The sequence below is a fragment of the Prevotella sp. FD3004 genome, from assembly GCF_000746155.1.
Lineage (GTDB): Bacteria > Bacteroidota > Bacteroidia > Bacteroidales > Bacteroidaceae > Prevotella.
The window spans coordinates 1-115343 of record NZ_JQKR01000013.1; the positions used below are offsets into that span (position 1 = coordinate 1).

The 115343-nt window shown below is 47.5% G+C and carries 106 protein-coding genes (1 of these 106 running past the window's edge); 29 read left to right on the top strand and 77 right to left on the bottom strand.

The window, feature by feature from the left end; translation table 11 throughout:
* Positions 1-443 precede the first annotated feature (443 nt).
* Positions 444-2756 (bottom strand): transglycosylase domain-containing protein, encoded by a 2313-nt coding sequence (locus tag T325_RS04655; RefSeq protein ID WP_036910902.1) that lies wholly within the window; start codon positions 2754-2756, stop codon positions 444-446.
* Positions 2757-2874: 118 nt separating this feature from the next.
* Between T325_RS04655 and pyrB the strand changes: the two genes are divergently transcribed.
* From pyrB to glyA, 3 genes are read left to right on the top strand one after another with little or no spacing between them, the layout of a single operon-like run.
* Positions 2875-3822: an aspartate carbamoyltransferase gene (gene pyrB / locus T325_RS04660; RefSeq protein ID WP_036910903.1), complete on the top strand. Its 948-nt coding sequence runs from the start codon at positions 2875-2877 to the stop codon at positions 3820-3822.
* Positions 3819-4265, top strand: coding sequence for an aspartate carbamoyltransferase regulatory subunit (locus T325_RS04665; RefSeq protein ID WP_036910904.1), 447 nt, complete (start codon positions 3819-3821; stop codon positions 4263-4265). The genes pyrB and T325_RS04665 overlap by 4 nt, the downstream gene beginning before the upstream one ends.
* A 17-nt stretch (positions 4266-4282) precedes the next feature.
* Positions 4283-5563, top strand: coding sequence for a serine hydroxymethyltransferase (glyA, locus tag T325_RS04670; RefSeq protein WP_036910906.1), 1281 nt, complete (start codon positions 4283-4285; stop codon positions 5561-5563).
* Positions 5564-5624: 61 nt separating this feature from the next.
* On the opposite strand, the gene T325_RS04675 is transcribed toward glyA, so the two are convergent.
* The 4 genes from T325_RS04675 to T325_RS04690 all read right to left on the bottom strand — a co-directional run bounded on the left by T325_RS04675 (position 5625) and on the right by T325_RS04690 (position 11503).
* The gene (locus T325_RS04675) at positions 5625-7160 is read right to left on the bottom strand and encodes a BACON domain-containing protein (RefSeq protein ID WP_197051316.1); all 1536 of its coding nucleotides are present in this window, start codon (positions 7158-7160) and stop codon (positions 5625-5627) included.
* Between the two features lie 86 nt (positions 7161-7246).
* Entirely contained in the window at positions 7247-8431 is a 1185-nt protein-coding gene (locus T325_RS04680; RefSeq protein ID WP_036910910.1) for a DUF4861 family protein, read from the bottom strand.
* The gene (locus tag T325_RS04685; RefSeq protein WP_036910912.1) at positions 8428-10644 is read right to left on the bottom strand and encodes a S9 family peptidase; all 2217 of its coding nucleotides are present in this window, start codon (positions 10642-10644) and stop codon (positions 8428-8430) included. The genes T325_RS04680 and T325_RS04685 overlap by 4 nt, the downstream gene beginning before the upstream one ends.
* Positions 10645-10705: 61 nt before the next feature.
* Positions 10706-11503 (bottom strand): gliding motility protein GldB-related protein, encoded by a 798-nt coding sequence (locus T325_RS04690; protein ID WP_036910914.1) that lies wholly within the window; start codon positions 11501-11503, stop codon positions 10706-10708.
* Between the two features lie 191 nt (positions 11504-11694).
* Between T325_RS04690 and T325_RS04695 the strand changes: the two genes are divergently transcribed.
* The gene (locus T325_RS04695) at positions 11695-12912 is read left to right on the top strand and encodes a DUF4861 domain-containing protein (RefSeq protein WP_036910916.1); all 1218 of its coding nucleotides are present in this window, start codon (positions 11695-11697) and stop codon (positions 12910-12912) included.
* Here T325_RS04695 and T325_RS04700 read toward each other — a convergent pair.
* Positions 12896-13915 (bottom strand): glycosyltransferase family 2 protein, encoded by a 1020-nt coding sequence (locus T325_RS04700; RefSeq protein WP_036910918.1) that lies wholly within the window; start codon positions 13913-13915, stop codon positions 12896-12898. The two genes, T325_RS04695 and T325_RS04700, sit on opposite strands and share 17 nt — an antisense overlap.
* A 20-nt stretch (positions 13916-13935) precedes the next feature.
* Positions 13936-15264, bottom strand: a complete 1329-nt coding sequence (gene mtaB / locus T325_RS04705; RefSeq protein WP_036910919.1) for a tRNA (N(6)-L-threonylcarbamoyladenosine(37)-C(2))-methylthiotransferase MtaB — start codon at positions 15262-15264, stop codon at positions 13936-13938.
* A 267-nt stretch (positions 15265-15531) separates the two neighbouring features.
* On the opposite strand from mtaB, the gene T325_RS12820 reads away from it, so the two are divergent.
* On the top strand, positions 15532-15699 hold the full coding sequence (locus T325_RS12820; protein WP_177172077.1) for a PG1828 family lipoprotein: 168 nt from the start codon (positions 15532-15534) through the stop codon (positions 15697-15699).
* Positions 15700-15939: 240 nt separating this feature from the next.
* Here the strand turns inward: T325_RS12820 and rplI are convergent, their stop codons facing one another.
* The 7 genes from rplI to T325_RS04735 all read right to left on the bottom strand — a co-directional run bounded on the left by rplI (position 15940) and on the right by T325_RS04735 (position 22101).
* Positions 15940-16533, bottom strand: a complete 594-nt coding sequence (gene rplI / locus T325_RS04710; protein ID WP_036910921.1) for a 50S ribosomal protein L9 — start codon at positions 16531-16533, stop codon at positions 15940-15942.
* A gap of 22 nt (positions 16534-16555) precedes the next feature.
* Positions 16556-16822 (bottom strand): 30S ribosomal protein S18, encoded by a 267-nt coding sequence (rpsR, locus tag T325_RS04715; protein WP_013064765.1) that lies wholly within the window; start codon positions 16820-16822, stop codon positions 16556-16558.
* A 3-nt stretch (positions 16823-16825) separates the two neighbouring features.
* Positions 16826-17170, bottom strand: a complete 345-nt coding sequence (rpsF, locus tag T325_RS04720; protein WP_036910923.1) for a 30S ribosomal protein S6 — start codon at positions 17168-17170, stop codon at positions 16826-16828.
* 115 nt (positions 17171-17285) lie between these two features.
* The gene (locus tag T325_RS12685; protein ID WP_156097639.1) at positions 17286-17438 is read right to left on the bottom strand and encodes a hypothetical protein; all 153 of its coding nucleotides are present in this window, start codon (positions 17436-17438) and stop codon (positions 17286-17288) included.
* Between the two features lie 10 nt (positions 17439-17448).
* Positions 17449-18147, bottom strand: coding sequence for a response regulator transcription factor RprY (locus T325_RS04725; RefSeq protein ID WP_036910925.1), 699 nt, complete (start codon positions 18145-18147; stop codon positions 17449-17451).
* A gap of 28 nt (positions 18148-18175) precedes the next feature.
* Positions 18176-19738, bottom strand: coding sequence for a sensor histidine kinase (locus T325_RS04730; protein ID WP_036910927.1), 1563 nt, complete (start codon positions 19736-19738; stop codon positions 18176-18178).
* A 203-nt stretch (positions 19739-19941) separates the two neighbouring features.
* The gene (locus T325_RS04735; protein ID WP_036910929.1) at positions 19942-22101 is read right to left on the bottom strand and encodes an elongation factor G; all 2160 of its coding nucleotides are present in this window, start codon (positions 22099-22101) and stop codon (positions 19942-19944) included.
* Between the two features lie 132 nt (positions 22102-22233).
* On the opposite strand from T325_RS04735, the gene hemW reads away from it, so the two are divergent.
* The gene (gene hemW, locus T325_RS04740) at positions 22234-23361 is read left to right on the top strand and encodes a radical SAM family heme chaperone HemW (RefSeq protein ID WP_036910931.1); all 1128 of its coding nucleotides are present in this window, start codon (positions 22234-22236) and stop codon (positions 23359-23361) included.
* 202 nt (positions 23362-23563) lie between these two features.
* On the opposite strand, the gene T325_RS04745 is transcribed toward hemW, so the two are convergent.
* From T325_RS04745 to T325_RS04795, 11 genes are all read right to left on the bottom strand, one after another.
* A complete protein-coding gene (locus T325_RS04745) occupies positions 23564-24520 on the bottom strand; it encodes a hypothetical protein (RefSeq protein WP_051949708.1) in 957 nt (318 codons plus the stop codon).
* Between the two features lie 46 nt (positions 24521-24566).
* Positions 24567-26387, bottom strand: a complete 1821-nt coding sequence (locus tag T325_RS04750; protein WP_036910933.1) for a peptidase U32 family protein — start codon at positions 26385-26387, stop codon at positions 24567-24569.
* A 9-nt stretch (positions 26388-26396) separates the two neighbouring features.
* Positions 26397-27314 carry a homoserine O-acetyltransferase MetA gene (metA, locus tag T325_RS04755; protein WP_036910935.1) on the bottom strand — a complete coding sequence of 306 codons (918 nt, stop codon included), beginning with the start codon at positions 27312-27314 and terminating at the stop codon, positions 26397-26399.
* A gap of 14 nt (positions 27315-27328) precedes the next feature.
* Positions 27329-28009 (bottom strand): PP2C family protein-serine/threonine phosphatase, encoded by a 681-nt coding sequence (locus T325_RS04760; RefSeq protein ID WP_177172076.1) that lies wholly within the window; start codon positions 28007-28009, stop codon positions 27329-27331.
* Positions 28010-28078: 69 nt separating this feature from the next.
* The gene (locus T325_RS04765) at positions 28079-28639 is read right to left on the bottom strand and encodes an FHA domain-containing protein (RefSeq protein ID WP_036910939.1); all 561 of its coding nucleotides are present in this window, start codon (positions 28637-28639) and stop codon (positions 28079-28081) included.
* Between the two features lie 10 nt (positions 28640-28649).
* Entirely contained in the window at positions 28650-31955 is a 3306-nt protein-coding gene (locus T325_RS04770; protein ID WP_036910940.1) for an AAA family ATPase, read from the bottom strand.
* The gene (locus T325_RS04775) at positions 31955-34966 is read right to left on the bottom strand and encodes a serine/threonine protein kinase (protein ID WP_081911048.1); all 3012 of its coding nucleotides are present in this window, start codon (positions 34964-34966) and stop codon (positions 31955-31957) included. Before T325_RS04775 ends, T325_RS04770 begins: the two co-directional genes overlap by 1 nt.
* Positions 34966-35904, bottom strand: coding sequence for a zinc ribbon domain-containing protein (locus T325_RS04780; RefSeq protein WP_036910944.1), 939 nt, complete (start codon positions 35902-35904; stop codon positions 34966-34968). The genes T325_RS04775 and T325_RS04780 overlap by 1 nt, the downstream gene beginning before the upstream one ends.
* A gap of 122 nt (positions 35905-36026) precedes the next feature.
* Positions 36027-38060 (bottom strand): M13 family metallopeptidase, encoded by a 2034-nt coding sequence (locus T325_RS04785; RefSeq protein ID WP_036910946.1) that lies wholly within the window; start codon positions 38058-38060, stop codon positions 36027-36029.
* Between the two features lie 14 nt (positions 38061-38074).
* Positions 38075-40072 carry an ABC-F family ATP-binding cassette domain-containing protein gene (locus T325_RS04790; protein ID WP_036910948.1) on the bottom strand — a complete coding sequence of 666 codons (1998 nt, stop codon included), beginning with the start codon at positions 40070-40072 and terminating at the stop codon, positions 38075-38077.
* Positions 40069-40689 (bottom strand): LolA-like putative outer membrane lipoprotein chaperone, encoded by a 621-nt coding sequence (locus T325_RS04795; RefSeq protein ID WP_036910950.1) that lies wholly within the window; start codon positions 40687-40689, stop codon positions 40069-40071. The genes T325_RS04790 and T325_RS04795 overlap by 4 nt, the downstream gene beginning before the upstream one ends.
* 87 nt (positions 40690-40776) lie before the next feature.
* Here T325_RS04795 and T325_RS04800 point away from each other — a divergent pair, with 87 nt between their 5' ends.
* Complete coding sequence (locus T325_RS04800) at positions 40777-42948, top strand: Tex family protein (RefSeq protein WP_036910952.1); 2172 nt, start codon at positions 40777-40779, stop codon at positions 42946-42948.
* Here the strand turns inward: T325_RS04800 and T325_RS04805 are convergent.
* The 7 genes from T325_RS04805 to panB all read right to left on the bottom strand — a co-directional run bounded on the left by T325_RS04805 (position 42945) and on the right by panB (position 48364).
* Positions 42945-43715 carry a Rossmann-like and DUF2520 domain-containing protein gene (locus T325_RS04805; RefSeq protein ID WP_036910954.1) on the bottom strand — a complete coding sequence of 257 codons (771 nt, stop codon included), beginning with the start codon at positions 43713-43715 and terminating at the stop codon, positions 42945-42947. The genes T325_RS04800 and T325_RS04805 overlap by 4 nt on opposite strands.
* Before the next feature lie 99 nt (positions 43716-43814).
* A complete protein-coding gene (gene bamE / locus T325_RS12550) occupies positions 43815-44144 on the bottom strand; it encodes an outer membrane protein assembly factor BamE domain-containing protein (RefSeq protein WP_036910956.1) in 330 nt (109 codons plus the stop codon).
* Positions 44145-44276: 132 nt separating this feature from the next.
* Complete coding sequence (locus T325_RS04815) at positions 44277-45035, bottom strand: type III pantothenate kinase (protein ID WP_036910957.1); 759 nt, start codon at positions 45033-45035, stop codon at positions 44277-44279.
* A 5-nt stretch (positions 45036-45040) separates the two neighbouring features.
* A complete protein-coding gene (gene coaBC / locus T325_RS04820; protein WP_036910958.1) occupies positions 45041-46231 on the bottom strand; it encodes a bifunctional phosphopantothenoylcysteine decarboxylase/phosphopantothenate--cysteine ligase CoaBC in 1191 nt (396 codons plus the stop codon).
* A gap of 23 nt (positions 46232-46254) precedes the next feature.
* A complete protein-coding gene (panD, locus tag T325_RS04825) occupies positions 46255-46644 on the bottom strand; it encodes an aspartate 1-decarboxylase (RefSeq protein ID WP_036910959.1) in 390 nt (129 codons plus the stop codon).
* Between the two features lie 10 nt (positions 46645-46654).
* Complete coding sequence (gene panC, locus T325_RS04830; protein WP_036910960.1) at positions 46655-47500, bottom strand: pantoate--beta-alanine ligase; 846 nt, start codon at positions 47498-47500, stop codon at positions 46655-46657.
* Between the two features lie 9 nt (positions 47501-47509).
* Positions 47510-48364: a 3-methyl-2-oxobutanoate hydroxymethyltransferase gene (gene panB, locus T325_RS04835; protein WP_036910961.1), complete on the bottom strand. Its 855-nt coding sequence runs from the start codon at positions 48362-48364 to the stop codon at positions 47510-47512.
* 208 nt (positions 48365-48572) lie between these two features.
* Here panB and T325_RS04840 point away from each other — a divergent pair, with 208 nt between their 5' ends.
* Entirely contained in the window at positions 48573-49265 is a 693-nt protein-coding gene (locus T325_RS04840; protein ID WP_036910963.1) for an SIMPL domain-containing protein, read from the top strand.
* A 237-nt stretch (positions 49266-49502) separates the two neighbouring features.
* On the opposite strand, the gene T325_RS04845 is transcribed toward T325_RS04840, so the two are convergent.
* On the bottom strand, positions 49503-50678 hold the full coding sequence (locus T325_RS04845) for an MFS transporter (RefSeq protein ID WP_036910965.1): 1176 nt from the start codon (positions 50676-50678) through the stop codon (positions 49503-49505).
* Positions 50679-50711: 33 nt separating this feature from the next.
* A complete protein-coding gene (locus tag T325_RS04850) occupies positions 50712-51362 on the bottom strand; it encodes an HAD family hydrolase (RefSeq protein WP_036910967.1) in 651 nt (216 codons plus the stop codon).
* 99 nt (positions 51363-51461) lie between these two features.
* Here T325_RS04850 and T325_RS04855 point away from each other — a divergent pair, with 99 nt between their 5' ends.
* The 3 genes from T325_RS04855 to T325_RS04865 are packed head-to-tail and all read left to right on the top strand — an operon-like array spanning position 51462 to position 53544.
* The gene (locus tag T325_RS04855; RefSeq protein ID WP_081911050.1) at positions 51462-52262 is read left to right on the top strand and encodes an RsiV family protein; all 801 of its coding nucleotides are present in this window, start codon (positions 51462-51464) and stop codon (positions 52260-52262) included.
* 6 nt (positions 52263-52268) lie between these two features.
* The gene (rsmG, locus tag T325_RS04860; protein ID WP_036910971.1) at positions 52269-52895 is read left to right on the top strand and encodes a 16S rRNA (guanine(527)-N(7))-methyltransferase RsmG; all 627 of its coding nucleotides are present in this window, start codon (positions 52269-52271) and stop codon (positions 52893-52895) included.
* A gap of 4 nt (positions 52896-52899) precedes the next feature.
* Positions 52900-53544 (top strand): MBL fold metallo-hydrolase, encoded by a 645-nt coding sequence (locus T325_RS04865; protein WP_036910973.1) that lies wholly within the window; start codon positions 52900-52902, stop codon positions 53542-53544.
* On the opposite strand, the gene T325_RS04870 is transcribed toward T325_RS04865, so the two are convergent.
* The 7 genes from T325_RS04870 to T325_RS04900 all read right to left on the bottom strand — a co-directional run bounded on the left by T325_RS04870 (position 53532) and on the right by T325_RS04900 (position 61805).
* On the bottom strand, positions 53532-54203 hold the full coding sequence (locus T325_RS04870) for a tetratricopeptide repeat protein (RefSeq protein WP_036910975.1): 672 nt from the start codon (positions 54201-54203) through the stop codon (positions 53532-53534). The two genes, T325_RS04865 and T325_RS04870, sit on opposite strands and share 13 nt — an antisense overlap.
* The gene (gene leuB / locus T325_RS04875) at positions 54196-55257 is read right to left on the bottom strand and encodes a 3-isopropylmalate dehydrogenase (RefSeq protein WP_036910977.1); all 1062 of its coding nucleotides are present in this window, start codon (positions 55255-55257) and stop codon (positions 54196-54198) included. Before leuB ends, T325_RS04870 begins: the two co-directional genes overlap by 8 nt.
* A complete protein-coding gene (locus T325_RS04880) occupies positions 55254-56828 on the bottom strand; it encodes an alpha-isopropylmalate synthase regulatory domain-containing protein (protein ID WP_036910980.1) in 1575 nt (524 codons plus the stop codon). The genes leuB and T325_RS04880 overlap by 4 nt, the downstream gene beginning before the upstream one ends.
* Positions 56807-57403: a 3-isopropylmalate dehydratase small subunit gene (gene leuD / locus T325_RS04885; protein ID WP_036911218.1), complete on the bottom strand. Its 597-nt coding sequence runs from the start codon at positions 57401-57403 to the stop codon at positions 56807-56809. The genes T325_RS04880 and leuD overlap by 22 nt, the downstream gene beginning before the upstream one ends.
* An 8-nt stretch (positions 57404-57411) precedes the next feature.
* On the bottom strand, positions 57412-58788 hold the full coding sequence (leuC, locus tag T325_RS04890) for a 3-isopropylmalate dehydratase large subunit (protein WP_036910982.1): 1377 nt from the start codon (positions 58786-58788) through the stop codon (positions 57412-57414).
* The gene (locus T325_RS04895) at positions 58789-60294 is read right to left on the bottom strand and encodes a 2-isopropylmalate synthase (RefSeq protein WP_036910984.1); all 1506 of its coding nucleotides are present in this window, start codon (positions 60292-60294) and stop codon (positions 58789-58791) included.
* Positions 60295-60620: 326 nt separating this feature from the next.
* Complete coding sequence (locus T325_RS04900; RefSeq protein WP_036911220.1) at positions 60621-61805, bottom strand: iron-containing alcohol dehydrogenase; 1185 nt, start codon at positions 61803-61805, stop codon at positions 60621-60623.
* 85 nt (positions 61806-61890) lie between these two features.
* Between T325_RS04900 and T325_RS04905 the strand changes: the two genes are divergently transcribed.
* Positions 61891-63204 (top strand): GH25 family lysozyme, encoded by a 1314-nt coding sequence (locus T325_RS04905; protein ID WP_036910986.1) that lies wholly within the window; start codon positions 61891-61893, stop codon positions 63202-63204.
* A gap of 40 nt (positions 63205-63244) precedes the next feature.
* On the opposite strand, the gene T325_RS04910 is transcribed toward T325_RS04905, so the two are convergent.
* The 8 genes from T325_RS04910 to T325_RS04945 all read right to left on the bottom strand — a co-directional run bounded on the left by T325_RS04910 (position 63245) and on the right by T325_RS04945 (position 73858).
* A complete protein-coding gene (locus T325_RS04910; RefSeq protein WP_036910987.1) occupies positions 63245-64006 on the bottom strand; it encodes a hypothetical protein in 762 nt (253 codons plus the stop codon).
* 38 nt (positions 64007-64044) lie between these two features.
* Entirely contained in the window at positions 64045-64821 is a 777-nt protein-coding gene (locus tag T325_RS04915) for an NERD domain-containing protein (protein ID WP_231622189.1), read from the bottom strand.
* 35 nt (positions 64822-64856) lie between these two features.
* Positions 64857-65192: a hypothetical protein gene (locus tag T325_RS04920; RefSeq protein ID WP_036910991.1), complete on the bottom strand. Its 336-nt coding sequence runs from the start codon at positions 65190-65192 to the stop codon at positions 64857-64859.
* A gap of 436 nt (positions 65193-65628) precedes the next feature.
* A complete protein-coding gene (locus tag T325_RS04925; RefSeq protein ID WP_036910993.1) occupies positions 65629-66897 on the bottom strand; it encodes a histidine-type phosphatase in 1269 nt (422 codons plus the stop codon).
* Between the two features lie 96 nt (positions 66898-66993).
* On the bottom strand, positions 66994-68760 hold the full coding sequence (locus tag T325_RS04930) for a RagB/SusD family nutrient uptake outer membrane protein (protein ID WP_081911051.1): 1767 nt from the start codon (positions 68758-68760) through the stop codon (positions 66994-66996).
* 41 nt (positions 68761-68801) lie between these two features.
* Positions 68802-72215, bottom strand: a complete 3414-nt coding sequence (locus T325_RS04935; RefSeq protein WP_091768469.1) for a TonB-dependent receptor — start codon at positions 72213-72215, stop codon at positions 68802-68804.
* 55 nt (positions 72216-72270) lie between these two features.
* Positions 72271-73173 (bottom strand): FecR family protein, encoded by a 903-nt coding sequence (locus tag T325_RS04940; RefSeq protein WP_051949712.1) that lies wholly within the window; start codon positions 73171-73173, stop codon positions 72271-72273.
* Between the two features lie 79 nt (positions 73174-73252).
* Positions 73253-73858, bottom strand: a complete 606-nt coding sequence (locus T325_RS04945) for an RNA polymerase sigma-70 factor (protein WP_036910995.1) — start codon at positions 73856-73858, stop codon at positions 73253-73255.
* Between the two features lie 114 nt (positions 73859-73972).
* On the opposite strand from T325_RS04945, the gene T325_RS04950 reads away from it, so the two are divergent.
* Positions 73973-74290: a DUF4491 family protein gene (locus T325_RS04950; protein WP_036910997.1), complete on the top strand. Its 318-nt coding sequence runs from the start codon at positions 73973-73975 to the stop codon at positions 74288-74290.
* Positions 74262-74732, top strand: a complete 471-nt coding sequence (rlmH, locus tag T325_RS04955; RefSeq protein WP_036911000.1) for a 23S rRNA (pseudouridine(1915)-N(3))-methyltransferase RlmH — start codon at positions 74262-74264, stop codon at positions 74730-74732. Before T325_RS04950 ends, rlmH begins: the two co-directional genes overlap by 29 nt.
* Positions 74733-74735: 3 nt before the next feature.
* On the opposite strand, the gene T325_RS04960 is transcribed toward rlmH, so the two are convergent.
* Genes T325_RS04960 through T325_RS04980 form a run of 5 tightly spaced genes read right to left on the bottom strand, consistent with a single transcriptional unit; the run spans position 74736 to position 77648 of the window.
* Positions 74736-75008 carry a PqqD family protein gene (locus tag T325_RS04960; RefSeq protein WP_036911002.1) on the bottom strand — a complete coding sequence of 91 codons (273 nt, stop codon included), beginning with the start codon at positions 75006-75008 and terminating at the stop codon, positions 74736-74738.
* A gap of 11 nt (positions 75009-75019) precedes the next feature.
* Entirely contained in the window at positions 75020-75460 is a 441-nt protein-coding gene (locus T325_RS04965; protein WP_051949713.1) for a S24/S26 family peptidase, read from the bottom strand.
* Positions 75450-76307 carry a hypothetical protein gene (locus T325_RS04970; protein ID WP_036911007.1) on the bottom strand — a complete coding sequence of 286 codons (858 nt, stop codon included), beginning with the start codon at positions 76305-76307 and terminating at the stop codon, positions 75450-75452. Before T325_RS04970 ends, T325_RS04965 begins: the two co-directional genes overlap by 11 nt.
* Entirely contained in the window at positions 76304-77440 is a 1137-nt protein-coding gene (locus tag T325_RS04975; RefSeq protein WP_036911009.1) for a nucleotidyltransferase domain-containing protein, read from the bottom strand. Before T325_RS04975 ends, T325_RS04970 begins: the two co-directional genes overlap by 4 nt.
* A gap of 4 nt (positions 77441-77444) precedes the next feature.
* Positions 77445-77648, bottom strand: coding sequence for a hypothetical protein (locus T325_RS04980; RefSeq protein WP_036911011.1), 204 nt, complete (start codon positions 77646-77648; stop codon positions 77445-77447).
* Positions 77649-78011: 363 nt separating this feature from the next.
* Between T325_RS04980 and T325_RS04985 the strand changes: the two genes are divergently transcribed.
* The 4 genes from T325_RS04985 to T325_RS05000 are packed head-to-tail and all read left to right on the top strand — an operon-like array spanning position 78012 to position 81681.
* Positions 78012-78566 carry a hypothetical protein gene (locus tag T325_RS04985; protein WP_156097642.1) on the top strand — a complete coding sequence of 185 codons (555 nt, stop codon included), beginning with the start codon at positions 78012-78014 and terminating at the stop codon, positions 78564-78566.
* 9 nt (positions 78567-78575) lie between these two features.
* Positions 78576-79115 carry an RNA polymerase sigma factor gene (locus T325_RS04990; RefSeq protein ID WP_036911015.1) on the top strand — a complete coding sequence of 180 codons (540 nt, stop codon included), beginning with the start codon at positions 78576-78578 and terminating at the stop codon, positions 79113-79115.
* Positions 79112-80338: an outer membrane beta-barrel protein gene (locus tag T325_RS04995; protein WP_036911017.1), complete on the top strand. Its 1227-nt coding sequence runs from the start codon at positions 79112-79114 to the stop codon at positions 80336-80338. Before T325_RS04990 ends, T325_RS04995 begins: the two co-directional genes overlap by 4 nt.
* 56 nt (positions 80339-80394) lie before the next feature.
* Positions 80395-81681: a serpin family protein gene (locus T325_RS05000; protein ID WP_036911020.1), complete on the top strand. Its 1287-nt coding sequence runs from the start codon at positions 80395-80397 to the stop codon at positions 81679-81681.
* Between the two features lie 58 nt (positions 81682-81739).
* Here the strand turns inward: T325_RS05000 and rplT are convergent, their stop codons facing one another.
* The 9 genes from rplT to T325_RS05045 all read right to left on the bottom strand — a co-directional run bounded on the left by rplT (position 81740) and on the right by T325_RS05045 (position 90170).
* Complete coding sequence (gene rplT / locus T325_RS05005; protein WP_036911023.1) at positions 81740-82084, bottom strand: 50S ribosomal protein L20; 345 nt, start codon at positions 82082-82084, stop codon at positions 81740-81742.
* 34 nt (positions 82085-82118) lie between these two features.
* A complete protein-coding gene (gene rpmI, locus T325_RS05010) occupies positions 82119-82316 on the bottom strand; it encodes a 50S ribosomal protein L35 (protein WP_036911026.1) in 198 nt (65 codons plus the stop codon).
* A 71-nt stretch (positions 82317-82387) separates the two neighbouring features.
* Positions 82388-83086, bottom strand: a complete 699-nt coding sequence (gene infC, locus T325_RS05015; protein ID WP_036911028.1) for a translation initiation factor IF-3 — start codon at positions 83084-83086, stop codon at positions 82388-82390.
* Between the two features lie 78 nt (positions 83087-83164).
* Positions 83165-85108, bottom strand: a complete 1944-nt coding sequence (thrS, locus tag T325_RS05020; RefSeq protein ID WP_036911029.1) for a threonine--tRNA ligase — start codon at positions 85106-85108, stop codon at positions 83165-83167.
* A 131-nt stretch (positions 85109-85239) separates the two neighbouring features.
* Entirely contained in the window at positions 85240-86670 is a 1431-nt protein-coding gene (locus tag T325_RS05025) for a transglutaminase domain-containing protein (RefSeq protein WP_036911030.1), read from the bottom strand.
* Positions 86671-86709: 39 nt separating this feature from the next.
* Entirely contained in the window at positions 86710-88659 is a 1950-nt protein-coding gene (locus T325_RS05030; protein WP_036911032.1) for a tetratricopeptide repeat protein, read from the bottom strand.
* A 5-nt stretch (positions 88660-88664) separates the two neighbouring features.
* Entirely contained in the window at positions 88665-89225 is a 561-nt protein-coding gene (def, locus tag T325_RS05035; protein ID WP_036911034.1) for a peptide deformylase, read from the bottom strand.
* A gap of 27 nt (positions 89226-89252) precedes the next feature.
* Complete coding sequence (gene ruvX / locus T325_RS05040; RefSeq protein WP_036911036.1) at positions 89253-89666, bottom strand: Holliday junction resolvase RuvX; 414 nt, start codon at positions 89664-89666, stop codon at positions 89253-89255.
* A 9-nt stretch (positions 89667-89675) separates the two neighbouring features.
* The gene (locus tag T325_RS05045) at positions 89676-90170 is read right to left on the bottom strand and encodes an SPOR domain-containing protein (protein WP_036911038.1); all 495 of its coding nucleotides are present in this window, start codon (positions 90168-90170) and stop codon (positions 89676-89678) included.
* A 217-nt stretch (positions 90171-90387) separates the two neighbouring features.
* Between T325_RS05045 and T325_RS05050 the strand changes: the two genes are divergently transcribed.
* Positions 90388-90600: a YtxH domain-containing protein gene (locus T325_RS05050; RefSeq protein WP_036911040.1), complete on the top strand. Its 213-nt coding sequence runs from the start codon at positions 90388-90390 to the stop codon at positions 90598-90600.
* A 3-nt stretch (positions 90601-90603) separates the two neighbouring features.
* Positions 90604-90954, top strand: a complete 351-nt coding sequence (locus T325_RS05055; protein ID WP_036911042.1) for a hypothetical protein — start codon at positions 90604-90606, stop codon at positions 90952-90954.
* Between the two features lie 520 nt (positions 90955-91474).
* Here T325_RS05055 and T325_RS05065 read toward each other — a convergent pair.
* From T325_RS05065 to T325_RS05075, 3 genes are read right to left on the bottom strand one after another with little or no spacing between them, the layout of a single operon-like run.
* Positions 91475-92236: an MBL fold metallo-hydrolase gene (locus T325_RS05065; RefSeq protein ID WP_036911046.1), complete on the bottom strand. Its 762-nt coding sequence runs from the start codon at positions 92234-92236 to the stop codon at positions 91475-91477.
* A complete protein-coding gene (gene murB, locus T325_RS05070; RefSeq protein WP_036911048.1) occupies positions 92233-93234 on the bottom strand; it encodes a UDP-N-acetylmuramate dehydrogenase in 1002 nt (333 codons plus the stop codon). Before murB ends, T325_RS05065 begins: the two co-directional genes overlap by 4 nt.
* Complete coding sequence (locus T325_RS05075) at positions 93234-94073, bottom strand: DUF4348 domain-containing protein (protein WP_036911050.1); 840 nt, start codon at positions 94071-94073, stop codon at positions 93234-93236. Before T325_RS05075 ends, murB begins: the two co-directional genes overlap by 1 nt.
* A 133-nt stretch (positions 94074-94206) precedes the next feature.
* Here T325_RS05075 and pheS point away from each other — a divergent pair, with 133 nt between their 5' ends.
* Complete coding sequence (gene pheS / locus T325_RS05080; RefSeq protein WP_036911052.1) at positions 94207-95265, top strand: phenylalanine--tRNA ligase subunit alpha; 1059 nt, start codon at positions 94207-94209, stop codon at positions 95263-95265.
* A 37-nt stretch (positions 95266-95302) separates the two neighbouring features.
* Here pheS and T325_RS05085 read toward each other — a convergent pair whose 3' ends face one another.
* The 7 genes from T325_RS05085 to T325_RS05115 form a co-directional block, all read right to left on the bottom strand.
* Entirely contained in the window at positions 95303-96298 is a 996-nt protein-coding gene (locus tag T325_RS05085) for an NAD-dependent epimerase/dehydratase family protein (protein WP_051949714.1), read from the bottom strand.
* Positions 96299-96336: 38 nt separating this feature from the next.
* Complete coding sequence (locus tag T325_RS05090) at positions 96337-96573, bottom strand: 2-C-methyl-D-erythritol 4-phosphate cytidylyltransferase (protein ID WP_197051317.1); 237 nt, start codon at positions 96571-96573, stop codon at positions 96337-96339.
* On the bottom strand, positions 96534-96986 hold the full coding sequence (locus T325_RS05095) for a glycosyltransferase family 2 protein (RefSeq protein ID WP_081911054.1): 453 nt from the start codon (positions 96984-96986) through the stop codon (positions 96534-96536). Before T325_RS05095 ends, T325_RS05090 begins: the two co-directional genes overlap by 40 nt.
* Before the next feature lie 24 nt (positions 96987-97010).
* The gene (locus T325_RS05100; protein ID WP_036911055.1) at positions 97011-98279 is read right to left on the bottom strand and encodes an ABC transporter ATP-binding protein; all 1269 of its coding nucleotides are present in this window, start codon (positions 98277-98279) and stop codon (positions 97011-97013) included.
* Positions 98276-99136, bottom strand: coding sequence for an ABC transporter permease (locus tag T325_RS05105; protein WP_036911057.1), 861 nt, complete (start codon positions 99134-99136; stop codon positions 98276-98278). Before T325_RS05105 ends, T325_RS05100 begins: the two co-directional genes overlap by 4 nt.
* A gap of 103 nt (positions 99137-99239) precedes the next feature.
* Positions 99240-100133, bottom strand: a complete 894-nt coding sequence (locus T325_RS05110) for a DMT family transporter (RefSeq protein WP_036911059.1) — start codon at positions 100131-100133, stop codon at positions 99240-99242.
* On the bottom strand, positions 100130-100594 hold the full coding sequence (locus T325_RS05115; protein WP_036911061.1) for a hypothetical protein: 465 nt from the start codon (positions 100592-100594) through the stop codon (positions 100130-100132). The genes T325_RS05110 and T325_RS05115 overlap by 4 nt, the downstream gene beginning before the upstream one ends.
* Before the next feature lie 107 nt (positions 100595-100701).
* Between T325_RS05115 and ligA the strand changes: the two genes are divergently transcribed.
* Positions 100702-102726: an NAD-dependent DNA ligase LigA gene (gene ligA, locus T325_RS05120; RefSeq protein WP_036911063.1), complete on the top strand. Its 2025-nt coding sequence runs from the start codon at positions 100702-100704 to the stop codon at positions 102724-102726.
* On the opposite strand, the gene T325_RS05125 is transcribed toward ligA, so the two are convergent.
* Both T325_RS05125 and T325_RS05130 read right to left on the bottom strand, forming a co-directional pair.
* Entirely contained in the window at positions 102727-103728 is a 1002-nt protein-coding gene (locus T325_RS05125; protein WP_036911065.1) for a hypothetical protein, read from the bottom strand.
* Between the two features lie 45 nt (positions 103729-103773).
* Positions 103774-105492 (bottom strand): LTA synthase family protein, encoded by a 1719-nt coding sequence (locus T325_RS05130; protein ID WP_036911067.1) that lies wholly within the window; start codon positions 105490-105492, stop codon positions 103774-103776.
* A 149-nt stretch (positions 105493-105641) separates the two neighbouring features.
* Here T325_RS05130 and T325_RS05135 point away from each other — a divergent pair, with 149 nt between their 5' ends.
* The 4 genes from T325_RS05135 (at position 105642) to T325_RS05150 (ending at position 109229) form a co-directional block, all read left to right on the top strand.
* Positions 105642-106490, top strand: a complete 849-nt coding sequence (locus tag T325_RS05135) for a patatin-like phospholipase family protein (protein WP_036911232.1) — start codon at positions 105642-105644, stop codon at positions 106488-106490.
* Positions 106491-106507: 17 nt separating this feature from the next.
* Entirely contained in the window at positions 106508-107719 is a 1212-nt protein-coding gene (locus tag T325_RS05140) for a serine hydrolase domain-containing protein (RefSeq protein ID WP_197051318.1), read from the top strand.
* Between the two features lie 92 nt (positions 107720-107811).
* Positions 107812-108492 (top strand): tRNA (guanosine(37)-N1)-methyltransferase TrmD, encoded by a 681-nt coding sequence (gene trmD / locus T325_RS05145; protein ID WP_036911069.1) that lies wholly within the window; start codon positions 107812-107814, stop codon positions 108490-108492.
* Between the two features lie 305 nt (positions 108493-108797).
* On the top strand, positions 108798-109229 hold the full coding sequence (locus tag T325_RS05150; protein ID WP_051949718.1) for a DUF6078 family protein: 432 nt from the start codon (positions 108798-108800) through the stop codon (positions 109227-109229).
* A gap of 192 nt (positions 109230-109421) precedes the next feature.
* Here T325_RS05150 and trpS read toward each other — a convergent pair whose 3' ends face one another.
* Complete coding sequence (trpS, locus tag T325_RS05155) at positions 109422-110513, bottom strand: tryptophan--tRNA ligase (protein ID WP_036911071.1); 1092 nt, start codon at positions 110511-110513, stop codon at positions 109422-109424.
* 117 nt (positions 110514-110630) lie between these two features.
* A complete protein-coding gene (locus tag T325_RS05160; protein ID WP_036911073.1) occupies positions 110631-111482 on the bottom strand; it encodes a patatin-like phospholipase family protein in 852 nt (283 codons plus the stop codon).
* 96 nt (positions 111483-111578) lie between these two features.
* Here T325_RS05160 and T325_RS05165 point away from each other — a divergent pair, with 96 nt between their 5' ends.
* From T325_RS05165 to recJ, 3 genes are all read left to right on the top strand, one after another.
* Entirely contained in the window at positions 111579-112976 is a 1398-nt protein-coding gene (locus T325_RS05165) for an aminopeptidase P family protein (RefSeq protein ID WP_036911075.1), read from the top strand.
* 34 nt (positions 112977-113010) lie between these two features.
* Positions 113011-114219, top strand: a complete 1209-nt coding sequence (locus T325_RS05170) for a C1 family peptidase (RefSeq protein WP_036911077.1) — start codon at positions 113011-113013, stop codon at positions 114217-114219.
* Positions 114220-114371: 152 nt separating this feature from the next.
* Positions 114372-115343, top strand: partial view of a single-stranded-DNA-specific exonuclease RecJ gene (gene recJ / locus T325_RS05175; RefSeq protein ID WP_036911079.1) — the 5' portion only. It continues 750 nt past the right edge of the window; the window shows 972 of its 1722 coding nt (coding positions 1-972); the start codon lies at positions 114372-114374; the stop codon falls past the right edge of the window.

Genomic DNA, 115343 nt, shown 5'->3' on the forward strand with positions numbered 1-115343 from the left:
TGCATGTGTTAAGCCTGTAGCTAGCGTTCATCCTGAGCCAGGATCAAACTCTTCATTGTATAAAATATCTTTGATATTTTCTACGAGTCTTCGTCGTCGCTCGGAAATTGAAAGCAAACTTTCATTTCTCTCGCTCCTAGAAGCCTTGTAAATATAATCATTATCTGTCTCAGAACGACTATCCAAATTCAAGAATTGAAACGGTTTGTTTCTTTCTACCCAAGAGCATCTCTGCTCTCGCTTCTTGTACTACTTCTGTCTATGTAAATCTTTCAAAGAACTCTTTCTTTTTGTGCCTCAGCCCTGTTTTTGAGCGAAAGCGAGTGCAAAGGTACAACAAATATCAATACCATCCAAATTTTTAAAAGAAAAAATTCCCAAAAACATTAAAGTTTTCGGGAATCATTACAAACAAAATCTACACCTTATATATTATATATAGGCTATTCGTAGATTTCATCAATATCATTACTTCCTACGACCTCGTCGACAAACGAACAAGGATCATAGCCTGCTGGCAAATCGAAGATGGCATTCTCATTATATCCGAGCTGAGCATCTTTATATACCTGCTGCATGTAGAGCGCATAAATAGGCAGAGCTCCAGAAGCCCCCTGACCCATGGCCATAGAGTCGAAATGAATATCACGATCGTCGCCTCCAACCCAGCATGCATTAACAAGCGTTGGGGTGATACCAACAAACCATGCATCACTATTATTATTTGTCGTACCTGTCTTACCGGCAATATCGCCTTTGAGATTATATTTGAAACGGAGACGAGAGGCCGTACCACCATCTACGACATTCTTCAGCATATAGATCATTTTATTAGCACTTTCTTCGCTGATAACTTCATTCATGCGCGGTTGGAACTGGGCTATCACATTACCTTCACTATCCTCAATCTTGGTCACAAACATACAGGCCGCACGGATGCCATGATTGACAAATGCCGTATAAGCACTGGCCATTTCACCTACACTGATATCACAAGGCCCCAAACAGAGCGCCATTGATGGGTGTATCTCAGGATTGCGAATTCCATATTCATGAAGCAAATCAACAAAGGCCTGTGGATTCAGTTTACTCATCAGGTAGGCTGATATCCAGTTGTTTGACTGCTGAAGTCCCCACTTCAAGGTAACCATCTCACCGTAACGGGCCCGACTGCTGTTTCGCGGTGTCCATGCCTGACCGGCTACGACATAGGTTTGCTGCACATTGGGAGCCAAGTCGCATGGTGAAAAACCATTCTCCATAGCCAGAGAATAAAGATAAGGCTTTATCGTTGAGCCCACTTGGCGACGACCATCCATCACCATATCATAGGAGAAATGCTCATAGTCCAATCCTCCTACATATGCCTTGACATGACCATTCTGCGGACAAACACTGATAAAGCCAGTACGAAGGAATGACTTATAATACTTAATTGAATCAATCGGCGTCATCACTGTATCCACATCACCATGATAGGTAAAGATGGTCATGCTTGTCGGCGTACGGAAAGCCTTCTTGATTTCCTCATCAGAAGCACCATCTTCATGCATCACCCTATATCGCTCGCTCTGACGAATAGAACGATTCAATATCTGAGTTATCTGACTAGCCGTCAGGTTATTAGAATAAGGAGCATTCGATTTCTTTGCATTTTCCTTGTTGAAGGCAGGCTGCAAGAACTTAACAACATGCTGATATGCTGCTTCCTCGGCATAGCGCTGCATACGGGAATCGATGGTAGTGTAAACCTTTAAACCATCGGTATAGATATTGTAATTATCGCCGTTGCGTTTCTTGTTCTTATTACACCAGCCATATAATGGATCAGTCTCCCAATTGATTGAGTCGTTGTAATACTTAACCATATTCCACGACGGATATAAAGAACGTTCGGGCTTCTTGGCCGTCATATAACGACGAAGATATTCGCGGAAATACACTGCAAGTCCTTCTCTATGATCAGCCACATGGAACTTCAATGTCAGGGGCTCCGCAGAATATTTTTCATACTCTTCCCGAGACAGATAACCGCCTTTCAGCATCTGCGCAAGAACGACATTACGACGGTCGCGGCTACGTTCCGGATACCTGACTGGGTTGAAATATGACGGATTTTTACACAATCCGACAAGCGTTGCCGACTCCGTCACCGTTAAATCCTTCGGTTCCTTACTGAAATAGACATTTGCAGCGGTTTTGATTCCCACAGCATTATGAAGGAAATCGAAATAATTCAGATACATCGTAATAATCTCATCCTTGGTGTAGTTACGCTCAAGTTTTACAGCTATTACCCACTCTATCGGCTTTTGCAGCAAGCGTTCAAGTGTAGAGTTCGCATGCGCAGAATATAACTGCTTAGCCAGTTGCTGCGTAATAGTCGAGCCACCGCCCGCACTCTTCTGGCCGAGAATGCCTCGTTTAATAACTGCACGTCCTAATGCATAGAAGTCGATTCCAGAGTGATCATAGAATCGGGCATCCTCCGTTGCAACCAGCGCATGGACAAGCGATGGAGAGATCTTGGTATAGTCGACCATCACACGATTCTCTCGATTAAAGTTCCATGTTCCCAACAGCCTTCCATCAGCAGAATATATCTGTGTTGCAAAGCGATTTATTGGGTTCTGCAAGTCTTCAATTGGCGGCATATATCCTATCCATCCTTTGTCAATGGCATAGAAAGCCGCTGCGGTTCCTAACACGGAAATGGTTAATAATGTCCACAGAAAATAGACAAATAGCTTTCTCATATCTATAAAATCGTCACTTTTTTAAGTATCTTGCTGCAAAATTACGATTTTCTTCTAAATTATCGCACGTAAATCAAAAATAATGTGTAATTTTGTGCCAACAAAATAAAAACAAGGGATGGAAAAGCATAATTTTGTAACCATAGCCGACCTCACTCGAGAGAAAATACTCTACATGATTGAGATGGCAGAGGAGTTTGAGAAGCACCCGAACAGGGAACTATTAAAAGGAAAAGTAGTAGCTACGCTTTTCTTTGAGCCATCAACTCGCACACGTCTTAGTTTTGAAACTGCCGCCAACAGGCTTGGTGCCCGCGTTATTGGATTTGCTGATCCCAAAATAACCAGCGGAACTAAAGGAGAAACACTGAAAGACACAATACTAATGGTTTCTAATTATGCTGATGTCATTGTGATGCGCCATTATATAGAAGGAGCAGCTGTATACGCTTCAGAAGTGGCTCCCGTTCCCATCATCAACGCTGGTGACGGAGCACACCAGCATCCATCACAGTGTATGCTTGACCTCTATTCCATCTATAAGACCCAAGGAACTCTGGAGAATCTTAATATATATATGGTGGGCGATTTGAAATATGGACGCACCGTTCATTCACTGCTTATGGCCATGAGGCATTTTAATCCGACCTTTCACTTTGTGGCGCCTAAGGAACTGGCTATGCCCAATGAATATAAGTTATACTGCAAAGAGCACGGCATCAAATATCAGGAGCACACGGCTTTCAATGAGAAGGTGATTGCCGACGCAGATATTCTCTATATGACTCGCGTACAGAAAGAACGTTTCTCAGATTTGATGGAATATGAGCGTGTAAAGAACGTATATGTGCTTACTAACGATATGTTGAAGAACGCAAAGCCTAATATGAAGATTCTGCATCCCCTGCCCCGTGTGAATGAAATTTCCTACGATGTGGATGAGAATCCTCATGCATATTATATTCAGCAAGCAGGCAACGGGCTCTTTGCCCGTGAGGCAATTTTCTGTGATGTCTTAGGTATATCACTCGACGAAGTACGTAACGATAAAACCATCATCCTATGAACAAGAAAGAAAGACTGGTAGCAGCCATTGAGCATGGCACCGTTATCGACCACATACCAGCTGACAAGACTTATCAGGTAGCCAGTCTGCTGGGGCTTTTCGACCTGAAAACTCCTGTCACCCTCGGATTTAACTATCCATCACAAAAGGTTGGCAGCAAAGGTATTATCAAAGTATCAGACAAGTTCTTCACCGATGATGAGATTTCACGTCTCTCAGTGGTGGCACCTAATGTTATTCTAAGCATTATTCGCGATTACGAGGTTGTAGAAAAGAAAGCTGTGGTAACCCCAGATGAGATTAAGGGGATTGTGAAGTGCAACAATCCTAAATGTATAACAAACAACGAACCCATGACCACTCACTTTCATGTGACTGATGGTATCCTGACATGCCATTACTGCGAGAAAGAGCAAGACATTAATAAGGTAGAGTTAGTATAATCCCAATAAACAAAACAATGAACAGAGACAACACTATTTTTGAGTTGATTGAGAAAGAGCATCAGCGCCAGTTGAAGGGCATCGAGCTGATTGCGAGTGAGAATTTCGTAAGCGACCAGGTCATGGAGGCCATGGGTTCTTACCTGACTAACAAGTACGCAGAGGGTTATCCTGGTCACCGTTACTATGGCGGCTGTCAGGTTGTGGACGAGGTTGAGCAACTTGCTATCGACCGCGTTTGTAAGCTTTTCGGTGCTGAGTATGCCAATGTACAGCCCCACTCTGGAGCTCAGGCTAATGCTGCAGTGCTGTTGGCCGTACTGAAGCCAGGTGATACTTTCATGGGTCTGAACCTCGACCATGGTGGTCACCTTTCACACGGTTCTCACGTTAACACATCAGGTCTGATCTACAACCCTATCGGCTATAATCTCAACAAGGAAACTGGCCGTGTAGACTATGACGAGATGGAGGCCCTTGCCCTCGAGCACAAGCCCAAGTTGATTATCGGCGGTGGTAGCGCTTACAGCCGTGAGTGGGATTACAAGCGTATGCGTGAGATTGCCGACAAGGTTGGCGCTCTGCTGATGATTGATATGGCTCACCCCGCAGGTCTGATCGCTGCAGGTCTGCTCGACAACCCTGTAAAGTATGCTCATATCGTTACCTCTACAACACACAAGACTCTGCGTGGTCCTCGTGGTGGTATCATCCTGATGGGTAAGGACTTCGAAAATCCTTGGGGACTGAAAACGCCAAAGGGTGTAGTGAAGATGATGAGCCAATTACTCAACTCTGCCGTTTTCCCTGGTCAGCAGGGTGGTCCTCTGGAGCATGTGATTGCTGCTAAGGCCGTTGCATTCGGTGAGGCTCTGCAGCCCGAGTTCAAGGAGTGGGCTAAACAGGTTCAGAAGAACGCTAAGGTTCTGGCAGATGAACTGATTAAGCGTGGCTTCGGTATCGTGAGCGGTGGTACAGACAACCACTCTATGCTGGTTGACCTCCGTTCTAAGTATCCCGAACTGACAGGTAAGGTAGCAGAGAATGCGCTCGTAGCTGCTGACATCACCGTCAACAAGAACATGGTTCCATTCGATAGCCGGAGTGCTTTCCAGACCTCAGGTATTCGTCTCGGTACCCCCGCAATCACTACTCGTGGTGCCAAGGAGGATCTGATGATTCAGATTGCTGCATGGATTGAGGAAGTTCTGAATGATCCTGAGAATGAGCAGGTAATTGCTTCTGTTCGTGCTCGCGTCAATGAGAAGATGAAGGAATATCCTCTCTTTGCTTATTAATTGAGACAACTTAAATAAAAAATAAAAGCCCCGCCGATTGGCGGGGCTTTTATTTTAACTTTTATCTTCTTCTGGACCTTGCAGCATTTCTTCTGGTTGCTGCTGGCTTTTCTTTCTTGGTAATAGTCACCTTATTATCCATTGAATATCTTAATGTATATTCTCCCATGGCATAAGTATACTTCCAATCGATATAGTAGTTCTTCTGCTTCTTCAACTGTACATCAGTAGAAGAAACGCTACTATTGGGACCAAGATACTTACCATCCCACTCAACTGTCATCTGAGCTACGCTGTCGTTATAGAAGGTGTACCCCTTCAGGACAATACCAGGTCCATCTGCATCCATTGAGATGGTACAACCGACGATATAAGTAGTATCCTTACCAGTAATAGCTTTACCAGTGTCCCACTTACAGGTCAGGAATTTCGTCAGATCCTTCGGTTTCTCAACAATGATCTTTACATAGTCGGTATGTTTGCCGTCCTTAGAAGTAACAGTAACATTCGCCTCACCTTCCGCAATAGCCTTAATTCTGCCTTGTGCATCGACTGTAACGACATCATTGTCGGACGACTTCCATGTAAGAACCAACTTATCCTTATTGAACAAATGTTCGTCGAGATCCAGACTGTCGCCAACGGTCACCGAGATTTCCTCTTCATTAATAAAGAGGTGTCTATACTGTGTAACCGTCAGATATTGCCTCAATTCATTATTACCAAACTTCTCGGCGCTTTCAAAGAGAACGTTACATTTTCTTTCTTCCTTCTTCTCATCAAACTTAAGAACCTTCAGTTTCTGAACGAACTGGTCTTCACCAAGATCCTCATAACCCGCCTTCTGAACCCAATCGTCCTCAGGATAAACATCAACGGTAATATTGGCATTCACTTGAATTTCAAATGTGCCACCATTCTCATCTATGGATATCGAATTGACATCTAATGAAAAAACAGGGTCAAATTTCTGCCTAATCTTAACGGGTACCGAAATATCATTATAGACAACGGAGATAATGGCATCACGCACATTACCACTATTATTCTTGGCAACATTCAGAGTCAGCGTACGATCCTCAAGTCCTCTTGTCTTTGAAACAACACTGATCCATGACGAGGCAACCGACGGGATTTCTACAGTATATCTTTCACCAATGTTAGTTTTAAGAGGAACCTCAATAGTTCCACCCTTCATTTCTGCTTCAAATGTATTCACTCCTTTTAGTTCAACCCAATCCATCTGAGCCTGACTTACAGTGAAGGTTCTTGTAGTCTTACCATCCTTAATATCCGACAATGTGATGGTGGCAGTACGATCATCGTATGTTTCATTGGCGTATACGCGAATGATAATCTTAGAATTCTTCACATCAATACTGGGATAACACCAATCTTGATCAGACTTTATATCATAGAATGTCAAATCTTCATTTCTTAATAGGATTTCCTCTGATCCGCTTTCGGATGTTGAGAATGATACATTTTTAAGCAACAGCTCTGGTAAACGACTTTCATAGTCTTCACTACAAGAAATAAAGCCAGTACCAACGACTGCAAACATTAGAAGTATCCCGAAAAGTTTTAATGTTTTCATATTCATAATTTTAATAGTGTTATATATTATCGCCTGCAAAGATACAAACTTTTTGGAGAATCTGCATCTTTATTCTAATAATTTAATCATTTTTTCAATGTAACCTGTAGCGGATGCTCTATAGAACGGAGGAACCAGCCGATTCTGGCGTTCCATTCTTCTGCCGTCCTTACATCGTATTTCGACCATGCAGAACCGAAATAATAGGTAAAATGCCCTCCTTGATAATTAGGGATAATGCCTAAGGCATGACCATCCTTTCTTTTTATCTCTACTTCTCCATGGGGGAATATGGCGGCTACATAAAGCGGGGCATGGTGTACATCTGGTTGATCAGTCGGATCGGTATAGGCCACATAGTTGCGCCCTAAAACGACAGATTCCTGATCTTCTTTCTGGACGACGACCCCAGAACACAAAGAAACAGGTTTAGAAAGGCCGTCATACCACACTTCCATTCTGTTAAAGTTCGACCCTTTATCAAGTCTGATGACGCGTGTCTCACGGATGGTATCACCACAAACCACACGTGGACTCTGATGCAGACACACTTCAAAGCGCAACGGCCCACGGGTGATGACCTCATAACTTTCAAAACAATATGGCATGACGATACTGTCACCCATCAGCAGGGCAGGCGCCCCACATCCCAAGGTAGCACCTACCTTATATGGGTCGAAGCCCTTTCCATGATCGTGGTGATAGGAATTAATACGATAAAGCGAGTCGCCGCGATGACGGTCTATCCGGCGTAAGGAGTCGACCTTGGGCATCATCACCACATCTTCTATATAATAACGGTCATTGAGCACAAGCTCGGGGGTGTTTTTTGTCCACACGTCGATGCCATAGCTCCGTTCACCCGTTCGTTCCAATGCCGGACCATACACACGATAGGCACCACGGTCGTTCTCCCAAGCAAAGTCGTCCTTTCGCTCTGGATGGAGCGCTCCGTCGCAAAAAATTGGGAAATCGTGCGTCGCTCCTTTCCTGATGGTATAGGTATTCTTACCACCTTTTCTGACATAGGCACCAATGAGCAATTTACCATTAGGTGTCAGCTGACTGGGCACATCAAGTCCAGCACGATCGAGCACACGAAGGCTATCACTGCTAGTTCCCAACCACAAACAAACAGAATCAAGCGGCAACTCGATGATCTCTTCACGATACTCATCAGTAGGGTTAGTCACCTCAACGCATATCTGAGCATCGGCATTTGCCGTCAAACAGGCCAGCAAGCAACAAAACAAGAACCTACAACATCTCATTTCAATTCTGCATTAAAATGGTTGATGGCCTGACGGAACAGGTGATTACGAGTATTGCCACCGAAAATGCTGTGATTGCGGTTGGTATAGACCAACTGGCGGAAATCCTTATCGGCCTGAACAAGTGCCTCTACATATTCTGCCGTATTCTGATAATGTACATTGTCGTCGGCTAGACCGTGACAGAGGAGCAGTGCACCATGCAATTGCGAAGCCCGGGCAATAGGATTCACTTCGTCGTAGCCTTTCTGGTTCTCCTTAGGAGTACGCATATATCGTTCTGTATAGATAGAGTCATAATAGCGCCAACAGGTTGGTGGTGCTATAGCCACACCGGCACGGAACACAGGACGCCCCTCAGACATTGACATCAATGTATTCCATCCACCATAGGACCAGCCCCAGATGCCGATACGATCTTTATCGACATAAGCCTGCTGCCCCAACCACAAAGCAGTCTCAACCTGATCGCGAGACTCCAGTTCGCCTAATCTCAGATAGGTACACTTCTCAAAATCAGCACCACGTCCACCAGTACCACGATTATCAACACAGACACAGATATACCCCTGCTGACACAAATACTGCTCTAGAATCGCGCCATTGCCATTCATACCGATTCCCCATTGGTTAAGCACCTGCTGATTACCGGGACCACCATACTGATACATGATGACCGGATACTTCTTTGAGACGTCGAAATCGGCAGGCTTTACCATCCAGCCATTAAGTTGAACACCCTCAGAAGTGGTAAACGTAAAGAGTTCTTTCTTTCCTAAATCATAAGCAGAAAGCGTCTCTACCAGTTCGTGATTGTCAATCATCGTCTGTAGAGTTTTACCATTGTTCTGACAGAGTGTATACTGAACAGGATGGTCAAGGTCGCTCCATATATTGATGAAGAACTTGAAATTCTTGCTAAAGATTGCATTGTTTACGCCAGATCGCTTTGATAGCACTTCTATTTTACCATTGGCATGAGCGACCATTACCTGCTGATCGGTAGGACCTTTCGGATTAGCGGCAAAATAGGTATCACCAGTCTGTTCGTCATAGCCATAAACACTCTTCACCACATACTTATCGGTTACAATCTGTCGCAATAACTGACCATTCAGGTTGTAAAGATACAAATGATTATAGCCATCACGCTCACTGGGCAACAGAATATGTTTGTCTGTCAACAATACGTCTTCCAGTGTTTCCTCCTTAATATATTTATCGACCTTATCTTCAATAGCCAACTGGCAAACGGTAGATAATGGATTAGCCATATATATACGAAGCACATCCTGATGACGATTCATTGTGAAGACGGCAACCTTCGACGGGTCACTCGTCGCCTTGATACGTGGGATATAGCCATCGACGTCCATCGGAACAGCTATTGTCCTCGTCTGGTGCGACTGAATGTCATAGCTATGCACACTGACTTTCGAGTTCACTTGTCCAGGAACAGGATATTTATATGTATAGTCTCCTGGATATTCAGCAAACTCAGAGCGCTCTGGCTTCATCCCCTTAAAAAGCTGCATGGAATATTGCTTCACTGCACTCTCGTCATAGCGTATCCAAACAATCTGTCGCGAATCGGCTGAGAATACCATTGACGAATTAGTAGAGAACTCCTCCTCATATACCCAATCAGGAATACCATTAATTATTTCATTGCGCTTGCCGTCTTTCGTCACTTGACTTTCTGCATTGTCATATAGTAACTTTACCAACCAGATATTATTATCCCTTATAAAAGCTATTAGATTTCCATCGGGCGAGAACATTGGTGTTTGCTGAGGGCCACCGTCTGAAAGCGGCTCCAACTTGTTGTTCCTTACATTATATATATAATAGGTAGCGGTATATGAGCGACGATAGATAGGCTTGGTCTGTGTTTGTATCAACATACGACTGCCATCAGGACTCAGAATATAACCCTCCACCTGTTCAATAGAAGCACCACGGGCTGTTGTCGCATCGAATAAAACACCAGTCTCCTTTCCAGTACGGAATGAATAGGTTACTATCCGTTTCCCATCATCACTAATCTGAGCATAGGTTTCCCCATCGGCCATCTGTCGAACTTCAGTCATCGTCTTCGAACGGAACTTGCCTGCCGTAATATCTTTCAAGTTAAAATTCTCCCCAGCAACAGATGGGACACCTATTGCCAAAAGACTCACTAACATAAAGTTTCCTAATACTGATTTTATCATTATCCTTTGTATTTAATTATTTCCGTTTCACGGTGCAAAGATAATGATTATTTTTCAAGAATCACTGAAAATCCTGATAATTGTTGTTTCTCAATAGCATATCCAAGCTAACGTTCTTGTTTTGCGACATATAGCGTTGAATCTTCTGTACATATCTGTTCTGAAATGCCCGCTTACCCATAGCTTTATTCACCACCCACTGAATCTTACCCATGTGGAGGTCACACTCCAGTTGGCTCATCTCTCTGTCTGTTGGCATCGGATATAAACTTAAGAGATAGAATCCCACACAATCAGGTACAATGTAGTGGCGGTTCATCATCGATAATTGTTCTTTCGAATACCCATATTCAGCTTTCAAATATAGAGGATTGTCTGAACCGAGATACTTATCAAGACAGATGCCTATCGTATTATTACCAACTATAATACTCTGGTCCAATGCGCCTATTTGGGCATACACTTCTGGAGCCTCCATTCCATGGATGTTCTCTTTCAGATATTTGAATGCCGAAGTCAAATCCCTATTAATATCATCCATACTAGCATATTGCTGTTCTGCCTCTGCTATCAGAAACTGTAGGACTGAGTCCTGATAGAATCGTAGGAATTTCGTGTTGATCTGCTGGTCATTCACCTTTCCTATATGGAGAACATCTTCTATCAGCGTGCGGGTTTGCATAGGATATACAGTATTCATCTGCTGTAATGCTGAAAAATCGCCTGTAGTCAAATACAGACTCTGCACACGGTCATAGCGGTCAACAGCAATCTCATAATCATCTTCTGACATGAACTGCCATTCACAACTGATACATCCCAGCATGACTATCAATAGAAAATAATATATCTTATGCACTAAACTAAATGTTATATATATGTTAAATAACGACGCAAAATTACTAAAAATTATTTTAAAATCCAAATTTTAACCTAAAAAAGATAAAAAATAGTATAATAAACTGCACACTTTTGTTTATTTGTGTAAAAAAAGAGCGTGGTTTGAATGATTTTAAGTACCTTTGTCCATCACTAAAACAAACATAACAAATGAAGAAAAGAACACTCTCGGCAACATTCCTTGCCCTTATAACAACCGTAGCTTCTGCTCAACAGGTACTAACCATTCATATCAGTAACCCGTCAAGAAACGACCGGATTGACGAACCTATTGTTATTCCTCTGAGCAAATATGGCGACATCAAGTCGGCTGTTGTTTCTGCCGGAAGTCAGGAAATACCCTGTCAACTCGACGATCTGAATCAGGACGATATTTTCGATGAGCTATGCTTTCTCGCCAACCTTAAAGGTAAAGAGCAGAAAAAATACTCTATAAAACTCTATGCCGAAGGTGAGCCACGTCAATATCCAGCCCGTGTCTACGCAGAGATGCTGCTCCGCAACGACAAAGTAAAGGAAAAAAACAAGCACAACAACTTCATTGAGTCCATTACGGCCCGAGGCGACTGTGCCAACTCTTACAACATACAACACCACCATGGTGTAGACTTTGAAAGTGAGCTCAACGGCATACGTATTTACTTCGACAGTCGCCAAACACTTGATCTCTATGGTAAATACCAGAAGCGGTTGGAACTAAAAGACACACAATTCTATACATCTAAAGGACAAAAGACAGAAGGATATGGCGACGACGTGCTTTGGGTAGGTAACACCTTTGGGCTGGGGGCCTTCCGTGGCTGGGACGGTCAGCAGCCAACTATGATCGATCCAGTCAGCAGTCGCACTCAGCGCATCATCTCTTATGGTCCACTGCGTACCATTGTCGAAGTTATTGACAAGAAATGGAAGCCTTACACTGATAAGCCAACCATCACAATGACTCTTCGCTACACCCAATATGCCGGTCATCGCGACACTGATGTCGATGTATTCTTCGACAAAGATGTTAAAGACTATCTCTTTTCAACGGGTATTATCAATGTGAAGGAATCTGCGGAATTCTCTGACCAAAAAGGACTCCGAGCTTGTTGGGGTACCGACTGGCCTTCAAGCGACCATGAAAACTTCAAGCCCGAGACCGTCGGACTAGGCATCTATATTCCTCAAGCATTCATCAAAAGCGAAGAGCCTGCCAATATAGATAATTATGCTTTTGTAGTTAATACGCCCAACAAACATCTCAACTACAAAATTATCTACTGTTCCGACAACGAAACCTTCGGCTACCACTCAGCGCAAGAATGGTTTGCCTTTCTCAAAGCTTGGAAAAAAGAGATATTGCAACCTGTTAAGGTAGACTACTAAACACCTTACGTCCTTTTACATAATACTGCCAGAGTAAAGAGAATGGTCTTTGCTCTGGTATTTCTTTTGCCACACGGCTATTCTGAATCGTCATACGATCAGACTCAAAGTTTTTCCGCCAGTGTTTGTATGCCCGTCGTGCCCGATACACCGCTTTAAAATCTCCCAAATTCCGCTTCAATATCAGCATCTCCCAAGCTGCCAGATAATCAAGCCACCAGCGCCATCGCATCACAGGTTTCAGTTCCTCATCTGGCAGACACTTGTAGAGCATCGTTAGATTATTGCGGAAATTCAGAAATGTCTTCATCGGGTTAGCCTTCGGTAAAGTGCCACCTCCTACATGGTAAACATAGCTCTCCGGCAAACAGACTATTCTGCGACCACGAATACGCAATCGCCAACAGAGATCAATCTCTTCATTATGAGCAAAAAAGCGGCCGTCAAGTCCACCAACTTCCCAATAATCCTTAGAACGAATCATCAGAGCAGCCCCCGTTGCCCAAAAAATGTCTGAGGCATAATTGTATTGTCCGTTATCCTCCTCTACCGTTTCAAAAATTCTACCACGGCAGAAAGGATAACCAAAGCGGTCGAGGTATCCCCCACTCGCTCCCGCATACTCAAAACTATCCCTGTCTGAAATAGAAAGTAACTTCGGCTGACATGCCGCAATATCCTGATGACTATCCAAATATTCCGTCATTGGCGTCAGCCAATGATGTGTCACCTCAATATCCGAATTCAGCAAAAGATAGTACTCAGCCTCTATCTGCTGAAGAGCCTTGTTATAGCCTTCTGCAAATCCCCAGTTCTTCTCCAACTGGATAAGTCGTGCTTCAGGAAAATGTGTTCTGAGCATATCCATCGAATGATCGGTCGAAGCATTGTCGGCCACATAGACAGCAGCCTCACCTTTTGAATATTGCAACACCGACGGCAGATACTTTCTGAGCATTGCCTCGCCATTCCAATTTAGAATCACAATTGCCACCTTCTCCATTTCACGCGTACCTTAATTATTTATATAATAGAGACTTTGAGTGACTGTTTGTCGGCAGTCAACTCACCCAACCTAACCTTAATCAGTTGATTGTCTAATGCCGGATCGGCCTCTTTAGGCGATAATTCAACTCGGATATAATTCCTTGTAAATCCATGCATTGCCCTACCTCTCGTTGCTTTCTCAAACAACACCTCTGCCTCCTGACCAATATATTTCTGATAGAAAGCAACGGTCTTTTCATCAGACATTTCCAGCAATCGTTTCGAGCGCAACTTCTTATCCCTCTCACTCACTACATAAGGAATGCTCAAGGCCGATGTCCCTGGGCGCTCTGAGTATGGAAACACGTGCAACTGCGTAACATCAAGTGCTTGCAAGAATTCATACGTTTCCTCAAAACACTCAGGCGTCTCGCCTCTACACCCCACCATTACGTCAACACCGATAAATGCGTCTGGCATGTGTGTTTTAATTAAGTGTATTTTGTCTGCAAACAGCTGTCGGTCATAATGACGATGCATCAGTTTCAATACAGTATCACTACCACTCTGCAGAGGTATATGAAAATGAGGCATAAAAGCCCTACTCTGAGCACAATACTCAATCAGCTCATCCGACAACAAATCTGGCTCGAGCGAACTGATACGATATCGCCGAATCTGCTCTACGTCATCGAGTGCCTTCACCAAATCGATGAAACTTTCACCCGTAGTCTTGCCGAAATCGCCAATATTTACTCCAGTCAATACAATTTCCTTACCGCCTTCAACTGCAGCCTGCTCTGCTTGACTCACCAACGAGGCAATTGTCGGATTTCTTGAGAATCCTCTGGCATAAGGTATGGTACAATATGTACAGAAATAGTCGCAGCCATCTTGAACCTTCAGGAAATATCGTGTACGGTTACCCCTCGAGCAACTCGGCGCAAAGGTCTTGATATTCTTTGTCTTCTGGGTAAACACATTCCGCTCACCTCCAGAACTCCAAGCATCGGATAAGAACTGAATCAGACTAGATTTCTCGTTAGACCCCAGCACAAGACTGACTCCATCAATCTTAGCAACCTCTTCAGCCTCCAACTGCGCATAACAACCTGTCACCACAACAAAAGCTCCAGGATTCTCCCTTACCATACGATGAATTTGCTGGCGGCATTTCTTGTCAGCAACCTCAGTCACGGAACAAGTATTGATCAGACAGATGTCTGCCCGTTCTCCCTTTCTGACTGTCCGTACCCCCAACTCTTGAAGCATCTTCCCAAAAGTAGATGTCTCTGAGAAATTCAATTTGCAGCCAAGTGTATAATAGGCAGCCGTCTTACCTTGAAAGGCCGATGTATCTATCATATATAAAATAGGTGTTTCTGTTTACGGCCACAAAGGTACATCTTTTTTCCCGATTATCATCAATTTTTAGTATTTTTCCGATAGGCAGGCATATAATGCAATTTTTAACATTTCATATCTTATTGATTTTCAGTGCATTGCTAAAAAGTTACAAAAAAGGTCGAAAAAAAAACGAAAAAAATGATACGTTGTATTAAAAATATGATTACCTTTGCATCGTTTTAATAAACAAATGATTGTTTTACAGATTTAAAAAGCTTAGAAAAAATGAAAAAATTGGTATTCATGTTCGTAGCAGTTGCTGCTATCTCTTTCGCTTCATGTGGTAACAAGGCTCAGGCTCCTGTACAGGACACTGACTCAATCGCTGAGGTAGTTGACACCGTAGCTGACAGCCTCGTTGCTGACACTGTTGCTGCTGATTCAGTTCAGTAATCTACGGACTATTGAGAGAAACAGGAGGCCGCAGGACGAGAGTCCTGTGGCCTCTTCTTTTTTTATTAACCTCATCTTATGCATGTAACTCTCTTTTTTCGAATCCAGCTTTACATTTATTCAAATAAAAACAGATGTCCCGAGAGCTTGTGACCCTCGGGACGCTGCGTCATAATAAATAATGATGCCTTACAGCAATTATTAATTATTAATTAATTGATGATTTTAATACTCTTTGAGTTATGCTTCTGCAGGAGCCTCCTCTTCAGCAATTTCAGCTTCCGGAGCCTCAACTTCTGCCTCTTCAGCAGCAACCTCAGCAGCAGCCTTCTTTGCATCGGCAGCAGCCTTGATAGCAGCCTCAGCCTCGGCAGCAGCCTGAAGCTCAGCAGCGTTCTCAGCAACAACCTTAACAGGAAGTTCAACAGTTACCTCCTTATGGAAGTGAACGAGAGCCACGTAGTCACCAATCTTCTTGGCATCCTTCATGGTGATAATCTTACGATCAACTTCCTTACCAAGCTTAGCGAGCTCATCGGCTACCTGAGCAGCACCTACAGAACCATAGAGCTGACCTGTAGCACTCACCTTTGCAGCAATCTCAAGAGCTACACCAGCAAGCTGAGCAGCCTTCTCCTCTGCAGCAGCTTTCTGGGCAGCCAACTTGTGAGCCTGCTGCTTCAGATTCTCTGCGAGAATCTTCTTGGCTGAAGGAGATGCAATCACGCCCTTTCCTTGAGGAATGAGGTAGTTACGGCCATAGCCAGACTTAACATTTACGATATCGTTCTTAAATCCCAGACCGATAATATCTTCTTTCAGTATAATTTCCATAATCTTGCGTCCTCCTCTTTAATTACTTCATCAAATCGGTTACGTAAGGCAGCAGTGCGATCTGGCGGGCACGCTTAACGGCCTGAGCCACACGACGCTGATACTTCAGAGATGTTCCAGTGATGCGGCGGGGAAGAATCTTACCCTGCTCGTTGAGGAACTTCTTGAGGAACTCGGGATCCTTGTAGTCGATGTACTTGATACCGCTCTTCTTGAAACGGCAATACTTCTTCTTCTTTGTATCGATAGAAGGAGCAGTCAAATAACGGATTTCACTCTGTTCTGCCATAGTTTAAGCCTCCTCTTTTTTACCAAGCTTTGCACGACGCTTCTCGGCGTACTCAACTGCATACTTGTCAAGTTTAACAGTCTGGAAACGGATTACCTTCTCGTCACGACGGAAAGCAGTCTCCAATGTCTTAATCACTTCTGGCTCTGCTTTGAATTCTACCAGGCAGTAGAAACCTGTAGACTTCTTCTGAATAGCATAAGCCATCTTCTTCAATCCCCAGGCCTCTTCACTGATGATCTCTGCACCCTTATCGGTCAGGACCTTCTTGAATTTTGCGGCCGTTTCCTTCATCTGTTCATCAGACAAAACGGGAGTTAAAATGAAAACGGTTTCGTATTGATTCATACTACTTAATAAAATAAAAATTAATAATGTTATGCTTAAAGCGGGTGCAAAGGTACAATAATTAATTGAGATTCAGCAATTGACAAATGACAATTAGCCCAATACTTAACTAATTTTAATACTTTTCGTTCTTTTTCTGCATTCGGATGTGAAGATATGCACCGATTACAACCATCAAGTAACCACTGAGTAGTACCAGATTGCTAGATGTCCACCCAGCCAGATAGCTGACTATCAAAAGGATGGCGCCGGCCAATACCAGCGCCATTCCTATAGGCTTACTCCTCTTCGGGAGTGATGAGTTTGTATCCCTTACCATGGATATTAATGATTTCAATCTGACCATCTTCTTTCAAGTGCTTACGCAGCTTGGTGATGTAGACATCCATTGAACGGGCATTGAAATAGTTGTCGTCGATCCAGATGGTCTTCAGGGCAAAGTCACGCTGCAGAATCTCGTTAGCATGCGAGCAGAGCAGTGCAAGCAATTCATTCTCTTTAGTAGTGAGTTTGGTCTGCTTCTCACCGATCATCAGCAACTGTTTCTGTGTATCAAAGGTGAACTTACCGATGTGATAAACAGTAGATTCCTTACTCTTCTTGCCCTTTGTACGGCGCAGAATGGCCTCAATACGAAATACAAGCTCTTCCATAGAGAAAGGCTTAGTGATATAGTCGTCGGCACCGAGTTTGAAGCCTTCGAGAATGTCTTCCTTCAGAGTCTTAGCTGTCAGGAAGATAATGGGCACGTCGGCATTGGCCGCACGAATCTCCTGAGCCAATGTAAAGCCGTCTTTCTTAGGCATCATCACGTCGAGCACACAGATGTCAAACTTGGTCTTAAGGAAAGCTTTGAAGCCTGCCTCACCATCAGCGCAGAGTTCTGCTACATAACCTTTGGCCTGCAAATACTCACGGAGCAGCATTCCGAGGTTCTCATCGTCCTCGCAAAGCAAGATTTTCAATTTGTCTTCCATAAACGTTTCTTTTATTTAAATGTTAATACTATGAATTGTCTTCCTGTAAGATGGGCAATGAAATGGTGAAGGTTGTACCCTTTCCCAGGTCACTCTCACACTTGATTTCGCCCTCATGAAGATTGATGATCTTCTTAACATAGGCCAGTCCTAGGCCGAACCCTTTCACATCATGAACATTACCCGTATGAACACGATAGAACTTGTCGAATATCTTCTTCACGTTCTCTTTCTTGATACCTAGTCCGGTATCACGGATTGAGAAGCAAAGCAGATCTTTCTCATTCCACGTGCGGATATAGATATCGAGCGGCTGTTCGGGCTTACGATACTTCACCGCATTGTCCAACAGATTAGTAATGGCATTCTGGAAATGCACCTCGTCAACATAGATAGCCGAGTCGACAGCCTCGATTTCCGTATAGATATGTCCACCGGTATGCTCGACACGCAATGTGAACGAAGCAGCAATCGACTCCAACAACTCATTAAGATCAAGTTCTTTTTTCTTAAACGAAGCAGTCTTTCTGTCGAACATCGACATCTGAAGTACTTTCTCAACCAAAAAGCGCAAACGTTTTGACTCATCATTGATAACACCGCCCAGATGTGTCAGCATTGCCGGACTCTTGCTGACGCTCTCATCGTTGAGCATCTGCGCAGCCAGTGAAATACTGGATATCGGGGTTTTCAACTCGTGGGTCATATTATTGATAAAGTCATTTTTAATCTCAGAATAACGCTTCTGGCGGAAGATGACCACAATGGTGAAGATAAACGTAATCAGCAGCACCACAGTGAAAATCATGGCTGGAATCATAAAGCGTATGCTGGAGAAAATATAAGAGCTCATGTCAGGAAAGTGAATCTTCACGACACCCATCTTCGACGAGGGGTCATTACGGAAGAGTGTCTGCTTATAAGCATGCTCCTCGCCTTCCTCTGTATAGTCTGGACAGCGGTATACCTCACGCCCGTCGGCCGTTTCAACACGGAAATGATAGGGAATGTTGATACCGTTATTCATCAACTCAGCCCGAATATCCTGATCGAGCATCTTGAAGTTGATACGTTCTTTCAGAGGTCTGTCAGAGGCTGTATAAAGGATGTTATACACTACCTCGTCGAGCAGAGCCTTCTGATAGACATAACGGTTGCGGACAATCTCCTGAAGTGACTTAGACGCCTCAGATATCGAATTCTTGTCGGTGCGTAGGATCATGGCCTTAGGCACATTAGCCGGCTTGATGGCAAACGTCTTCAGTTCGAAAGAAGAATACACAGTACCATCGTCGGCTGCTACAGCAAACTGATGAGAGTGTTTGATAGTACCATCGAGTCCGTCGACCATCACAGAGTCCTGCTTATAGGCTTTCCTCTCGGTATCCTTCACATCTTTCTCCAAATAACGCAGTGTCTCGTTCATCTCGAGGTTACGCGACGCCTGATAGAGACTACGGGTCACAGACTCGTCGAACTGTTCCTTCTTCATCTTCGCCATCTCTTCTATATATGAGAGCTGGAGAAAGAGAAGACCCACAAACGAGAGTCCCATGACTATAGCTATAATCCAAATCGTACTTTTCTTCATATCGTGGGCAAAGATACGCTAATTCTTAAATACGGAAGATTAATATGTTAATTATTTGAGGTAAATTTCACAATATTAACAAAAAGCAATAATTATAATTACATATACACAACTAACAACTCATTGTTGTATCATAAAAAGAACCCCCGCTACAGGACATAGCAGGGATTCCCAAGGATTATAGTCGAAAAACTTTAGTATTTTTAATCTTCCTCCTTCATTTCGGCCTCATGTTCCTTAATCAGAGTCTGCTGAATATCATTCGGAACAAGCTCGTAACTAGCAAACTTGGTGGTGAACGAAGCACGACCGCCAGTCAGAGAACTCAGAGCGATAGAGTAGCTTGAGAGTTCCTTGAGAGGAATCTTGGCCGAGAGTTTCTGATAACCAGCCTCAGAGTCCATACCCATGATGATAGCACGACGGCCCTGAAGGTCAGACATCACATCACCCATGTAGTCGCCGGGAACAAGCACTTCAAGGTCGTAGATAGGCTCAAGAACCTTAGGACCTGCCTCCTTGAAAGCCGCAGAGAAGGCGTTACGAGCAGCCAGCATGAATGAGAGTTCGTTAGAGTCAACGGGGTGCATCTTACCATCGTAGACAATCACACGGACGTCGCGGGCATAAGAGCCTGTCAGCGGGCCCTGTTCCATACGTTCCATAATACCCTTCAGGATGGCAGGCATAAAGCGGAGGTCAATGGCGCCACCAACAACAGAGTTGATGAATACGAGTTTACCACCCCACTCCAGATCAATCTCTTCCTTGCCCTTGATATTCATCTTGAACTCCTGACCGTTAATCTTGAACGATGTAGGATCGGGCATGCCTTCTGTATAAGGCTCCACAATCAGGTGAACCTCACCAAACTGGCCTGCGCCACCCGACTGTTTCTTGTGGCGATAGTCGGCACGTGCCATCTTTGTAATGGTCTCACGATATGGAATCTTCGGCTCGATATATTCAATCTGAATCTTCTCGTTATTCTCCATACGCCACTTCAAGGTGCGCAGGTGGAACTCACCCTGTCCATGAACGATGATCTGGCGGAGTTCCTTCGACTGTTCAACAACCCATGTGGGATCCTCCTGACGCATCTTCTGAAGGGCTGTCATCATCTTCTCTGTCTCAGCCTCGTTAACGGCCTTGATGGCACGAGAGAACTTTGAATTAGGATATTTAATGAAATCGAACTTGTTTTCTACATCCTTTGCGTTCAGAGTATTACCAGTCTTCACATCTTTCAGCTTCACGGTACAACCAATATCACCAGCAACCAACTGGTCTACCTGGATACGGTTGGCACCCGCACAGGCATAGATGGTACCGATACGCTCCTTTGAGCCGCGATCGGCATTGGTCAGATCGTCACCGCTCTTCACAACACCACTCATCACCTTGAAATATTGGACCTCACCGATATGTGGTTCAACACCAGTCTTGAAGAAATAGAGCGAAGCAGGTGCCGAGGCGTCAGCAGGCACATCCTTGCCGGCGGCATTCTTGATGACAGGCATCTCACTAACGAAAGGAACGACATTACCCAGGAACTCCATCAAACGGCGAACACCCATATCACGACCTGCACAAACACAGAACACGGGGAAGATGCTGCGCGTTACAAGCCCCTTACGGATACCTTCACGCATCTCGTCTTCAGTCAGATCCTCGCTCTCAAAGAATTTCTCCATCAGTGTATCGTCGCCAGCGGCGGCAGCCTCTACAAGAGCAGCCTTCATTTCTTTTGCCTTCTCAAGCTGATCGGCTGGAACATCCTCAATAATGGGAGCACCACCCTCAGGCTTCCAAGAGTACTTCTTCATCAACAGCACGTCGATGACGCTATTAAAGCCTGCACCTGTAGCAATAGGATACTGAACGGGAACGCAGTTTGGACCATATACCTCCTTCAACTGATTCAGAATCTGATCGAAATCACAATTATCACGATCAAGCTGGTTAACCAGGAAGATGACGGGCTTCTTCAGTTTTTCTGTATTGCGGAATGCATTCATCGTACCAACCTCAGGGCCATACTGACCATTGACGAGGATGACGGCCTGATCGGTCACGTTCATGGCGGTGATAGAACCTCCTACGAAGTCATCAGAACCCGGACAGTCGATGATGTTGAGTTTCTTGTTGTTCCACTCTACATGAAAAACAGTAGAGAACACCGAGTAGCCATATTCCTGTTCTACGGGGAAATAATCGCTCATGGTGTTCTTACTCTCTACAGCTCCGCGGCGCTTGATGATGCCAGCTTCGTAGACCATTGACTCGGCAAGAGTAGTCTTGCCGCTACCCGCACTGCCAATGAGTGCAATGTTTTTGATTTCGTTTGTCTGATAAACTTTCATATCATTTTAGTTTTAGGTGAATATTTTAATGTTCTAAGCGGCGACTAAGGTAACCATTTTCTTAGAAATAGCCAAAAGAATCTTATAAATATTAAACTAAATTAGTATTTTATTTGTAACTTTGTCCCCCGTATGGCAGGTTTATACATTCACATTCCCTTCTGTAGAAGCCGCTGCATCTATTGCGGCTTCTATTCTACGACAGGTCTGGCGCTCCGTCAGCGCTATGTCGACGCCGTATGCCGCGAGATGAAACTCAGAAGTGAGTGGAGAGCAGCAAAAGGTGAGAGATTACAGATAGAAACAGTATATCTCGGTGGAGGAACGCCAAGTCAATTAACGACAGACCAGTTACGCCAGCTCTTTATATATATAAATAAGGTATATCCTCTCACCTCTCAGGAGATTACCATCGAAGTCAATCCCGACGACATGACAGCCGAATATGCCACTACGTTACAACAACTTGGCATTAATCGCGTCAGCATGGGTGCGCAGACCTTCGATGAAGACCGGCTGCACTTTCTAAACCGCCGACACACGGCTGCTCAAGTATCCGAGGCCGTAAGTTTGCTCCGTCAGGCCGGCATCCGCAACATCAGCATCGACCTGATGTATGGTTTCCCCGGCGAGACTCTCAGTGACTGGGATGCCGACATCACCAGAGCCCTCGCCCTCGATGTGGAGCATATCTCCTGCTACTGCCTCATGTATGAAGAAGGCACCCCACTCTATCGATTACTCCAGCAAGGCAAGGTGGCAGAAACCGACGAAGAACAAGAACGGCTGATGTACTATCATCTCATAGAGCGACTGGAAGCGGCGGGCTACGAACACTACGAGATTTCAAACTTCGCCCGTCCTGGCTTCCGAAGCCGCCATAATTCATCATACTGGGACCTGACACCCTACATTGGGCTCGGCGCGGCCGCCCATTCCTTCGACGGGAACAGCCGCCGCCGTTGGAACGTCAGCGACATCAGTCTGTATATCGAGGGCATCGAGGGCGGACAGCCCTGCTTCGAGCAGGAGCTGCTCGATGATGACACCCGCTATAACGACACGATGACCGTTGCCCTGCGAACCCGTAACGGTCTTGACCTCAACACCCTATCGGAGCACAATCGCAACTATTGCCTCAGTGAAGCACGCCATTACATCAGCGACGGGCTACTGAACCTTCAGAACAATCATCTGTCACTTACGAAACCTGGTCTTTTCGTTAGCGATATGATTATCAGCGACCTCATGCTTATCTGACGGAACTTATCCTATCTGCTGTCATCATTATCGCTTTCTGATGTCAGAGACTATCTGCGATTTTGCAATTTAGATTAAATTGGCGAGCAATTTAGACTAAATTGCTTTGCAAAATAGACTAAATTGCAATGGTCCAGATAGTCTCTGTCAATATCAAAGCCTTTCTATGTCACTCTTTCAAGTTATCTCTGACAAGAAAGAGCTATCTGTTAAAGAAACGAGGAAAGAATTTGAAGCAAAAATAGTAATAGGCAACGAGCAGAGGGTAGCCTATATAATATAATGTAGTGACACTGAACACTACATAGTCAACGGCACAGACAGCAGCTAGGCCCCCCAAGTAGAGTATGGCCTCACCCATCGGCAGATGCCTGGTTACATCGTCGACCGTGGCAATGGCTACTATGATAATAGCCCATACAGAAGAGACGAACAGTCCCAGATGTAACGGCAGGGCAAAGGGATTGAGCGACGGATGATAGTAGAAATGACGCCACGACTCAGGGCCGAATACCTGAATACTACTATAGATGACAGCAGAAGTAGCCACGAGCAGACACAACGCCGTAGGATAGAATGAGGGAATATCATTGAAATGAACGATTTTGGCGCCAAGCCTCATCAGTCGACGCACGCCATAGGCCGCCAGCACAATGACACAGAAGGCCAGGAATATAAGTAAGTGAGTGTCGGAAAAAAGGTCGATGAACTGACTGATGGGGTCGTCGGGCGACACCTTCGCCAACAGTTCCTTCTCGTGTATCCATCCAAAGGTCAACTGGTCACGGGCCACCTTCACCCATACGGAGTCTATACTATCCGATGGTACCGTCATGATGTCGGCCACTACAATCCGTTCGCTCTTACGCAGGGTGATAGAATCCTTTTGGTGCTCCTGCCCTATGGCCTCAATCTCAATGGATACCACCTCAGGCACAGCCATTGCTTCAGGCTGCTGCGCCACAACCACCAAAGAGTCACCCGTCACAACGAAGTTATAGTTCTGCGTATAGTGATGGGTCGTATAGAAAGAGATGGAGTCGAGCTGCTGCTTGGTGAGATCCCAGGCATCTGGCGTTATCGGGCCTTGATTGTAACACGCTACACTAAATGACAAATGATATATGATAAATGATAAACCTATCATCCATCTTCTCATCCTATGACACAACCCGTGCCCGCATCTTCTTTCATTCATCATTATTTTATTTTTCATTTAGGACGCAGGATGCATAAACATTCATCTGACAGTTGGCACAATCAAACTCAAGACGGAAACGGCGGCCATCGCCTAAGACAAGAGACAAGGGCTCACGCCAGTCGGGACGCTTTCCACCACGACGTACACAATAGCCAAGACTATAACGGATGCAATGACGACACTGCATCAGAGGACCGTCGCCACCCTTCAGCTCAAATGCCGTTAGTTCTTTGGCACCATAAAAACTGCGGGCCTCGTCGTTCGATATGTTATAGAGATAGGGATAATCATAGCGGGGAGGACGGGGAACAGCTGAAGATGCTCGCGATTCTGAAGAACCAATGGTGTTTGAGAACTCACCAAGCGCATCGACTATCTGACGACGAAGATCAGAGAGCTGACTATTGGGAATAAAATAACCGAAGTCTGCAGGAATATCTATATCCACACATTCATAAATCGTATCACCGAGTTTAGACAACTGGCGGATGATATTCTCATGAGGCGATTTCTGAGCCAGCTGATGCTCAGAAGGGAAAACCACACGACATGAATATCCATCAACAGATGCCGTCAACTCATAGCCCGTATCAACCGCACGCAAAGAGAACCTTACAGGAATCTTACGGACCGAACTGGATTTTGAAAGGATACGCTCAAACTCCTGATCGTTATTACGATAGAGAGCCATGCCAGGACGCAGGCCTTGCGGCATTCGGAAGGGATAGATGCGGTTGCCCGCCACACGATTGGCACGAAGCCCCTCAAACTGGCGGTCCAGATTAAGGAAACAGAGACCGTCGCCATTGGCGAAGCTAGCCGTTCCCGCCACATTAAATGAGTCGCGCCTGATTTCCTTCACCCTCCCGACAAACTCTCCAACCGCTTTCGGCGTATCAAAGGAAGCAATATCCGGCTGGCGACCATGAGCGAAATAGGTGGTATAGCCGCGATTGAAGGTCTTCTTCAGATCAGGCTTGAAAGAATAGCTGCAATGCCCCAAAGAAGCACGGCAGTACTTATCGGGATGCTGACGTATGATTTCATTAAGCCGCTCACTATAGGCAGCCGTCACATTCTTCACATAAGCAACATCCTTGAGTCTCCCTTCTATCTTGAAAGAGGTAGCTCCAGCCTCGGCCAACGCAAGCAGGTTGTCGCTCTGGTTCATATCCTTCAAGGAGAGCAGATAGCGCTCACGCTCTATCTCCCTGCCATCAGCGTCCTCCAAAGAAAAGCGCATACGACAGAACTGAGCACACTCGCCTCTGTTGGCACTTCGGTGGAAACAATGCTGCGAAGCATAACAGATGCCGGAATAGCTGACGCAAAGGGCACCATGGACAAAGACCTCTAATGGCATGTCGGGCACCGCGCGATGAACTTCGGCAATCTCATCAATAGACAGTTCACGGGCTAGGACAGCACGCGAGAAACCGATATCTTTAAGCCATTTTACCTTCTCAGCTGTTCGATTGTCTGTTTGCGTAGAGGCATGAAGCGTCAGCGTCGGAGGGCATAGCTTCATGACTGCCATGTCCTGGACGAGCACAGCATCGACACCAACCTGATCCAGATCGGCCAGCAATTGGCGCACTTCATCGAGCTCGTCATCATAAAGAATGGTATTAACCGTGACATACACCTTAGCACCAAAAGGATGAGCGTAGGCACACAGCTGACGGATGTCGTCGAGGCTATTGCCTACAGCGGCTCGAGCCCCAAAATGGGGAGGTCCGATATAAACAGCATCGGCACCGTGGTCTATTGCCGCGATGCCACATGCTAAATTCTTAGCCGGAGCCAACAGTTCTAAAGGTGTCAATGCTTACTGTTATTTAATATCATTAATATTATACGGCGTCTCTTGATAAACGTAATAGTTAATCCAATTGGAATAGAGCAGATTAGCGTGAGCACGCCACGTAACCAATGGCGGATTCTCGGGATTATCGTCCTTATAGTAGTTTTTGGGCAGATCCACATCGTCACGGATACCACGGTCGCGCTTGTACTCATTGTCCAATGTGTTTGGCGCATACTCCAGATGGCCGGTGATAAAGAACTCTCGTCCGTTACGCGCCATCACCATACTGACACCACTCTCGGGCGATTCGGCGAGAAGTGTCAGGTCGGGATTGGCAAGGATATCCTCACGATGAATCTCCGTATGACGGCTATGAGGCATCATAAACACATCGTCGAAGCCACGGAAAATAGGAAGAGGCCGGTCAATAGGCGTCTGAGGGAATATGCCGAACATCTTTTTCTTCAACGGATACTTGGGTATACCATAATAATAATAGAGCCCGGCCTGGGCAGCCCAACAGATATATAAGGTACTGGTGACATGAGTACGAGCCCACGAGAATATGTCGGTTATCTCGTCCCAATAGGTAACATCCTCAAAGTCCATAGTCTCCACCGGTGCTCCGGTTATAATCATTCCGTCGAACTTCTCATTTCGCATCGACTCAAAGTCGCGGTAAAACATCATCATGTGTTCTATCGGCGTATTCTTTGGTGTATGACTCTTCAACTTCATAAAACTGATTTCCAGCTGAAGGGGAGTATTGGAGAGCAGACGAACCAAATCGGTCTCCGTCGTAATCTTCAGTGGCATCAGGTTCAGGATAACAATCCTCAAAGGACGGATGTCCTGTGTGGTTGCCCTGGAATTATCCATCACGAAGATATTCTCATTCTTCAGAATATCAATCGCAGGAAGTCTGTCTGGTAATCTTAATGGCATTTCTTAATCTTTTTTTAAAACTTTACGATACAACAGGAGACATTATCAAGTCCGCCAGCAGCAATTGCAGCATCACACAACCCATTGGCATCAGCTTCTGCAGACATCAACGCTGAGATTTCCTGATCGCTCAGCATGTCGGTAAGACCATCACTGCACAGCATATAGCAATCGCCCTGTATGACGTCGGAAGTCATCCTGACTATATCTATATATGAGGTTGTACACCCTCCACCTATGCAGTTGGTAATCACACTTGAGTGCTTTTCCGTCCCCATGAGATTACTTAACGAGTGGTCGGTAGTCAGTTGAGTCAGTTCATGATCACGGAAACGATATAAACGACTATCACCACAATTCAGCGAATAGTATTCGCCTTCATAAAATGCAAAACCCACCAAAGTTGTACCCATACCTTTGAACTGCTCATCGGCACGTCCCTTTGAGGCCACAAGGTTGTTAATACCATCAAGCCATTCTACTAAGGTCTCATTAAACTCACTCGGGCCGAAGCCTGCTGGAAGGTCATGGTAATAAAACTGAAGATTATGAAGGACGTCGCTGCTGGCTATATCACCCCTGTTATGGCCTCCCATGCCATCGGCAACTGCTACTATATAACGATCCTGATTAGTCAGTTCTACTTGAGTATGGAAAGCGTCATTTCTGACAAAGCGGCTTCCCACAAGTATCATATCTTCATTCTGATGTCTTACACAGCCTATTCTGCTTGCTGCTGTTATCTCTATATTTATCATTCTAATTTATCTGATTATGACCTGCAGATTGATGTTCGCAATGGTGAGCACATCACCATTGTGTAACGACATATCTACATCCGGTTGTATGGTACGCTGATTCAGCTTAGTACCATTAGAGGAATGTTTGTCTGTGATGCACCACCCCGACTCTGCCTTATACTTGAGTTGAGCATGAACGCCCGACACATAGGCTTGCTGTTCAAAGAACTGTGTGTATGGGCCCTTACGTCGGCCGATGATGGCACCATTCATGGCAACTATACGTATATTCAAACTATCATTGGCAAGTGTCAGCACAGGTATACCACCTCGGGGAGCAGCCTCACGCGAGATACTCACTCCTGTGGACATATTCGTCGAGAATCTCGAAGGACCAGCCGACGTCATATCCTGCTTCTGGCTTTGACGGACATCGGCAGATACCATCAAGCCTCCGCAGTGCGTACAGCGTCTGCCGAGCCCAACACGACCACACTGATTACAGAACAGCAATGCCTGTCCGCACTGGTCGCAATAGTGGGAGTCGTCTTCTATCTCTTCTCTACAAGCTGGACAAATGATCATCTTTTATTATTTATAAATCTTCTGGTAATACTATCTGGTATGTTTCTTTTGTAACTTCCTCTGGCGGCATGTGAGACACACGTTCCGAGAGTTTCTGAATGGTTACGTCGAGCAAGTTACGCATCTCACGGGCATTACCCCATGAATCATTCTTGGCGAGTACCATCTTATAGATAGTATCAAGCGCCTTGTACTCTGCTTCTGGTGAGAGTGTATATTGCTCTTTCTGGGCCATATGCTTAAAGATGGCCAGCAATTCGTCTTCATTATAGTCCTCGATGTGCAACTTATGGGTAAAGCGACTGGCCAGACCTGCGTTCATGGCCAGGAACTCATCCATCTTATCCTTATAACCGGCTGCTATGACCACGAACTTACCTCGGTCGTCTTCCATACGTTTCATCAGCGTATCGATGGCCTCTTTGCCATATTGGTCGCCCCCGTCACTCAGTGTATATGCCTCATCGATAAAGAGGATTCCGCCCATTGCCTTATCACACATGTTGTTGACAATCTTTGGCGTCTCGCCCATATACTTACCAACTAAGGTTGCTCGACTGGCTTCAACCACACGGGATGTAGGAAGAATGTCCATCGACTGGAGAATTTCTCCCATCTTACGAGCTATGGATGTCTTACCCGTGCCAGGGTTACCAGTCAGAATAAAGTTCATTGACATCTGTTGGACTTTTCCTGCGCCCATCGCTGCACGCTGCTTCATAAACATGCTCTGTACTGCAAGACGACGAATAGAGTTCTTAACAGAACGCATGCCGATAAACTCATCGAGTTCGTTGAGCACTTCATCCAGTGGACGTACAGCTTCAGTCTGGGCCATTGGCAGGTCGTCCTTTGTCAGACTATACATATCCGTCTCTTGGAAGCCCGGATCATTCATTAACTTGACAAGACGCTGACTCTGACGCTCTACAGCCTCGTTGAATATACGACGTGCCTCACGGGCATTGCCGAAGTTCTTATCACGACGCAGATATAGTTGTTCGAACTGACGGTGAATAGCTGCACGGGTATCATCGTCAATCATGAAGTTCTTGCCATCTGCCAAATGCAGGAATATCTCAGTCAACTCGTCGGGTGTATAGTCATCGAAATGGATGGTCTGTGTGAAACGACTCTTAAGACCTGGATTCGTGTCTATGAAGTCGTGCATCTGATCTGTATAGCCTGCTACGATACAGATGAACTTCCCGCGGTCATCCTCCAGACGCTTCAACAACGTGTCGATAGCCTCAGACCCGAAGGTATCACCATCATTCGACTTCAATGTATAAGCTTCATCGATGAACAGAACACCGCCAAGAGCCTGATCTACCAACTGATTAGTCTTGATAGCAGTTTGTCCCGAATAGCCAGCAACAAGTTTCGCACGATCGGCCTCAACCAGCTGACCACGGGCAACGACACCTAAGGTCTTGAAGATATCTGCCATAATACGTGCTACGGTAGTCTTACCTGTGCCAGGATTACCAGTAAAGACGTAATGTTTGCCTTGGAATGTCTGTGTCTCCCCACGTTTTATCTGTAAATTGAGGAATGCCGTCAGATTGGAAATCTCCTTCTTCACTGATGTCAGTCCTACCAAACCGTCAAGTTTCTTCAGGCAGTCTTCAACATTCACAGACTGCGGAGCCTCATAAGGAACATCCTCCTTGTTAATGGTCATCAGTTCCTCATTAGTCATCGACGAGATGTCTACATTCTGAAGACGCTGGGCCTGCTTCTTACATATCTGATCGAACAGAGTACGCATCGTACGACCATTGGCAAAGTCCTTGTCACGGGAGTTGTACATTTCCGTAATCATCTTACGTGTCAGTTCCTCTGCCTCTGGTGAGAATATATACTTCTTCGCCTTAGCAAATACTTGCATGATCTCGAACAGTTGCTCAGGCGAGTAATCTTTGATATCGAGGAAATAATTGAAACGACTACGGAAACCAGGATTTACACGGAAAAGATTCTCCATCTCTGTACGATAGCCCGCGGCAATAACTATAAACTGACCGCGATCGTCCTCCATACGTTTCATCAGTTTCTCTAATGCCTGAGCACCCTGATTATCACGGTCGCCAGAAGCACTAAGAGGGGCCAACGTATAAGCCTCATCAACAAAAAGGATGCCTCCCTTGGCTTTATCGCAAAGACGGTCTACAACCTTGGGGGTCTCTCCTTGATAAGGACTTACCATCTTGGCACGGTCAACCTCGACAACATGTCCGCTGTCAAGATAGCCAATAGCAGCCAGAATCTCACCCAACTTACGGGCTATGGTCGTCTTGCCCGTTCCAGGATTACCTGTAAGGATGATATGCATCGACATTTTTTCCTGTTCTCCCAGTCCGCGCTCTGCACGCTGCATAGCATTCTGCACAGAGTAAGCCATCTCCTTAACAGCACTTTTCACCTCATCCATTCCAATGAACGAGTCGAGATCCTTCAGTATATCCTCAACGGTACGCTCCTCTGGCACATAGCCCTTGATATCGTCTTTCTCCACTTGTTTGGCATCAGCACCACGACTGATAAACTGTGTGAAGATGTCTTCTGATGTTTTTGTTGCCAGATGACCGTTTCCGAATGTCTCATCCTTAATCTTCACTTGATACTTGAAGAAACGCATCAACTGGTTCTCGGCCTCAGCAGAGAATTCTGTAATACCATACTTCAAACGCAGATTGAGCTTACAGATATCAGTCAATTCCTGATAACCAGGCGTTGGCATGCGGAACGTATATTTAAAGCGGTTGGCAACAGCCGGATTGCTCTCAAGAAAATCTTCCAGTCCCTTTGTCAGACCGGAAATAATTACGATGGGATTATCATCCCACTTGTCCATCTCAACAAACAGTTTGTCGAGCGGATTCACTTGATTGGAGTACTTATCAGGCAACAGTTTCTGCACGTTGTCAAAGAACAGAATGCCATTCTTGGCCTTCTTAATATTCTCGTCCCACTTATCAACAAAGCGCTGATAGTCAACGGCATCTACCATCGTCAGCTTAGGTTTCTCGATAATCTTATGCTGATAAAAATAGTCACGAAGAATATCTGCCAAGGCCGTTTTTCCCGTACCCGTCTCACCTATTACAATAGCATTTACTGAAATACGCACATTGGCTATATCCTTGCGAGAGCGCAAATAGGTATAAGTATCGACAATGGTCTTAAGCTGCTGCTTCACGTCATCGAGCCCTACCAGCTTATCAAGCAAGTCTTGGCTTACAAGTGGCTGGCCGCACCACTTGCAGAACTTAGCTACACTTCTATTTTCTTTATGACAATTCTGACAAACCATTATTCTACGTCTCTTTCTAATTGCTTGATAATCTTAGAGGCACTAATCGTTATGTCGCCAGGATTTTTGACGTTCATAAGACTCGGGCTGAATACTATGAAGTCTATAACGAATATCAGCGCCAGCAGACTCCACAGGATATAATGGAGCACACTTTCACCACTGATAGATCTAACCTGATCGGTCACATCGTTCAATAAACCGAACTTAGAACCCTTGAACCTATACGACTTGGTCTTAAAGGTATAATACAAAGGCTCCAACAGCGTAGACTTAATATCATCATCCAATACCTCTGTAATCAACTTATTATCCGCATTCTGATCGCCACGGAAGTCTGTCAGATGACAGACGAGAATATACACAAGCGTAATGACAACAATAGCCAGATTGAAATAGCCAGGATGCGACTGGCTCATATATTTCAATATAATAATAGGTATGAACGAGGACAAAGCGCCTAACATACCCCAAAGACACGAGAAGACGAAATCATAGCCTCTGAAGTAGGCTCGCGTTCCAACTATAACGGCCGTCATTCCTCCCAAAGGAAGACCAATGCAAAGGAATGAATGGGCCAGGAGGTAATCGGTATGCTTAACGCCGAATATCAGAATAAGAAGTAGCCACAGACCACAGAGTGCATAGAATGTTGTACGCCATATACTCTCTCTGGCTTTGGCACGTACCCAATTATCGCGCACATCTTTTATTCTGTTCGACGTTTCCTCTCTTGCATTAACGAAACGCTTATAATAAGGCTGTGAGGCATCTATTTTCCCAAGAGTCATCAACCACTCCTCTAATGTATGCTCATAGGCATATTCTTCTGAGAATTCACCAAATGGATCTTCATGATAGAATACAGCCATCCATTGGGCAAAAGAGCCATTACGGATTTCATTACGGAACTGTGACGTATTGTTAAGCAAATCAATACTCCTACCATCAACCAACTCCGTTCCGTCGGGCAGCAGATAAGTCGGTGTTACACCAAGAACACGGCAGAAACGGTATAACGCAGTCTTAACATCATAAGCGCCCAAACGTTCACGGTTCTCTTCGCTCTTGAAATCGAAACAGCGATTGTGCTCATTATACATCTCGGTCCATCCATGGAGCTGGGCATAATATGAGAATCGGCCACCGATCTCCGTCATATCCTTCATCTCGTCTTGGAACTCCTTGTCGCTAAGGTATTGGGCATTCTTCAGGCGTTCACGCAACAGCTCGCCCACTTGCATCGGGGTAAATGCACCCTTAAGATCATACGCAGACTCACGATCAAGATTATAAAGCACCTTATAGGCTAAGGCTGAAGAATATGGCTGGTCCTGAGTCATAATGCGCAGACTCTCGCAGGCCATATGATCCTCATGACTGTACATCCATGAGAGCAGGCGACCGTCAGTCAGGCTATGCCAATCGTCTTCCGTCAGAGTCTCGCGTCCGAAGGTCTTAACAATCTCCCTGATAGTAGATGACGGATATTTAGCCATCAACGGTATCTCCGGGTCTATCTCAAAGACCGTTCGCATAATAGCCACATGGATGCTCTTCGGATCCTGACTGGTGAAATAAGAACGGATACGATCTACATCACATTTGGTATGCGACTCCAGATAAAGGAAGAGAGGATCTTTCGGATTAGAAAGCAGCACGCCATATTCTTTCTGATAGCTCAAAAGTGAGATGGCCACGCTGTGTACATCGTCACAGAGATTACCCTTCACATCCTTATAAGGATAAGTAGGTTCCATCATATATATCGCCGACATCAGACCTGCACGCTGATCAACCGGATAACGGTTTACGACGATATCCCTGACAATCGTGCTGAGTTTCTCGTTGCCACATGACTCTAACCACGAGCCAATCTTTCCATTATACAGATAGCCAATAGCCAACTTCTCATTCTCAAGAAGCATCGGCACCAGTTCATGTATATTATCTGCAACCAAGTTCTTATCTGGATCTACGACAAAACTCTTATATTTCAGGAATGGCGATGAGAGATCGACTTTAGGACTTCCACCTTCAAACCACTCTTCTACTTGTTCGTAGCCCCAACGGTTAATCGGATTGACTACCGTCAGTCCTTGGACAATCATTCTGACACGTTCAGGCAACTCATTGATATGCGGCAAGCGGCCTTCGCTTTTCTGACGCATCATCACACGCTCGTTTGAGCTCATCGGGTTCCCACCCAACCAGAGCGCCATCAAGCACATACCTAAAGAATAGAAATCTGCTGCAGGAGATATCTCCACAACACCATCTATCACATCAGTGTACATCTCGGGAGCTGCATAGATTGGTGTACGAGCCTGTGTCGTCTTATATGCCTTTCCGTCTTTCTCTAACATGCTGGAGATACCAAAGTCGCCCAGAACCAGTTCTGTATGCTCTTTATCCCGGAAGAAGAAGTTGCTGGGCTTGATGTCTTTATGCAGAATGTTGCATTCATGACAATAAGCCAGTGCTGCAGCACCTTGCAACGCTATGCGGCGGAACTTGTCGACATCGCCTCCCAACTTGTATTCTGACAAAGTACCGCCACGCAAGTATTCCATCAACTCATAATAGCGATGTTTGCCGTCAACATAGGTTTTACCATAGTCGAATACCCGGACGATCATTTCGAAGTCGAAGTTCAGTACGGCCCGAAGAATATTCTTGTTGACATTGAAATTGGGATAGTAAATCTTCAGCACATATTCCTCACCGTCTTTTTCAACGAGGAATACCTGAGCCTCACCGGAGTTATCGCTCAAGCACTGCAGATTTCTGTATTTAACACCTTTCAGCAAGAAGCTATTGTCATTGATATCTTCCTGTTGTATATACATGTTATCTGCCCTAACCGTTCCGTCTAAGCCTAACGAGGGTGCCGCAGTATTTGTCACACGGATAGTCCCGTCAAGACTTGCAGGGCGGACAGTACCACCAATATCTGTTGATCGTACTGTACTGTCAAGGTTCTCTGGACGTATAGTTCTCTCCGTACTCATCAGATATCGTCTTTTATTTCTTTTCTCGAATTCTTACCCAAGATAATCCACTTACCGCCCATTTGCGGTTTAGCACATCCGCAAGGACTGGAATGAAGGGCATGTTTGAAGTTACACTCCCAAGCCAATCGCATGCCCTGAGGCTTACAGGCCATCGCATAATTGCGCACTTGGGCCGGCTTTGGCTGAGGTGGCTGTGCCATCTGCTCAAGAATCTCAGCAAGTTTGTTAAGGCGTTCTTGCTTTTGGGCTTCATATTCGCCTTGTCCCATACGTTTATGCCGCGGTTCTGGAATAACAAGATTTGTAATTCCTCTGTCTTCAGCCAGAAGTTTCAAGACACGTTCACGCAGTTTGCTGTTCTTCTGGTCACGAAGTACATCACGCTCGGAGCTGTAGGGAGGCGTCATCTCCATCTGCTGGATTTCATTAGCCAGACGTTGCATTTCCTTATACTCCGGCATTTCTCTGACTTTCTCCATCATCTGGCGAGCCTCTTCTGTCAATGGCGTGCCACACTGTCTACAGAAAGAGAAATCATTCAGCGTACGGCAAACAGGACAAACAATGCCACCGCGAGGGCTACCACATTCAGGACAGAAAGCCTCCTGACCTGTAAGAGGGGCGCCACAGAAGGAGCAGACATCTGTTCGGATATAGTGTCGGCAGGTTTCACAGAAATCAGCGTCAGGATCAACGGGGGCACCGCAATTCGGGCAAGTGGACTTACCGATTGGATTTCCGCAAGATGCACAAAAAAGAGCTTCAGGTTCATTGATAGTACCACAATGCGGGCACTGAACGCCATTGGCAGTATTCATCTGCACGGCTTGTTGGGTCAAAGGTTCTTCCGTATATTCTCTGGCCAACTCCTCTCGCTGGAGCTGCTGAGAGCTACGGTTTGTTAGTTCTGGGTTTTGTGTAATATCATCAAACATAATTAAACATGTGATTTATCTGCAAAAGCTAGGTGCAAAAGTAAACAAAAAAACTTAATAAACAAAAAAAACCGCCGTAAATTTACATTTACGACGGCATTTTTATCGTTTTAAACGTTAAATTACCACAATTCCAAGCGCTCCGACTTAGGGATAAACATTTTATCACCTTCTTTTACATCGAAGGCTTCATACCATGCATCGATATGGGGAAGAGCACCGTTTACACGCCAGCGTCCCAATGAGTGAGGATCACTCTTCGTACGGTTACGGATTTCCTCGTCGGTAATATTACCAGCCCACACGCCAGCATAGGCGTGGAAAAAACGCTGATCGGCTGTCAGGCCTTCTTTCTCTTCCAGAGGTTCACGCTTTGTAGCATTTTTATAGGCTGCCCAAGCAACCTGCAGACCGCCATGATCGGCCAGATTCTCACCCAGCGTCAGACGTCCGTTGCCAAACAAGCCTGGCAGCACTTCAATCTTAGAGAAGAAATCAGCATACTTATCAGTACGTTCTGTAAAATTCTTTCCATCACTATCCGTCCACCAGTCGTGCATGTTTCCATCCTTATCGAAACGACGGCCCTGATCATCGAATCCGTGAGTCATCTCATGACCAATCACTACACCGATAGCACCATAGTTAAACGCATCGTCTGCATTCATATCGAAGAAAGGATACTGAAGAATTCCTGCAGGGAAACAGATCTCGTTGGTGGTAGGATTATAGTAGGCATTTACCGTCTGAGGCGTCATATGCCAGTCATCACGGTCTACTGGTTTTCCTACACGATGATTGATACTCCACTCATTCCAGAACTTGGCACACGCCTGCATGTTTTCGTAATAAGATTTTGCAGGATCAATCTCTAGTTTCGAGAGGTCTGTCCATTTGTCTGGATAACCAACTTTTACATAAAATGAATTCAACTTCAGCAGGGCATTCACCTTGGTGGAATCGTCCATCCAGTCCTGAGCAGCGATGCGCTCTCCAAGGGCTATCTGAAGATTCTTCACTAATGTCACCATGCGCTTCTTAGCTGCCTCAGGGAAGTATTTCTCTGAGTAAATCTTACCCAGCGCTTCACCCATCACACGTTCTACCTGAGAAGTACTGCGTTTCCAAAGCGGGTGGTTTTCCTTACGACCTGAACGAATCTTACCGTTGAAGTCGAAACTCTCAGCTACAGTAGCATCGCTCAAATAATTGGCAGCTTCAGAGATGAGTCCCCACTCCATCACGTCACGATATTCAGCGGGTTTGATAGAACCAACAAGTTTGTTGGCACCCTCAAGGAAAGCAGGCTGTCCCACAACCATCTCTTGCAGATACTTAGCGTCTATCCCCTGAGCGCTCATCACCCTCACCAGAGGAAGGTTAGGATACTTGGTTTCAAACTCTTTCAGCGTCATCTTGTTGTAGTTAGCCTCAGGATCGCGCAGTTCTGTGCGGCTCTTGCTTACCTTGGCCAACTCTGTCTCAACCTTCATGACATTCTGCATCTTCTTGGTTGCTGCACTCTTACTAAAGCCAAAAAGCTGGAACATCTTGACAATGTGCTTCTTAAAAGCTTCACGGATATCCGCTGTAGGCTTATCGTTTTCAAGATAGTACTCTTTCTGACCCAAGGAGAGCCCACCCTGATAAACGTTCAGAATATTCTGTGTGGCATTCTTATCATCGGCACCGAAACCACAGAAGAAGAACTCCTGTTCTCCGTAGGGAGCCAGTTCCAACTGAATGTCGAGCAGCTGCTTGGTGGTCTTGGCTGCCTCGAGCTTCTTGATCAGCGGCATCAGAGGAGCCACGCCCTCATTGTTACGACGCGTAGAGTCCATTGCCAGCTTATAAAGATCGCTGAGCTTCTGCTCTATAGTTCCCTTTTCGTAGCTGTTGCTCAGAAGCTCTGCGAGAATAGCGTTAATACGCTTGTCGTTATCCTCCTGCAGGCGGTCGAAGCTGCCATAACGAGAATAAGCAGCGGGAAGCGGATTACTCTTCATCCATCCACCACATGCATACTGATAGAAATCATCACCAGGACGCGCGCTGGTATCGAAATCGGCTTTGTTCAACCCCGATCCGAGCGGTGCCTGTGCCATTGTCATCAAAGACATTGATGCCATTGCCATCATTGTTACAATTTTTTTCATAAATCTATTGTTAGTTAATATTGGGTTATCTCTTCTAAGGTTTCGCTGAGTTTCTCCCAGCATTCTACCTCTTCATCGAGACATTTCTTTGTCGAAGTATATTCTGTGACGAGGGTCATATCAGAAGCATTCTCAGGAACCATCAGCAAGTCGTCGAGCTCTTTCAGCCTCTGTTCCAGTTTCTCAATTTTCTTTTCCGACTCCTTAACGGCCTTCTCGGCACGGTTCTTCTGTTTCTGACGCTCCTTATGCTCTGCATAACTGAGGGCTTTGGATATTGTTTCCTGAGAGTTCCCATGGGGGGAACTGGGAGTTCCCACGGTGGAAACTGTTGGTTTCCCCGTAGGAAAACTGCCGTTTCCTTGCTGAGCACTATTCGAATCCTTGCCCAACTCGTTCAGTTCGCTGATTTTCTTGGTACGGAGGAAGTCGTAGATTCCACCCAGGTGTTCCCTCACCTTACCGTCACCAAACTCATAGACCTTCGTTACCAGACCATCTAGGAACTCACGGTCGTGACTCACGATAATAGCTGTACCATCGAAAGCCTTGATGGCCTCTTTCAACACATCCTTAGAAGGCATATCGAGATGGTTGGTAGGCTCGTCGAGAATCAGCAGGTTTACTGGTTCCAAAAGCAGACGAATCATCGCCAAACGGCTACGTTCGCCACCGCTAAGCACTTTTACTTTCTTATCCGATTCCTCGCCACCAAACATGAAGGCGCCAAGGATATCATTGATGCGCAGACGGATCTCGCCCTTCGCCACATGATCTATCGTTTGGAATACCGTCAGGCTCTCGTCAAGCAACTGAGCCTGATTCTGGGCAAAGTAACCTATCTGGATATTATGCCCAATCTTCAGTTCGCCCGTATAGGGAATCTCGCCCATGATACACTTCACGAGCGTAGACTTTCCTTCGCCGTTCTTACCCACGAAAGCAACTTTCTCGCCCCGCTTGATGGTGAGCGACACATGATCGAAAACGGTATGTGCCCCATAGTCTTTCCTCACTTCGTCGCAGATAACGGGATAGTCGCCACTACGCAAGCAAGGTGGAAACTTCAGATGCATAGCCGAATTGTCGACTTCGTCAATCTCGATAGGTACGATTTTCTCCAGCTGTTTGATTTTCTGCTGTACCTGTACAGCTTTCGTGGCCTGATAGCGGAAACGCTCAATGAAGGCTTTCATCTCAGCTACTTCCTTCTGCTGGTTTTCGTAGGCTCTGATCTGCTGTTCGCGACGCTCCTTGCGAAGCACCACATACTCGTTGTATTTCACTTTATAGTCGATCACACGACCACATGAGATTTCAAGTGTGCGATTCGATACATTATTAATAAAGGCCCTATCATGACTCACCAGCACGACGGCACTCGACGACTGCGACAAGAACTGCTCCAGCCATTGTATCGACTCGATATCCAAATGGTTGGTGGGCTCGTCGAGCAACAGCACATCGGGTTTCTGCAACAGGATCTTCGCCAGCTCGATACGCATGCGCCAACCACCAGAGAACTCCGAGGTAGGACGATCGAAATCCGAGCGAAGGAAGCCAAGTCCTGTGAGCGTACGCTCCAACTCAGCCTCACGACTCTCAGCCCCCATCATCATATAACACTCATGTTCCGTGGTATATTTCTCTATCAGTGCCAGATAGCTCTCGCTCTCATAGTCGGTACGTTCAGCCAGCTGTCTGTTCATCTCATCCAGACGCTGCTTCATCCTGGTGATGTCGGCAAACGCCTTCTGTGCTTCCTCGCGCACCGTTGTATCGTCCTGCAGAATCATCACCTGAGGCAGGTAGCCTATTCTACAGTCGTTGGGCACACTGATATTACCTGCCGTAGGTTTCTGTTGTCCGCTTATTATCTTCAGCATCGTCGACTTGCCCGCACCGTTCTTACCCACAAGGGCAATACGGTCGCGGTCGTTGATGACAAAACTTGCATCAACGAACAATGGCTTGACGCCGAATTCCACTTTCAGTCCTTCTACCGAAATCATCGCTTATCTACAAACTTATAACTCTTATATTTCTCACTCGGGAACCGCAACATATCGTCTGTGATACCACCCGACTTAAAATCCGAAACCATGATAGTCGTCCAGATAAAGGCAATCTTGATACGCAGACGAATCGGATGATAATCCTTCCGTCCTACCAGCGCATGGATTTCCTTCATGCCCTTCTTTCCTTTCTTCACCTTGAGAGTCAACATTAACCCTTCCGGATCCTCTGCAATACTATAATTGTAGTTCTCGGGCTCAAACTTGAATTTCTGAGAATACTTGTCCGACTTATTATTCTTGGCACTATGTATCTCTACCTCATGTTTTTTGCGTTTAATGGTATATACCGTCGTGCCGTCATTCCACGAGTTCATCTTGGCATCCTCAAACTTACTCTTCTTGCCCTTATACCAAATAGTGCCGTCAGTTTTGTAGATACCAGTAATGTTCACATCGTAGTGAAGACTGGCGCCTTGCTCTCCAAACACCTGGGCATAGGCCGAATTGAATATGCGTCGTGCCTGACGTGCATTAGCCGACTCCTCAGCACACACATCCTGAAACGATACTATCAGCATCAGGCACCAGAGAATTCTTAATTTTACTTTCATTTTGTTGTTTTCGAACTGCAAAATTACTAATTTCTCATTTAAATTCATTATTTTTGCACACAAATTAACGATTTAATAGACTCTCTTATGGAAAAGAATATCTTCGCACAACTCATTGCCAGCACCTTGAATCTTCAGGAACGGGCCGTTGCCGCTACACTCGCTTTGCTCGAAGAAGGCTGCACCATTCCTTTCATCTCACGTTATCGCAAGGAGCGAACGGGCGGACTCGACGAAGTGCAGATAGCCGCCATCAGCGACCGTTACGAGAAACTTCAGGAGATTCAAAAGCGTAAGGACACCGTTGTTAAGACTATCACCGACCTCGACAAGATGACAGCCGAATTAGAGAAGCGCATCCGCGACTGTTGGAATGCCACTGAACTCGAAGATATATATCTGCCCTATAAACCCAAGCGGCGGACACGCGCCCAGGTGGCACGCGAACAAGGGCTTGAGCCGTTGGCTCAGATCCTGCTGTTACAAAGAGAGCGCGATCCTGAACGAGCTGCAGAGCGCTTCATCAAAGGAGATGTCAAGGATACCGACTCTGCCTTGAAGGGCGCTCAGGACATCATTGCCGAGACCGTGAGCGAAGATGAGCGTTCGCGCCAGCAACTCCGCAACGCCTTCAGTCGCCAGGCCTTCATCACCTCAAAGGTTGTGAAAGCTAAGGCCGACACAGACGAGGCAGCCAAATACAGCGACTATTTCGACTGGGAGGAGCCATTGAAACGTTGTTCTTCCCACCGACTGCTGGCTATGCGCCGAGGTGAAAACGAGGGGATTCTCCGCATCAGCATCTCGCCCGACGACGAGGAAGCCGTAGAACGTCTGAAGCGTCATTATGTATATGGAAACACACTTTGCGGACGACTGGTGGCAGAGGCCATCGACGACGGTTACAAACGATTGCTCAAACCAGCCATCGAGACAGAGTTCTCAACTCTCAGCAAGGAGAAGGCCGATGATGAAGCTATCCGTGTGTTTGCCGAGAACCTACGTCAGCTGCTACTGGGAGCGCCATTGGGGCAGAAGCGTGTAATGGGGGTCGACCCAGGTTTCCGCACAGGTTGCAAGGTGGTTTGTCTAGATGCTCAGGGCAATTTGCTTCACCATGAAGCCATCTTCCCCCACCCACCAATCAACAAACGCACAGAGTCGGCCGTCGCCGTTCTGAAGATGATACAAAAGTACCAGATAGAAGCCATCTCTATCGGTAATGGTACAGCCAGTAGAGAGACCAACGATTTCATCAAAGATGTGCTCGCAGGCCGCTACAACATTGACGCAAAGAATAATGCCGAGACGCCAACACCGCAGGTTTTTACCGTCAGCGAAGATGGTGCATCGGTTTATTCTGCTTCGAAGATAGCCCGCGATGAATTCCCTGATGAGGATGTCACCGTTCGCGGTGCCGTTTCGATAGGACGTCGACTGATGGACCCGCTGGCCGAACTGGTGAAGATTGACCCTAAGAGCATCGGTGTAGGTCAATACCAGCACGATGTAGACCAGACGAAACTGAAACACTCACTCGACCAGACCGTAGAGAGTTGTGTGAACCTCGTAGGGGTGAACCTTAACACCGCCTCACAACATCTGCTGATGTATGTGAGCGGGCTTGGTCCTACCCTCGCCAAGAATATTATAGATTTCAGAAAAGACAATGGTGCTTTCACCTCGCGCGCCCAACTGAAAAAAGTACCACGCCTCGGTCCCTCAGCCTATCAGCAGTGTGCAGGTTTCCTGCGCATTCCTGGTGCAAAGAATCCACTCGACAACTCAGCCGTTCATCCCGAAAGTTACGCCATCGTAGAACAGATGGCTAAAGACCAGGGCTGTTCGGTGACCGACCTTATAAATAATAAAGAGAAGCGTGAAGCTATCGATATCCGCCGCTACGTGACGACCGAGGTGGGTATCCCCACGCTGACCGACATCATGAAAGAGTTGGAAAAACCAGGCCGCGATCCGCGTGAGCAACTTGAGGAGTTTGAATTCGACAAGAATGTCAACACCATCGACGATTTGGTGGAGGGAATGATTCTGCCAGGCATCGTGACCAACATCACCAACTTCGGTGCCTTTGTCGACATTGGTGTCCATCAGGACGGACTGATACATATCTCACAGATGGCCAACCGCCGCATAGCCCACCCTACTGACGTGGTGAAACTACATCAGCATCTCAAGGTGCGGGTCATCGAAGTAGACCGTCGCCGCAAGCGCATTTCGCTTTCTTTAAAGGGAATCTAAGACTTAGAGTCTTCGTGAATGCTTTCGGCCATCAAACGATAAATCTCGCGAGTACGCTCGTCGGGCAGCATATCCATCTGCATCTCCATTACGCTCAGGTCATAGCGCACCATAGGCCCTGTCTGCGCCGCCTTAGGCGACATAACCGACACCTTGCGTGCTGTTTCAGCTATCAAAGGTAAAAAAAGACAAAAGTCAATCTGCTCGGATTCGAGTACACGCTCTGCCAGACGATAGCAATGGTTTGTCAGATTACAGGCCAGCACCGCTGCCAAGTGCATCTTCTTGCGCTTCGCCGAATCACAATCCACCACGTGGTCGGAGACGCTCTCCGCAAGTGAACGAATCACAGCAAGTTCTTCACAGCCAGAAGCCTCTATAAAACAAGGGATTTCACGGAAACCGACCCTGTGGCTCTTCGAGAATGTCTGCATAGGATAGAGCACTCCATAGTGGAATGCCTTACCTTTTAGAACATCCATCCCGATGCTGCCAGCCGTATGAACCACGATAGCATTCTTCGCCCGTTTGCCTACTGCCTCAGCCAAACTTCCAATGGCATCGTCCTTAACCGATATGATGTATATTTCGGCCTCAGCGCTTATTTGGCTGATATCGGTGGTATACCTGCACCCTAACTTTGCCGCCAATTCGCTGGCATGTGCCTCTGTACGGCTATATATTTGGCCGATGTGGTGGCCTGCTTCGCTCAAGGCAAGCGAAAGCTGCGTAGCCAGATTGCCAGAACCAATGATAACTATCTCCATTATGCATTTCTGTTTTATCCGCTGCAAAGGTACAAAAAATTATTGTCCCAATTGTCCTAATTGTCACAAATCGTTGTGGAACGCACGAGGAAAGTCTGTTTATTCTTTGTTTGAATCAGGCTGGGGCAACCTCGGATGAACCTTACGAACCTCGCGGAATGAATCCATCGCAACAACCCGGCCGTTGTAAAATGTCAACACCACAACGTCGTAATCATCATTGTTCAGCAGAGACCGATACTCCCATTCATCCCGTCCCTCGGCAAACCTGCGATAACTAGGTTTACCCATCAAGGCCGTCACCTCTTGTTTGGTCATGCCATACTCAATGCTGGCAGCTTTATCGGCTACGGTTGAAAACATTGATGCACACGAACTGAGCGATAACGCAACGATGGCTACCAAAGCCGCATTTCTTATTTTCTTCATAATTCTAAATTTTAAAATAGATACTGCAAAGATACATATTGAAAACAAGAAACAAGCAGATAAATCCCTACGATTCGATAGGGAAATCCCCATTATTCAAATACAGAGCAACATCGTAGGCAGAAAAGTCTTCTATTTGCTTTGAAACAGGCCTTTGAACAGCAGATAGGGATCGATGATGATATTGTGGTGGCAATGGGGAACAATGGTTTTAGCCATACCACCTGTAGCAACGATATGAGGCTCTACACAAAAAGTTGGCAGAAGCTTGTCGATAAGACCGTCTATCATAGCAGCCGTACCATAGAGAATGCCGCTTTGCATGCACTCAAGAGTATTGCGCCCAACAAGGTGAGCTGGTTTTTCGATGGTGATGGCAGGCAGTTGAGAGGCACGCGTACTGAGGGCACTAAGGGAAGTCTTAACACCAGGAATAATGAGTCCGCCACGGAAGCACCTGTTTTCGTCGACTACGCCAATGGTGGTGGCTGTACCAAAATCAATGATGATAGCGGGTGCGCCATAACAACTAACGGCTCCTAAGGCATCGGCCAGACGGTCTTTACCCAACTGGGCTGGCGACTCCACATCGATGCCGACAACCTCCTTAGCATCGGCAATAGTAAAGAAATGGGGCTGTATGCCCGTCAGGTCGACCACGGCCTGAGCAATATCATCGTTCACCTCGGGAACAACCGACGAGATGATAACATTCTCGATATCAGCCGCCTCTACGCTATACTTGCGCAGGCCCTGACGAAGCTCATAGCGGAAAAAACTAGCAGTCTCTTCTTTCTTGGTCTTGAATCGCCAAGTAGACGAGATATTACCCTGTTCATCAGCCAAAGCGATGACAATGGTAGAATTGCCGATATCGATGAGAATACGCATATCTTCTAAGAAAGAGTTATGATATGTGAGAGTATCTGGTCGGCAGTGTTCTCTTTCGAACAGAACGGAAGTTCCTTAATGCCATCAGATGTGACAAGTGTCACCTGATTCGTATCAACGCCGAACCCCGTTTTCTCGCTGGCGATAGAGTTGGCACAAATCATGTCGGCATGTTTCTTCGTGAGTTTAGCACGCGAATTGTCTATCAGATTCTCTGTCTCCATCGAGAAACCTACCAGCAACTGTCCCTTGCGTTTATGCTCACCCAACCAGCCCAGAATATCCTGCGTACGAGTCAGCGCTATAGACATATCGCCACTGTTCTTCTTCACTTTCTGCTCTGAATAGTCAGCAGGCTTATAGTCGGCTACAGCACTACACATCACAATTATATCCTGCTGGGCACTTCTGGCGGTTACAGCTTCAAACATCTGCTGGGCACTCTTCACGTCGACCTTGTTGATACCAGCGAAGGGCTGAATGCTCACAGGCCCCGAAACAAGCGTCACTTCAGCACCGCGCAAAACTGCCATTTTAGCAATGGCGTAGCCCATCTTACCCGACGAGTGGTTGGTGATGAAGCGCACAGGATCGATGGACTCTTGCGTAGGACCTGCCGTTACAAGAATACGCTTACCTCGCAAATCTTTCTCCTTCGCCAGATGTAATAGAATATGCTCCAGCAGCGTCTCTTCCGAAGGCATCTTACCGCTACCCGTATCGCCACAAGCCAGTCGTCCAACGACGGGCTCTATGATATGATAGCCATGGTGCTTCAGCTTCTGCAGATTGTCTTGCAGTATAGAATTCTCCCACATGCCAGTATTCATAGCTGGAGCAAAGAGCACGGGAGCTTTTGTGGCCATGATGGTAGTGGTGAGCATATCATCGCAGATGCCGCCAGCCACCTTACCGATGACATTTGCCGTACAGGGCGCCACCATAAACAAGTCGCCTCGCTTAGCCAGCGACACATGCTTCACATCGAACGAGAAATTGCGGTCGAAGGTGTCGACGATGCACTTGTTGCTGGTCAGCGTCTCAAAGGTCATCGGCGTGATAAACTTCGTGGCGTTCTCAGTCATAATCACATGCACGTCGGCATTCAGTTTCACCAGCATCGAAGCCAGATTGGCTGTCTTATAGGCCGCAATGCTTCCCGTCACCCCGAGTACGATGGTCTTTCCTGTCAGCATAGTCCTTTAGTCTTTTTTATTTATTACTGTTCAATCAGCAACCCGTGCTTCTCGTAGTTGGCCTTACGAACAATCTTGTTGTCCTCGTCGACAAACAGCACGACGGGTTTGTGTTCACGTGCCTCCTCTGGCGTCATCTGGGCGTATGCCATGATAATCACCTTGTCGCCTACGTTGACGCACTTGGCTGCAGCGCCATTCAGACAGATGATGCCCGAACCCGCCTCGCCTGCGATGGCGTATGTTTCGAAGCGGCTGCCATTGTCAATATCGGCAATAGCCACTTTCTCATATTCCATAATGCCCGACTCAGCCAACAGTTCTGAGTCGATGGTGATGCTACCCACATAATCAAGGTCGGCCTGCTTCACCGTTGCACGGTGTATCTTTGCTTTCAGAAGCGTCAATTCCATTTCGCAGCAATTATATGTTTACAATAAAGTTGTCAATCAGTCGTGTCTTACCGATATACACGGCGATGGCCACCAGCGTCTCGCCCTCGATTCTCGGCGTGCGCTGAATGTTTTCAAAGTCAACGACCTCCACGTAGTCTATACGTGCCAGCGGTTCTGTCTCCAGATTCTCGCGAATAACACCAATCACCTTCTGAGCGTCGCGCTCACCTTTTTCGATAACCTCACGTCCCTTCTTCAGACTCTTCGAGAGAATCAGCGCAGCCTGGCGCTCCTCAGGGTTCAGATAGGTATTGCGGCTCGACTTGGCCAGTCCGTCGGCTTCACGCACGATAGGACAAGGCACAATCTCAAGCGGGAAGTTCAGATCGCGCACAAAACGTTTCACCGTAGCCAACTGCTGAGCGTCCTTCTGTCCGAAGTAAGCGCGGTTGGGCTGAACGATGTTAAAGAGTTTGCCCACCACGGTACATACGCCACGGAAGTGAACTGGGCGGACAGCGCCACAGAGCAGTTCGGTGGTCTCTGTCGTATCGATGAACGATGTGAAGTGTCCTGGGTACATCTCAGCAGGCTCAGGGTTGAAAATCAAGTCACCGCCAGCCTCCTCGACCTTCTCCATGTCGCGGTTCAGGTCACGCGGATAAGCCTCAAGATCTTCATTCGGACCGAACTGAATGGGGTTGACGAACACCGATACCACCGTACGGTCGTTCTCACTTGCCGACTTGCTAATCAGGCTCTGATGGCCCTCGTGCAGAAAACCCATCGTGGGCACCAATCCCACCGTGAGTCCCTCCTGCTTCCAAGCCGAAACAATATCTCTTACTTCTTTTACAGTCTTAACTACTTTCATGGTTTTTCCCTAACTTCTTTTAACTTCTTCAATTTCCGTTTCAAACAATGCCTGCATCACCTCTTCGCTGATAGCATAGGTCTGTCCTGTCTCAGGGAAGCTGCGCTGCTCGCATTCTTGCTTGTACTGCTTGAAAGCCTCAAGCATCACGCTATGCAGATCGGCATATTTCTTCACGAACTTTGGCGTGAATCCATCGGTATAGCCCAGCATATCCTGATAGACTAGCACCTGACCGTCGCAGCCGTTACCGGCACCTATACCGATAGTCAGCGCCTTGGCCTGTTCGGTAATCAGCTTAGCCAGCGTCGCAGGCACACACTCCAGCGTGATGGCAAATGCGCCAGCCTCTTCTACAGCCTGCGCATCCCTGATCAGCTTCTTGGCCTGCTCCAGCGACTTACCCTGCACCTTGTAGCCACCCATAGCGTTTACCGACTGCGGCGTCAGTCCGATATGAGCCACAACGGGTATACCAGCCTGCGTGATGGCCTTGATGCGGTCGGCATACTCCACGCCGCCCTCCAGCTTCACTGCCTGGCAGTTTGTCTCCTTCATAATGCGTCCTGCATTGCGCACAGCATCTTCCACCGATGCCTGATACGACATGAACGGCATATCAACCACCACGAAAGCCTGTCTGGCGCCTCTGACTACAGCCTTACCGTGATGAATCATGTCCTCAACGGTAACAGCCAATGTATTTTCGTAACCCAACATGACGTTACCGAGCGAGTCGCCCACCAATATCATGTCTATTCCCGCCTCGTCGATGGTGCGGGCCGTATTGTAGTCGTAAGCTGTCAGCATGCTTACGGGCTGCTGACCCTTGCGATCCAACAAATCGAAAATAGATTTTCTCATTATCTTTATTAATGGTTATTCTGCAATCTTTTGGGGTGCAAAGGTAGGCTATTATTTTTATATCTACAAATAATAACCCCCTTTTTTTCACTTTTACACCTTTTTAATATACAAATAGGGAATCTGTCATGAAAAATAGGGATTTTCCTATACGTTTCTCATTTTTTATTCTCATCTTTGCAGCGTGAAACTATAAACTTTGAAGCGTATGAAAGAAAATCGTATTATTGCATCTGCCCTGATTGCTGTGGGCATCGTATTCTTAGGATTGTTCATCAAATCCGGCATCGACAATTTTGCCAACAAAGACCGAAAGGTGACGGTAAAGGGACTGGCCGAGCGCGAAGTGCCCGCTGATAAAGTGACGTGGAGCATCGGTACCAAAGTGACAGGCAACGACCTGCCTATGCTTTATGAGAGCATCAATCACCAGACGGACAAGATTAAGAAGTTCTTGCAACAGAACGGCCTCGAGGAGAAAGAGATTACCGTAAACCCACCAACAATCAGCGACCTCGAAGCCCGCGAATGGGGTGACAACCAGAAGAACTTCCGATACATCGTGAACACCACGATTACCGTGGCCACAAACAAGGTGACGGAAGTAAACAAAGCCATCTTCAAACAGGCAGAACTGCTGAAGCAGGGCGTTGCCATCGAAAACAGCAACCCTCAATACGAATATGCCTCATTCCAGCAGATGAAGCCAGAGATGATGGCCGAAGCTATCAAGAACGCACAGAAGACTGCCGAGCAGTTTGCAGAAGCCAGCAAGAGCGAATTAGGGCAGATTCAGACAGCCGGACAGGGACAGTTTGAGATAGAAGACCGCGACCAGAACACGCCGTACATCAAAAAGCTGCGCGTAGTAACCACCATCACCTACTCACTGAAAGACTAAGCGAAAAGGCGCGGAACGATTATAAAATCATTTACACGCAAAACCACGTCAAGGAAGGCTAGGAAACAAGCCACGTGTAAAGCTGAAGTTTACTCCGACTAAAGAAGGGTTTTACTCCGAGTAAAGTCCCACTTTAGTCGGAGTAAAGTGTATGTCTGCCCAAAGGCCATGAATAAGACACTTCTGCAAACATCAGAAATAAAGATGAATATTGTTTACTTTTCGTCCACACGCCCTTTAACGGTTCTTATGGGTGCAGAACCAGTTGTGCGTGAAGTTGTAGAGAACGAGGGCGACGACGAAGAGTACAAGCGACGTGACAAACGCACGATCAGAATCGCCATAGAACAAAGCATAGCCAAGACCCAGCCCCCAGGCAATACCACTCTCCCATCCCAACAGGAAAGTGCTCTGCGACGTGCCGCGCTGGCAATGACGGCTGAGCTTGATAAAACAGAGCAGAAAGCGCGAGCCAATAAGTCCCAAGCCGAAACCCACAAAGGCGGGAGCAGCATAGAATACAATCTGCTGCGTGCGCGTAATCAGCATGAGCAGGGCGGCTATCATTAGAATAAGCCCCGAAACGACCTCGCTCTTGACCTCAGCATTGCGGAACACAAAACGCTGCGACAACAGGGCTGCCAAGAAACCAACCATCATCATGGCATAGAACATCTCGGATAGAACTACCGAGAAAAGTATGCCAACTGCCAGCATAATGAGCTGGAGATTGACGAAGAGCGGGAATCCGTGAGGCAGAAAGAAGCGGTCGAGACTAACGGTAGGAACATCGTCTTGAGGCGCACGGAAGGGGAAGTGAACCATCATGATGAGCAGAACGGCTACTGCCGCACACCCCACAGCCGAGAGCAGTACGATGCTGAAGCCCATCAGTCGGTCGAGAAGCAGGCCCGTCATAGGTCCCAGCGACAAGGCGAAACGCGAGAACCAGGCTGCCGAGTGGTTAGCCTCCGTGCGCTGGAACGACTCGCTTGTATCGATAATCAACGTGCTGGTAAGCACCATCTGCGCCAGACCGAACACGGCTCCAAGGGCGAAACGCTGGATAACGATGAACTGGAAATCGCAGGACTGGAAACGCTGTTCGTTGAGATAGTATAACAAAGCTGTCAAAGCGCCTACGGCAATAACCGCCCAGATGCAGACCACGTTGCGGCGGAAATGCTGCACAAGGAACGATACGAACATACCCAGCAAGAACAACCCAAGACCGAAAGCGCCCATAGCGACACCAATCTCCATCGGCGAGAGGTGCTGCGTGGAGAGCAGCCAGCGGGGCAAGGTGGGTACGAGGATATAGACTGACATAGCCAACAGGAAATTAGCTATGGCCATCAACCAGAATTCACGATGCCACAAACGGATATGTACGGGAGTGCTTTGACTGTTCATTACTTCCTGATTAAAGTTTATCGCTTGACGGGGTTATAGTTTTGAGCATAGAGTTGTAAAGTCTACGTTCTCATAATCGCTTATCTGTATGTCGGAATAGGGAGCAATAGCCTCGACTGCGTTCGTAGTAGCAAGACCAACCACACGCATGCCAGCCGCCCGACCAGACTTCAGGCCGTTGAAGCTGTCCTCGAAGACGACGCAATCCTCAGGCTTCAAGCCGAAACGCTCAGCAGCCGTCAGATAGCAGTCGGGATGGGGCTTGCTGCGCGAGAAGTCCTCGGAAGTGAGGATAGCGTCGAAAAGCTCACGGAAACGGGGCTGATGACGATAGACGCTCTCCATCTTGGGGATATTAGAGCTGGTGACCACAGCCGTCTTGACACCATGATTGTGCAAGTCGGCTATCAAGGCTTCGAGCCCTGCGATATAGTCAAAATGCATCTGCTGCTCGAACGCATCGAGACGGGCGGTGATAGAGGAGCGCTGCTGCTCCAAGGGGCCGCTGAACCAGCGGTCGTATATCTGTGTGAGTGTAGAACCTTTGATCTCGTGCTCCAGTCCCGGATGCTCAGGGTGATACTCACGACATATCATACCCCAGAAAACACTATACTGGGGCTCGGTGTCGAATACCACACCATCAAGGTCGAACAAGGCTGCTTTGAAATCTCTTTCTTGCATATTTTGTGAATTTGGGTGCAAAATTACGGATTTTCTACGAGAAATTTGCGATTTTCATGATTTTAGTGTACTTTTGCGGAAAAAATAAGAGCAAAGACGATGATAATCAGACGAAAATGGGTGTTTTTAGCCGTCGCAGCAATGCTGGCAATCAGTTGCAAGCAGCCCGATGAGAACACGGTAGAGTTCGAGGAGCTGACCCTGAACAAAACCGTTGCGCTGACAAGCGACGAGGATTCGCCCAAATGCTCTATCAGTCTGAAACTTCTACAGGCTACCGAGGCAAACGGCCACAAGGCCGAAGTGATAAACAACACGGTAGTGGAAAACCTGTTCCACATGCACGATATGTCGATGACAGGAGCTATGGAGCGGTTTACCGACAACTACGTCAGCACCTATAAGCAAACCATGCTGCCGCTATACAAGCAAGACAGAAACGATTCAACAAAAAGAGCCTGGTATGAATACCACTACGTCATATCAGCAGAAGCCAGTCAAGGCAACAAGCAGACGGTTGTTTATCAAGCCACAATAGATTATTATGAAGGGGGCGCCAGAGGAACTCACCTGATGCGAGTCATGAACTTCGAGGCGAAGACAGGCCGTCTGCTGACACTCGAAGACCTGTTTGCCGACGGTACGGAGAACCAACTGAACAACATACTGCTGAAAGCTCTAAAGGAAAAGACGGGCTATGCCACGCTCAGCGAACTGAAGGAGCACAACTACCTGACATCGGTAGACATCTATGCCCCTGAGAACTTCATCATAGGCGACGAGACGGTTACCTTTATCTATAACCCCTCGGAGATTGCAGCATATTCAGAAGGTTCGATAGAACTCATCATACCCTATACGAGTTTGGATAAATTACTGAAGAACTCATTCACATATTAAGCATTTATGACAGCAGACATTATAAGAAAGTATTTCCCAGAATTGAGCGAAGAGCAGCAGAGACAGTTTGATGCCCTCGACGCGCTCTATCGCGACTGGAATGCGAAGATAAACGTAATATCAAGAAAAGACATCGACAACCTGTATGAGCACCACGTGCTTCACTCGTTGGCCATCGCCAAGATCGTGAACTTCCGCCCAGGCACGGAAATACTCGACTTTGGTACTGGCGGCGGTTTCCCAGGTGTACCCTTAGCCATTCTTTTCCCCGAGTGCCGCTTCAAGCTGATAGACGGTACGGGCAAGAAGATAAGAGTGGCACAAGAGGTATCGCAGGCTATCGGACTCAAGAACTGCGAACCTACCCACCTGCGTGGTGAAGAGGAGAAGGGTAAGTACGACTTCATCGTGAGTCGTGCGGTGATGCCCCTACCCGACTTGGTAAAGATTGTGCGCAAAAACGTATCGAAGACACAACGTAACGCCCTGCCCAACGGCGTTATCTGCTTGAAAGGCGGCGACTTGCAGGCAGAGTTGCGCCCTTATGCCAAGATTGTAGAGGCAACAGACATCAGCACCTTCTTCAAAGAAGAATGGTTCAAGGAAAAACATGTGATATATTTACCCATTTAAATATATGCTGAATATCAAGACTTTCATGTGCAACCTGCTACAGGAGAATACCTATGTAGTAAGCGACGACACGAAGGAATGTGTAATCATAGACTGCGGTGCCTACTACGAAGAAGAGCGTACGGCCATCACCCAATACATAGACAACGAGGGACTGAAACCCGTACACCTGCTCTGTACACACGGACACTTCGACCATAACTTCGGCATAGACACCATCTATCATGCCTACGGACTGAAAGCGGAGATTGCAGAGGAAGACGGTTTCCTGATCAACGACATTCCCGGACAGTTCTTGAGAATGATCGGCGTTCCGCTGAAACGAGAGTATCCGCCCGTGGGCAGATATTTCGAGCCCAACGAAGTGATACGCTTCGGTCATCACGAGCTGAAGATTCTGAAGACGCCCGGACATACCCCTGGCGGTGTCGTATTCTATTGCGAGGCTGAGGGCATAGCTTTCTCAGGCGACACATTGTTTCGCATGAGTGTGGGACGTACCGACTTTGAGGGCGGCAGCTATAAAGAACTGGCTGAGAGCCTGAAGAACGTTATCGCAAAAATGCCCGCCGAGACAACCGTCTACAGCGGACATGGACCAAAGACCACCATCAGCGACGAGCTGAAGTACAATCCTTATTTACATTGATCATACCACTCTTTGAGCGCACCTTTTGGTGTGCCTCGCCTAACCGTCTCGTCAAGTACGTCGCGGGCCTCCTTACGTTTGCCTTGTCGCAACAGGGCATCGGCTTTCGACACGGCAAAGTCTACACTTGAAGGGCGACGAGTGAGAGCTTCGTCCCAGTCGTAGACAGCCACCTCATACTGATGCTGTTCCGTTTCGTAAGCAGCCCGTGCGGCATAAGCGTCGGCACTATCAGGAAAGAGTTGCACGATACGGTTCAACTCATCTGCCGTATCGGCCTTTCTTCCTAACTTCTGCAGAATATGCGCCAAGCCGAGATGCGCCTCAAAGTGCTGAGGCTGAATGGCGAGAAACGACTCGTAGTCGACACGCGCCAAATCGTAATGACGCAACTGAGTATGACAGAAAGCACGGAAATAGAGGGCAGCCAGATTGCGGTTGTCAATATGGAGCACGTTGCCATACTCCTCAACGGCATATTCCCATTGTTGCAGATTAATGTTAGCTTCAGCCTTACGCAATCGGAGATCGACATTCTTAGGGTTCCGACGGATAGACTCCATGAGGGTTGACACAGAGTCGCGCCACTCCTGAGGCGTCTGCGCCGAGGCACAGACAACCACCAAGAGCTGCAACACAATAAGTTTTAATCTATGCATTCTTAATGTAATTTACAATCCAAGCGCCAACCTCACGAGTACCGTAGTGAGCACCACCCTCAACCTGAATCTCCGGAGTACGCACGTTAGCAGCCAGAGAGGCATCGACAGCTTCACGAATAAGGGCGCCTTCCTTCTCCAGTCCGAAATGTTCGAGTAACATAGCGGCAGACAGAATCTGAGCCAGCGGATTAGCCAGATTCTGCCCGGCAGCTTGAGGCCAGGAACCGTGAACGGGTTCGAAGAGCGGCGTGTGCTCACCCAGCGACGCCGAGGGCTGCAAACCCATAGACCCCGTGATGCAGGCCGTTTCGTCGGTAAGGATATCGCCAAAAGTGTTCTCAGTAACGATGACATCGAAGAAACGTGGTTCTGTAAGCACACGCATCGAAGCATTGTCGATAAACATATAGTCGGTAGTAACCTCAGGATACTGGGGTTCTATCTCCTTGGCAATCTGACGCCACAGACGTGATGAAGCCAGGATATTGGCCTTATCGACCACGGTAAGGTGCTTGCGGCGTTTCATAGCCATCTCGAAACCGAGCTTCACGATACGTTCAATCTCAGGACGTGTGTAGATGTCGGTATCGTAGGCCTTATCGTTGTCCTGATACTTTTCGCCGAAATACATGCCTCCCGTCAGTTCGCGAAGCACCACGAAGTCGGCACCACGAATAAGTTCATCCTTCAAAGGCGACTTATGCAGCAGGCAGTCGAAAGTAGCCACAGGACGCACATTGGCAAAGAGTCCCAGTTTCTTACGCATAGCCAGCAGCCCCACCTCAGGACGTATCTTAGCCGTGGGGTTATGGTCGTACTTCAGATCGCCCACAGCAGCAAAGAGCACCGCATCGGCACGCATACACACCTCGTGGGTAGTGTCGGGATAAGGGTCGCCCACCTCGTCGATGGCGTGAGCGCCACAGATTGCTTCTTCGTAAGCAAACTCATGTCCACACTTCTCTGCTATAGCGTCGAGCACAGCCACACCTTGTTTCATAATTTCGGGACCTATTCCGTCGCCCGCAAGTATTGCAATATTCAGTTTCATAATTCTTCTTTCTGTTCGTTTTCGTAAATGTTCAACATCTTAAAGGTTGCCTTGATAGCAGCTTCCGTCTGGTCGGCATCCAGACCACGGGTGCGCATGATACGCCCGTTGTCGTTCCATGTGATGACGGTCTGCACCAACGCATCGGTACGTCCGCCAGGAGGAATCGTAACCGCATAGTTCTGCAGAATAGGGAACGTGCGGTCGAGATACTTCTTGTAGATATAACGCAGCGACTTCACGAAGGCGTCGTACTGACCGTCGCCCGTTGCCGAGGCCTCATACTGCCGTCCATTGATCTCGACCTTGATATTGGCTCCGGGCTTCAGGCCATAGGCGGTTGACACCACGTAACTGACAAGCTTCACCTTATCCTCAGGCGCATCATGCTTAAGCACATCGCTCACGATGAAGGGCAGATCCTCCTGCGTCACAATCTCCTTCTTATCGCCCAACTCGGTAATACGCTGGGTAACGCGACGAGTCTGCTCGGGCGTCAGTTCAAGTCCCAGTTCCTTCAGGTTCTTGGCTATATTGGCCTTACCGCTGTTCTTGCCGAGGGCATACTCACGCTTGCGTCCGAATCGCTCAGGCACCAGTTCGTTCTGATAAAGTCCGTTCTTATTGTCGCCATCGGCATGAACGCCAGCCACCTGGGTAAACACGTTGTCACCTATGATAGGCTGATTAGGCGCGATAGCGATACCGCTATAGCTCTCTACCAGACGGGAAATGTCGTTCAGTTTGTCTTCATTGATATTGGTCTTGGCGTGGAACTGATCCTTCAGAATCACCTGCACACTCGACAGAGGCGCATTGCCGCATCGCTCTCCCAACCCGTTGACGGTAACGTGCAGTCCCTTGGCACCACTAAGTACGGCAGCCAACGAATTGCTCACGGCCAGATCGTAGTCGTTATGCGCATGGAAGTCGAAATGCGTATCGGGATAACGCTTCATCATCTTGCGGAAATATTCGATACATTGCAGGGGATTCATGATTCCCAACGTATCGGGCAGCATAAAGCGACGGATACCGATGTCGCATAGTGCGTCCATCACCTGATACACATATTCGGGCGAGTCTTTCATACCGTTGCTCCAGTCCTCAAGATAAATGTTCACCGTGAGACCTTTGCTGCGAGCATACTTCACCGCCTGACAGATATCTTCGATGTGCTGTTCGGGCGTTTTCCCCAACTGTTCCTGGCAATGGCGCAGAGAGCCCTTAGCCAACAGATTGACGACCTTTGCGCCACACGACACGATCCAGTCGACACTCTGTCCGCCATCCACGAATCCCAGCACTTCCACCTTGTCGAGCTTGTCAATCCTCTCGGCATAGCGGCATATCATGCTGACAGCCTCTTTCTCGCCCTCAGACACACGAGCCGAAGCCACCTCTATACGGTCGACGTTCAGGTCGTGGAGCAGCATTCGGGCGATGATGAGTTTCTCGTGGGGCAGAAAGCTCACACCATTGGTCTGCTCGCCGTCGCGGAGTGTTGAGTCCATGATCTCCACAAAAGGCCGCAGGCTCTTGTAATGACTTACTTGTTCTGCTGTTCCCATAATTCGGTTTTTTCTTTATTCTGTACAAGGAAATCGATATCGTCGAGTCCGTTCATCAGACAATGCTTCTTATAGCCGTTGATGTCGAAGTGCTCGCTTCGTCCCGTTGCCTGATTCGTTACCGTCTGATCGGGCAGATTGACCTCTACCAGAGTCTTCGGGTCGTCCTGAATGCTTTGGAAGAGTTCTGCGAGGAATGCCTCGCTCACCTGCACGGGAAGTACGAAATTGTTGAGTTCGTTGTTCTTGTGGATATCGGCAAAGAACGAGCTGATGACTACCCGGAACCCATAGCCCGCAATAGCCCAGGCCGCATGTTCGCGCGATGAGCCCGAACCGAAATTCTTGCCTGCCACGAGGATACATCCGCTATAGGCAGGATTGTTGAGCACGAAATCCTTGTTAAGCTTACCGTCAGCCTGATAGCGCCAGTCGCGAAACAGGTTGTCGCCAAAGAAACTTTCATCCTTCGTAGTGGCTTTCAAGAAGCGTGCGGGTATTATCTGATCGGTATCCACGTTCTCTAAAGGCAGAGGCACGCAGGTCGACGTTATGATGTTGAATTTCTGTTTCATATTCTTCATTACATTAAGTCTCTCGGGTCGGCTATGACACCTGTCACGGCGGCAGCGGCAGCAACCAACGGCGATGCCAGCACCGTACGAGCTCCAGGCCCTTGGCGACCTTCGAAATTACGGTTAGAGGTAGATACTGAGAGTTTGCCTGCAGGAATCTTGTCGTCGTTCATGGCCAGACAGGCAGAACATCCGGGCTGACGGATCTCGAAGCCTGCTTCGGTCAGAACCTTATCAAGTCCCTCCTCACGAATCTGCTTGTCAACAGCCCACGAGCCAGGAACCAGCCAGGCCACGACGTCTTTCGACTTACGACGCCCCTTTACAATCTGGGCAAACGCGCGGAAATCCTCGATTCGTCCGTTGGTACAAGCTCCGAGGAACACATAGTCGACCTTCGTGCCGAGCAGCTTTTCTCCAGCCTTGAAACCCATATAGTCGAGTGCTTTCCCGAAGTTGGCATCACCCTCTGTAGGAATCGTCTCCGTGATGCCGATTCCCATGCCCGGATTCGTTCCATAAGTGATTCTCGGTTCTATGTCTTCTGCGTTGAAAACCAGCTCCTTATCAAACACGGCATCATCGCCGCTCTTCAGGGTTTTCCAATAGGCGACAGCCTCATCCCAAGCCTCTCCCTTTGGTGCGAACTCACGGCCTTTGATATACTCAAACGTCGTCTCGTCGGGAGCGATGAAGCCGCCTCTTGCCCCCATCTCTATTGAGAGGTTACAGAGAGTGAGGCGCCCCTCCATAGAGAGATTGCGAACCACGTCGCCAGCATACTCCACAAAGTAGCCCGTAGCGCCCGAAGTCGTGAGCCGTGCCATGAGATAGAGGGCCACATCCTTGGCGGTGACACCTTTCTGCAACGTGCCGTTGATGCTGATGCGCATAGACTTAGGCTTTTGCTGAAGGATGCATTGCGAAGCCATCACCATCTCGACCTCAGACGTACCGATGCCGAAAGCCACAGCTCCCATAGCGCCATGGGTAGAGGTGTGCGAGTCGCCACACACGATTGTCATTCCCGGCAGGCTCAGTCCCTTTTCAGGACCAACCACATGGATGATACCATTATCCTTCGACATCATGCCATAGTGTGTCAGACCGAATTCTGCCGCATTCTTCGCCAGCATGTCAACCTGCTTACGCGATACAGGGTCCTCGATGGGTTTATCCTGGTCGTGTGTAGGCGTATTGTGATCGGGCATGCAGTATATTCTCTCAGGACGGAAGCATTTCAGTCCCCTGGCCCGCATACCCTCGAAAGCCTGAGGCGACGTCACTTCGTGGCAGTAGAGGCGATCGATATAAAGCTGTGTCGGCCCATCTTCCACCTGTTGCACCACGTGCTTATCCCATATCTTGTCAAATAGCGTATTCATTTATTCTTCAGTCTTCTTAAACTTATTGATACAGTCGATGTAGGCTTCTACCGAGGCGGTCACGATGTCGGTATTGGCACCAAAGCCATAATAGAGCGAACCGTCATACTCCACCTGCATGTGAACCTTGCCCACGTCGTCAGAGCCCTTAGAGATGGCCTGAATGGTAAACTCCTTCAGCGTCATCTGCTTCATGATGATTTTCTTCAGGGCCTTGATAGCGGCATCCACAGGACCGTTGCCAGAAGCAGCAGCCTCGAACTTCTGCCCCGAGATGTCGAGACCTATTGAAGCCACGCTCTTCACGCCCTTACCCGTAGTCACCTGCAGGAAGTCGAGACGCACGGCATGTGTGTCAGCCATATCGGCGCCAGCCAGCATCAGCGCGTCGGCATCGGTCACCTCCTTCTTCTGGTCGGCCAGCACGAGGAACTTCTCATAAACCTTGTCGAGCTTCTCCTCCTCCAGGTCAACCCCGTTCACGTGGAGACGATGCTTCAAGGCAGCACGCCCCGAACGGGCTGTCAGCACGATGCTGTTGTCGTCGATGCCCACATCCTTGGGGTCCATGATCTCGTAGGTATGCACATTCTTCAGCACGCCGTCCTGGTGTATGCCGCTCGAGTGTGCAAAGGCGTTGCGCCCCACAACCGCCTTATTTGGCTGTACGGGCATATTCATCAGGCTCGACACCATTCTCGAAGTAGGATAGATCTTCGTGGTGTTGATGTTCGTGTCGATGCCCAACTGCTTATGACACTTCAGAATCATGGCAATCTCCTCGAGCGACGTGTTTCCCGCACGCTCGCCGATACCGTTGATGGTCACTTCCACCTGACGGGCGCCAGCCATCACACCGCTGAAGGTGTTGGCCGTAGCCATGCCGAGGTCGTTATGACAATGGGTCGAGATGATGGCACGATCGATATTGTCGACATGTTCCTTCAGGTACTTGATTTTCTCGAAATACTCCTGCGGCAGACAGTACCCCGTTGTGTCGGGAATGTTCACCACGGTAGCTCCGGCCTTGATCACGGCTTCTACCACCTGCGCCAGATACTCATTGTCTGTGCGCCCAGCATCCTCGCAGTAGAACTCCACGTCGTCGACAAAGCGCTTGGCATACTTCGTGGCCTCGACAGCCTGCTCTAAGATGCGCTCACGGGTAGAGTTGAACTTAAACTGGATATGCTCGTCGCTCGTGCCGATACCTGTGTGGATACGCTTGTGCTTGGCATACTTCAGGGCTTCGAAGGCCACGTCGATGTCGTGCTCTACGGCTCGCGTCAGCGCACAGATAACGGGCCACGTCACGGCCTTTGAGATTTCAATCACCGAATTAAAGTCGCCCGGACTCGATACGGGGAATCCAGCCTCGATCACGTCCACGCCCAACTGCTCGAGCGCCTTGGCCACCTGAATCTTCTCTACGGTGTTCAACTGGCAACCGGGAACCTGTTCGCCGTCGCGGAGCGTTGTGTCGAAAATAAACAATCTGTCACTCATTTCTCTATTTGCAATTTATTTGTTTTGTTTGATCTGATGTCTAAAAGAAAAAGCCTTTCGCACTCGGAAGTGAGAAAGGCTCTTCATATCATTCAGTATCATCGTCTGACCTATATATACGCCCTATCACTTCCGCCTGCCCCCTGCAGTCGAATAATAATAATGGCGTTAAGTAGATTCAGACTCTTCATACTTGCTTCTATTTTTTATTTCGGCTGCAAAGTTATACATTTTCTTTGAATCAAACAAATAAATCGTAAGTTTTTTAATTAAAATAATTGCAATTTGTTATATTTAAGCGCACACACCTTATATATTATTATAATTCAGGCGTTAGCCTTTTCGTAGATGGCCGTCATGTCTTCGGGCTTCAGCACCTCCATAGCGCCAATATTCATCTTACCTCCCCGACTGCACTTCTCAACGAGCGCCTTAATCTCCTCGGCAGTAATCCTGCGGCCCACGAGCTCAGGGATGCTGACGGGCATACCTATCGACACGAAGAAGGCCTCCATAGCCTCGATACCCTTCAAGGCCGTAGCCTTAGGGTCGGTAAAGTCCTGCGTCACCCCCATCACGTCGACGGCAAACTTCGCAAAGCGGCTCACGTGCCTGTCCATCACGTAGCGGGCCCACGAGCCCCAGATGGCAGCCAGACCCGCACCATGCGTCACGCCGAACATGCCGCTCAGCTCGTGCTCCAGCTTGTGGCAGGCAAAGTCCTTTTCCGTGCCACACTCCGTCAGGTCGTTGTGCGACAGCGAGCTGGCCCACATGATGGCAGCCCTGTGCTTATAGTCGTCGGGCCGACGAAGCACCTCGGGCGTCGCGTCTTTCACCGTCCTTAGCAGGGCCTCGGCTATCGCGTCGGTCAGCACGGCATCCTCGTATTTCGAGAAGTAGCGCTCCATCGTGTGCATCATGATGTCGGTAGCCCCTGCAGCCGTCTGGTAAGGCGGCAAAGTGTAGGTACGCTCAGGATTCATGATGGCAAACCTGCAACGACACAGGTCGCTGTTCACGCCACGCTTCAGCATGCCCTCGTCGTTGGTAATCACACAACTCGACGACATCTCGCTGCCCGCCGCGGGAATCGTGAGCATCACGCCGATAGGCAGACACGCCTGAGGCACGGCCTTTCCGTCCCAGAAGTCCCACACGTCGCCCTCGTAGCCCACGCCATAGCCGATGGCCTTCGCCGAGTCTATCACGCTACCGCCGCCAACAGCCAGGATAAAGTCCACGTGCTCGCGCCGACACAGTTCGATACCCTCCCTCACCTTCGACAAGAGGGGGTTTGGCACCACTCCGCCCAGCTCCACATAGGCAATGCCGGCCTCGCCCAGCATCTTCTCCACCTTGTCGAGCAGACCCGATTTCCGTGCGCTGCCGCCGCCGAAGTGCACCAGCACCTTAGTGCCGCCATACTGTTTTATCAACTGCGGAAGCTTCTCTTCCGACTCGCGCCCGAACACCACCCTCGTGGGGGCGTAGAAATTAAAGTCCTTCATCATGAATTTCTCTCCTAAATGAATATTTCTGCTGCAAATATACACATTAATCAATAATAATTAGTAATTTTGCGGCATAAAAAAAATGAAAAAGATCCTATTCTATATCATATGCCCATTCGTGGCCCTCATCGCGGTCACGCCCTTTCTCCCCCGCCCCGTCCACAAGGCACCCAGCCTGTCAGGCCACATCGTCGTCAGCCAAGACACCATCGAGCCCGAAGACACCAGTATCCTCAACTTCGCCAACGAGCTGGCCTACTATTTCTCGCGCCATAACGTGCAAGACGAGGGCTATGAGATGGTGGCCGCCTTTGCCGACGGCAAACGCCTCGAAGTGAAAGTCTCGCCCTACATATCGGCCCTGAACGTGGGCACATGGAAGAACCGCCAGCGCCAGGGCACAGGCGTCGCCCTCGACTCGCTGGGCCGCACCATCGTCGGCACCTTTCAGGCCGACACCCTCACCACGGGCATCCGCCTCGACTCTACGGGCACCTATCGCGGCGACTTCGTCAGACTCGCCGCCCAAGGCCACGGCGCCTATCAGCACTTCAACGGCAGCTACTTCGAGGGCCATTGGGAGGGCGACCTCCGCCACGGCTTCGGCCTCGAGATGCAGAATCCCCTCGGCAGCGAGCCCCGCCTGCGTGTAGGCGAATGGCTCAGCAACCGCTTCTGGGGCGAGCGCATGCGCTACACCACCGAACGCATCTACGGCATCGACATCGCCCGCTACCAGCACGAGCAGGGCCGTCGCCGCTTCCCCATCGACTGGAGCAAGATGCGCATCACCTTCCTCGGCAAGAAGAGCCACAAGAATGTCAAGGGCGACGCCGACTATCCCGTGTCGTTCGTCTTCATCAAGTCTACCGAGGGCGTCACCATCCGCAACCGTTACTACGCCTCCGACTACCATCAGGCCCGCAAACACGGCATCCGCACGGGCGCCTACCACTTCTGGCGTACCAAACTTGGCGGCGCCCAGCAGGCCCGTTTCTTCCTGCGCAACACCCTGTTCGGCAAGGGCGACCTTCCCCCCGTGCTCGACGTAGAGCCGTCCGACGCCCAGATCCGTGCGGCAGGCGGTCCCGAGGCCATGTTCCGCCAGATACGCACGTGGCTCCGCATGGTTGAGCAGCATACGGGCGTCAAACCCATCCTCTACATCAACCAGCGTTTCGTCAACATGTATCTGCCCGTGGCCCCCGACATCAAGCGCGACTACCGCGTGTGGATAGCCCGCTACGGCGAGTACAAGCCCGACGTGCGCCTGGCCTTCTGGCAGCTGTGTCCCGACGGCCGTGTGGCAGGCATCCGCCCCGAGGTCGACATCAACGTGTTCAACGGCTACCAGACCCAGTTCGACGAGTTCCTCGAACAGGAGACCATCAAGTAAGCAGTCAAAAATAAATGCAAATTAAACTATGTTCTTGATATCACGCTTCTTGCCATTTTCGCATTGGTTCTTTCATCGCTTCTAAAAGATTGTCAACAAACATATTGCACTCATTAATAAGCCCAACTATATTATCACATGTTAAGGTTATTCTCTTCAAGTGATTATCTTCTTTTTGGTTTCCTGAACGATGAATAATATCATGTCTTTTTAAAATATCCTTATTAATCCTTGTGTAATCTGGAAAACTAATTTCAAAAACGTTTTCAAAAACGTTTTTTATTTTCTTCATATTATGAGCATTTATACTACATATATCTTTAAATACAAACTCATAAACATCATTCTTTTCATAATTTGCGTTGTTTATATACAGAAGATATCTGTCAAAATACAGTTCACAACCTAAAACCATAGTATATAGAAACGATGTAATAAACAGTTCGAAATTACCAAACACAGCGCCATAAATGCTCTTTAGTTGTATCTGTATTAAATCTTCTGGTATCTCAATCTTTAAAATTCTTAGAATCTTATCAATCTCTTCTATATATTCATTTTTGAGTATTGATGGATCATTAAAAGTAGCTAATCCTCCTAAAGATACAGCAATGCCTCCAGCTGCCTTATATCTACAATATGGAATAAGTGTCATTTTATCATCTAGATTAAGGTCGCCTTCTATTACTAAACAGGCATTTGATGCTTCTTTTATATCTTCTAAGCACGATAATCCTTTTGCTATATGATAGCCTTTATTGGCATATATTCCACCCTTTACATATACGATACTTTTTTTCATTTTAAAATGTTTTTAATATTTCATAATTAAAGAATAATCTAGTGAGTTGTGAATCTACACTTTGGATAATTAGAACATCCCCAAAAACTACCATATTTTCCCTTTCGTAAGACTAACTGAGCGCCACATCTTGGGCATATACCTGAAGCGAGTTTCTTATCTGTTTCGTTCTTTGCCCATTTTACATTTTTCACATGTTCTCTATCGCTTATTACCTCCCTATAATCGTAGACATTAATTCTCTCTACCAAATTCAAGACATCAATATCTGATAAATAGATAGTTCGATAATTAATTATCGTATCATATAAGGCTTCTTCAGAAATAACACAGTATTGAGATTCGATTTTAGATATATCAGCCATATCTGTAAATACGACTATGGGCACAATCGGCAAATAGGGCCACTCTTTTACCATATTCTTTATGGCATAGGCATGAGCCATGGATTGTTTTACTGGATTATAAAACTTATTCTTTGTAACATAGGTGTAAGTCTTGTACCATTTCCTCCTATACGTCACATCTGTGACAATAAGCTGAGTCCAATATAGAGAATTGTCATTTCCAAAAATCTCTCCACGATAGTTTTTTGTCTCTATCGTGAAGATAGCATATTTAGAAACAACTATATGGTCGATTTGAATAGTCCTATTACCCGACTTTAAAATTACATCTTTAAAGACATAATACTCATCAGGTAAATCCAATAGCAAATTATGAATCTTAGCTTCTCCCCTTTTCCCTTTCATCTTGGGAGATCTCAATACCCATGAAAGGATAACAATCCCTAAAACTACGACGACAAATACCATATAAAAAATGTCATGCATAGAAATCCTCAGAATAGTTACATATTAATGTATTTCACTGGGTTTGCGCTACGACCATAGAACGTCTTAACAGACTTTCCTATATATGTACTATCAGGATCCTCGATTCCATTAAACTCTACTCGTCTCAAGTATTGGGATTCCTGGGTGTAGTACCATTTTTGAGGAATATATACAGCTTTCACCTTGCCATCTACAATAGCCAGTACATGTGTAGCTAGAGAAACTCTCTCCAGATTCATTTTCCAATATTTACGCGTCATCTCATAGAGATTTTCACGCTTTATAAATCCTACCTTTACACAGACTATTCTGTCGCTTTCATTAGGTAACAATTCGTTTTCTGTATCCATACAATAATCGGGTTAGGTTTGAAAATATGATGGCAAAGTTACTAAATATTTCTAACACAAGCAAATGTTTGAGCGGATTATCTTTATTTCTATATTGTTGCAGTTGTTGCAGTGTTGCAGTTCGAATCAGGGAGTGAGAAAAGTGAAAAGTAAATTCTATATATTTATATATATAATATATATAATATATAGACATTTTTTTAGGGGTGCGCCAATCTTACAAACAACTGCAACACTGCAACAACTGCAACAGATTGGGTGATTCTGCTCGGAGGAAAGCGGGAGTTGTAATAAGGCTAAGTAGGACTTTGCTCGGAGCAAGTATGGGAGTAGTCGAGGTGTTGGTAGATAAGGTTCTTGAGTGAGATGAAAGAAAAATCCCTCAGCATTGAAGTGCTGAGGGATTTATGATTATGTTCTAATCGAAGAGAACTGACTACTCGGGCTTTACGCTGTCGCAGACGGCCTTGTAGTACTGGCGGAAGTCGCTCCAGCGGTAGTACGGGGCCTGGGTGGTGGGTACGGGCAGCGTGGCCTCCTCGCCGTTGAGCAGCAGCTTGACGAGTATGTCGTCGGCCGACTTCTTGCCGCGGTAGAACACCAGCTGGATATTCGACGCCATGCAGGTCTCCCAGCTCTGGTAGCAGTTCTTCACCTCGTAGGGGTCTTCGGGGTCGAGGTCGGCGCCGTTGATGCCCAGCAGAACGGTGAGCGGACCGATGAACGAGTCGTGGCCGAAGCGCAGGTCGGCTATGCGGTCGCTACGCCCGGCGAGCACGTCGTCGGCCTTCTGGATGATGTCTTCAATAATGGGGATGACGATGTAGCGGCCGCTGAAGAGCCATGAGTAGGTGCCCAGGTTGCTGTATTCCCAAAAGTCGGCCACCTCCTGGTCGCTGATGATGCTACCCATCATGCCCTCGTGGTCGATGCTGGGCAGCGAGGTGTAGAGCTCTGAGAGCCAGTCGACCACTTCGTCGGCAGGGGCCGTGAGGCTGTCGGTGGTGGTGAACACGCGGCTGAGGACGGTCTGCACGATGGTGGTGTCGACCTTGAACTTATCCATGTTGCTCTCGAAGCGGGGTTTGCACTCGGGGTATTCCTTGCGGTCGGGGTTCTGCTTGTCGGTGGGCACCACGGCGTTGAGCGTGAAGCGCGACGACTGCTCGCGAATCTCGATCTTAGGGTTGCACTGAACGAGCTCCTGACAGAAGCCCGACATGGAGATGACGCAGCGACCCACGAGCGACGAGACGGCCAGCACGTTGCCGCCCTTGCGGAACACCTGGGGGAAGTCGTTGTACATGCGGCGGGCAATGCCCTGGTGCTGCTCCCAGCCCAGCTGGGTCAGTTCGCTCCAGCCCGTGTTGAGCTCTTTCTTGGCGGCCATGAACTTCTGGCGGAAGGCTTCGCCCTCGGCGGTGAGCTGGTTGAGGGTGTGGGCCTTCATGAGCAGGGTGTCGATGTTCTTATAGAGTTTCTCGTTCCAGTAGTAGCGCGAGCCGTGACGGCCGTAGTGGCTGATGTAGAACGGCTTGTAGCCCTTGGGGGCCTTGGTGAGCGGGGCGGTGTTGAACTGATAGGGATAGTCGGTGCCGTAGGCCCTGCGCGGGTCGGCCTTCAGACGGTCGAGCGCGGCATTGCTCTGAGCCCAGGCGCCCACGCCCAGACACAGGAACAGGAGATTAAAGATAGTACGTTTCATAATCGTTTTAAAATTTTTTTTCCTTGCAAAGGTACGAATAAGCGGTCAAAAAAAGGGTATGCCCGAAAAGACATACCCCCTTTTTAACCTTTTTTGTTATTTAAAGCGGTAGGGTAAGTCGCCCTTCGCCCAGTTCGTTCCGTCGCCCCAGCCGGGGTTCTGCTCGAGCACGCCCTCAGAGAGGGTCACCTGATCCTCTGGAATCTTGAAGAATCCGCCACCCGTCTCATTGTAACGGGCCATGAAGTCGTTGGTGAAGGCATATTCGCCCTCGATGCCCTGGTTCAGGATCTTGTTGCCCACCTGGTTCTTCACCTTCTCGGCTACGTCGCCCCAGCGGCGCAGGTCGTTCCAGCGCAGAGCCTCGAAGCAGAGCTCATAGCGGCGCTCCTTCTTCAGGTTGGCGAGGCTGTAGGCGATGTCGGGCAGCTTGGCACGCTCGCGAACGGCATTCAGACCGCTCTTGCCGTTGTAGATGGCCTTACCGTCGGTGAGCTCTGAGTGCATGAGCAGCACGTCGGCAAAGCGCAGCCATACGAGCGACTGGGTGAGACCCGTCTGGCGGTTGTTCTCAGAACCGTAGAAGTAACCGTAGCTGAGCATGCGCTGACCCGTCTCGGGGTCGATGGCCTCGCAGCCTACATACTTCTTGGCCAGCAGGTTGGTGTTCTCTACCTCCTTGGCCTTATCACCCTTGTAGTTAGGAATCTCGACGGCACGGTCGCAGATAGAGCCTACGCGGCGGTAGTCGCCTGCATAGTCGGGATCGGCAGCCCAGTCGGTCCACAGCTTCTCGCACACAGGACCGTTAGAGTAGCCCTGTACAGAGAATGGGAAGGCGTCGGCCGTGGTCTTGCGCAGGCTGTAGAACTCTACGATACGGTTGTGGCGCAGCTGGTCGTCGGCACTCCATCCGGGCTTGTTCGACATCTTGACGGCAAACATGTTCTCCTTGTTCTCGTCGGTCTCCCAGTTCAGGGCGTTGTCGAGGTCGTACTTATAGTCCTTACCCGTGTAGGGGTTGGTGTAGGGCCAGAGGTTGCGCTGGTCGGCCACAAGGCCGTAGCCGCTGTTCTGGATGCAGTCCTCGAGCCAGGCAACCACCTGCGACTTCGAGATGCTGCCACCGTCGGCCAGGGGCAGTTCGCTCTTGCCGTAGAAGCCTGTGTAGAACAGCCACACGCGAGCCATCATGCCCTCGGCAGTCCACTTTGAGGCACGGCCGTCGCCAACCTCAGGATACTTTGTGGCGGGGCCTATCTCGATGGCGCTCTTCAGGTCGCTGGCTATCTGGGCATATACCTCGTCGGGGGTAGACTTAGGCAGGTTCTGGGGCTCGGTAGAGAGTACCAGGGGCACGCCGTTGAACACCTGAACAAGATTGAAGTAGTACCACGCACGGAGGAAATGGATTTCGCAGAGCAGCTGGTTCTTGGTCTTCTCGTTAGACCAGCCAGTCACGTTGTCGATGGTCTCGAGAGCGTTGTTGGCGCGGTTGATACCGGCATAGCGCTGCTGCCACAGGGGCTTCATCCAGTCGACGTAGGCATTCATCAGTCGGTCGACGCCCTGTGCGCCGATGTTACTCTGAGAGCCGCCGCCCAGACGGTCGTCGGAAGCGATATCGAACACGAAGAAGGGGTCTTCCTCGGGGTCGGCCAAGTTACGGTTCATCACGGAGTATATACCGTTTACCATCTGGAAGGCGTCGGTCTCGTTGATCGGGAAGTTCGACGTGTCCTTCATCGTCAGGTTCTCCGTGTCCAGGAAGTCGTCACATGAGGATAAAAGTAAAAAGGTGAAAAGGTAAAGAGGCAGAACCTTTACTATACCTTTGGCCTTCATAAAAATATATTTTCTCATATTCTTTTGCTTATTTAATTTCCTACTTTCTTACCTTTTATTTAGAAGTTGACGTTCAGACCAACCTGCCAGCTACGTGAAGAGGGATAGTAACCGTTGTCGATACCAGATGCCCAGCTTGCGCCGTTACCGAAACCGACCTCAGGATCCATACCCGAATAGTTGGTGAAGGTGAAGAAGTTCTGAAGCGATACATACAGACGGCATCTCTGTACAGGCAGGAACTTGGCGATGCGCTTGAAGTCGTAGCCAAACGATACTCTTGAGATCTTGAAGAAGTCGGCATCCTCAATCCATACGCGAGAGATTTCCGACATGTTGGCTGTCTTACCGTCGGAGAAGCGCGGATAGCGGTTGGTGCTGCCCTCGCCCGTCCAGTACTTGGTGTACACGTCGGTACAATAGTTGTCATCAGGATGGTCGGAGAACTGACGATAGCTCTTTGCCACCTGCTGTCCGAACGAGCCGTAGCCGTTCAGGGCGAAGTCGAAGCCCTTATACGAGAGGTTGATGTTCAGACCTACGGTAAAGTCGGGGTTCGGGTCGCCGATCATGGTCTTGTCGTCGTCGCCCTTGTCGATCTTGCCGTTGCCGTTCACGTCGACGAACTTCACGTCGCCAGGCTGCAGCGACTCACCCTGCAGAGAGTTGGCCTTGTCGCCGCCGCAGTTGCGGTTCAGGTAGTCCTGAAGGTCCTGCTCGTTCTGAATGATACCCTCCATCTGGTAGCCCCAGAAGTAACCGATTGGGAATCCTACCTGAATGCGGTAGAGCTCGGCTGTGTTCTGTGCGATGGCGTTTGAACCGCCGTGGATGATACCCTCGGAGTTAGCCAGACGCGTTACCTCGTTCTTGTTGTGCGAGAAGTTGAACGATACGCCATAGGTGAAGTCCTTGCCGATTCTGTCGTTCCAAGAGAGCTGAACCTCATAACCCTTGTTCTCGATGTCGCCACCATTGATATAAGGTGCGCCTGTGCCGTAAGACAACAGCATCGGAGCGCGAACCAGCCAGTCCTTGGTGGTCTTCTTATACCAGTCGAAGGTCACACCCAGACGGTTTCTCAGGAAACGTGCGTCGAAACCGAAGTCGAGCTGCTCAGAGGTCTCCCACTTCACCTCCTCGTTAGGCAGGATGTTTGGATAGGCTCCGATACCGGGGTTGTCCTTGTTGTCGAAATAGTAAGGATCGTCGAAGGCGATGGTTGCCAGATACTGGAAGCTCGAGATGTTACAGTTACCGTTCTGACCCCAGCTGCCGCGCAGTTTCAGGAAGTCGAGCCAGCTCTTGGTAGACTCGAAGAACTTCTCGTTAGAGATGACCCAACCAGCCGATACTGAGGGGAAGTAGCCCCAGCGGTGTCCGCGTGCGAAGTTTGAAGAACCGTCGGCGCGCAGCACGAGCGACAGCAGATAGGTCTCGTTGTAGTTATAGTTCGCACGTCCGAAGAACGACGACAGGGCGCCCTGCTCCTGTGGTGTGCCGCTGATAGAGGTCACGGCTGGGTCGACCACGTTGGCGTTGTCGATATAGGCATGCTCGAACGAGCCCGGGAAGAGCGAGTTGGAGTTTGTCACACCCACGCTATTGCCGTAGCCCCACTTCTCGAGCGACTGACCCAGCAGGATGTCGATGTTATGACCGCCGAAGCTCTTCACGTAGTTCAACGTGTTTTCGAGCGACCAACGGGTGTTGTATGACTGACGCTGAGTGACGTCGTCGGCAGGATTTGACTTCTTGGTGCTCAGCTCGTAGACGGGCTTGTAGCTGCGACGGTCGGTGTGATGGTACAGCCAACCTGCGCTCACGCGGTAAGTCAGGTCCTTGATAGGCGCAAACTCGAGGAAGAAGTTCGACTGCAGGCGCCAGCCCTTTGTGTAGCCGTAACCCTCGTCATACTTCATGGCTGCCAAGGGGTTCGACATTTCTGCGCTGAAGTCCCATTGGTCGGCCTGGATATCCTTATACTCATAGAAACCGCCTTCGTCGTTATAGGCAGGCAGCAGCGGGCTCATGGCCAGCAGGCTGCGGATGCTGTTGCTGTAGATACCGCCGATAGAGATACCCTTCTTGTCGGTAGCCGAGAATGTGACGTTCTCGCCGAACTTCAGCACGTCTCTGCCGTTTCTGCGGATGAGTGAGTAGTCTGAGTTCATGCGGATAGTGGTACGGTCGTACTTTGGCGTTGCAGGCCATCCGATGGTACCCGTCTGATGGAACTTGCTGGCACCGATGGAGAAACGCGACACGTCGCCACCACCTGTGATGTTGATAGAAGCGTTGTTGATAGGCGCGTCGTCGATCATGGTCTCTTCCAACCAGTTGGTACCGTTCCAGGTGCCGTTCATTATCTGAGCATACTGCTTCGGGATGAGCTTCGCCCAGTCGTAGGTGGCTACGCCCTGAATCTCGTAGGCCTTGTCGTTGATTTCCATATACTGCTTGGCGTTCAGCGGCGTAACGTCGTTGGTGTTGGCGTTCTGCCAGCCCAGATAACCGTCGAAGGTCACCTGAATGTGTCCGGCCTTTCCCTTCTTGGTGGTCACCAGGATAACACCATTTGATGCGCGTGCACCATAGATGGCGCTCGAAGCGGCATCCTTCAGAACGTCGATGCTCTCGATATCGTTTGGCGAGAGGTCGGCAATGTTACCTCCGGGCACGCCGTCGATAACATACAACGGAGAGTTGGAACCAGCAGTACCCATACCACGGATGGTAACCTTATAACTCTCACCAGGCTGACCTGAGTTCATCACGATGTTCATACCTGCTGCCTGACTCTGCAGGGCACCGAATGCGTCGACGGCATTCACGGCTGCGATGTCGTCGGACGTCACGTGAATCGTTGAACCGGTAATCAGCTTCTTGCGCTGCGTACCGTAACCCACTACGACCACGTCGTCGAGCAGATTGCTGTCTTCGCTCAGACTGACTGAAGTGGCGCCCGTAGCCGAGGCCTTGATGGTCTGGGACTTGTAGCCGATATACGAGATATCAAGCTCAGCACCAGGAGCGGTCTCGAGCACGAAGTTACCCTCCATGTCGGTGATGGTACCGTTTTTCGTACCTTTCTCCATCACGGTTGCGCCAATCACGGGCTCGCCGTTGTTGTCCAACACCGTACCGGTCACGCGCTGCTTCTTGCCCTTCGCGGCCTTTCCGGCGTTCTTCTTAGAGATCACAATGCTCTTGCCCTGAATCTCATAGGTCACGTCCTGACCCTTCAGAATCTGGTCAATGGCATCATTAGCATTGTCAGCGTCGATGTTCACCTTCTTGTTGGTGTCTACGTCGCTGGCCTCATACACAAACGAATACCCGCTTTTCTGTTTCAACTCCGACATAGCTTTCTTAACCGTCACGTTGTTCAGCTTGAGCTGCAGGTTTTGAGCCCAGCTACCAATACCAACGGCAAGCATCATTGCCAGAATAACAAGTTTCCTTTTGTTCATTGGCTGAAAATAGTTTTAAGTTAGACATTGATAAAAATAAATTGTATAATTTTTGTTATGGGTAATATAATGTTATGTTTTTACCGTGTTGGTCGTACCTGATCTTGTCGGTAGCTGCCAGCGCGTCGAGCACCTCGCGGAGCGTCTGCTCCTGGCGCAGGAAGTCACCATAGAACCTGAGTGTCAAAAGGCGGTTGTCGGATATGGTAATCTTCACGTTATAACTGCGCTCAAGCGTCTTCACGATTTCCATCAGGGGCTGGCCGTCGAATATCAGTCGGCCGTTGGTCCATTGGCTCGACTTGGCCACGTCGTAGTTCTCGACATAGATCTTACCCGTGCGCTTATCGACCATCGCACGCTGACCGGGCTTCAGCAGCCGGTCTTCGGCGGGATGCTTCGTGCTGCTCATGGCCACGCTACCCTCTGTCAACGAGACAGTTGCCTCCGCGTCGCTCGGATAATCGCGGAAATTGAATTTCGTGCCAAGTACCTTGACCCGCACATTCTCCGACTCGACGCTGAAAGGCAACTGCTCATTGTGGGTTACCTCGAAGTAACCCTCTCCTTTTAAACTAACTAACCTCACTGAAAAGCCAAAGCCTTGTGAATAGGATATTCTTGAGCCTGCGTTCAGGCACACCTTCGTGCCGTCGGGCAACGTCATCTGGGTGCGAGAACCTTGTGGAGCTTCAATCACAATATCGCCAAAAGCCGAAGCCACGTTACTCTGTCCGCCCTTGAACGAGAAGTAGCCCACAGCCACGACGGCAGCCACGGCAGCAGCATATCGCAGCCATCTCAGACGGTGGTGGGTCTGCACTTTAGGCTTGCTGCTCTCTGCCACACGCTTCTTAAAGGCGGCAAAAGCGGCGTCTTTGTCGTACTTGGCCAGTTGCTCTTCACTAACGGACGAGAACCATATCTCCTCTTCGAAATGTGACTTGTCGTTTGTCATCTTATGGTCGATAGTTATTAGTTTGACGATAAAAAAAGTCCTGAGGGTAGTCAGAACTGATATTTTTTCAAAAATATTTTTATGCCATCTGTTCCACCAGCAGCAGGATGGCCGCTGCCAGATACTTGCCAAGCGCCTCGTGCAACAATACCAGCGCATGCTTCACGTGATACTTTACCGTGTTGACCGAGATGCCCAGCTCACGGGCTATCTCCTCGTATTTCTTCTCTTCGAAACGACTCAGACGGAACACCCTGCCGCACTCTTCGGGCAGACTGTCGACTGCCTTCATGATCTCGCCCTCAAGTTCCTGCTCTAACAGGTGGCCCAACGGATAGTCGTCGCCCTTTATATAATTAAGCACGGGAAAGTCGTCGCTGATATCCGGAGTAGCTGACATTTTCACTTCACGCTGATTGTATTGCGATTTCAGATAGTCCAGACAACGGTTTCTCACACATGTCATCAGATAGCTGCGCAAACCAGTCTTTATCTCTATCGTCTCGCGAACCTCCCACAGGTGGAATATCACGTCGCCGACGATGGTCTCAGCCAGGAAATCGTCGTGCACATATTGTGCCGCTACATGACACAATATCTGGTAGTGGCGGTCGTACACATATCGGTAAGCCCGCTCCTGTCCTTCCTTAAGCTGTTGTATGATAAAGGTTTCAGTTTGTTCCATCAGTGCAAAATTACATTTTTTCCATTACCAAACCAAGAAAAATGAAAAAAAAATGCAGATATACAAATAAAATTGGTACTTTTGCAGCCGAATTCTGCAAACTAAATATTCAGCATGTATTTCACAGGAATCACCATCGCCGTCATGACCTTTCTCACGATAGGTATCTGGCACCCGATAGTTATCAAGACCGAGTATTACTGGGGCACACGTCCTTGGATTCTCTATCTGCTTATAGGTATCGTCTGCTGCCTAGCGGCTCTCTTTGTCGAGAATGTATATATCTCGTCGTTCCTGGGTGTCTTCGGAGCTTCATCACTTTGGGGCATCGGCGAGCTCTTCTCTCAGCGTAAGCGTGTTCTCAAAGGATGGTTTCCTATGAATCCCAAGCGTCGTCACGAATATGAAAACTCTTCTGATACTGGTAGGTAAGACTACCGACAAGCATTTTCAGGCGGGCATCAGCGACTATGTCGATCGCATCGGTCACTACATGCCCTTCGAACTCACGACCATTCCTGAGCTGAAGAACACCAAAAGCCTCTCTGAAGAACAGCAGAAGACAGCCGAGGGCGAACTCATTCTCAAGCAGCTGCAGCCATCCGACACCGTTGTTCTGCTTGATGAGCATGGAAAAGAGTTTCGAAGCATCGAGTTTGCGCGTTGGCTGGAACAGAAGCGCAATACCGCCCGCCGACTCGTATTCATCATCGGTGGTCCTTATGGATTCTCGCCTGCAGTCTATGCTCGTGCCAACGAACAGCTGTCGCTCTCAAAGATGACCTTCTCTCACCAGATGATACGCCTCGTCTTCACGGAGCAGATTTATCGTGCCTGCACCATCATTAAGGGCGAGCCTTATCACCACGAGTAAAGCTTATTCTTCTACCAAACCGGCCTGCTGCCACTTCTGCAGAATGTCGGACACATCCTCTCGGGCCTCTTCAGGCGCCACGTCGTATGTCCCTAAGAGCTTTTCCGTCAGCAGATCCACGTTGAAAGTCTCCATCTCAGCAGCCTGCTGCCATAACCAGGCTGCCGTCTCGTTGAGCACCAGCAGCTTACCGAAGTCAAGAGCCCCGAGACCTTCGCCCATAATCACTTGTTCGCCGCATACCTCGCGCAGCACAAATCCTTGCTTTATTCTCATTTCTTACATTTTTACTTTTTTATCTTCTTAGCTCTTCTATATATTGCCAATAAATATCTTCTGAAAGGGCGCAGATACCACCAGACCTTCGAGCCGATACGCCGCCATAAACAATACAAGTCGTGTCGGACACCATCTGCGTCCACAATATGAGTTGCAACAGCCTTCACTTCATCGATGGTACAACGCTCCGTACCAACAAGATTACCGTCGCCCATCAGGGTCACACGATTGCCGTCGATGCTGATAATGCGATGTACCACATAACGACAGTTTTCCACCCATGCCAGCACCACATCGCCCTTCTTCAGCCGTTGGGGCTTCTTCAGGATAACACTCTCCCGACCGCCGATGATAAAGGGCAGCATGCTACGTCCGTCAACAGGCAGGGTCACACTCACGCCCTCACTCAACAGCCTGACAACCTCTTCTAAAATTTCATCATCTGTCATCACATATCTTTTCTTTACAAAGCAGAGCCGCAGCTTCGTCGGGCAGACATTCCAAGTACCATGTTGGCACAGTCTTCGCTAATGTATTCTCCGACTGATGTAGTCCGTCGGCAACACGCTTATCCCAACGTTTACCGCTGATACTCGGCATCAGCATCGCGTAACTCTCCACTCCACTCAACCGGCGAATCTTGTTGTAAGGTGCCTGACTCAATTGAACGATACCACCCAGCTCACAGCTCACATTCCGATAACACGGTGTCTTACCACTCCAAGGCGAACCATAGACAAAGCTTTTCCCATTTATCACCCTCACCACGGGGTTGTCATCATTCATCAGTTCCGAGCCTGTTATGTATCTCAGCCACAAAGCGGCGTGCGTGCTCTTGCCCGTGCCGCTCTTGCCTAAGAACATATACCCCTTACCGCAATAACTTACTACAGCAGAATGAAAAAGTATCGTGCCCTTATCGGCTGTAGAAAGCGAATAGAGCATCATCAGCGCATTGTTTAATACCATCTTCGCCTGTGGTCCAACTATCACGAGACGCCCCTCGCTATAATCGTTCGAGCATATCAGCCAACCTACCATCTTGTTCTGCCAGCGATATTCATACACAGGATGTCCGTCCGCAGTCCGTCCGCAGATTATGGTCTGTCCCTCGTCGTTTTGGCGCAGCTCCTCTATATAGACGGGAGCCTTGTCATCGGTAATCGTAAGGGAGAATACTATCTGGTTTGAACCGACACAAAACGGTTCATAGTTACCCATCAATGCGAAGATACCCTCTTCGCCAGTGACGCTGAACGCGTGCTCAGCCACCTGATAATATCGTGTTTCCTTCATCTCTGGATATTTCTTAACGATAATCGACCGCGTCTTATGCGTTCAGGCAAAAGTCCAAACAGATCTTTCCAATGCATCAGCTCCAACCACACCATCTCCGAAGGTGCAAATGGTAGCAGTTTAAGGCGTCTATACTCCTTTTTCAGAAAATAGGCCACGTCTGACTTTACCTTAACATGCTGGGCGTAGTATCCGAAGTTGCCCTCAGCCATGATGAAACGCAGCAACCATTTACCACGGTACTTGTCGGGCTTGCAGAGCATCAGCGCGTTGTCCAGACCAAACACCTCAGCAAGAACCCACATCAGCGCTCCACCAATCCGGCGCAGACCAAACTGATTTAACAAGCCCTTCACCTCCTGCCTGTCGTCGGCCGTAGAATGCTTCAGCAACAGATAATAGTCGCATATCTGCCTGAGACCAACGCCGCTGTTCAGGAAATGGTGTTGTATGTGCGCCAATTGCATCACTAAAGCAAACTTCAGCAGAGGCACCGAAAAGCCATCCTCGGTCTCCTCAATATGTTTAACCTCTGTTTCAAGCCACCTCTGCAAGCACTTGTTAGTCAAAGGATTATGATTCCCAGATGACGGGCGGAAATGCACTTCAACATCTACCCCTCTGTCGTTCTTCGGCAGATGCACATGATGGTAATTTACTAAGTTTTTTCCGTTTCTCCCCTTCAAGTCTTGAGGTTGTGTGAAACCCATCTCTATGAGGAGTTTCATAACACGCTCTTTGCCGCCTTCAACCCAGATGTCTATGTCGCCAGGCTGCCTCACCAACGGGTCGTTGTAAAGTCGGGCATTGGCCTGCCCTTTCAGTATGACTGTCTTTATTCCCCAGTTTCTAAAGGCCTCAGTCAACCGCGCGGCTTCGTCGTTCATCAATCCGTTTAGTCCGCGTATCTGTTCAGCCTCACTGGCCCATTGCACGGCCAACGTCATCGGCATTTTGTGCTTACAGACCACGCTCCATAGCAATCCTACGACCGCATGTTTCTTACTCATCCGAAACAGTTGCGTCCATTCGTCATCAGTCGGCTTCACTCTCAATTCGGAGCCCGTCATCGCCGCCTTCACCATGGCCATAAACATGCCGTCTGTTGTGTTTTTAGTATTGATCTTACCCATTTGTCTATAGTTGATATTTAGCAGGTGTTGCGCCTGTGTATTGCCAGACCACCTCATGAGAAAAATCACGATCGTTGAAACAGTTGTAGTCGGCCAAACTCTCTACCGACCTGTCGGGCTGTGCCTTCAGCACACATAACAGCGACATCAACGACAGCATTGCCATCGTCAACATACCATCAAACTGCATCTCTCCCTTTGTGATCATGGCCACAAAGGTACAACGAAAAGAATAAAACACCAAATAATTTGTCTGAAAACCCCATTTTTCTTACAGCAACATGTTGTTTTTCCGATACATACCCTACTTTTCCAACATTTCTCCCCACGCGTTTTTCTTATATTTGTACATAAACATATAAATTATTACTTATGAGAGTTTCATCATTATTGGGAGCACGTGAAAGAGAATTATTTCGGTTTTAACATTTTTTTATGCAGTATTTTGAGAGTTTATGCGTTTATATAATAAAAGAGATATAAAGATATGGACTCAAAAAGACTATTTAGACAAATGGGAACCGCTCTGATACTCGCCGCATTAGCTATGTCTTGCGCACCTGGCGAAGATATGGAAAATACGGAATTTTTAGATCCAAGCAAGCAGCTTAGCAGTAATCTGAAAGGAGAAACATTGACGTATAACGGTATCTGGACGGTAGACGGATTGGAAGCAGAAACAGTCAACGCTTATGTTAAGATTGACGACACCAGCGAGATTTCGTTCGACAGCTATCCCTATCAGACCATTGTGAGCAAAATGTTTCCTAACATGAAGGTGAGTTCGGTAAGCCACGTCATGCCGCCCGCACTGACATTCCGACTTTTAGGCTATTCAGACAATGCCATTTATCTGGAAAACTCGTCGGAAGTCTATGACCATTCGTTTTTTCTCAGTTCGGCAGAGATATCGTTCATCGTCCACGAGGCCGACGGCAGCGAAACCCTCTTCAGAGCGCTCTTTACCGCCAATAGGACTGTGGCCACGGTTGATAATTACCACAACGCATTCACTCTGGTATTGTCGGTATACTGCATAACGAGTGGCACGGGCGACGGGGAGACTGTAAAAGAACTGAACCCAGAAATGACGTTGAAATTTACGAGTACAAAGCGCATAAAATAAAAAACTAAGTTGGAAACCGAACTAGAACTGCTGACCGCCGTCAAGGCGGGTGACCGACAAGCCATGAGGCGGCTCTACGAGCGCTTCAAAGGGTATGCCACGTCGATAGGACACAGGTATATCCCCGACAACGACGACGTAGACGACGTGGTTCAGGACACGTTTATCAGCATTTTTACAGCAATAGGACGGTTTGAGCCCAACGGAGAAGGAGCACTAAAAGCATGGATTGGTAGAACGGTTGTAAACAAGTCGCTCGACTTTATCAAGAAGCATGAACGGATAAGCTTCACCGATAAGATGCCAGAACAGGCCGACGAAGAGACGGAACTGGAACGAATACCACCTGAAGTGATGAGCCGCATGATAGCACAACTGCCACCAGGCTACAGAATGATATTGAACCTATATGTTTTCGAACGCTGCTCGCACAGCGAAATAGCCAAGAGACTGGGCATCAAAGAAAACTCCTCTACTTCGCAATACGCAAGAGCCAAACAAATGCTCATAAAAATGATTAATGACTATATAAGACGACACGAGATATGAAGCAAGACAAATGGGCCGAAAGGCTGAGAAACCACATGGAGAACTACCGCGAGGAGCCTAAGCGCGACTTGTGGGCCGACATTGAGGCTACGCTCGACAAGCAGCAGGTAACCCCAAAGCCGACGATGATGGTGTCGTTGCGCCGATACGTAGTAGCCGCAGCCGTAGTCGGACTGCTGCTGGGCGGGGCTTACATGCTATGGGAAAACATCGAGACGGGCAAACAGAGCACAGAACTGGCACAACAGGCCACACCGGAGAATGGAAACATACAGACGGCTCACAATGATAGCAACGAACACTCTGAGAGCACTATAGAAGATATGGCAGTTCCTGCCGCAAAAGCCACTAGCATAGCCGCCACAAGCACAGAAAGGAAGCTGATGGCGCAGGCTACAGGCTACGAAACTGCAACTGAGGCACAGGAGGTGACAGAGCCAAAAGCCGTTCAGTCTACAGAGGAATCTGCTAAGCAGACAATAGAGAAAGAACAGACGACAAAAGCACCTGAGGATAAGGAATCGCTGAGGGAACAGGATAAGAAACACACTCTGCCTAGGGTTTGTGAATTAGAGCGGCAGAAACAACACTCCCATGCACGAAAATCAACCATGAACCTGTATGCCTCAGCATCCTCGGGCGGATATGATAACACGAACGGTGTGATGATGAGCCCATCAACATTAAGCAACTTTGCCATGTCGCGCGGCGAGGTAGCCTATCTGGTTGGCTACGAAGAGCACCAGAGCCATGATCAGCCCTTCACAATAGGTATTACGTTGAGCTATCCCCTATCCGACCGTTTATCGGTGAGTTCGGGTGTGGCTTACACAAAGCTCCACTCTGACTTTACAAGCGTGATGCGCTCGCTTGAGGTAAAGCGTCATCAAGTATTGCACTACGTGGGTGTCCCATTAAATATGCAGCTACAATTGTGGCAGTGGGACAGGCTGAACATCTATGTGAGCGCTGGTGGACAGGTAGACTTTAACGTAAAAGCGACAGCAGAAACAGACGGCATAGAACAGAAAATAGACAAGGACCGTCCGCAATGGTCTATTGGCGGACATCTGGGGGTGCAGTACAACATTATACCACAACTGGGCGTCTATGCAGAACCAGGCGTGCGACACTACTTTGACAACGGCAGTAACGTGAGCAACTTCTTCAAAGATAAGCCCACGGCTATGAGTCTACAACTGGGAATGCGCTACAACCTGTAAGTTCTACAGGTGGAGTCATACATGAGTGAAATATTATAACTTTAGCATAACTGATTATGAAAAAACTATTTTTATTCGCGACCGTAGCTGTGGCCATAGCAGGCTGCAAAAGCAGTAATGAGCTCGATGAGGGTGAAGAGGTAATCAACATGCTGCCGAAAACCAGAGCCATTGAACTCACACAAGAGGAAAAGACCTATGTAGAGAAGAACACTGACTTCTCGTTCAATCTGTTCAAGACCATCAGTAACATGCCTACGGGCAAAAAGAGCAGCATCATATCGCCTATCAGCGTAACCTATGTGATGGGCATGCTTAATGATGGTGCCACAGGCGAGACGGCCAAGGAGATTGGCACAGTTTTGGGCTTTGGTTATAACGAAGTAAAAGCGGTGAACGAGTTCTGTCAGAAACTGATAGAAGAGGCTCCCAAGACCGACTCGTCGGTGACATTGGAGGTCGCAAATACGGTAATTTCTAACAAGTTTATGAATGTCAAGTTGGAATCCCAGTATGAAAAAGACATGAAAAATTACTATAGTGCAGAAGTATCAAGTCTTGATTTCAGCAAGAAGGACGAGGCGCTGAAACAGATCAACGGCTGGTGTAAGAAAAAAACTGACAATATGATTCCAGAAATATTGAAAGAGAATGAACTGAATATCGATGCCCTGCTATTGTTGATGAACGCCATCTATTTCAAGGCCACTTGGACTGACAAGTTTGACAAGAAAGATACAAAGAACGAGGACTTCACGGCTATGGACGGCCAGAAGAAGAGTCTGCCGATGATGCATCGTAAAGCTATGGCATTATACAGCGAAGACGAGATGTGTCAGATGCTGAATCTACCTTACGGCAGCGGTGACAAGTGGAGCATGAAGGTGCTACTACCCAAGGAGGGTAAGACGATAGATACCGTAATCAGCAGCATGAGCAGTCTGTGGTGGAAAGAACTTACCAACTATCAGAACGCATGGAGTGCTGAGGTTGATATTATGATTCCACGCTTTAAGACAGACTTTGAAACCGACCTGGTAGAACCGCTATCTGCAATGGGAGCACCGACGATGTTCACAAGTTCAGCCGAGTTTCCAAACATCAGTTCTAATATCAAGGAGGGGCTACATGTAGGGCTGATGAAACAGAAAGCCGCTATCGAGGTTAATGAGGAAGGTACTAAAGCGGCAGCTGTGACCGTGGCCATGATGGATTTAATGTCGCCTGGTCCTGGACATCAACCAGAGAAAGTAGACTTCCATTGCAACCGCCCATTTATATACGTGATTCAGGAAGCAAGTAGCGGTGTGATATTCTTCATAGGAACCTATAGAGGGGAATAAAAACAAATAATCCCAGCCTTTTCGGCTGGGATTATTATTGATAAAGACTTGCGATTCTTTACTTAACCTTCTCCACGATGGCCTTGAAAGCCTCGGGGTTGTTCATAGCGAGGTCAGCGAGAACCTTACGGTTAATCTCGATACCTGCCTTTGCAAGGTTACCCATCAGAACAGAATAGCTCAGACCCTCCTGGCGAGCGGCAGCGTTGATACGCTGAATCCACAGGCTGCGGAAGTTGCGCTTCTTGTTACGACGATCACGGTAAGCATAGGTAAGACCTTTCTCCCATGTGTTCTTTGCTACTGTCCAAACATTCTTGCGGGCACCGAAGTAACCGCGGGTAAGCTTCAAAATTCTCTTACGCTTTGCTCTTGAGGCAACGTTGTTTACACTTCTTGGCATAGTTTTCTTCTACTTTAAATGTTCGACAATAGGTTTAACGGAGACACAACAGGTCACGCACCTGCTTCATGTTTGTCTGATCAACGATAGTTGTACCAACCAAGTTACGCTTCTGCTTCTTGGTCTTCTTAGTCAGAATGTGACTGTGGAAGGCGTGACGTCTCTTTACCTTACCTGTACCGGTGAATGTGAATCTCTTCTTTGCACCGGAATTTGTCTTTACTTTTGGCATTGTTTTAAAATTTTAAATTGTTATTAATAAACGGCAGCAACGCATATACCGGGCGCGCCACCTTTCTTTTTCTATTCGTTGTCCTGCAATTTCTTCAGCGCATCGGCACTGATCTTTGCATTGGCGAAGAGACCACCGTTAGCTGGCATCTCTGTCTCTTTTGATTCTGCCTGCTGAGCTTTCTTTGCTTCCTTAGCTTCTGCCTCAGCAGCCTCACGATCACGAGCCTGCTGACTCTTTTTCTTCTCACCAGCTTTCTTAGGAGCCAGATAAAGGAACATCTTCTTACCTTCGAGCGAGGGCATACCCTCAACTTTTCCTACCTCCTCAAGGTCGTTTGCGAAACGCAACAGCAACACCTCGCCCTGTTCTTTGAACAGGATTGAACGTCCACGGAAGAACACATAGGCACGAACCTTGTTGCCCTCCTCAAGGAACTCACGAGCGTGCTTGAGCTTGAACTGGTAGTCGTGCTCGTCGGTCTGAGGCCCGAAACGAATTTCCTTCACCTCAACCTTCACCTGCTTGGCCTTCATTTCTTTCTGACGCTTCTTCTGCTGGTAAAGGAACTTGGAGTAATCGATAAGACGACAAACGGGCGGATTGGCGTTGGGTGAAATCTCTACGAGATCTACGCCCTGATCGCGGGCCATGCTCAGCGCATCACGGGTATTAACAACGGTACTACCATCGTCACCGACGATGCGGACTTCACGTACTCGAATCTGTTCGTTGATTCGATACTGATTCTTCAATTTGTCATTCTTCATCAAATACTTTTTAGAAAATCGGGTGCAAAATTACTAACTTTCAGCGAATTAACCAAATTTTTTCCTATTTTTTTTACTTTAGAAGTCTTTTGTCATTTCGGCAACGCGAGCGTTCACCTCGTCAATAAACTCCTGAATGGTCTTAACACTCTGCTCGCCACCGCCCTGAGGACGCACGGCTACGGTACCATCCTGCTGTTCTTTCTCACCTACAATTACCATGTAAGGAATACGCTTCAGCTCGTTGTCACGAATCTTACGGCCCAGCTTCTCATTACGCAGGTCGATGGTTGCGCGGACGCCACCCATATCAAACTTCTTAGCTACTTCCTGGGCATAGTCGTTATACTTCTCCGACAGAGGCAGGATAGCAACCTGATCAGGTGTGAGCCACAAGGGGAAGTGACCGCTGGTGTGCTCAATCAGCACAGCGCAGAAACGCTCCATTGATCCGAATGGTGCACGGTGAATCATTACAGGTGTCTTCTTCTGGTTGTCCTCATCGGTATACTCGAGGTTGAAGCGCTTAGGCAGGTTGTAGTCAACCTGGATAGTACCCAGCTGCCAACGACGACCAATAGCGTCCTTAATCATGAAGTCGAGCTTGGGACCATAGAAAGCAGCCTCGCCATATTCTACCTTAGCAGGCAGGCCTTTCTCCTGACAAGCCTCTACAATAGCCTTCTCAGCCAGTGCCCAGTCTTCATCAGTACCTACATACTTATCGTGGTCGTTAGGATCGCGCAGAGAAATCTGAGCCTCGAAGTTGAACCCGAAGGCTGTGAGCACGATACCGATGATATCCATTACATTCAAGAACTCCTGCTTAACCTGGTCGGGACGACAGAACAAGTGGGCATCATCCTGTGTGAACGAACGTACACGGGTCAGTCCGTGCAGCTCACCACTCTGCTCGTAGCGATATACGGTACCAAACTCAGCGATACGCAGAGGCAGGTCGCGGTATGAACGGGGCTTCCAAGCGAAGATTTCGCAGTGGTGAGGACAGTTCATTGGCTTCAGCATGTACTCCTCGTCCTCCTCAGGTGTATGGATAGGCTGGAACGAATCCTTGCCATAGTGAGCATAGTGACCAGAGGTAACATAGAGGTTCTTAGAACCAATGTGTGGAGTGATAACCTCCTGATAGCCGAAACGCTTCTGCACCTTGCGCAGGTGATCCTGCAAACGCAGACGGAGTTCGGTACCCTTTGGCAACCAGATGGGCAAGCCCTTACCTACCTTATCTGAGAACATGAACAACTCCATCTCCTTACCTATCTTACGATGGTCGCGCTTCTTAGCCTCCTCCAGCATCTCTAGATACTCATCGAGCATCTTCTTCTTGGGGAATGAGATACCGTACAAGCGCTGCATCTGCTCGCGGTTAGCATCGCCACGCCAGAAAGCGCCGGCAACACTTGTCAGCTTAACAGCCTTGATCTCGCCTGTATCCACGAGGTGTGGACCACGGCACAGGTCGGTGAAATTACCCTGGGTATAGGTGGTGATTGAACCGTCTTCAAGATCCTGCTCGATGTGCTCGCACTTATAGGTCTGTCCCCACTCAGCAAACTGCTTCAGGGCCTCGGCCTTTGGTACCTCACGACGAACAACAGGTTCTTTCTTACCAGCCAGTTCTTTCATCTTAGCCTCAATCTTTGGGAAATCGCTCTCCTTGATGCTCTCGCCGTCTTTCAGCAGCACATCATAGAAGAAACCATTCTCGACAGCAGGTCCGAAACCGAACTGTATGCCAGGATACAACTCCTGCAATGCCTCGGCCAGCAAGTGGGCCGATGTGTGCCAGAAGGTATGCTTACCCTGCTCGTCGTCGAACTTGTAGAGCTCGATGGTAGCGTCCTCGTTGATAGGACGGTTCAGCTCTACCGTCTCACCATTTACTCCACAGCTTACAACGCTGCGTGCAAGAGCCGGAGAGATGCTCTCTGCAATCTGGATACCAGTTACGCCCTGCTCATACGAGCGAACAGATCCGTCTGGGAATGTAATGTTAATCATATCTACAATATATGTTTGAATTTGAAATTGCGTGCAAAGATACTACAAATTTTCGACATTGCATACAAAATGAGGATTTTTTTCATATTCGACGATAAAGAGGACGCAGATCCCTCACTTGTGCTCTCGGTTTATTTGGCAATATACTTTCTACCATTAGAAAGGACAATTCCCTTATATTCTGCATCGACCTTCTGACCTTGCATATTATAAAGTTGAACTTTATCAGATGGGTGATATGCCGCAGTTCGGATGCCAGTAGAATTTCTGTATTTGTAATCGGCAATCAGTGATTCAATCAAACAATCCCATTTATCCATAATCTCAGGCTTGTTATCCCATGTGATAGATAAGGGATGAGACTCCTCAAACGTAAAATCATTTGCAACCAAATCCTTCTTTCCCAACAACAGCCAATTATGATTTTCAAAGCCAGAAATCTTTTCTTGTTTTGACTTTACTACCGGATCGTTCCATGTCACATCGACCGCATACCATTGACCATCGTCCATTTGCGTTTCGTTCCACACATGCGATTCGCCTTGAGCCTGAAGTTTATTACCCTTAGCATACCCCGAGGCAAGGACGCAAGGTATATTCAGTTTATCGCAAAGTATCTTAAATGCCCTCGCATACGCCTCACAAACAGGTCCGTCAGCATCAGACAACCCCATAAAAGCACTATATGGACTCCAAACTACATGATGTTTCATATTGTCTGGAGTACCGGAATATTCGGGATTATAGCAATTATGATGCGTCAGCCAATCATTCAAATACGCGACCTTGTCATAACGGCTGCCATCGGGGCTCTCACTTATAATGCCGTTAACTTTCTCAGTGATATCTGTCACAGCAGAATATACCAATATGGCATCATCCAAAAAATCCAATCGCCGATCAAAATCATCGGCTTTTAATACAAAATATATTCTTTGAGAATACTCCGCTGTACCTTTGCCACTGGTTTGACTATAATTGTATTGCCAACTATAATAATCGCCCCATCTGAAATAATTACGTAACCAGAATGCTTCTGGATAATCATAACTCAGAGCAATTATCAGATAGCGTATGAAAGAATCAGCATCAGCATACTGAGATTTACAAACCTCTTGTACAGCATTTCTACAACTCTGTTTTATAACTTCCGCTGATGCATCTCTGGAGAATGTAAAGTCGACCGTCCCCTTGATAGTCGTTAGCGTAATATAATAGGAATTATTGCTCTCATTATAATCAGCCAGAGCAGGATCTGCAGTCCAATTTTGTTTTCCATTAAGAACTTCATGAACTTTATTCCCATAAAGATCATAAAAGTCCCTTAAATAAGTCGGCATATTTGTGATACGGTCAATCCACTTAATAGCAGTTACATCTGTTCGTGTTGAGTTACTTCTCATGCCGACAGTCTGTTCGACAAATGGTTGCAATGTGATATTGGCCTCAACAGTTACTTCATGCGGTTCGCTATAAAAGGGTCCACACGCTATTAGTTCTTGTGCTGGTAATTGACATATGTTCAGCATGACAAGGGCAATAACAACTAAAATCTTTTTCATAAGAATTTGGGGCTACAGATTAATTCTTGCTGCAAAATTCTATTTTTCGCGGTACTTTTTAATCACACTATATGCCTGATAGAGACCAAGTTCACCTGCTTTCGAGAGGTCTTCTATACCCTCATTTACACGCTTGACATAAATTTTGGCAAGACCACGATTGAACCATGCCTCTGCAAGTCGTTCTTCTAACTTCAACGCACGCGTATAATCGTCAATAGCATGCTGATAATCGTTGCGCTGGGCATAGAGGTTGCCTCGATTGTAATATAGATAGGCATTTTTCGGCGACTGCTGGATGGCCTCGGAAAGGTCACCCATCACATTAGCCGACTTAAGCTCGATATTGGTGCCCTGTGAGGCGTTGAACTCGTTGATTTTGGCCTGACATACAGCACGCTGCCAATAAGCAAGCGACGAGGTAGAATCAATCTGCAGGCAGATACTCAAATCATCGATGGCATTGTCGAAATTCTGAATAGTACCATAGGCTACTGCACGGAGTAATAACAGAGGCACAACTGCGGTCGTAGTCTTGGCCTCGTCAATACGAGTACTAAGCGAGTCAATATAGGAAAAGGTCTGTTTCATACGTTCCTCGCTGAGGTTACGCTGTTCGCAAGACACAAAGACGGTATGAGAACCTGAACGCTGGTTGAACTGGTCAACAGTAGACTCATAAGGGATTTCAATCTTTACATCGTTTTGGGGTTTAATAAAGGTGAGGCCATACATGGGCTGCCATACAAGTTCAGCCTTGCGATTCTGTACGCGTCCGCGATAATCGCTTTTATACTCGTGCTCAACCTCCTGTTCATCAGCCACAACTAGCTGATTATACTTCTCGAGGTCTTCATCGCTACGTTTACGCATCTGTTTCTTTGAGAGACGGGGCTGCTTGCCATAGCGTTTATCCATCTGAGCCTTCAAAATACGGAATTCATCGAGTTCTGCTTGTTTGGTATTACCCAAACGGCGATAACAAGAGGCACGATGCTGCAAGCCAAACCAGAAATTAGGATATTCTTCGATAACCTTGGAATAATCACGAACAGCACCACGCAAATTGCCCGTCTGCTCCAACAACAAGGCACGATTGAAAAGAGCCATCAGGTTGTCGGGCTCAAGCTTCAGTACAAAGTTAAAGTCTTCAATTCCTCGGTTGTCATCGCCCACCTGTGCACGGAGAAGGCCACGATTGTAGTGACCAAGGAAGTTATCAGGGTCAAGGTCGAGGGCCGTATCATAGTCGGACATCGCCCCACGAAGGTTGTTCTGATTGTAACGAGCCATAGCTCGGTTGATATAATTGTCTGAATGTTTTGGAAGAAGATGGATACTCTTGGTAAGAAGCTCCTCACCTTCTTTCCACTTTTGACGGGCCAGACTGATGATAGCCCGTTCGGCCCAGAGGCCACCATCGTAAGGATCAAGTTCCAGGCTTTTGTCGAGCGACTTGACAGCCTTGGTGGTATCTTTCTGCAACAAATAGATTTCGGCCTCCATAGCATAGGCCCGAGCATAACGCGACCAGCGAGTGGTCATGGTGTCGATCTGAGCAAGCGCACGATCGTAATCTTTCTCCTGAATCAGGCAAAGAATACGATTGTGCCAAAGCCCTTGGTTCTCAGGATCATAACGTAATGCACGATCATAGTCGCTCACGGCCTCGGCAAACTTCTTCTGATTGATGCGGCTTAGACCTCGGAGTTCATAGGCACTCACCACATATGGATTGCGCTCGATAGCTTCAGAGCAGTCAATCTCTGCCCCACGAAAATCATCGAGATAAAACTTAGCTACCCCACGAAAAAACCACGGTTCATAGAGCCATGGTTTCTGGCTGATAGCCTGATTGAAATATTGAATTGAGAGGACATAATCCTCATAATACAATGCCGATCGTCCTATCATGACAAGACGGTCGGTATTAAACTGCGCCTGCGCAAACAGCGGCAGAAGTGAGAGAAATAATAAAATGCGCCGCATTTCAATCACTTTCTCACCACTTTAGTGCGATAGCCGCAACGGAATCGACCTTGAAGCAGGGCACGAAGCTTGCTCTTGATAAGCTGCTTACGGAGCGGGGAAATACGGTCAATGAACATCTTTCCGTCGAGGTGATCGAACTCATGTTGCATGACACGGGCCAGATAACCTTCAATCCACTCATCATGGTGCTGGAACTGCTCATCATCCCACTCTACATGAATGCGCATTGGACGTACAACCTTCTCATGAATAGCAGGGAGCGAAAGACAACCTTCTTCCGATGTATCGGTCTGGGTCTCATCGTACTCTATGATATGAGCATTGATAAACACTTTACGGAAATCCTTATACTCAGGCAATTCATCCGACAGCACATCGAGGTCGATTACAACAAGACGGATAGACTTGCCAATCTGAGGAGCAGCGAGGCCGATTCCTTCTGACTCAGCAAGCGTCTCCCACATATCACCAATCAATTCCTTGAGTTGTGGATAGTCGGGAGTAATATCTTCGGCCACCTTACGAAGCACAGGTTGACCATATATATAAATAGGTAATATCATTGTCTTCTATAAATTATGAATTGAGAGTCATTTACGAGAACGGAGATAGTCTTCAAGAATGATGGTTGCACTAATCTCATCAACTAAAGCTTTGTCTTGACGGGCCTTTTTCCTCAGGCCACCATCAAGCATAGCCTGATGGGCCAGAACAGAGGTAAAACGCTCGTCGAAAAACTCAATGGGCACTTCGGGAACGGCCCTGCGCCAACGATTAACGAACTGCACTACGCGCTGCATATTCTCGCTGGGCTGACCATTAGGCTGACGAGGCTCACCGATTACAATACGTTCAACAGGCTCCTTGGCCATATAAGCTCGAAGCCAATCAAACAACTCCGATGTAGAAACAGTCGCCAACCCTCCAGCTATAATCTGAAGAGGGTCGGTGACTGCAATACCGGTACGTTTCTTACCGTAATCTATTGATAATATACGCGCCAATCTCGTAAATTATTGGGCGTTGTAGAGCAACCATGCATCCGGATAAGTGGCACGAAGCTGATCACGACTATTGACAGCACCCAACTTATCGGTAAAAGTAGAAGCTACAACACGGAACATGTTGTTAGACTCATTCTTCACAATCTGTGCGTCATAGCCTGCATCTCTCAGACGCTGCTGCAGACCATCGGCATTAGCACGAACGCTGAAAGAACCAACCACTACGCTAAAAGCCTTCAGACCGCTACCACTGATGAGCGACACATTCTCGGAGCGAACAGAAACATTGTCGAGATTGTCTACTACGCGGGTTTCATTGGCTGGCTTTGCCTGAACAGGAGCCACAACGGCCTCCTGAGCTGCAGACTGCTCTGGAGTCTGTTGAGCAGTATCATACTGCTTAGCCTTCTCGTATGCCTTCTTATAGGCACTCTCGTTAGATTTACAACTTGTAAAAGCCATTGCTGCGCATAATCCTACGCACAAAAGGGTTGTTTTCTTCATTTTGTTTTTGTTATTTAATAAAGTTATAAGTTCAATAATTGCTGCGAAATTACTAAATATCGAGCAAACACGAGCAAAAAAGGCACATAAAGTTTGTTAAATCGCAGAAATCACAACTTTTTTACAAAAATTTTGGCTCTTTTTTGCTTTACAAACGAAAAGTTTCGTATATTTGCAGAACAATTCATTACTATTAATATTATAAACGATAATAATTATGAAGAGTCTAGGTTACTTAAGCGCATTTCTTGGCGGAGCTATCGCTGGCGCAGCTCTGGGCATTCTGATGGCACCTGAAAAGGGACAGGACACCCGCGTAAAAATCACTGATGCCGTTGAGGACTTTCTGAAGAAGCACAACATCAAACTCAGCCGCAAGGAAGTTGTTGACCTCGTTGACGACATTCAGGACGCAGCAGAGGAGGAATAAGAGATGCTCTCCAGCGATAAGAACGTTGAGACAATAGCACAACTTATCGAAGTGCTAAAACATTATCTCGGACTTCAGAAGGAATATCTGAAGTTTGATGTGATTGACAAGGTAGTACGCCTATTAACGGCGGCTGCCTTGGCAGTTATTTTCATATTAATCATTATTGCTGTACTGATGTATTTCTCGATTGCCCTTGCGTTCTGGTTGGCAAACTTCACAGGTACATCTGCGGCGTTTTTCATAGTGGCTGGACTACACCTGCTTATCCTTATGTTTTTCGTAATTTTCCGCAAGTCGTGGATAGAAAAGCCGTTGGTGCATTTTCTGGCCTCATTACTTCTTGGCAAATAAAGCAATAATCCCTCTACTTTATGCTTCCAGTAAAGAAACCAACTACAGAATATCATACGCTTGACGAAATAAGACAACGTAAAGATGAACTGCTTGATCAACTCCAGCAGGACAACACGAAATTCACGTCACTTTGGAATCAGGTATTTCTAAAAAAAGAGGAAAATTCAAAGGGCGACTATATTGCGTCGCTCATAAGCAATGGCTTTGTGGCAGTAGACACTTTTCTGCTAATTAGAAAACTGATGAAAGGGTATGGTTTCTTGTTTGGAAGAAACTCCTTATTTGGAAGAAAGAAGAACAGAAAGTAGAATCAAAGCGACATACATGAAGGATTAAAATATAAAAAAAGGGTCACCGCTGTGACCCAAACCTTTGTTAACCTTAAATCTAATACTATGAAAAACACATGGCAAAGATACGTTTTTTTTAAATACCTCCAAGTGTTTTACCATAAAAACAACATAAATTTAAGCTATTTTAACAAAAACACGTATTCTTCGAGCTAATTTGGCTGAATTTAGAGAAAAACAGCCTGTCCGTCGTGAGCCAGTTCAATACCTTCAGGCAGAATTCTATTCACTTCTTCATGCAAGCCTATATCATGGCACATATGAATAAGGAGCGTACGAGGAGCTTTAATCTTACGGGCAAAAGCTATGGCATCGTCGACTAGTTGATGAGAATGATGCGGATTGTCAAAACGAAGCGCATTGACAACTAATAATTCTATGCCCTTGAGATATGACATTTCCGACTCGGCAATGGTTTTCATATCAGTAATATAGGCTAACTTACCTATACGATAGCCTAGAATGGGCAACTGACCATGCATCACCTCAATAGGCATAATGTCCAGATCGCCAATATGCAGCATTTGATGAGGAAGAATCTCATGGAGTCCGATGGCTGGGACACCTGGATAGCGATGTTCTGCAAAGCAATAAGGCAGCATCTGGAGCATTGATTCGCGAGCAATAGGGTCTGCATAAACGTTTATCTTGCCAAACTGACAATAAGGACGGATATCATCCATTCCTCCCATGTGATCGTAATGGCTATGGGTGATAAGGATGCCATCTATTTTACGAAAGGGGTGCGACATTATCTGCTGACGGAAGTCGGGACCGCAATCAATTAGCAAACGCGTTGTCTCGGTCTCAACAAGAGCAGAACAGCGCATGCGTTTATCTTTAAGATCTGTGCTCTGACAGACCTTGCACTGACAACCAATGACTGGCACACCACAAGAGGTTCCCGTTCCTAAAAAAGTCAGTTTCATATTATGTTCACTTCGGGATGAATAACAATACCGAATTTTACTTTCACGTCTTTCTGGATCGCCTCACAGAGGGTTACAATTTCTGCCCCCGTAGCACCACCACGGTTAACAAGAACTAAGGCCTGTTTGTCGTGAACGCCAGCACGGCCTAATGACTTGCCCTTCCATCCGCACTGGTCAATCATCCAACCTGCAGGAATCTTCACATGCTCGGCATCCACCTCGTAATGAGGCATTCCCTCGTATTGCGCTGCTAATGCATCATATTTATCACGACTCACAATGGGATTCATGAAGAAGCTGCCCGCATTGCCTTCAACTTTCGGATCGGGCAACTTAGCGTTGCGAATATCGATTATGGCCTGTCGGAGTTGCTTGGCTGTTGGGGAAGTTATACCCTTGAGCTCCAATTCAACACGGATATTACCATATTCCAGACGAGGTTGGAACGTCTCAGAAAACTCATATTCTACAGAGAGAATCAGGTAGCGATTTTTCCACTCGTGCTTGAAACGACTCTGACGATATCCATATTCGCATTCATCATTGCAGAATTCGCGAAGTTCTCCTGTTGCAATCTCTACAGCACGGACCTTACGGATAAAATCCTTGACCTCTGAGCCATAGGCACCGATGTTCTGAACAGCACTCGCGCCGACATCGCCAGGAATAAGCGAAAGGTTCTCTGCGCCATATAGCTGCATATCAATGCTCTTGGCAACAACATCATCCCACACCTCACCACTGCCACAAACAAGGCGATTGCCCATGCGTTCTATACCCTTACAGGCTGAATGCACAACGATCCCTTCGTAGTCGCCAGTAAGCAAAAGGTTACTTCCCCCACCTATTATTATATAAGGAGTATCGCTCTCACGAAGAATCTTAGCTACTGTTTGTGCCTCGACTATGGTTTTGTATTCCAAAAACCTACTGCATTTGGCGTCAATGCCAAATGTATTGTGGGCTTTCAGACTATAATTCAATACATCTCTCATCAAGTGGTCATTTTCATTAGTAGCCACTTATCGCCAATCTTCTTGAAACGCAGTTCAAGTTCTAGACCATTAGCTACACCTCGCAAAAGGAATATCTTATCCGTACCTTCTTTCTGAGGCTTTCCATATATCACGTTATAAATCGACTTAGCAGGTAATTTGGGAGCAAAAGCCTCCCAAGTATCAGCAGTAATCACACCTTCCATCATGTTAAAGTCGTCATCGGGATCAGGCCCCACAAACTGTACGGTCTCATTCAGGCTCTTTGTCTGAAAAGTACTGTCGGAAGCAAAACGCTGATAAAACTTCAAAAACGAGGCATTGACATTCTTCTCAAGGGGATTAACTCTGACTTCACATAACATCCATGCACCCCTTATACGACGGAACATATAATCGTGCACCTCATTTTTCTTAAGTAATATTTTCTCTACAACAGCCTCACTAACAGCAGTATCCTTCATCAGCGACATCTGCTTATCGTCATTGAAGAGTAGCGAGTAATACCCCTGACGCATAAACAGATGCTCCATCTTCCATTGCGACTTTTCTACCTGCTCCACCTTATTATCTTTAAATATCCGAAGGGGAAAAACAATCCGTTCTTTCTGCAATCGCTTATTGGCCAAGAAATTGAAAAGAAAGTCATCAAACATGGCGTCAGCAGCACGAGGCATTGGCGTCTCTGTAATCAACAGTTCCATCGTGTCGGCACCCGCCATATCTGTGGAATCGGCGACAGAATCAGCAGGCATATCATCTCCCTGATTAGACCTGTTTCCCGTACATGAGAACATGAACATCAGACCTGCGGAGATCGCAATAAAAAACCTTTTCATCTAATGAAGAAGTAACCTAATCAATCTGTTTATTCTTTCAAATTTCGGCAAAGGTACAAAATATTCTTAATTCTGCATCATAATTCTCATTTTTTTTGTACCTTTGCACGCAAAATTGCAATTTTTACTGATTATGATACTTGATAAGATAGATGAACTCCTGAAAGAAGTACAGGATTTAAGCGCAAAAAACGCAGAGGAAGTTGAGCAGCTCCGACTGAAGTATCTGAGCAAGAAAGGCGAGATTACAGCCTTGATGAACGACTTCCGCAATGTTGCTGCCGATCAGAAGAAAACTGTCGGCATGAAGATTAACGAACTGAAGACACTCGCCACAGAGCGCATTAATCAGTTGCGCGAAGAGGTGGAGGCTGAGGAGGGCGGCGAAGAGGCTATCGACCTGACCCGTACTCCCTACCCCATTCAGCTCGGCACACGCCACCCGCTGACAATCGTTACCAATGAGATTATCGATATCTTCTCGCGTATGGGCTTCGTCCTAGCCGATGGTCCAGAGGTTGAAGACGACCTGCACGTGTTCACCAAGATGAACTTCGCAGCCGATCATCCTGCTCGTGATATGCAGGATACTTTCTTTGTATCGCAGCATCCCAACGATGTAACAAAGAACATCCTGCTCCGCTCTCACACCTCATCGGTACAGGCTCGTGTGATGGAACACTTGCATACAGAAGATGGCAAGTTATCTGAGCCTATCCGTGTCATCTGTCCTGGACGCGTATATCGTAACGAGGCCATCACGGCTCGTGCGCACTGTTTCTTCCATCAGGTAGAAGGTCTCTATATTGACAAAAATGTTTCGTTTACAGACCTGAAGCAGGTCCTGTTGTCGTTTGCCAAAGAAATGTTTGGTGCCGATACGAAGATTCGCCTGCGCCCCAGCTATTTCCCATTCACAGAACCCTCAGCTGAGATGGATATCTCCTGCTTCATTTGTGGCGGTGAGGGTTGCGGTTTCTGCAAGCATACTGGTTGGGTAGAAATTTTGGGCTGTGGTATGGTTGACCCCAACGTACTTGAGCAATGCGGCATCGACTCTAAGATTTACAGCGGCTATGCCTTTGGTATGGGCGTTGAACGTATCACAAACTTGAAATATCGTGTAAGCGACTTGCGAATGTTCTCCGAAAACGACACCCGTTTCCTCGAAGAATTCGAATCAGCTAACTAATATAAAAGCCTCACCAAATGGTGAGGCTTTTCTTTATCTATGCATTATATTCAAATACCCGTTTAATTCCTTCCGTAAGTGAAACCTCTGGTTTCCACCCTAAGTGTTCAATCGCAGTTGTATCTAAGGCTGTACGACGATAAGAACAATAACCTTTTTGCTCACCAACTGAAATTACAACCTGAATACCTTCTCTCTGCGATGCCAACAGTTTTGCCAGATTCCTTATACTGGTGGGTTCTGTCTCATTAGCCAAATTATAGGCCATTCCGGGAGCTCCATAAAAAAGTACAGTAAACATGCCCAATACGGCATCTGTTACATATAGGAAAGCACGGAGTGCTTCACCATTGCTTTTCAAGACGATATCACGCCCGGTCACCACATCACCCATCAAGTCAGCCATCACCCTTCCATCATTCTCCAACGTCATCGTTGGCCCATATGAATGAGCTATGCGAATGGTATTGAAACTCATGCCGTATTGCAGATAATAACTCCTCAACAAAGTCTCTGCAGCTCTCTTACTTTCAGGATAACACGATCTATCATCCAAAGTATCGAGAGTTCCAAATGCTTTCTCGTCCAGCAAGTCTGCCTCTTCGTTCTTACCATAGACCTCACGAGTCGAAGCAAATATCACTTTCGCCGTCTGCCAGTTACGAGCACATTCTAGTATATTCATCGTCCCCACCAGATTACACCTCATAATACCAACTGGGTCTGTATTGATAAAGTGCGGACTGGCATTCCCTGCCAGATGGAATATATAGTCAATCCCTCCTTCATACGCAATTGGAGCACAAACATCCTGAATCAGGAGACGGAAATAAGGTTTATCCAGATAAGAGCCAAAGAATTCTTCAGCCTTCTTGCGATTCCTGCAAAGTGCCACCACACGCACATCAACGCCACAATGCTCATGCAAATAGAGCAACAGCAGAGTAACATACGATGCCAACATGCCTGTAGCCCCAGTCACGAAAACCGTCTTTCCATCGAGTTGCCTCCAAGGCAGACTCGCCTCACCCATTCTTCGCAAGTCGTCTATAACAATCCTATTTATTCATGCTACAGTCCGAACACGACGCCCTCTTCCCTTGCCTCTATGATGGCACGAAACATAAAGCAGTCGGCAGGTGTCGTTATTTTAATATTCTCTACTGTTCCAAGAATCGTATTAAACTTATGCCCATAATACTTCATCATCGTACAGGTATCTATGAAATCGTGCTTTTCCTCTTTCAAAGCCCTCAGGTGGGCAGCCATCACATCACCCAGCCTGAAACACTGAGGAGCCCTGGCCACATAGCAATTCGAGCGGTTTGGAATAGACCAATCACCTTTATATCCCCTACAACAATATCATATAATTCCTCAACAAGCGGCGCCGTCAGTGTTTCAAAGCAGTCATCCGTAATCTCATCGTCACCATCCAGAAAGTAAAGATATTCACATGTTGCAGCATCCATTCCGATGTTACGAGCTACTGAAGGACCTTGATTGTGAGTAGCATGGATAATTTTGAAAGCAATAGGGCCTGAATATTCTGCAATAAGTTTCTCAACAACATCTATACTTTTGTCAGTTCCACAATCATCTACAAAGATACACTCGATTTTCCCCTCATACGTTTGACGCATGACACTTCTAACACAAGCCGCAACATATGGCTCTACATTGTAAACTGGAATGATAACACTGACTGATGGTTTATGCATATAGAGTTTATGGTAGTTTTTCGCTTAGACTGACTCCAGACCAATGAAACCTTCGGTAGAGAGCCTAAGGGGATGGGCATATGGCTCGTAGAAACCCTCGACGTGGAGGGTCTGGCAATTCTGAGCTTGGAAGAAATCCTGTACATGGGGCTCATGCAGATAAAGTGCAATGATATAATAACCATCTGCCAGATACTTAGGAAGACGGATATGTCGCTCAAAAGTAAACTCGCCAGGTTGGATATTACATAGTTGACCCGTATAACAACCTTCAATAAAACCTGCCAATGGCGTACCATCGAGTTTCTTGATAATCATACGCACCTCACATTTCATGGGTTCTTTGGTCGTACCCTTGATAAGTACATCGAGAACCTCTTGCCTTGGAGACAAAGATGTTGTAGTATAGGGTGTGTTATTAATCTGTATCTCGTTGATTTTCAAATAGCTTTTGCAATAGCCTATACAATCTGTCATCAGTTTCCTATTCTCTGTCTGGGTGGTAGCAGACTTCAGATAATGATCGATAGCCTCTTCTGCTGTTCCAATAAAATCGGTCATACCATCGCAGAGCACAATGCCCTTCTGACAAAGATTACGAACCGACGCCATATTATGGCTGACGAACAAGACGGTTCTACCCTCGCCTTTCGCCACATCCTGCATCTTGCCAATAGCCTTCTTCTGGAAGTCGGCATCTCCTACTGCCAGCACTTCATCCACCACCAGTATCTCTGGCTCCAGATGGGCTGCTACAGAGAAGCCCAAACGCACCTTCATACCTGAGGAGTAGCGTTTGACGGGGGTATCGAGGTAACGCTCACAACCAGAGAAATCAACAATCTCGTCGAGCTTGCGGGTAATCTCAGCCTTAGTCATACCCATGATGGCACCATTCATATAGATGTTCTCACGACCAGTCATCTCTGGATGGAAGCCAGTACCAACCTCAAGTAACGATGCGATGCGTCCACAAACGTTGATTTCGCCAATACTGGGGGCAGTCACTCGTGAAAGCAACTTCAACAGAGTACTCTTACCTGCACCATTCTTACCGATAATGCCCACCACATCGCCTTGCTCCACACTAAAATCGATGTCCTTCAGTGCCCATACGAAATCGCTTTCACCTTTCTTTGAACGGATGTTGGTCTCACCAATCTTCAGGAAGGGGTCTTCCTTACCAAGTACATTCATGGCCCACCAGCGACTGAAGTCACGACTGAAGGTGCCAGTAGAAACCAGTCCCAAACGATACTGCTTACCTACATGATTAAACTCAATAGCCTTCATACAGTATCCATGAAATTGCGCTGCACCTTATTGAATATCACAATACTGAACAGCAGTAAAACACTCATAAACAGAAAACTATAGCCAAGGGCGAGCCATGAGAAATAGCCTTGACCCAAAGTGGCATATTTGAAGGCTTCGATGATCGACGTCATCGGATTAGCCAGAATCAGTGTGCGAAGTGAACTCTCTTCTACCATACTCAAGGGATAGACAATAGGTGTGGCATACATCCAAAGCTGGACGATAAAAGTAAAGAGTATCGTAAAGTCGCGATACTTAGTGGTCAGCGATGAGATTAGGATGCCAAAGCCAAGACCTAGGCCTGCCAGCATCACAACAAATACTGGTGTGAGCAGGATGGCCCAATTAACGGCAAGGTCTGCACCATTAAAAAAGAAATAAAGATACATCACCACGAACAAACCAGCCTGAATGGCGAACCTGAGGAGATTGGAAATCACCACAGCGATAGGCACTACCAAACGAGGGAAATAAACCTTGCCGAACATGTGCTGATTAGCCGTAAATGTGGACGACGACTGATTCAGACAGTCTGCGAAATAGAACCAGCAGATGTTACCTGCCATATAGAAGATGGCTTGGGGAATCCCGTCTGTACTCATCTTGGCAATACCACCAAACACTACCATGTTCATAATTACAGTGAGGACGGGTTGTATCAAATACCACAAGGGACCAAGTATGGTTTGTTTGTACTGTACCACGATGTTTCTCCTGACAAATAACTCCGTCAGGTCACGATAGCGCCAGATTTCGCCCAGATCGATATGCCACAGCCTTTCATGGGGCCGAATCCGCATGGTCCAGTATTGCTTCTGTTCTTTTTTTCTCATCTCTGATTACCTCATTTATAGTTAAGGCGCTGCAAAGGTAATGTAAATTGAGTAAAAAACCAAATTTTTAAATAAGGAAATGGTTCCGACACTTGCCTTCAAGCTAATCTTTCGCCGTTACTACCGTTACGATGTAGGCACTTAGCAAAACCAAAACACCTGCTACGGGCTTATCCCATGTAAAAACGTCCTGACCTAACAGAATAGCAACAAACGATGCGATAACTGGTTGCAGATTGGTGTAGATACTCACCGTGGTGGCCTGCAAGTACTTCATAGCAAATGGAATCAGGAAATAGCCGAGGGCCGTTGCGCATAAAACAATGAAGAGCATTTCGGCAACGCCATCCCATCCCCAAGATGCTGTATAAAGCGCATTGGCCGAAAGTTCAGGAATAGCTATAGGTACTGTAACGATAGCAGAGATGAGAAAAACATATTTCATCTGCGTAACAGGCGAATACTTCGAGGCTACGTTGCGGGTTATTATCAGATAGACAGCCCACGTGAGGACACTTAGAATAGCCAGCGAGATACCTATCAGATCGTTTTTCCCAGAACCCTGAGACTGGCTCATCAGTACCATTAAAACAGCTCCCACAATACCTAGAAGAACGCCCAGAGATTTCATGGGCGTAATCTTTTCGCCAATGGTCAGTGCAGCACAAAGCATCACGGCTACAGGCGTCAGCGCAGCTATGAGTGAGAAGTAAACAGGACTGGTATAATCGAGCGCCCAAGCTGTAAGCGTCTGGGAAATTACAAATCCCATCAAACCGCCTATCAGGATTGTAATCAGGTCTTTACGCTCCACATGCTCCTTTGGAAGAAATGCAGCAATCAGCCAAAATACCAGACAGGCGCCCAATGAGCGCGAAGCCATATAACCCATCGGAGTAACCCACTCGTCGAGCAACAGTTTGGTGACGGGTACGCCAAGTCCGAAAATTGTGTTTGCAAAGAAGATAGCGCTATGCGCCTGCAGTTTTTTGTTCATAATCTATGGTTGTAAAAATCTAATCGTTCACGAAGTGTCATCTTGGCAAACCTCCGCCATTCTGTAGCAGAACCGTCATGCGAGAGATAATCAGGCTCATTCATTCTATGATAAGCCTCCATCTCAAAGGGATTCAGCAGATAGCCGGCATTCCTGAGTTTCCTACACATGGAAAGGGCCCGCAACCAATACCACATATACAATAGGTAGAAACGTAGCCAGGAGTCGCCACACGACTGTGCTTGCCTCAGATGTATCATCTCATGATTCTTCATGGCTGAGAAGCCGCTATTAAAAGCATCAGCCTCTTGTTGTGTGGGTGTCAGGATCTTACCGAAGAATGTTAACCCCTCGTAGCCCTTACGAAGCCAGAAGGTATTAACAACAGCCGGCATGTCGGCAACCCTACTTGGTCGCACAGCACGCCACATAATCGGTATCACCTGAAACATCATCCACATAACGACCGCAAAGTTACAAAAAAAATAAAAAGGGGAAAAAATAAAAAGACAAAAGTTGTGATTTCTCTTTTTTTTCGTAAATTTGCAGGCATTAAATAAGAAATACAATGGATGAGATCAGACGCATAGAGCAACTTCGTCAGGAATTGCACAAGCACAACTACAGATATTACGTTCTAAACCAACCTACGGTTGGCGATCAGGAGTTCGACTTCATGATGCATGAACTACAGGACTTAGAGGCTCGTCATCCTGAGATGGCCGACCCAAACTCCCCTACCCAACGTGTAGGGAGCGACCTGAATGAGGAGTTCCGTCAGGTAGAGCACAAATACCCCATGCTCTCACTAGCCAACACTTATAACGAACAGGATGTGGCCGACTGGTATGAGAGTGTGAAGAAAGGACTGGCTGGTGAAGACTTTGAAGTGTGCTGCGAGATGAAATACGATGGTCTCTCCATCTCTTTGACTTATGTTGATGGCAAACTGATACAGGCCGTAACTCGTGGTGATGGTGTGCATGGCGACGATGTGACTACCAATGTAAAGACAATCCGTAGTATTCCCCTAGTGCTAACGCCACCTGTTGCCAACGACCGGTTTGCAACCCCAAGCTATCCTCGCGAGTTCGAGATACGTGGCGAGATCCTGATGCCATGGGCTGTATTTGAACGTCTGAACAAGGAGCGCGAGGAAGCCGAGGAGCCTCTCTTCGCCAACCCTCGCAATGCCGCCAGTGGTACACTGAAAAGTCAGAAGTCAAGTTTAGTTGCCAGTCGTCAGCTCGATGCTTACCTTTATTATCTGTTAGGCGAGGAGTTGCCTGCCGATGGACATTTCGAGAATCTGGAAGTAGCACGTTCATGGGGGTTCAAAATCAGCGAGGGCATGAAGAAAGTCAAGACCCTGCAGCAGATTTACGACTTCATCAACTATTGGGATACGGCGCGCAAGAACCTGCCTGTAGCTACCGATGGCATTGTACTGAAAGTAAACTCTCTGCGCCAACAGCGCGCCTTAGGCTTTACCGCCAAGAGTCCACGCTGGGCCATTGCCTATAAATTTAAGGCTGAGCGTGTGTGCACCCGTCTCAATGAAGTCACTTATCAGGTTGGCCGTACCGGTGCTATCACCCCTGTAGCCAATATGGATCCTGTGCAGTTGGCAGGCACCACCGTGAAGCGCGCCACACTGAATAATGAGGACTTCATCCGCTCGTTCGACCTGCATATCGGAGATTACGTCTATGTTGAGAAAGGCGGTGAGATTATTCCCAAAATCGTTGGTGTAGATGTAAACCAGCGCCCCATCATCGCCCAACCTGTAGAGTTCATCAAGCGCTGCCCTGAATGCGGCACACCATTGGTACGCTATGAAGGCGAGGCTGCCTGGTATTGTCCTAACGACACGGGGTGCCCGCCACAGATTAAGGGGCGTATCGAACACTTCATTGCCCGTAAGGCTATGAACATCGATTCACTGGGTCCTGAGACTGTCGATGATTTCTATCGTCAGGGACTCATCAAGAACATCGCAGATCTTTATAAGATTGAGGTGCAGCAGATCAATGGCGATGGCAGCCGCACCAAATCAGCTCAGAGAATCGTGAACGGCATTGCCGCCTCAAAGCAAGTACCTTTCGAACGAGTGGTCTTTGCCCTTGGCATCCGTTTCGTAGGTGAGACATCGGCGAAACTGCTAGCACGTCATTTCAAGAATATCGATTCCTTGATGAATGCCGGATTGGAAGAGTTGCAGGAGATTGAGGGCATCGGTGAGGTGATGGCCAAGAGTATCATCACCTATTTCCACGATGAGAAAAACATTGAAATCGTTGAGCGCCTGAGAAACTACGGTCTGCAGATGGAACTATCAGAGGAACAGACTGCCCAGACGAGCGACAAGCTGACAGGACAGAGCATTGTAATCAGTGGTGTCTTTACTCACCATAGTCGTGATGAGTATAAGGCTATCATCGAACAAAATGGTGGCAAGAACGTTGGAAGTATCTCTAGCAAGACTTCATTTATCCTTGCTGGAGAGAATATGGGTCCCTCGAAACTCCAGAAAGCTGAGAAATTAGGTATTAAGATTGTGAGCGAAGAAGATTTCCTATCTATGATAGAATAATCAGTCCTCGTCCCAATAACTGATGGTGCGTGTCTGGTTAACTTTCATGGTCTGAGGTCGCTGACCTTTCTCCCAATAGGTCAGGGTCAGTTCGTTCTTAATCCAGTTACCGTTGTCATCGCGTTCCTCTATGCTGTTTTTCATGTTGATAGACATGATGCACTCGTTCTGCTTATCGAACACCTTCTTGCTTTGCTGAGTCATCTCGCCATCATCATTATATTTATACTCGTTTATTACCTTCAGCCCCGACTTTGTGTTTGTTAGTGTCTGTCTGCGCAAATTGCATTCGTCGTCATATTCATAGGCTATCACGCTCTTCTCACCTGACGCTTCCATCTGTGCAGCCTCAGTGATATAACCCGCGCCATTATACTTTCTGTCTATCAAGTCAACACCCTCAAGTTTGCCCCTTTCATCGAAATGCAGAATGGCTTCCTCACCCACAGGATTCTCGGTAATTACCTCCTGTATGAATCCCTTCAGTCCCATATTGGCAGCATCTTTATAATAAGGTGCCATATTCAGATAGAAATAGGTTATTGTGTGGCGTCCTTCCGCATCAAGCGAAGTGGACTGACGAATATAGCCATAATCGGTCATCGTATGAAGCGAGCCGTCACCCTTCGCCTTGAAGTTACCCCACTCACGCTGGAGTTTACCTAACAGATATTTCTGGTTGCGGTCAAAAAGTTCACGAGTCCGATATGGTCCGCATTTTACCGTCACATCCGACAACAGACGGGTTTTCTCATTAACGGTCACCATCAATTTAGCATCCTTGATGCCGTAGAAGTCACCTTTAAAATAATAGGTATCAGGATCATCGCCTTCAGACTTCACCTGCTGGAATCCCGCAGCCTGCAAAGTTGGTATAAACACCGAGTCGGTCCCCTCCAAGGGCACATCCATCAGCGTCATACACTTCACGTCACTGACTGCCTGCCCCCAAGCAAAAGCAGTCACCAACAGCATCCAGAATAACAGTCCAACCTTTCTCATTGGGTGCAAAAGTACAGATAATAATCCAATTATCTTTCTTTTTTATCAATTTTTAAAATAATCGCTCAGAATTATCCACTCCGAATAATTGTACCCGGCCTCTGTCAGCGAGTTTTTGTAATGTGGATTCAGTAGCGTATGGCCTAGTCCCCGCCACTCAGAATCAATGTTGAGGATGTCGAGAATTGTGGTAAACACATCGAGTTGGTTGCACTGGCCATGCCATGCCTCATCGTTCGAGAAACCGCCATTAATGATAAATACAGGCAGTTCGCGCTCATTGATAATCGGCGGTAATTCCAACTGGTTTTCCGACACATGATGGTCAGCGACGATTACAATCAGCGAACTGTCATACAGTCCCTTTGCTTTCAAACTGTCAAAATAGCGTTTAATCTGATTATCCGTATAATGACAGGCATTCAGATAATAGCCGAATTCTGATGGCTCTACGCCGACAGTAGCCGTAAACTCATTGTCGATATTCTCGATATATGGCTTGTGCATCGAAAAAGTGAGGACCGTCGAGAAGAATGGCTGACTGCTCTGCGAATCCACGGAATCAGCCAATGCCATCACCTGTTCATCAGAAAGGAACGAACCATGAGACTTCGGGTAATCATTTCTCGAATAAAGTTTTTCTATCCCGTATGCCTTACACATGGCATCCTGACTCCACATCGCCGCAGCCGTTGGAATCACCATCCGTGTCTGCATACCTCTCTGTCGTTTCAGTATGGCAGGTAAGGCAGGCATTGTATTGCGCTTCGCCTTAGTGATTGAGATTTGGCATCTTAGAGGCAATAATCCCATCATGTATATCAACTGTCCGTCTGACGATTCACCGCCTTGGATATTCGAGGTCATGTGACCATTATAATAAACAGAAGAATCGCGGGCCAACGAATTGAGGAAAGGAGTTACCTCCTGATTGTCTATCTTCATGTCTACTGAAAACGACATATATGACTCCACCAATAGGATAATCACGTTCTTAATCTCCGAATTAGCATGATGTCCACTCACCTGCATAGGCTTCAAGCGATTAATTTCATGCTTAATTTCCAACTTCTTTTCTTCTGTGAGTTTATGAGTGCCAAACTTTTCTTCGATGAAAGCAAATGCCATGCATCGCATTGAACCACGCTGGAAATTGGTATACACAGGCTGACACGTATAGCGCCACGTACGGAACAGTTCGTAGTTAATATCCTCTACATAGGCTTTCATACTGAATGTCGGCTTCAGTACCCAGTGTGATGCCAGTCCTAATAAGATGACCGAAAGAATTCCTACCACACAATATTTGAGCGACTTCAGTTTCAATCTCATATCGGGAATCTTCCGATAGAGAACTATTGCCAATACCAAACTCAACGCAAAATACAGGTCGCCCCAGCGAAAGCCGTCAATAAGACTACGAACTACGACAGGATCGGCCAGACTATTACTCTCGCTAAACGCCGAATAAGGAATATACTGAAAGAAGAAGCGGGAATAAACAATATTCGAGAATGCCCAAAGACATGTAACGACCGTAGTAAGAAATGCGCCGATGCGTAATCTCCCCAAGGATGCTAATGTAAAGAGTAAGACCAGTAGCACCACCTCTATCGTCACAAAACAGAAATTATCCACATAATCTACTGGCACCATCGGCTTTTCCACATCACATGTCATGATGATTGTATAATGCATCACCAGCAGGTTCAGAATACATAGTGCTTTAAAAAAGCACACATACTTATTGGTTAAAAGATTCATCTCAATATTATAGATTTTGGTTGCAAAGATACGAATATTTTTTGTATCTGCAAAAAAAATCGTAACTTTAAGCAATGCTCGAAGTGCTCACGTTCGGAATTATCCAAATAAATTTGGTATTTCCCTCACTTATTCGTAACTTTGTCCCCATGAAAAAGGGATTGGTACTTGAAGGCGGCGCCATGCGCGGGCTCTTTACGGCAGGCATCATTGATGTGATGATGGAGGCAGGCATTGAACCCGATGGACTCATTGGCGTATCGGCGGGAGCAGCTTTCGGCTGTAATTATAAGTCAAGACAACCTGGGCGCGCCATTCGATATAATACGAGGTTTGCCCGCGACAAGCGTTACTGTAGCTGGCAATCACTGCTCCGTACTGGCAATCTCTATAACGCTGAGTTCGGCTATCACATCATCCCCACACAATACGACATCTTCGACAACGAGGCTTTCGATAAGAACCCTATGGCCTTCTACGCTGTCTGCACTGATGTACTGACAGGTAAAGCCATCTACAAGAAACTGGAAAAAGCCACTCCCCTCACCTACGACTGGATTCGCGCATCGGCCTCTATGCCGCTGGCATCAAAGGTCGTTGAATTAGAAGGTCTGAAGGTGCTTGATGGCGGCGTTGCCGACTCCATCCCCCTTGAGTACTTCGAGCAGATTGGCTATGACCGCAACGTGGTGGTTCTTACGCAGCCAGAGGGCTATGTCAAGGGGCACAACCGCCTGATGCCGTTAATGCGCATCGCACTGAGGAAATACCCCCTGATGATTGAGGCTCTCGACAAACGCCATATCATGTATAATCAGCAATTGGACTATATACGTCAAGCAGAGCAAGAAGGTCGCTGTCTCGTCATTCGTCCGAAGGAGAAACTACGCATCGGACACATCTCTCACGACCCGGAAGAGATGCGCCGCATTTATGAGTACGGAAGAGTGGTTGGAAAAGATTATATAGAACATATTAAAGAGTTTTATACAATATGAGGACATGTCACTTTATTATGAGAAAAAAGCATCTTACCGGTATAGTTTTACTTAGCTCTCTCTGCATGGTCATGCATTCATGTTCCATTATAAGAGGACTCCGTGCCGATGGCCAAAGCGGGCCACATATATATAGTTTTGAGCATCATGCCCACGACACCATTACCAATGGGACACAGGCATTCCAATTCCCTTATGCAGAGAAACAGGCAGTTTGGATTGACACACTGCATTTTTTCAACCAAGCCCCTCGGTATCATAACATCACATTACAGAAGGCATTGGCAGGAAAAACCGATACACAAGGTATCCTTATCATTCAAAACGACAGCATCGTCTATGAGAAATGTTTTGGTGATATCTCTACCGACAGGCTGGCAACCATATTCTCGATATCGAAATCCATCACTTCCTTATTGTGTGGAATTGCCGTCGACGATGGTTTTATCAAAAGTGTGGATGATGCCGTGACAGACTATCTGCCAGAACTGAAGAAGAAAGACCCTATGTGGCAAAAGCTTACCATCCGACATTTACTCAACATGCAGAGCGGACTGGACTTTGATGACACCTATTCCCTTCGGATAAAGTATCTGAAGCGACTCAATGCGATGGCGAAACTGAATTACGGCCATAATCTGAGAAAGCAGATCCGGCAACAGAAATTCCGTTGTGCCCCTGGTACAGAATACCGTTATGAGAGTATGACAAGCCAGATTCTCGGTGTGGTCATCGAACGAGCCACAGGAAAACGCTATGCCGACTATCTCAGTGAAAAAGTGTGGAGACCATTGCAGATGGAGTCGCCAGCCACTATCAACATCGATAGCCACAAGCATGACCTTGCTCACGCTTTCGGCGGCATATCTACCACCATGAAAGATTTGGCAAAGCTTGGACGACTCTACCTTAATCGTGGCATGTGGAATGGGAAACGCATCGTCAGTGAAGACTGGATACGACAATCCACCGAATATGACAATGATAACCACGGCTATCACTTCTGTTGGTATAATACAAGCAGTATCGGAGCCGAAAAGCCTCTATACCCAGGCTTCTACGCTCATGGCATTCGCGGACAAGTGCTATACGTCAATCCCCACAACCAACTCATCATGGTTAGAATAGGAAAACATGACAACACCTATGCCTCCATTCCTTATCTCTTTGAGCAACTTAGCGACTCGTTCTCTGGAGAACTTCCGAGAATAGGCGAAAAGTCCAAATAATCATCGTTTTTCACCATAAAATAGAAAAATAGTTGTAACTTTGCAGCGAAGATAGAGGGATATATTATAACAACTTAAGATTATTACGCAAAATGAGAATAGATATTATCACCGTGTTGCCCGAGATGATCGAAGGCTTCGTCCATGAGTCCATTCTGGCACGTGCAGAGAAGAAAGGACTGGCAGAGATACGCCTGCATAACCTCCGTGACTACACTCTCGACAAGTGGCGTCGCGTTGACGATTACCCTTATGGCGGTTCTGCCGGTATGGTGATGCAGTGCGAACCTATCGACCGCTGCATCACGGCCCTCAAGGCTGAACGCGACTACGACGAGGTCATCTTCACATCGCCTGATGGCGAACGGTTCGACCAACACATGGCCAACGAACTCTCGCTGAAAGGCAACCTCATTATCCTTGCGGGCCACTACAAGGGCATCGACCAGCGCGTGCGCGATCACCTCATCACCAAAGAGATCTCTATTGGCGACTTCGTACTGACGGGGGGCGAACTCGTGGCAGCCATGATTGCCGACGCCATCGTCCGTGTCGTGCCTGGGGTGATTGGTGATGAACAGAGTGCACTCTCCGACTGTTTCCAGGACGATATCCTCGCCGCTCCCATCTACACACGTCCTGCCGACTACAAAGGATGGAAGGTTCCAGACATTCTGCTGAGCGGCAACGAGGCGAAAGTCCGCGAATGGGAATTTGAGCAAGCTATGGAGCGCACACGCCGACTCCGCCCCGATCTCCTGAAAGACAAATAACTGCGATTTTGACTTGTATTCATGTTCTCATAAGTTAAAAACGTTATATTTTCATAAATCGGGATTCTGATAACGGCTATAATCAGCCATAACCCGACAATTAGACTTCATGGCCTCGTAACTTTGCAACTGCGTTGCCGAGACCTCGCCGGCCGTCTCCGTAGGGAGCCTAGGGGGAGTGTAACCCCCTCTTAGGCCCCTTATATAAGGGGGGCCAAGAGAGGGGTATACACAACACTCCCCCTGGATCCCGGAGGAGACGGCCTCCACCAAGTCTCGGCTGGCAGCAGAAAAAAACGAAAGGCATGAATATGATCAATTTCAAAGAAGTACCAGACCATTATCTGCTCTGTATGAAGGAAGACTGCCCGATGGCAGATCACTGCTTGCGCCAGATGGCCATGCATGTACTAACCAAGCACGACAAGGTTGTTAAGATTGCGAATCCGCTACTGACTCATCCCTCCGAACGGTGCAAGTTCTACCGTCCTGATGAGCCTCAAGGCTTCGCCAGAGGCTTCGCAGCCATGCAAGAAAAGATGCTACCTCATCAGTACAGTGTCTTTATGAAATGCCTCCAGCAACGATTTGGACGTACCGGGTATTTTGAACGCAGACGAGGAGACAGACTTTGTTCGCCAGATGATATTAAAGCAATTAAGGCCTTACTTGAGAAAATGGGGCTACAACATCTGGAATTTGAAGCTTATGAACTACACCATAACTGGAACGACTGACCATAAGGATAGTCTCTAAGAGCAGTACAGACGTTCCGTACTGCAGTATTCCGACACTTGTACTACGGTATGTCCATATCTGTACTATGGTATGCCCTATTCCGTACCATAGTAGTACCTTTCCCGCACTACAAGAAAGTAACGATTCATCGTATCAAAAAAGAATCCCAGCCACTTGGCTGGGATTGGTCTTTATTTGTTTGCGAAGCGCTCCGCTTGCTGGCGGATGAGTTCAGCATCGTTGAAATAGTCGATACGCATGGCTTTACGGACCTCATCCATGGTCTGAGCCCCGACTTCACGAGCCTGCTCCGTACCTTTCTTTAATATATTATATATTTCAGGGATGTCTTTCTCGAACTCGGCACGACGAACACGCATGGGCTCCAGGAACTTGTTGAGCACCTGATTGAGGAACTTCTTGCACTTCATGTCGCCAAGGCCACCACGACGGTAGTGATCTTTCAACTCATCAAGGTTCTGATACTCTGGCAGGAACTCCTTGAAGTCGTCATCGCATGAGAAAGCATCGAGATAGGTAAATACGGCATTTCCTTCTACATGACCGGGATCGTTGAGGTTCACATGCTCTGGATCGGTATACATAGAGCGTACCTTCTGCCATACATCATCAGCAGAATCTGAAAGGTAGATACAGTTGCCTAATGATTTCGACATTTTCTCCTTACCATCGGTACCTGGCAGGCGACGAGCTGTAAGGTTCTCGGGCAACAAGATGTTGGGTTCAACGAGCACGGGAGCGTAGATCTGATTGAAGCGACGTACCAACTCACGGGTCACCTCGAGCATAGGCTCCTGATCCTCACCTGCAGGAACGGTAGTGGCCTTAAACAGAGTGATGTCGGCTGCCTGAGATACAGGGTAGCAGAAAAAGCCGAGAGGGATGCTCTCACCTTCGAAGCCACGCATCTTCACCTCTGTCTTCACAGTAGGATTGCGCTGTACGCGACTTACCGATACGAGGTTCATCAGATAGGTGGTAAGTTCTGCCAGTTCAGGAATCTGACTCTGGATAAACAATACGCACTTCTCTGGATCAAGACCTGCTGCGAGGTAGTCAAGAGCCACCTCTATGATGTTCTGACGAATTTTCTCTGGATTATCTGCATTATCGGTCAATGCCTGAACGTCGGCCATAAACACGAACATACGATCAAAGTTACCTTCGTTCTGCAACAGGACACGGCGGCGAAGTGAGCCTACATAGTGCCCTAAGTGGAGTTTGCCGGTGGGACGATCACCGGTCAGAATTACTTTTCCCATTGTATTTTAATGTCTGTTATTTCAAATTTGGCTGCAAAGATAATAAAAAAAAGTAAGAAAGCAGAAAGGTAAATAAGGTAAATCGTCATTTGCCGTGCGTTTTTTTTCTTTTTTACCTTATTTTCCCTTTTTTATCCCTAAGCAGAATCGCTCGCCTACATCAAAGCCTTCTTCATAGAGGGCTTCAAGTTTCTCTACATCACGACAGATGCGCTCAACCTCCATCGGGCGTTCAGGACGAATGCAGATAATCTCGCCCCAATCCTCCATCCGCTCTATGAGATCAAGCTGCTCATTATAGACTTTCACATGATGGCTCAGAACAACACGCAGACGAGGATACTCCTTGTAGAGAAAACGAGGAATTTTGAAGTCAGGTTCACTAGAACGGAAGCCACGATTTCTGGTGAGTATCACGACGTTAGGCGAATAGCCTTTATCAATGGCTCGCGCCACAGGAATACTGTCAACAATGCCGCCATCAAGCATCGGGATACCATCAACCTCAGTAATCTGAGCTACATAGGGCAGCGAACTCGACGCCTTGACAATAGCTGTCAGTCGCCGTGCATCGTTTTTCTCTGAGAGATATTCTGCACGCCCCGTAAGACAGTTAGTAGTCACCACCTCGTATGTCGCTGGATTATTCCTGTAAGCCTCATAGTCGAAAGGTACGATCTCATTAGGAAAGCGCTCATAGAGGATGTTGGGGTCGAAGATGCTGCCTTGGGTGAGCAGACTCTTCAGCGATATATAGTCATACTTACGCAGCATATCGATATTCGAGTACCGGGCCCTACGAGGCTGACAACTCATATACGACAGTCCGTTGCATGCACCTGCCGACACAGCAACCACATATGGAAAGGTTAAATCGTACTTCATAAAAGCATCGAGTACCCCCGATGTAAACACGCCTCGCATGCCTCCACCTTCTAACACAAGTCCAGTTTTTCTGTCTATCTGCATAAATATTGCAAAAATTTGCCGCAAAGATACAGCTTTTTGAAGAATAATATGTAACTTTGCCGACAATTTGACGAATAATAACGAAAACATTGACAAATGTTCAACAAAGAAACTTATATTGATCGACGTAAAGAACTGAAGCAGCTCGTTGGCGAAGGCATCATTGTTTTGTTTGGAAACAATGAGTCTCCAGCAAACTATCCCGCCAATGCCTACGCTCCCATGCGACAGGACTCCACGTTCCTTTATTATTTTGGACAGCACCGCGACGGGCTGGTAGGTGTCATTGATATCGACAATGACACAGAGATAATCTTTGGTGACGATATCGACGTGGAAGACATCGTGTGGATGGGCTTCACCCCATCTGTAGCCGATCTGGCTTCAGAGGTAGGTGTCGGCAATACAGCTCCAATGGCGGAACTGAAGACGCTTTGCAACAAGGCAAAGGGGCGCACAATCCATTTCCTGCCTCCCTATCGTTTCGATACAAAGATTCAGATCATGGACCTTTTGGGCATCCATCCCGCCCAGCAAAAAGAGGCCGCTTCCTTGAAGCTCATCAAAGCCGTAGTGAAGATGCGTGCCACGAAGAGTGCCGAGGAGATAGCATATATCGATGCTGCCTGCGACGTGGGTTACGTGATGCACACCACAGCCCAATTGCTTATCAGGCCTGATGTGACAGAACGTTTCGTGGCAGGTCAGGTGGACGGCATCGCCCGCAGTCTGGCTCAGGGAAACAGTTTTGCCACCATCTTCTCACAGCATGGTGAAATCATGCATGGCAACCCCTCCGATGCTAAGTTAGAAGCGGGTCGTCTGGCACTTTGTGATGCAGGTTGCGAACTCAACGACTATTGCTCAGATCATACCCGTACCATGCCTGTGTCAGGTAAGTTCACCCAGCGACAACTCGACATCTACTCTATTGTAGAGGCCTGTCACGACTATGTATTTGAGGTGGCTAAGCCCGGTGTAAAGTATGCCGATGTACATTTCGCCGTATGCCGTCTGATGACGGAGCGACTGAAGGAACTCGGACTGATGAAGGGCGACGTTGACGAGGCTGTCGCTGCCGGAGCCCACGCCATGTTCCTGCCTCACGGATTGGGACACATGATGGGTATGGACGTACACGATATGGAAGGACTGGGACAGATATATGTTGGCTTCGATGAAGAGACACGCCCCAATCTGGAGCAGTTTGGTACCAATTGTCTACGCATGGGGCGCAAGCTGGAAGAGGGTTTCGTTGTAACCGACGAGCCAGGCATCTATTTCATCCCCGCCCTGATAGACGAGTGGAAGGCCAGCGGACACTGCAAGGAGTTCCTGAACTTCGACAAACTAGAGACATACAAGGACTTTGGCGGTATACGCATCGAAGACGATATTCTGATCACGAAAGACGGCTGCCGTTTCCTCGGACAGAAGCGCATTCCTTATCACCCCAAGGATCTTGAGGCTTTTATGGAAAAGAACAATTACTAAACAATACAATTGAAACAATAGTAAGATTAAATTTATGAAAAAAACTCTGACACTCGCACTCGTGGCCATGATGGCTCTCAGTGCATCGGCTGCCAAGAAAAAGGCACCCGCAAAAGACGCTAACAAGCCCGTCTTTACTATCATTAAGGAGAATCCTATCACAAGCATCAAGGACCAGAACCGTTCGGGTACCTGTTGGGATTACTCTACCCTTTCATACTTCGAGTCTGAGATTCTGAAGGCCACGGGTAAAACCTACGATCTCTGCGAGAGCTTCGTAGCCAACAAGACCTATCTGGAGCGTGCCATCCAAGTGGTTCGCTATCATGGTGACTGCCAGTTCGCTCAGGGCGGAAGTGCCGAAGACGTACTCGCCACATTGAAGACTCATGGTATCGTTCCTGAGGGAACCATGCCTTTCCCTGGCTCTCTGTATGGTGATTCTCTGAACAACTTCAACGAGTTCTTCGGTGTGCTAGAGCCATACGTTGCCGCTATTGCCAAGAGCGATGCCAAGAAAATCAGCAATGCCTGGAAGAACGGTATGCAGGGTATCCTCGACGCCTACCTCGGCAAGTGCCCTGAGAAGTTCACCTATGAGGGCAAGGAATATACACCAAAGACCTTCATGGCTTCACTGGGCATCAACCTCGACGACTACGTAAGCATCACTAGCTATACCCACCATCCCTTCTACACCACTTTTGCCGTAGAGGTACAGGACAACTGGCGCTTCCCACAGAGCTACAACGTACCTATGGACGAGATGATGCAGATTATCGACAACGCAGTAAACGAGGGTTACACCGTAGCATGGGGCGGTGATGTTTCTGAGGACGGCTTCACCCGCAAGGGTCTGGCATACGCTGTTGACAGCAAAAAGACACAGCAGAGCCTCAAGGGCAGCGACATGGCAAAATGGCTGAAGATGACCGCCACTAAGAAACGCGACATCATCGACTCTCTGGGATGCACTGTTCCTGAGATTGTCGCTACACAGGAGTTGCGCCAAGAGCGTTTCGACAACTGGGAGCTGACCGATGACCATGGCATGCTGATCTACGGTGTTGCCAAGGATCAGAATGGTAAGGAATATTACATGGTAAAGAACTCATGGGGTGAGACCGGCGACTACAAGGGAACCTGGTATATGACCAAGACCTTCATTGCCGCAAACACAATGGATTTCCTCATCAATAAGAATGCTATCCCAGCCGAAATCCGCAAGAAGCTCGGCATCTGATATCATATAAAATAGGTAAAAAACGGCATAATCTGTTAAAAAATGAGCAGATTATGCCGTTATTTCATTTTTTATGCTTACCTTTGGGCGCTATATTGGGTTATTGTACCCATTTGCCACCAAAGCGATAAGAATAAAAAATAAATATATTAATGCATTTCAAATGGAATTACGAACCACCTACATCAGAACGACAGACGGCGGCTAAAGAGCTGGGAGAGAAGATTGGGATGAGCCCAATCCTCGCCGACCTGCTTATTCAGCGTGGCATCAAAACGGAGAGCGCAGCCAAGCGATTCTTCCGCCCGATGCTAAACGAACTGATAGATCCGTTCCTGATGAACGACATGGACGTGGCAGTAGACAGACTCAACGATGCCATGGGGCGTAAAGAGCGCATCATGGTGTACGGCGACTACGATGTCGATGGATGTACGGCGGTAGCTTTGGTGTACAAATTTCTACAGCAGTTCTATTCCAACATGGAGTACTATATCCCCGATCGCTATGAAGAGGGATACGGTATCAGCAAAAAAGCGTTGGACTATGCGGCTGAGAAGAGTATCAAACTGATTATTGTGCTCGATTGCGGCATTAAGGCAATCGACGAAATCGCCTATGCCAAGAGCTTAGGTATTGATTTCATCATCTGCGATCATCACGTGCCCGATGATGAACTGCCCGAGGCTGTGGCTATTCTGAATCCCAAGCGCGTTGACTCAACCTACCCATTCAAGCATCTGTGCGGATGCGGTGTGGGCTTTAAGTTCATGCAGGCCTTTGCCAAAAACAACGGCATTCCCTTTTCACGGCTTATCCCTCTACTCGATTTCTGTGCTGTCAGCATCGCTGCCGACATCGTACCTATCATGGGCGAGAACCGTATTCTGGCTTTCCACGGACTAAAGCAGCTGAACACTGCGCCATCAGTGGGACTAAAGTCGATTATTGAGATTTGCGGTCTTACAGGACGTGAGATTACCATGAGCGATATCGTTTTCAAGATTGGTCCACGTATCAATGCGTCGGGACGTATGCAGAACGGTACAGAGGCTGTAGACTTGTTGGTAGAGCGCGACCTTGAGAAGGCGCTGGCAGAAGCTAACCACATCAACGAATATAAC

What these genes read in the sequence shown, in the direction of transcription:
- T325_RS04655 (WP_036910902.1), bottom strand. Translation starts at nt 2,756, where the DNA reads ATGAGAAAGCTATTTGTCTATTTTCTGTGGACATTATTAACCATTTCC.
- pyrB (WP_036910903.1), top strand. Translation starts at nt 2,875, where the DNA reads ATGGAAAAGCATAATTTTGTAACCATAGCCGACCTCACTCGAGAGAAA.
- T325_RS04665 (WP_036910904.1), top strand. Translation starts at nt 3,819, where the DNA reads ATGAACAAGAAAGAAAGACTGGTAGCAGCCATTGAGCATGGCACCGTT.
- glyA (WP_036910906.1), top strand. Translation starts at nt 4,283, where the DNA reads ATGAACAGAGACAACACTATTTTTGAGTTGATTGAGAAAGAGCATCAG.
- T325_RS04675 (WP_197051316.1), bottom strand. Translation starts at nt 7,160, where the DNA reads ATGAAAACATTAAAACTTTTCGGGATACTTCTAATGTTTGCAGTCGTT.
- T325_RS04680 (WP_036910910.1), bottom strand. Translation starts at nt 8,431, where the DNA reads ATGAGATGTTGTAGGTTCTTGTTTTGTTGCTTGCTGGCCTGTTTGACG.
- T325_RS04685 (WP_036910912.1), bottom strand. Translation starts at nt 10,644, where the DNA reads ATGATAAAATCAGTATTAGGAAACTTTATGTTAGTGAGTCTTTTGGCA.
- T325_RS04695 (WP_036910916.1), top strand. Translation starts at nt 11,695, where the DNA reads ATGAAGAAAAGAACACTCTCGGCAACATTCCTTGCCCTTATAACAACC.
- T325_RS04700 (WP_036910918.1), bottom strand. Translation starts at nt 13,915, where the DNA reads ATGGAGAAGGTGGCAATTGTGATTCTAAATTGGAATGGCGAGGCAATG.
- mtaB (WP_036910919.1), bottom strand. Translation starts at nt 15,264, where the DNA reads ATGATAGATACATCGGCCTTTCAAGGTAAGACGGCTGCCTATTATACA.
- T325_RS12820 (WP_177172077.1), top strand. Translation starts at nt 15,532, where the DNA reads ATGAAAAAATTGGTATTCATGTTCGTAGCAGTTGCTGCTATCTCTTTC.
- rplI (WP_036910921.1), bottom strand. Translation starts at nt 16,533, where the DNA reads ATGGAAATTATACTGAAAGAAGATATTATCGGTCTGGGATTTAAGAAC.
- rpsR (WP_013064765.1), bottom strand. Translation starts at nt 16,822, where the DNA reads ATGGCAGAACAGAGTGAAATCCGTTATTTGACTGCTCCTTCTATCGAT.
- rpsF (WP_036910923.1), bottom strand. Translation starts at nt 17,170, where the DNA reads ATGAATCAATACGAAACCGTTTTCATTTTAACTCCCGTTTTGTCTGAT.
- T325_RS12685 (WP_156097639.1), bottom strand. Translation starts at nt 17,438, where the DNA reads ATGGCGCTGGTATTGGCCGGCGCCATCCTTTTGATAGTCAGCTATCTG.
- T325_RS04725 (WP_036910925.1), bottom strand. Translation starts at nt 18,147, where the DNA reads ATGGAAGACAAATTGAAAATCTTGCTTTGCGAGGACGATGAGAACCTC.
- T325_RS04730 (WP_036910927.1), bottom strand. Translation starts at nt 19,738, where the DNA reads ATGAAGAAAAGTACGATTTGGATTATAGCTATAGTCATGGGACTCTCG.
- T325_RS04735 (WP_036910929.1), bottom strand. Translation starts at nt 22,101, where the DNA reads ATGAAAGTTTATCAGACAAACGAAATCAAAAACATTGCACTCATTGGC.
- hemW (WP_036910931.1), top strand. Translation starts at nt 22,234, where the DNA reads ATGGCAGGTTTATACATTCACATTCCCTTCTGTAGAAGCCGCTGCATC.
- T325_RS04745 (WP_051949708.1), bottom strand. Translation starts at nt 24,520, where the DNA reads ATGAGAAGATGGATGATAGGTTTATCATTTATCATATATCATTTGTCA.
- metA (WP_036910935.1), bottom strand. Translation starts at nt 27,314, where the DNA reads ATGCCATTAAGATTACCAGACAGACTTCCTGCGATTGATATTCTGAAG.
- T325_RS04760 (WP_177172076.1), bottom strand. Translation starts at nt 28,009, where the DNA reads ATGATACTTGTGGGAAGCCGCTTTGTCAGAAATGACGCTTTCCATACT.
- T325_RS04765 (WP_036910939.1), bottom strand. Translation starts at nt 28,639, where the DNA reads ATGATCATTTGTCCAGCTTGTAGAGAAGAGATAGAAGACGACTCCCAC.
- T325_RS04770 (WP_036910940.1), bottom strand. Translation starts at nt 31,955, where the DNA reads ATGGTTTGTCAGAATTGTCATAAAGAAAATAGAAGTGTAGCTAAGTTC.
- T325_RS04775 (WP_081911048.1), bottom strand. Translation starts at nt 34,966, where the DNA reads ATGAGTACGGAGAGAACTATACGTCCAGAGAACCTTGACAGTACAGTA.
- T325_RS04780 (WP_036910944.1), bottom strand. Translation starts at nt 35,904, where the DNA reads ATGTTTGATGATATTACACAAAACCCAGAACTAACAAACCGTAGCTCT.
- T325_RS04785 (WP_036910946.1), bottom strand. Translation starts at nt 38,060, where the DNA reads ATGAAAAAAATTGTAACAATGATGGCAATGGCATCAATGTCTTTGATG.
- T325_RS04790 (WP_036910948.1), bottom strand. Translation starts at nt 40,072, where the DNA reads ATGATTTCGGTAGAAGGACTGAAAGTGGAATTCGGCGTCAAGCCATTG.
- T325_RS04795 (WP_036910950.1), bottom strand. Translation starts at nt 40,689, where the DNA reads ATGAAAGTAAAATTAAGAATTCTCTGGTGCCTGATGCTGATAGTATCG.
- T325_RS04800 (WP_036910952.1), top strand. Translation starts at nt 40,777, where the DNA reads ATGGAAAAGAATATCTTCGCACAACTCATTGCCAGCACCTTGAATCTT.
- T325_RS04805 (WP_036910954.1), bottom strand. Translation starts at nt 43,715, where the DNA reads ATGGAGATAGTTATCATTGGTTCTGGCAATCTGGCTACGCAGCTTTCG.
- bamE (WP_036910956.1), bottom strand. Translation starts at nt 44,144, where the DNA reads ATGAAGAAAATAAGAAATGCGGCTTTGGTAGCCATCGTTGCGTTATCG.
- T325_RS04815 (WP_036910957.1), bottom strand. Translation starts at nt 45,035, where the DNA reads ATGCGTATTCTCATCGATATCGGCAATTCTACCATTGTCATCGCTTTG.
- coaBC (WP_036910958.1), bottom strand. Translation starts at nt 46,231, where the DNA reads ATGCTGACAGGAAAGACCATCGTACTCGGGGTGACGGGAAGCATTGCG.
- panD (WP_036910959.1), bottom strand. Translation starts at nt 46,644, where the DNA reads ATGGAATTGACGCTTCTGAAAGCAAAGATACACCGTGCAACGGTGAAG.
- panC (WP_036910960.1), bottom strand. Translation starts at nt 47,500, where the DNA reads ATGAAAGTAGTTAAGACTGTAAAAGAAGTAAGAGATATTGTTTCGGCT.
- panB (WP_036910961.1), bottom strand. Translation starts at nt 48,364, where the DNA reads ATGAGAAAATCTATTTTCGATTTGTTGGATCGCAAGGGTCAGCAGCCC.
- T325_RS04840 (WP_036910963.1), top strand. Translation starts at nt 48,573, where the DNA reads ATGAAAGAAAATCGTATTATTGCATCTGCCCTGATTGCTGTGGGCATC.
- T325_RS04845 (WP_036910965.1), bottom strand. Translation starts at nt 50,678, where the DNA reads ATGAACAGTCAAAGCACTCCCGTACATATCCGTTTGTGGCATCGTGAA.
- T325_RS04850 (WP_036910967.1), bottom strand. Translation starts at nt 51,362, where the DNA reads ATGCAAGAAAGAGATTTCAAAGCAGCCTTGTTCGACCTTGATGGTGTG.
- T325_RS04855 (WP_081911050.1), top strand. Translation starts at nt 51,462, where the DNA reads ATGATAATCAGACGAAAATGGGTGTTTTTAGCCGTCGCAGCAATGCTG.
- rsmG (WP_036910971.1), top strand. Translation starts at nt 52,269, where the DNA reads ATGACAGCAGACATTATAAGAAAGTATTTCCCAGAATTGAGCGAAGAG.
- T325_RS04865 (WP_036910973.1), top strand. Translation starts at nt 52,900, where the DNA reads ATGCTGAATATCAAGACTTTCATGTGCAACCTGCTACAGGAGAATACC.
- T325_RS04870 (WP_036910975.1), bottom strand. Translation starts at nt 54,203, where the DNA reads ATGCATAGATTAAAACTTATTGTGTTGCAGCTCTTGGTGGTTGTCTGT.
- leuB (WP_036910977.1), bottom strand. Translation starts at nt 55,257, where the DNA reads ATGAAACTGAATATTGCAATACTTGCGGGCGACGGAATAGGTCCCGAA.
- T325_RS04880 (WP_036910980.1), bottom strand. Translation starts at nt 56,828, where the DNA reads ATGGGAACAGCAGAACAAGTAAGTCATTACAAGAGCCTGCGGCCTTTT.
- leuD (WP_036911218.1), bottom strand. Translation starts at nt 57,403, where the DNA reads ATGAAACAGAAATTCAACATCATAACGTCGACCTGCGTGCCTCTGCCT.
- leuC (WP_036910982.1), bottom strand. Translation starts at nt 58,788, where the DNA reads ATGAATACGCTATTTGACAAGATATGGGATAAGCACGTGGTGCAACAG.
- T325_RS04895 (WP_036910984.1), bottom strand. Translation starts at nt 60,294, where the DNA reads ATGAGTGACAGATTGTTTATTTTCGACACAACGCTCCGCGACGGCGAA.
- T325_RS04900 (WP_036911220.1), bottom strand. Translation starts at nt 61,805, where the DNA reads ATGAAGGACTTTAATTTCTACGCCCCCACGAGGGTGGTGTTCGGGCGC.
- T325_RS04905 (WP_036910986.1), top strand. Translation starts at nt 61,891, where the DNA reads ATGAAAAAGATCCTATTCTATATCATATGCCCATTCGTGGCCCTCATC.
- T325_RS04910 (WP_036910987.1), bottom strand. Translation starts at nt 64,006, where the DNA reads ATGAAAAAAAGTATCGTATATGTAAAGGGTGGAATATATGCCAATAAA.
- T325_RS04915 (WP_231622189.1), bottom strand. Translation starts at nt 64,821, where the DNA reads ATGGTATTTGTCGTCGTAGTTTTAGGGATTGTTATCCTTTCATGGGTA.
- T325_RS04920 (WP_036910991.1), bottom strand. Translation starts at nt 65,192, where the DNA reads ATGGATACAGAAAACGAATTGTTACCTAATGAAAGCGACAGAATAGTC.
- T325_RS04925 (WP_036910993.1), bottom strand. Translation starts at nt 66,897, where the DNA reads ATGAAACGTACTATCTTTAATCTCCTGTTCCTGTGTCTGGGCGTGGGC.
- T325_RS04930 (WP_081911051.1), bottom strand. Translation starts at nt 68,760, where the DNA reads ATGAGAAAATATATTTTTATGAAGGCCAAAGGTATAGTAAAGGTTCTG.
- T325_RS04935 (WP_091768469.1), bottom strand. Translation starts at nt 72,215, where the DNA reads ATGAACAAAAGGAAACTTGTTATTCTGGCAATGATGCTTGCCGTTGGT.
- T325_RS04940 (WP_051949712.1), bottom strand. Translation starts at nt 73,173, where the DNA reads ATGACAAACGACAAGTCACATTTCGAAGAGGAGATATGGTTCTCGTCC.
- T325_RS04945 (WP_036910995.1), bottom strand. Translation starts at nt 73,858, where the DNA reads ATGGAACAAACTGAAACCTTTATCATACAACAGCTTAAGGAAGGACAG.
- T325_RS04950 (WP_036910997.1), top strand. Translation starts at nt 73,973, where the DNA reads ATGTATTTCACAGGAATCACCATCGCCGTCATGACCTTTCTCACGATA.
- rlmH (WP_036911000.1), top strand. Translation starts at nt 74,262, where the DNA reads ATGAAAACTCTTCTGATACTGGTAGGTAAGACTACCGACAAGCATTTT.
- T325_RS04960 (WP_036911002.1), bottom strand. Translation starts at nt 75,008, where the DNA reads ATGAGAATAAAGCAAGGATTTGTGCTGCGCGAGGTATGCGGCGAACAA.
- T325_RS04965 (WP_051949713.1), bottom strand. Translation starts at nt 75,460, where the DNA reads ATGACAGATGATGAAATTTTAGAAGAGGTTGTCAGGCTGTTGAGTGAG.
- T325_RS04970 (WP_036911007.1), bottom strand. Translation starts at nt 76,307, where the DNA reads ATGAAGGAAACACGATATTATCAGGTGGCTGAGCACGCGTTCAGCGTC.
- T325_RS04975 (WP_036911009.1), bottom strand. Translation starts at nt 77,440, where the DNA reads ATGGGTAAGATCAATACTAAAAACACAACAGACGGCATGTTTATGGCC.
- T325_RS04980 (WP_036911011.1), bottom strand. Translation starts at nt 77,648, where the DNA reads ATGATCACAAAGGGAGAGATGCAGTTTGATGGTATGTTGACGATGGCA.
- T325_RS04985 (WP_156097642.1), top strand. Translation starts at nt 78,012, where the DNA reads ATGGAAAATACGGAATTTTTAGATCCAAGCAAGCAGCTTAGCAGTAAT.
- T325_RS04995 (WP_036911017.1), top strand. Translation starts at nt 79,112, where the DNA reads ATGAAGCAAGACAAATGGGCCGAAAGGCTGAGAAACCACATGGAGAAC.
- T325_RS05000 (WP_036911020.1), top strand. Translation starts at nt 80,395, where the DNA reads ATGAAAAAACTATTTTTATTCGCGACCGTAGCTGTGGCCATAGCAGGC.
- rplT (WP_036911023.1), bottom strand. Translation starts at nt 82,084, where the DNA reads ATGCCAAGAAGTGTAAACAACGTTGCCTCAAGAGCAAAGCGTAAGAGA.
- rpmI (WP_036911026.1), bottom strand. Translation starts at nt 82,316, where the DNA reads ATGCCAAAAGTAAAGACAAATTCCGGTGCAAAGAAGAGATTCACATTC.
- infC (WP_036911028.1), bottom strand. Translation starts at nt 83,086, where the DNA reads ATGAAGAATGACAAATTGAAGAATCAGTATCGAATCAACGAACAGATT.
- thrS (WP_036911029.1), bottom strand. Translation starts at nt 85,108, where the DNA reads ATGATTAACATTACATTCCCAGACGGATCTGTTCGCTCGTATGAGCAG.
- T325_RS05025 (WP_036911030.1), bottom strand. Translation starts at nt 86,670, where the DNA reads ATGAAAAAGATTTTAGTTGTTATTGCCCTTGTCATGCTGAACATATGT.
- T325_RS05030 (WP_036911032.1), bottom strand. Translation starts at nt 88,659, where the DNA reads ATGCGGCGCATTTTATTATTTCTCTCACTTCTGCCGCTGTTTGCGCAG.
- def (WP_036911034.1), bottom strand. Translation starts at nt 89,225, where the DNA reads ATGATATTACCTATTTATATATATGGTCAACCTGTGCTTCGTAAGGTG.
- T325_RS05045 (WP_036911038.1), bottom strand. Translation starts at nt 90,170, where the DNA reads ATGAAGAAAACAACCCTTTTGTGCGTAGGATTATGCGCAGCAATGGCT.
- T325_RS05050 (WP_036911040.1), top strand. Translation starts at nt 90,388, where the DNA reads ATGAAGAGTCTAGGTTACTTAAGCGCATTTCTTGGCGGAGCTATCGCT.
- T325_RS05055 (WP_036911042.1), top strand. Translation starts at nt 90,604, where the DNA reads ATGCTCTCCAGCGATAAGAACGTTGAGACAATAGCACAACTTATCGAA.
- T325_RS05065 (WP_036911046.1), bottom strand. Translation starts at nt 92,236, where the DNA reads ATGAAACTGACTTTTTTAGGAACGGGAACCTCTTGTGGTGTGCCAGTC.
- murB (WP_036911048.1), bottom strand. Translation starts at nt 93,234, where the DNA reads ATGAGAGATGTATTGAATTATAGTCTGAAAGCCCACAATACATTTGGC.
- T325_RS05075 (WP_036911050.1), bottom strand. Translation starts at nt 94,073, where the DNA reads ATGAAAAGGTTTTTTATTGCGATCTCCGCAGGTCTGATGTTCATGTTC.
- pheS (WP_036911052.1), top strand. Translation starts at nt 94,207, where the DNA reads ATGATACTTGATAAGATAGATGAACTCCTGAAAGAAGTACAGGATTTA.
- T325_RS05085 (WP_051949714.1), bottom strand. Translation starts at nt 96,298, where the DNA reads ATGGGTGAGGCGAGTCTGCCTTGGAGGCAACTCGATGGAAAGACGGTT.
- T325_RS05095 (WP_081911054.1), bottom strand. Translation starts at nt 96,986, where the DNA reads ATGCATAAACCATCAGTCAGTGTTATCATTCCAGTTTACAATGTAGAG.
- T325_RS05100 (WP_036911055.1), bottom strand. Translation starts at nt 98,279, where the DNA reads ATGAAGGCTATTGAGTTTAATCATGTAGGTAAGCAGTATCGTTTGGGA.
- T325_RS05105 (WP_036911057.1), bottom strand. Translation starts at nt 99,136, where the DNA reads ATGAGAAAAAAAGAACAGAAGCAATACTGGACCATGCGGATTCGGCCC.
- T325_RS05110 (WP_036911059.1), bottom strand. Translation starts at nt 100,133, where the DNA reads ATGAACAAAAAACTGCAGGCGCATAGCGCTATCTTCTTTGCAAACACA.
- T325_RS05115 (WP_036911061.1), bottom strand. Translation starts at nt 100,594, where the DNA reads ATGTGGATGATGTTTCAGGTGATACCGATTATGTGGCGTGCTGTGCGA.
- ligA (WP_036911063.1), top strand. Translation starts at nt 100,702, where the DNA reads ATGGATGAGATCAGACGCATAGAGCAACTTCGTCAGGAATTGCACAAG.
- T325_RS05125 (WP_036911065.1), bottom strand. Translation starts at nt 103,728, where the DNA reads ATGAGAAAGGTTGGACTGTTATTCTGGATGCTGTTGGTGACTGCTTTT.
- T325_RS05130 (WP_036911067.1), bottom strand. Translation starts at nt 105,492, where the DNA reads ATGAATCTTTTAACCAATAAGTATGTGTGCTTTTTTAAAGCACTATGT.
- T325_RS05135 (WP_036911232.1), top strand. Translation starts at nt 105,642, where the DNA reads ATGAAAAAGGGATTGGTACTTGAAGGCGGCGCCATGCGCGGGCTCTTT.
- T325_RS05140 (WP_197051318.1), top strand. Translation starts at nt 106,508, where the DNA reads ATGAGAAAAAAGCATCTTACCGGTATAGTTTTACTTAGCTCTCTCTGC.
- trmD (WP_036911069.1), top strand. Translation starts at nt 107,812, where the DNA reads ATGAGAATAGATATTATCACCGTGTTGCCCGAGATGATCGAAGGCTTC.
- T325_RS05150 (WP_051949718.1), top strand. Translation starts at nt 108,798, where the DNA reads ATGAATATGATCAATTTCAAAGAAGTACCAGACCATTATCTGCTCTGT.
- trpS (WP_036911071.1), bottom strand. Translation starts at nt 110,513, where the DNA reads ATGGGAAAAGTAATTCTGACCGGTGATCGTCCCACCGGCAAACTCCAC.
- T325_RS05160 (WP_036911073.1), bottom strand. Translation starts at nt 111,482, where the DNA reads ATGCAGATAGACAGAAAAACTGGACTTGTGTTAGAAGGTGGAGGCATG.
- T325_RS05165 (WP_036911075.1), top strand. Translation starts at nt 111,579, where the DNA reads ATGTTCAACAAAGAAACTTATATTGATCGACGTAAAGAACTGAAGCAG.
- T325_RS05170 (WP_036911077.1), top strand. Translation starts at nt 113,011, where the DNA reads ATGAAAAAAACTCTGACACTCGCACTCGTGGCCATGATGGCTCTCAGT.